This window comes from Nonomuraea sp. NPDC051941 (assembly GCF_044593615.1).
Genome location: NZ_JBIUCF010000013.1, coordinates 1 through 114,248 on the forward strand (window position 1 = coordinate 1; position 114,248 = coordinate 114,248).

Consider the following 114,248-nt stretch of genomic DNA (forward strand, 5'->3'; position numbering starts at 1 on the left):
TGTTTTTATAACACCCCCGTGGGGGGGGGGGGCCACCCCCACCACCCCAAAACCCACGCGGTCGGCCTGTCCGTGGTAAAAAAGTACCCCACCCCCGGGGGGGGCGGGGGTGGGGGGGGCCCCCCCCGGCTGGGACCGCCCCACAGCCGAGCGGGCGGTGAGAGCCGCGGGGCCGCGCGATTGGGGAAGGGGTGCGCGGCCCGGCGGTGCAGGCGGTCCACGGAGCGGAAGCCCCCGCCCCCGATCGGGTCGGAGGCTTCCGCGTCAGTGGCCCCTCCTGTCCTGGTGGCCCGGTGCCGGGGCCGCCGAGACGCTGGACACGGCACCGGGCTGCTCTTGTGCGCCGGCCGTGGGACGCGCCACGACCGGCGTCATGGAGGTGCGGGGCCGGCCCGCGGGTGCTGCCCGCCGGCCCGCTTCTCCTGGTCCCGGAGCCGGCCGCGCAGGCCGTCCGGGTCGTCCGCGTCGATGGTCATCGCACATCCCGCATCGCGCTGCGCCGCGTTGAGCGGACGGTGTCTCGTGGCCCACCAGCGGCCCGCGTCGCTCCGCCAGATGGTCCATTGGGGGTACTCCCGGGCAATCTCGGCAAGATGCCGATCAAAGGACATCGCTGTTCGCCTTTCCCGGCCCCAGGCGAGGTTTCCATCTCCTTCGACGATGCGGTACTTCTCTAGAGAACACAATGATCGTGCCGGACAGGGTCACCTTCCCTGACAAACTAGGCATCGAAGTCGTACTGGAGTACGTACGCGGCGGAGTCGAGCACCATCTCGTTGAGCTCGACGGGCACCCCGCCCGACGTGTAGGCGGTCCTGGCGATCACGATCACCGGCGTGCCCCCCGGCAGGTCGAGCATCGCGATCTCGCGGGGTGACGGCATCCTGGCCCGCACCTCCTCGGTGAAGTGGGCGGGGGAGACGCCCAGGTCGCTCAGCCTGGCGTAGACGCCACCGGGTCCGGTGTCCGCGAGGGTGATCGCGCTGCCTTCGACCAGGTGCGCGGGGAAATACGAGGTGGCCAGCTGCACGGGTCTGGTGTCGACCGAGTAGCGGCGGCGACGTACCCATACCTCGCCGCTCTCGAGGACGCCCGCCACCTCCTCGCCGGCTCGCTCCAACACGACTTCCACCCCGTCCACCGTGAAAGGCCGGCCACGCGTGTCGGCGTCCCAGATGGCCCGCCCCTGACCCCACTGCTCTCTCGACAGGCGGCGTGAGCCGTGCCTGCGGATCGGTTTGAACAGCCGCACGTATACCCCCGAACCTCGTTTGGGCACCGCCAGCCCCTCGTTGATCAGTACGGCAAGCGCCTGCCTGGCGGTGGCTCGTGCGATTGCGTATTCGGCCATCAGCGCGTTCTCGCCCGGTAGTCGGTCCCCGTCGCGCAGTTCGCCGGACAGAATCCGGGCGCGGAGGCCGTCGGCGATGCGGCGATAGATAGGGGGCTCGTGGGGTACCGGGGATTCAGACAACTTTGATCACCCTCTGTCACCAACCAGGTTGTGGCGTCTCCAGAGAACTTGCCCCGTCTTGTCCACGATCGCACAGATGGAAAGGTTGGTCGCGGCCTTCTTTTGAGCGGATCGTGCCCGAGTGGTGAATTCCGGCGGGTTTTAGCAGACCGTTACCGTGGAACGGTCCCGGCCGGTATCCGATCGGCCCACCAGCGCCGAGTAACCAAAGCGAAGATCACGGCGCCTGCCGTGTTCATGAGCACGTCGTCGACGGAGGAGAAACGGCCTAGTCGCAAGGCGTACTGGAGGACCTCGACGATGACCGAAAACGCGGCCGCGACCGCCGCAACGCGCGCGAGAGAGGACATCGCCCGGCTGCGTACCGGGAGCAGCGCGCCGAGCGCGGCGAACACCAGCAGGTTGCCTCCGACCTGCACCAACACCGCGTCCCACGGCGCGCTGACCAGGTCGGCAAGATCTTTGAACGGGACGAGACTGACTCCGGTCTGACCGTTGCGCGGGGTGAGGGTCATCCAGATCCACGGGGCCGTGCCGACCGCTATGCCGACGTCGGCGATCGACGTGCGCAGCGGTGCCGGGTGGCCGGCGCGGGCGCGGTGACGGGAGAGGAGCAAGATTGCTAGCAAGGCCAGGGGAAGTGCAAAAGTACCAGCAATAATGACGTTTCCCCACAATTCCCACGTCCGCGCCATCCGCCCATAATGGCGATGATCTAGGGGTACCGGAAGATGTCTATCTGGACAGGGTCACCGGCAGGTGCTCGGACAGGAAGGTGAGCGCCACCTCCCAGGTGCGCGCGGCCGCCTCCGGGTGGTGGAACATCGGTGCCTCGCTGTTGTGGAAGGCGTGCCCGGCCTCCTCCTCGACGTGCATGACCACGTTCGGCCGGCCCTGCGCGGCCTGCTCGACGACGGCCACCCGGTCGCGCCGGATGAACGGGTCGCTGCCGCCGAAGACCAGCAGGAGCGGCGCGGTGACGCGGTCCATGAGCCCGGTCGCGTCGGGCACGGCGGAGCCGTAGAAGGACAGGACCGCGGCCAGCTCCACCTGCGTGGCCAGCATGTAGTCGATCGAGCCGCCCAGGCAGAACCCGACCGCGCCGACCCCGCCCGCCACCTCGGGCAGCTCGCCCAGGTGGGCCACCGTGAGCGCGCAGTCGGCCACCCCCTGCGCGAAGTCGAACCGGCCGGCCAGCTCGATCGCGGCCTCCGTGCCCTCGGGGGTGTGCTCGCCCAGCCAGCCGGGGTGCAGGCGCCAGAACAGGTCCGGCGCGGCCACCACGTAGCCGCGCGAGGCCAGGTCCAGGGCGACCTTCTCGATGTAGGGCCCCACGCCGTAGATCTCCTGGACGAGCAGGATGCCGGGGCCCGTCCCGGCGTCGGGGAACCACAGATGGACGTCGAAGCCGCCGTCGTGGGCGGCCACCTGATCGGTTCTGGTTCGCATGTGCAACAGCATCGCGCATGGCGCGGGCCGCGTTCCGGGGAGACGATGCGATCAGAAAGGTCCCGACGCACCCGTTGTCCGCCGATCGACCAGCGATCTATACAGGGAAGTAGAGGAGAGTGTGGTGCTGACGCATTTCATCGGTGGCGAGCCGGTGGGCGCGGGTAAGACGTTCCCCGTCCATGACCCCGTGACGGGCGCGGTGATCAGACAGGTGCACGAGGCCGACCCCGAAGTCGTGGACCGGGCGGTGCGCGCGGCCAGGGAGGCGGCCCGCGACTGGGCGGCGCTGCCCGTCGGCGAGCGCGCCGGGTGGATGCGGCGCCTGGCCGAGGGCATCGAGTCCCGCTTCGACGACCTGGTGGACGCGGAGATCGCCGACACGGGCAAGCCGATCGACCAGACCCGCACGCTCGACGTCCCGCGCGGCATCGCCAACTTCCGCGCGTTCGCCGAGATCGCCGCCCAGCGCCCGGACGACGCCTTCCATCTGTCCGGGGTGCTCAGCTACACCGTGCGACGGCCGCTCGGCGTGGTCGCGGTGATCGTCCCGTGGAACCTGCCGTTCCTGCTGATGACCTGGAAGCTCGCACCCGCCCTCGTCGCCGGCAACACCGTGGTGGTCAAGCCGTCGGAGCACACGCCGGGCTCGGCGGCGGTCTTCGCCGAGATCTGCGCCGACGCCGGGCTGCCCGCCGGCGTCGTCAACATCATCTTCGGGTACGGCTCCTCCGGCCACCTCCTGGTCGAGCACCCGGGGGTGGACGCCGTGTCGTTCACCGGCTCCACCAGGACCGGCACCGCGATCATGAACACGGCGGCCGACCGGGTCAAGCCGATCTCGTTCGAGCTGGGCGGCAAGAACGCGGGGCTGATCTTCGATGACTGCCGGCTCGACCGGGCCGTCGAGGGGACCGCGAAGTCGGTCTTCACCAACGGCGGGCAGGTGTGCCTGTGCACCGAGCGGGTCTACGTGCAGCGGTCGATCTTCGAGGAGTTCTGCGCCCGGCTGGCGGCCCGCGCGCAGGAGTTCGAGCCGCAGCCCATGATCTCGAAGGAGCACCGCGAGAAGGTGCTCTCCTACTACGCCTTGGCCCGCTCGGAGGGAGCCAAGGTGCTCACGGGGGGTGGCGTCCCCACGTTCTGCGACAACCGCGATTCCGGATATTTCGTGGAACCAACTGTGGTGGCAGGCTTGTCGGAGTGGTCGAGGTTCAACAGAGAAGAGATCTTCGGCCCCGTGTGCCATGTCGCCCCCTTCGACAGCGAGGCCGAGGCGGTCGATCTGGCCAACGGCAGCGAGTACGGCCTGGCCGCCACGCTCTGGACGGGTAACCTCGACCGCGCCCACCGGGTGGCGCAGCGATTGGAGGCCGGGCTCGTCTGGGTGAACACTTGGTATCTGCGTGACCTGCGCACCCCGTTCGGCGGTATGAAGCTGTCGGGCATCGGCAGGGAGGGCGGCGTCCAGTCACTCGACTTCTACTCTCAACCCACCACGATCACCATCAAACTGGAGCAGCCCGATGCATGACGAATGGTCCGAGGCCGTGGACGCGCGGTCCCAGGTCGCCGACCGGCTGGCGGAGGCCGCGAGTTCCGGCAAACCGTGCCCGCCGATCAGGGACCTGGTCGGCACGGTGGCCGAGGCGTACGCCATCCAGGAGATCAACACGCGGCGGGCGCTCGGAGCGGGGCGGCGGCTGGTGGGCAGGAAGATCGGCGTGACCAACGTCATGCTGCAGCGGCAGTTCGGCATCGACCAGCCGGACTTCGGCATGCTCTTCGCGGACATGTCCTACTGCGACGGGCTCCCCGTGCCCGTGGACGCCTTCCTGCAGCCGCGGGCCGAGGCCGAGGTCGCGCTGGTGCTCGGCAAGGACCTGGCCGGCGGGCCCTTCACGGCCGCCGACGTGCTCAGGGCCGTGGAGTTCGCGCTGCCCGCCATCGAGATCGCCGACTCGCGGATCGCCGACTGGGACATCACGCTGGCCGACACGGTCGCGGACAACGCCTCGGCCGGCGCGTTCGTGCTGGGCAGCACGCCCGTCCCGCTGGCCGGGCTCGACCTGCGGGCTGCCCGGATGACGATGACCCGGGGCGGCGAGGAGGTCTCGACCGGCTCCGGCGAGCTGGTCATGGGCAACCCGCTCAACGCCGCCGTCTGGCTCGCCTCCCGGCTCGGCCGCACCGACTACGCGCTGCGCGCCGGAGACGTGGTGCTGACCGGCTCGCTCGGCCCGGTCGTGCCCGCCGGCCCGCAGGACGAGTTCGAGGCGCGCATCGAGGGGCTGGGCTCCGTCCGGGCGGTGTTCGCCAAGTGATCGAACGCACCAAAGGGCTCCTGGTGCCCGGCAAGGCCACTCCCCGAGGCAGGTTCCCGCACGTCAAGCAGGCAGGCGACCTCCTGTACGTCTCGGGCACGAACTGCCGGCGCACCGACGGCACCTTCGTGGGCGTGGAAGTGGACACGTACGGCGCGACGAACCTGGACATCCGCGCACAGACCAGAGCGGTCATCGAGAACATCGGCGACATCCTCAAGGCCGCCGGAGGCTCGCTCGGCGACCTCGTGCAGATCACCACGTATCTGGTCAACATGAACGATTTCACGGGCTACAACGAGGTCTACGCCGAGTTCTTCGACGAGGAAGGGCCCACGAGGGCCACGGTCGCGGTACACCAGCTCCCGCACCCCCACCTGCTCATCGAGATGCAGGCCGTCGCCTACCGCCCGCAGGAGCGGTCATGACCTGCCGGGGGTGAGCCGTGCGCGTATCCGTCCTGGGGTTGGTGGTGCTGATGGCCGCCGGTTGCGGCGGGACGGCGCCGCTCATGGCCGAGGGCGATCCCCCGGTCAAGGTCGGCGCGATCATCTCGCAGACCGGCGTGTACGCCGCTCTCGGCGACGACATGGAGGCCGCCATGCGCCTCTACCTGGACGACCACGGCGGACGCCTGGGCGAGCGCCCGGCCGGGCTGGTGGTCGCCGACGACGCGGGCAACCCGGAGGAGGGCCAGAAGCAGGCCAGGCGGCTCATCGAGGACGAGGGCGTGAACGTGATCACCGGGCTGCTCTCCTCGCCCGTCGCCGAGTCGGTGGTCAAGGTGGCGGGCCGCACGCCCGTGGTGATCGCCAACGCGGGCGCCGACGCGCTGGGCGGACCGAACGTCTTCCGCGTGTCGTACACCAACCGCGACCACGGCTACGCGGCCGGCCGGTATGCCGCCGAGCGGTACGGCAAGGAGGGCGTGGTGCTCATGGCCTCCGACTACTCGGCGGGCGTCGAAACGCTCAGGGGCTTCGCCGAGGGATACGGCGAGCAGCCCCTCAAACGCATCCTGACGCCCTACGGCAGGGTCACCGACCTGGAGCCGTACTTCGCGCGGATCCCGCCCGGGACGAAGCTCCTGTACGCGTTCTACGCAGGGGGAGAGGCGGTCGAGTTCCTGAAGGGGTACCGCCAGCACGCCTCCGAGATCGCGTTACTGGGCTGCCAGAACCTCACGGACGAGGACGTGCTGCGGGCCGTCGGCCGGGAGGCCGAGGGCATCACCACCGTCGGCATGTACTCGCCCGCGCTGTACAACCCGGACAACGCCGCGTTCGTGGCCCGGTGGCGGGCCAAGACCGGCAGGAACCCGTCCGCGGTCGCGCTCCAGGGCTGGGACGCCATGCGGCTCATCGACCGGGGCCTGTCCGCGAACGGGGGAATGGCGGCGGTGGGTGAGCTGGGCGGCCCGCGTGGGACGTTCCGGCTGGACGCCACCCACAACCCGGTGCAGAACTGGTATGTCCGCGAGTACCAGAATGGCGTGAACCGGATAATCGCCACCATCCCCCCGCGACAGGAGTGAATCGTGGACCGCGACCAGTGCCTCGCCCTCGACGCGAACGACCCGCTGCGGGCTTTCAAGGACGAGTTCGTGCTGCCGGAGGGGGTCGTCTACCTCGTCGGCAACTCGCTCGGCGCGCTGCCCCGCCGTACCGCCGAACGGGTGCGCCAGACGGTGGAGGACGAGTGGGGCAGGCAGCTCGTCGGCGGCTGGAACCACGCCGGCTGGTACGCGCAGCCGCTGACCGCGGGCGACCGGCTGGCCCCGCTGATCGGCGCGGGCCCCGGGCAGGTCGTGGTGGGCAACACCACCTCGATCGCGGTCTTCCAGGCGGTGGCCGCGGCGCTGCGGCTGCGTCCCGACCGCCGGGTGATCGTCTCCGACGTCCGGAACTTCCCCACCGACCACTACATGGTCCAGGGCCTGGCCGGGCTGCTCGGCGGCTACGAGGTGCGCGACTTCGCGCAGGGGCGGTTCGACGACGCGGCCGTGGTGCTGCTGTCGGAGGTCGACTACCGCACCGGCGCCCGCCACGACGTGCCGTCGGTCACCGCCCGGGTGCACGAGGCCGGCGCGCTGATGGTCTGGGACGTGTGCCACAGCGTGGGGGCCATGGACGTGGACGTCTCGGGGGCCGACTTCGCGGTGGGGTGCACGTACAAGTATCTCAACGCGGGGCCGGGCGCGCCCGCCTTCCTCTACGTCAACCCGCGCCACCACGCCGCTGCCGAGAACGTGCTGTCCGGCTGGCACGGGCACGCCGAGCCGTTCGCGTTCGAGACCGGCTACCGCCCGGCGGAGGGCATTCGGCGGTTCGCGGTGGGCACCCCGCACGTGCTGTCGTTCGCGGCGCTGGAGGCGGCGCTCGACGTGTGGGAGCGGGTGCCGATGGATCAGGTGCGGGCCAAGAGCATGGCGTTGACCTCGCTCTTCGTGGACCTGGTCGGCGACGCGCTGGAGCTGGTCTCGCCCGCCGACGCCGCCGCCCGGGGCAGCCAGGTGAGCTTCCGCCACCCTCACGGCTACCCGGTGATGCGGGCGCTGATCGACCGGGGCGTGCACGGGGACTTCCGCGCGCCGGACGTCCTCAGGTTCGGCTTCGCGCCGCTCTACATCGGCTACGCCGACGTGTACGACGCGGCGGCCACACTGCTCGAGGTGCTGGACAAGGAGCTGTGGCGGGACGAGCGGTACGCCGCGCGCCTGGCCGTCACCTGACCGGGTTCTCGTCCAGCTGCTTGACCGCCCGCTTGGGCGCGATGGCCCGGTAGCTCTCCTCCACCCAGTCGAGCAGCACCTCCGTCTCGGGCAGCTCCGACAGGAACGGCACCGTCACCCACCCGGCCCTGCCGAGCCCGTGGCCGGTGGGCGCCGCCCCCTCGACGGTCAGCGCGTGGCCGTGCGCCTCCGAGACCAGCTTCACGCTGAACATCGGGTCCCACTTCTCGGTCTGCTCGTCGATGCCGAGGAAGAGGAAGACCTTCTTGTTCGCCTTGATGACGGTCTCGCCCCACGGGTGGTCCTCGTGCGCCTCGGGCAGCCGGAGCGCGAAGGTGCGCAGCTCTTCCCGTACGTCGTGCCAGTCGCTCATCCGCGGAACTCCTCCAGTTTGCGCTCGATGCGTTCCCTGATTCTGTCCCTGGCCTCCATCCTGGGAACGCCCGACATGAGCAGGCTGTCGTAGTCGGTGTCGAGGTGCCTGATGGAGGCGATGACCGCCAGCGTGATGGCGTTCTCGTCGAGCGCCTTGGCCGCCGCCGTCCTGCCCACCCGGCCGCTGCCGCGCTGGGCGGCGTGCTCGGCGATCTCCTGGGCCCGGTCCCGGGGGCAGCCGGGGAACAGCCTGGCGATCTCGGCCGCCATCCTGGCCTGGAAGTCGACGTCCTGTTCGGCCCTGCGGTCGCGGTCGCGTTCGCGGCGGCGCTCGCGTACCTCCTCGTCGGCCAGGCACCGCTCCTCGGCGGCGGCCAGCGCGGCCTCCTCCACCAGCAGGCCGACGCGCTGGTAGACCTTGCGCCGCCGGTTGTACCGCACGACCACCGCCGACAGGCCGCTCTCCTGCTTGGCGCGGCGGCTGAGCGCGGCGTTTCCGGACGGCAGGAACACCAGGTGGTCCATGTCCGCGCAGGTCAGGCAGTGCGGCCGGTCCTCCTCCATGATCAGGTAGGGGCCGGTGTCGCCGCAGGAGGCGCACGTCCAGGCGTCGAGCGGGGCCACCGCCACCAGGTCCGGCACCTTGGGCTCGCTCAGCTTGCGGACCCTGGCCTCGCTGAGGTCCGGCGAGAGCCAGTGCACGCGGAACGGCTCCTGCCCGTCCCCGGAGGTGAAGCGCAGCTCGCGGCGGTCGCGGGTGCCGGCCACGTACGGCGTGTCCACCGGCCTGAGCCCCTTGGCCAGCGCCCACTCCCGCAGCAGGCCGGCCGTCGCGAGCAGGCGGTCCTCGTCGACGGCCGCCAGCTCGGCCAGCGTGCCGGCCCGGCCCTGCCGCCAGATGTCCACGTGCCTGGAGTGCAGCCAGCGCAGGCCCGTCACCACGTCGATGAACGTCACGTACTTCCGCGTGGTCAGCGCGATCTCGGCCGCCTCCGCGACCCTGCGCGCCAGATTGGGCTTGCTCATGGCCTCAAGTCTCCCGCGCCTTTGTCGTGAGATGGCGAGACCGGCAGCTTTGCTTTTGCCCATTGCGGCAAGTAACACGTTCGGACCACCGGCCGTGAGGCCATGGAGGATATCGTGCGCCTGTTCTTGCCGGCCGTGCTCATGCTCGCCACCTCGTGCGGCCTGGCCGAGGAGGGCACGCAGCCCGTCGTCACAGGCGCGTTCGGCACCAAGCCGGTCGTGGCCATACCCAAGGGCAGCCCGGGCCGCACGCCGCGGATCACCGTGCTGTCGACGGGCAGCGGACGGCGCACGCTGCCGGGCGACGTGGTGCTCGCCGACGTGGACATCCGGCGGTGGTCGGGCAACCGGCCGTATCTGAGCACGTACGACGGCCACCAGCCCACCTCGGTCGTCTTCGACGGCAGGCGGGTGTCGGAGACCTGGCGGCAGGCGCTCATCGGCCGGTCCGCGGGCAGCCGGATCATGCTGGTCAGCCAGGCGGGCGAGGCCCTCGGCCCGGACGCGCCGCTCACGCTGACCGATCTCGCGCCCGCCGACACGATGGTGCTGATCTTCGACGTCCTGGGCGGCTACCCGCCCGACGCCCGGCTGGTCGGCCGCACCCTGCCGGTGGTCCCGGCGGACCTCGGGCCGGGCTCGCCGCCCCGCACGCTCATCGCCGGCTCCGGCGAGGAGGTCCTCGCCGGTTCGAAGGTGGTGGTCCAGTACGTGGCCGCGTCATGGCCCGAGCGGACGGTCGTGGACTCGTCCTACCGGAGGGGCGGGCCGAGCGCGTACACGCTGAAGGAGGGGGACGTCCCCGACGGCTGGCTGGGCGCGCTCGTGGGCCGGCAGGTCGGGAGCCGGGTCGCGGTCTCCGGCCTTGGTGACCGGCCGTCGCTCTACGTCATAGACGTGCTGGGCACGGTTCACGCATGAGGGGGCCGGGCGCATTCCACCCGACCCCTCCGCATCGTCAATCGCAGTGTTCGAGCGGGCTGTCGTAGGTCGAGGCGCCGGCCTTGCCGCCCCACTTGACGCACTTGCCGGACGCCGAGGCGATGACCGGTCCCGCGTAGTAGGCGAAGTTGCCTGAGTCCGTCTTCCTCGTACTGCCCTCCACTTCCAGGTAGGCCGTGGTGGCGGTGGCCGTGCCGACGTTCTTGTACTTCAGCGTCGTCACGCAGTTGTTGCCGTTGGAGGAGTTGTAGAGCAGGTAGACAGCGCCGTCACTGCCGAGCGTGGCCGAGTCGATCACGTCGTAGCCCGAGCCGCAGACCTCCGTCGGGGTGTGCGGGTTGCCGCAGTTCTTGGAGGTCACCGACTGCTGCGGGTAGCCGAAGGTGACGCCGTTGAAGACGGCCTTCTGGATGTTGTCCGGGTAGTTGGTGCCCAGCCGCACCTCGTAGTGCAGGTGAGGGCTGATGTTGTTGCCCGGCTTGCTGGTGTTGCCGACCGTGCCGATCTGCTGGCCCTGCGACACCGCCTGGCCCTCGCTGACCGTACGTGAGTTCAGATGGGCGTAGTACGAGGTCCAGCCGCCGCCGTGGTCGATCTTGACGAGGTTGCCGTACCCGTTGGTCGAGCCCTGGTGCGCGGAGATCACCACGGTTCCCGCCGCGGCCGCCACCACGGTGTCGCCGAGGTCGGCGTCCGCGGTGCTGCCCCGGTTGAAGTCGATCTCCCACGACTGGTGCGCGCTGCTGTTGCTGGAGTTGCCCGTCCACGTCTGGTTGCAGGGGAACGGGAGCTGGAAGTTCGTGGCCAGGATCTGCGCGTCCGCCCCCGGCACGGGGTCGGCCGCGGCGACTGACGTCGTACCGAGGCTGAGTAACAAGGCGAGGCCCGCGACCATTGCTGCGCCGAGCTTCATGGGGTGATCCTTTCCCGTGGGATCTCTGAGACCAGGGTCTGGACAAAGCGCACAGGAATCGTCCAGAACCGATACAGGAAGCTGTCAGACCTCCGTAGAGGAGCCGATGTGCCGGTCACCTTCCATGTGCTCGGGCCGCTGGAGGTCCGTCGCGATGGCCGTCCCGTCCGGATCTCCGGCAGGAAGCCCCGTATGTTGCTGGCCACGCTGCTGCTCGACGCGGGCCGCGTGGTCGGCGCCGATCGGCTCGCCGACGTGCTCTGGCCGCACCGCCCACCGCGCTCCGCCCAGGCCAACCTCCGTACGTACGTCAGCTCGCTCCGCTCCGACCTCGGGCCCGCGCTCCTCCGGGCCGACGGGGTCGGGTATGCGATCGACGTGGGGGCGGGCGCGCTCGACCTGCTGGAGTTCGAGGCCCTGGTCGACCGGGGCGAGTTCGCCGAGGCGCTCGCGCTGTGGCGCGGGGCGCCGCTGTCCGACCTGCCCGGCAGCCCCGTCTGGGACCGCCGCCTCGAACCCCTCCACCGGGTACGCCTGTGGGCCGCCGAGGCGCTGATCGACCGGCGGATCCAGCGCGGGGACCACGACGGGGCCGTGTCCGAGCTGCGCGGGCTGCTGGCCGAGCACCCGTACCGCGAGGACCTGTGGGGGCGGCTGGTGCTGACCCTGCACAGCGGCGGCAGGAAGGCCGAGGCCCTGCGTGCCTACGCCACGGTCAGGGCCCAGCTCGTGGACGAGCTCGGCGTCGAGCCGGGGGCCGACCTGCGCGGGGCGTACGAGCTGATCCTGGCGGACGAGGCGCTGCCCGCCGTGCCCCGCCAGCTCCCGTCCCGCCTTCCCGACTTCACCGGCCGGGCCGGCGAGGTGGCCGCGCTGGGCCGGCCGTTCACCGTAGCGGTGATCTCGGGGCCGCCGGGCTCGGGCAAGTCGGCGCTGGCCGTGCACGCGGCGCACGCGCTGTGCGGCGCCTACCCCGCCGGGCAGCTCCACCTGGAGCTCGGCCTGCGGGAGCCGGGCGACCTGCTGGCCGAGGCGCTCCGAGGGCTCGGCGTTCCCGGCGTGCCGCCGACCGTGGGCGAGCGGTCCGCGCTGTTCAGGTCGCTGCTGGCCGAACGGCCGATGCTGGTGCTGCTCGACGACGCCCGCGACGCGGACCAGGTGCGCCCGCTGCTGCCCGGCGACGGCAGCGCGGTGATCGTCACCAGCCGCCGCCGCGTCACCGAGCTGCCCGGCGCGGTGCTGGTCCAGCTCGGACCGCTGGCGCCCGACGAGGCGCTGTCTTTGCTCGGCTCCATCGCGGGCGGGGACCGGGTGGCCCGGGAGCGCGAGGCCGCGCTGGCCATCGTGGCCGCCTGCGGCGGGCTGCCGCTGGCCGTCAGGAACGCGGGCACGCGCCTGGCCGCCCGGCCCGGGTGGTCGCTGTCGGTGCTCAGGCAGCGGCTGGCGGACGACTGGCTCGGCGAGTTACGGGACGTGCGGACCAGCTTCGACGGCGGGTACGCGCGCCTGCCCGCCGAGGCCGCTCGTACGCTCGCGACGTTCGGCCTGCTCGGCGCGTCCGCGCAGCCCGGGTGGGTGGTCGACGCGGCGCTCGGGCGGCACGGGGCCGACGACGTGACCGACCTGCTGGTGGACGTCAGCCTGCTGGACCTGGTCGGCACCGACGCGGTGGGCCAGCCGCGCTACCGCGTCCCCGACCTCATCGGCCGTCACGCGCTCGAACGCCCTCTCGGAGGGCGCCGGTTGGACGCGGTGGGCAGGGTGCTGGCGGCGTGGACGGCGACCGCGGAGCACGCCATGGCGCGGCTGCCGACCACCGTGTTCAGCCTCACGGCCGCCCGGGCGCCGCGCTGGCGGCTGCCCGACCGCACCCTCGACCGGTTGACGGCCGACCCGGTCGCGTGGTTCGAGGCCGAGCACGAGGCGCTGGCCGGGGCGGTGGACCTGGCGGCCGGGTCGGGCCTCGCTGAGTCGGCGTGGGGGCTGGCCGCCGCCATGGTCCCGTACCTCGACCTGCACTGCCATCTCGGCACCTGGCGGCGCACCCACACGGCCGCGCTGGCCGCCGCCCGGGTGGCCGGCGACAGGTACGGCGAGGCCGCCATGCTCAGGGGCCTGGCGCAGGTCAGCCTCTACCAGGACCGCTACGAGGAGGCGGCCGACGGCTTCACCCGCTCCCGCCAGATATTCAGCGACCTGGGCGACCGGCGGGCCGAGGCCACCTCCATCTGCGGGCTCGGGGCGGTGAGCCAGTTCAGAGGCCGGCCCGCGCACTCACTCATCCACTTCAGGAACGCGCTGGCCATCTTCGTGGCCACCGGCGACCGGCACGGCGAGGCGTTCGCCCGCCAGGCCATCGGCCGGGCCTGCCTGAAGTCGGGGGACCTGGAGCAGGCGTCGGAGTCGCTCGGCCAGGCCATGCGGCTGGCCCAGGAGCTGGGGGACGCCCATCGGGAGGGGTGCGTGTGCCTCCAGATGGGGCACCTGCACCAGGCGATGTCGTTCCACCAGCACGCTCTGGAGATCTTCGAGTCGCTGGGGGACCGGCACTGCGGGGCGTACGCGCTGCAGAGCCTGGCCGGGCTGCAGGCGGCGCGCGGTGACCTGGCGCGGGCCTCCACCGGGCTCGAAAGGTCGCTGGAGATCTTCCAGGAGCTCGGCGACCTCAGCGGCGCGGCCTCCTCCACGCAGCTCCTGGGCGAGCTGTACCGCTCGGCCGGTCGTACGGGGCTGGCGCGCACCTATCTCAGCCACGCCAGCGAGCTGCGCCGCAGCCTCCCCGTCTAGATCCTTCCGCCGAGGTCGGAGCGGATCATGCTGTATCGCACACCGTCGTGCCACTCCCCGGCACGGAAGCCGGAGCCGCGGATGACGCCCTCGCGGGTGAACCCCGCCTTCTCCAGCGCCCGCTGCTCGGCCACGTTGGTGATCTCCGTGGACGCCTCGATCCGGTTGGCCGTCGAGTGGTCGAACAGGTAGCGCGCGAGCAGCCGCTGCGCCTCGGTGCCGTGGCCCTGGCCGCGGTGCTCCGGCGCCACGATCAGCCCCATCTCCCAGTAGTAGCTGGCGCGGTTGGCGACGTGCTTGCTCCACGACAGGAAGCCGACCTGCTCGTCGCCGTTCGCGATGATCAGGATGCCGCCGTCGTCGCCCAGCATGCCGTTCTCCTGCCAGCGCGTGCGCATGCGATGGGGGTTCTGGAAGCCGTACCACTGGAACTCGCCCGAGCTGCCGGGGTCGCTCGTGAGCCGGTGCAGGAAGGACAGGTCGTCCTCTTCGACAGGACGCAGGCGAACAGTCATGATCGGGACACTAGACGACGTACCAGTCGCTTGAGGCGGGACTCCTGGAGCGGGGCGCCCTCAAGGGAGTCAAGGGCCTCCGCGGCGGTCGGGCGCTTGGCCGGGGAGTGGTCGAGCATCCGGCGCACGACCTCCGGCACGTCGGGGCCGTGGGCGTCGGCGCTGGTCGGGAACTGGCCGGTGAGGAGCTGGTAGGCGATGGCGCCGGCCGCGTAGACGTCGGAGGCGGTCGTCATGAGGTCGGGCCGCTCCTGGCACTCGGGCGCCACGTAGTGCGCGTCGAGCACGTTGCCCAGCTCGTGGGCGACGGTGTAGTTGCGCGGGCCCGGCTTGGCGTAGTCGAACCCGGTCAGCACCGCGTGCCCGTCGTCGGTCACCAGGACGGAGGCGGGGGTCAGCGCGCGGTGGACGACGCCGTGGGCGTGGGCGTGCGCCAGCCCGCGCAGCAGGTCCTGGATCACGCCCAGCCGGGCGCCCTTGCCCAGCGACAGCTGCAGCGTCTCGCCGTGCACGTCGTCCAGCACCAGCACGAACCGGCTCTCGTCGTCGATGGCGAAGAAGTCGCGCGAGCGCACCACGCACGGGTGCGGGGGGATCCTGGCCAGGGTCTGGTACGCGTTGGCGATGCGCTGCCGCTCGGCCGCCCGCGCGTGGTGGTCGGCCAGCGGGTCGGCCTGGTAGACCCGCAGCAGCACGGTCTCGCTGCCCGGCAGCGTGGCGTTGAACGCGCGGTATTCGGTGATCTTGGTGTCGCCGCCGAGCTGCTCCTCGACCTCCCAGTTGCCGAACCTCGGCGGCGCGGTGCTGCGGCGTACGCTCTGGTTGAGCGCGTCGAGGATCGCGGTGAGGTACGGCTTGGTGTCCGGGCTGCAGCCGCGCCTGACCCTGGAGACGTCGCTCAGCGTGGCGAGCAGGCGGGGCAGGTCGGTGACGTTGATCGCGTCGCGCCCGGCCGGGTCGATCAGCTCGGCGTCGGGCGAGGAGAGCACGACCAGGCTGTCGACGTAGACCCGCTCCAGCTGGGTGGCCTTGGACACCAGCAGGCCCTTCAGCGCCTTGGCGGTGCCCCGCAGCTTGGCCACGGGAGAGCCGAACGCCTCCCTGCGCGGCGGGAACCAGCGCGTGCCCGACACCTCGATGCGGCCCCTGGTGCCCTTGACGTCGACGACCACGATCGAGTGGCCGGTCAGCACGATCAGGTCGACCTCGAAGACGTCGTGGCCGCGCGGAACCTCGATGTTGTGCAGCAGCAGCCAGTCGGCGGGTGCCTGGTCGCGCAGATAAGCGATCACCCGCCGTTCGGCGTCGTTGACCGGACGTCCCCCGCCGACGATCTCTGCCATGAGAGGTATCCTCCCACGATTGTCCATTGACAGCATGTTGTCGAAATGACAGGATGTTGTCATGAAGGGAATCGTGCACCACGCCGTTTATGACACGTTCGCCGACTGGGAGACCGGTCACGCGACCACGCACCTCCGCAACGGGCGCTACCAGCGCGAGCCGGGCGGCTTCGAGATCGTCACCGTGGGGCTGACCACGGATCCCGTCGTCAGCATGGGCGGGCTGCGCGTCACCCCGGACCTGGCGCTCGACCAGCTCTCGCCCGCCTCCAGCGCGCTGCTCATCCTGCCCGGGGCCGACCTGTGGGACGCCGGCCCGTCGCTGGCGCCGTTCGCCGCCAAGGCCGGGGAGTTCCTGGACGCGGGGGTGCCGGTGGCGGCCATCTGCGGCGCCACCGCCGGGCTCGCCCGCGAAGGGCTCCTGGACTCGCGTGATCACACGAGCGCGGTGGTGCAATATCTGGAGGCGCAGGAGGGCTACGCCGGCGCCGGTCACTACCTCGACCGGGACGCGGTGCTCGGGGGCGACCTCATCACGGCGGGTCCCACGGAGCCGGTGGCGTTCGCGCGGGAGATCTTCCGCCGCCTCGACATCTACCGTCCTGAGGTGCTGGACGCGTGGTTCCGGCTGTTCGCGAGCAGCGACCCGGCGGCGTTCGGGGTGTTGATGGCGGCATGACCGATACGGGGGAGCTGCTCTCGGGCCTGGCGCTGGGGTCGTTCCGGCTCAACGGGCAGTTCCTGCAGGTGGCCGAAGGGCTGGCCCGCCCGGCGGGGATGACGGCGGCCTGGTGGCAGGTGCTCGGCGCGGTCCTGCGGGAGCCGCTCCCGGTGGCGGGGGTGGCCCGCGTCATGGGGATGACCAGGCAGGGGGTGCAGCGGATCGCGGACCTGCTGGTGGAGCGGGGGCTGGCCGAATACCAGCCCAACCCGGCGCACCGGCGCGCCAAGCTCCTCCAGCCCACGGCCGCCGGGCGCGCGGCCGTCGCCAAGATCAACCCCGGCCACCAGGCCTTCGCCGATCGGCTGGTGGCGGAGATGGGGGTGGACGCGGCCCGCGACTGCCTCGCCGCCCTCCACCTCCTCTCCACCACCCTCGACCGCCTCACCACCCCCTCGTAGGCCCCTGCCGCCGCCCGCGGACAGCACCCCGGCGTCCTGGAGCGCCGCGTCGGCGGGACGTGGTGCGGCCGAGCCCGGCGCCGGGGTGCGGCGGGTGCGAAGGGTGGGGCGGAATTCATGGTCGTTTTGAATCACGCCACCCACCCGGCCGTCACCGGAGTTTGCGGCGGGGTTTGAAGACCGAGAGCGTGGTCGCGGTCATCAGCATGGCGATCTGCGTCCCCAGTGCGGCCACCTGCCCCCACTGGCGAGTGGCGGGGACGGCGGCGCCGCCTTCGGTGGCGGCCGCCATTCCCTCGGGGTCGAACAGGAACATGCCCACGCAGATCACGGCCACCAGGAGCACGAGCTTGGCCGCCACCCAGTAATAGCGAAACAGCCCCCAATGGCTGGTCAGCCCCAGTGTGATGCCGCTGATCAATGCGATGAGGCTGAGCGGTATGCCGCCCGCGAAGACCAAGGCGGGCATCAGCCGATAGGCCGCGTGCGCCAGTCCGGCGTCCTTTGTCAGGGCCGCCGCCGTATTCAGCACGACCAGGCCCCACACCTCTCCGACCAGCGCGACGGACGCGATGACATGGATAACCATGACCGTCTTGCGGATACTCGGCCGCATCGATCTCACCTCCGCATTGAGTGAACTCGCCGGCCATCATCGACGCTTTGTTCGCCCGGCACGTCAGCCTCCGGAGGGCTCTCCGGGTACGCCGGCAGGCGTAGGGGGCTTCTCAAGTTTCGGGTGATCGTTTCCTAAACGACAGTGCAGGTTCGGCCCATCGGGTGCGCGACGGGCCAAAATGAATCCCGCCAAAAGGGCTTCGAACCCTGCGCGTGAGTCCCGTTTCGGCGACGGGCGGGAAAACTCCGTGCCAAGAATGCGAGGTGCCGCCTTGACTTCGAGGTGGGCTTTTTGAGTTGCAGTTCCGGCCGCCTGCCGCGATGGTTATTTCCGGCACCTCACAGCCCTGCACAAACGACTAGGCGCTGAATTCCGGCGCCGTTCCATGGAGGAAACCACACATGATCCGTCGCATTCTGGCCGGTGCAGCAATCGCGGCCGCCGCGTTCGGTCTCTCCGCAACGGGAGCCTCGGCCAGCGTCGGCCCCAACCCGCACAACAGCGGGCAATCCATCCTGAGTCAGCTGAGCGCCCTGGACGACCTGACCGCGCTCAACGACGTCCTCAACGACTCCGTGAAGTACGTCGACATCCTGACCCTCCTCCACCTGCAGGACATCGATGCCAACATCCTGAACAACCAGGAGAACACGGGCGACAACAACTGACGGCTCCTCTCGTGGCGTAGGCAGGAAGCCGATCGGCGGTTCCCGGGAGGGACTCCGCCCGGCCAAGGTCGTCTTCCTGGTGCCTTGAGGTGAACCGCGAAAACGGGCCGTGGACGTTCGCGAACCCACGGCACGGGCCCGGTGCGCACCGAGCTCTCCGTCCCGCGGCCCAGGTCGATCACTGCAGGACGACCTGGGCCGCGTGGCCGTTCACGGCGGCGGAGCTCGGGGCGTCGCCGCCGTCCGAGGCCGCGGAGCTCAGCGCGTGGCCGTTCATCCAGGTGTCGCTCGGCCGGACCACGCCGAGGAAGGTACGCCTGCCGAGCGGGTCCACCCGGACGGACTGCCCGGTGTACGGGGCGTGCACCATCCGCGTCGCGTCCACGACGATGCCGACGTGCTCGGGCCCGGGGCTGTGAGAGTCGCTGTCGAAGAAGACCAGATCCCCCGGCTCCGCCCGCTCCTTGGGTATCCGGATCCCGGAGCGCCACTGCTCCCGCGTGGTCGAGCCGATCGACACCCCCGCCCGCGCCCACGCGTATTCCGCGAGCCCCGAGCAGTCGAATCCCCACGTCTTCGCGCCTCTTCCGGTGCCGAACCCGGGGCCGTTCACGCCGCCGCCGCCCCACGAGTACGGGACGCCGATCATCTCTATCGCCGCACGCATCGCGATCGCCCCGCTCGCCGATCGCCGGGCCATCGCGGGAATGGCCGGAACCGCGCACAGAATCATCGGTGCCAGTGCTATTGGCAGCAGCCGCCGTGTTCCATTCATGACATATTCAGCGCTCCCGTCGACCCGCCTCCGCCGGCCCGTTCCCCCGATAGCATTCCTCCTTCTGTATAGCGATAAAACGGACTTTGGCCATACGGGGGGTCCGTATGGCCATAAGCTGAAAAACTGCCCCCACGCCACCCCAGGGCAAATGCGTGCTTGTCGTATATATCCGGACGATCCATGATCAACAATCAAGGAATTGGTGCGCGCATTTGACTCCGGATTGGCACAGTCGGGTTGCGGCCCGTCGCGGCGCCGCGAAATGGTATTCCTGGAATCTCGCAGCCCGGTGCGAGTGATTCACGATGACGCGCATCCCGCGCAAATTCCGACGAAGGAGAAACAAGAAATGATGCGTCGCATTCTCGCTGGTGCAGCGATCGCGGGTTGCCTGCTCGGGTTCTCGGCCACGAGCGCCTCCGCCGACGTCGGCCCCAACGCGTTCAACAAGAAGCAGCAGATCCTCAGTCAGCTGAGCCTGCTCGACGACCTCACGCTGGCCAACGACGTCCTCAACGACTCCGTGAAGTACATCGACGCCGCGACCATCGGTCACCTGCAGGACCTCGACATCAACCTGCTCAACAACCAGTCCCACGTGGGCGACAACAACTGAGCGCGTACGCCTGACGTGAGGGCGCTCCGGTAGCCACGGCCCCTGTGGCGGCACCCGTGGCGGCACCTTGCCGGAGCGCTCCCCGGGCCGGGGCGGCACCGTCCGAGTCGGATCTTTCGCAGCAGTCAAGGGCACGGCCATGCCGTGCCCTTCATAATTTCCCCGTAATTCGGTCATTTTCCGGCGAAAATTACATAGCCAAACATACTTCGTGTAACCTGGGTTCTGGTTATTTGCCAGAGACCGGATTACACCCCCAGAGCGTGCGTGTTGGGGGGCGAAGAGCGTGAGCGTCCAAGAGCGGTTGCTCTACCAGGATGGGCAGCTGACGATCACGGTGCGCGCTGCGCCCGGACCGCCGGCCGTCGCGCTGGTCGGCGAGATCGACGCCTCCAACAGCCCCGCGGTGGCCGACACCCTGGCGGGGTGCCGCCAGGGCGCGTACATCGTCGTCGACACGGGCGAGCTGACCTTCATCGACGTCTCCGGCCTGCGGGTGCTCGTCATGCCCACGCTGCCGCCCGCGGAGCGGTGGATCCGCCTGCACAATGTCACGCCGTACCAGCGGCGACTGCTCCGCATGATGGGCTGGTTCTACGAGCCCCGCACCCATCACCTGCCCGCGTAGGCCGCCGAGGTGCCGAGGCCCGTCGGCCCGCCCAGCCGCCGCTCGGGCACCCGGTTGTGGCGGAGCAGCGAGGCCTCGTCGAACCGGGAGCAGTGGTGGTGCCAGTGGAACACCCCGGCCACCCAGTTACGCAGCCCGTCCACGAACGCGTCGAGGTCCTGCCGCGCGTCCGCGTCGAGGTCGAGGTCGTCGGCGACGACCGGCAGCTCGTGCTCGACGATGTGCTGGAACTGGCCCACCCGAGAGTCCAGCAGGTCGGTCACGATGCCGAGCGCCGTCGGGTAGTCGCAGTCGAAGAAGTGCTGCACCACCAGGATGCCGTTGTGCAGGTCCCCCTCGAACTCGATCTCCTTCTGGTAGGAGAAGACGTCGTTGATCAGCGTCCCGCAGTCGGCGGCGGTGTTCTCCAGTGACCGGATCGGCCCGCTCTCGCGCAGCTCACGGGGGAGCCGCCGGCCGTGCCGCATCCGGCTGAAGCTCATGGTCAGCTCGCTGCCGGCGGCCTGCCGGCGCATCTCGACGAAGTCCACGGGGTCGGGGATGCGGTTGGCGAACTGGTTGCCCAGCTCCCACAGCCAGGCGAGACACGTGCTCTCGACCGCCTCGCGCAGCTCGCGGCGCCCCTCCGGCGGCATCGGCCCCACCGTACGCGCCCAGACGTCGGCCAGGCCCCGCTCCAGCACGCTCGCGGGCGTCGGCGCGGGCGAGCCGTCCAGCGGCATGAACGCCGAGAACCGCTCCACCGCGATCCTGGCCGCCGCGAGGTTGCGGGACCGGCCGAAGACGGCCGGGAAGTAGTCGTCCGCGTACGTGCCCCACGCCATCCAGTACGACGCCAGGTCCAGCTCCTCGGGACTGCCGTCCGGATGCAGGCCCGCGGTGCACAGGGGCAGGTCGAGGTCGACGAGCCGTTGCTCGTCCCACAGGGTCGAGTCGAGCATCCCCATCTCCCCGCACCAGGCCACGGTGTTGCGCCGGGCGGCGTCGAGATGGGACGACAGCCGGACCTGGAACGGCATGGGCAGGTCGGGGATCCGCGAGGGCCCCACCCGCTGGTACGGCACGTACGTGAAGTTACGCAGCCGCTTGGCCCCCAGCATGTTGACGATCGACGGCATGCCCAGCGGCTTGCGGGCGGCGACCCGCTTGTTCATGTACCGGCTGGAGCGCAGGTGCCACTCGTGCCCGCCCGACTGCCAGTCCTGCAGCCCCTTGACGTAGGCCAGCACGCCGGCCGCGGTGAGCGGGTCAACGCCGTACTCCACGAACAGCGGGCCCAGCTCGCCCAGCGCCGTGTGCTCGAACTGCTGCATCCGCGAGGTCAGCAGGTCGTTGACCGAGTCCGCGGCCTCCTGCGTGCCGCACCCCAGGAACCTCTCCAGCACCAGCACGCCGTTGCTCAGCTCACCCTCGTCCCCGACCTCCCGCTCGTACGAGAACAGGTCGTTACGCAGGTGGACCGCGTCCGCGAAGGCGTCCTTCAGCACCCGCAGCGGCCGGGTCCCGGCCAGCCGGGCGGGCACCTCGGCGCCCACCGCGTGCTCGACGAGCCCCGCCGACCAGGGAGCCCCGCCGACCTTGCGGCGCATCTCGATGTACTCGACCGGGTTGGCCACCCGCCCCCTGTTGATGTTGGCCAGCTCCCAGAGGGACTCGTTCAGCAGGTTTCTGGTGCTCTCGGCGAAGCGCGCCCGCCAGTCCGCCGACCTGCTGGGCACCGTACGCACCCACAGGTCGGCCAGGCCCGCCTCGACGGGGTTGGTGGGCTCGGGCATGGTCAGGTCATCGCCCATCGGCATGAACCGCGCGATCCGGTCGAGGTACGCCTTGCTGCCCGCCAGGTCGCCGGTGCGCTTGAAGACCTCCAGGAAGTGGTCGTCGAAGAAGAAGACCCACACGTACCAGTCGGTGACCAGGCAGAGCTCGACGGCGTCGCAGTCGGGATGCGTGTACGAGCACAGCAGCGCGTAGTCGTGGGCGTCGAGGTCGGCCTCCTCCCAGATGCCGGAACCTTCGGACATGCCCAGGTCGCGCGCCCACTGTCTGGAGTGCGCGCGAGCCTCTTCGAGATGCGGGTTCAGCCGCGCCGGGTACGGCATGTAGAAGTCCGGCAGTTCGAACGGCTGGCTCATGGCAGCTCCTCCACGTAAGTGATCGGCCGGCACCGCGCGCAGGCGGTGCCGGCCGTCCGGTTCCTCGCTCAGCCGTTCCTGCCGACCTCGACGTCCTCCAGCACGCCGAGCGCGTCAGGCACGAGCACCGCCAGCGAGTAGTACGCACTCACCAGGTAGGACATGACCGCCTTCTCGTTGATGTTCATGAACCGGACCGACAGGCTCGGCTGGTACTCGTCGGGGATGCCGGTCTGGTGCAGGCCGACGACACCCTGGTTCTCCTGGCCGGTACGCATGAGCAGGAACGACGTCGTGTACGTGGAGGAGACCGGGATCTTGTTGCACGGGAAGATCGGGATGCCCCGCCAGGCCGGCACCTTGTGCCCGAAGGCCTCGATGGACTGCGGGTAGACGCCGCGCTTGCTGCACTCCCGGCCGAAGGCCGCGATGGCCTGCGGGTGCGCGAGGAAGAACGCCGGGTCCTTCCACACGGTGGCCAGCAGGTCGTCGAGGTCGTCGGGGGTGGGGCGGCCGGAGCGGGTGCGGATGCGCTGGCTGAAGTCGGCGTTGTTGAGCAGGCCGAACTCCTTGTTGTTGATCATCTCGTGTTCCTGCCGCTCGCGCAGGGCCTCGATGGTGAGGCGGAGCTGCTGGTCGAGCTGGCTCATCGGCTGGTTGTACAGGTCGGAGACCCGGGTGTGCACCCGCAGGACCGTCTGCGCCACGCTCAGCTCATATTCGCGCGGGCTCAGCTCGTAGTCCACGAACGTGCCGGGCAGCACGGGCTCGCCGCTGTGGCCGGCCGACAGGTCGATCGCCGCCTCGCCGTAGTCGTTGTGGGCGTGCTCCCCGCTCGCCGAAAGCCACTGGTCCAGGTGCTCGCGCAGGCCGGGAGACTGGTCGGCGAGCTGCTCGAAGTCCTGCCGGGACAGCGTGAGAACGGTGGTCTTGGTCTTGGCCCGCGCGGTGAAGTCGAAACTGCCGCCACTGGTCAGCGTCGCCTCACCGAGATAGTCGCCGTCGGCCAGGACGCCGAGGTTCTGCTCGTCGCCGTACGCGCCGCGGCTCACCTTGGCCACCCGGCCGTGGGCGATCAGCACGAGCCGGTCAACGGGGCGGCCCTCGGAGACGATCTCCTCGCCCGCCTCCACCTCACGCTGGGCGAAACGTTCGGCCAGCGCCCCCAGCACCTCCGTATCGTCGAAGCCGCGCAGCATGGGCAGCTCGGTGAGCTCCGCAGGGATGACCCGCACGTCCGAACCGGTCGTGCTGAACGTGATGCGGCCGTCACCCAGCTCGTACGTCAGCCGCCGGTTGACCCGGAACACACCGCCCGAACACTGCACCCACGGCAACAGCCGCAGCAGCCAGCGGGAGGTGATCTCCTGCATCTGCGGCGCCGTCTTGGTCGTGGTCGCGAGCTGTCTGGCGGCCTCGGTGCTGAGGCTGAGCTGGCTGTTGCCGTTGGCGGCCTCAGGTGTGGGCGAGTTGGTCGTTTCGGTCATCGTGCTGCACCACCAATCTGGGTTTGGGACCTAGCCGGGGTTGCGGGTGGATCGGATTTCGAGCGGCAGGGAGAACGTGAGGGTCTCCTCGGTCACGGTCACCGGCTCCACGTCGTCGTATCCGTGGGCGGCGAGCCAGCCGAGTAACTCCCCGACCAGCCGCTCGGGGACGGAGGCGCCGGAGCTGACCCCGACCGTCCGCACGCCGTCGAGCCAGCGCTCGTCGGCGTCGGCGGCCCGGTCGATCAGGTACGCCGCCCCCGCGCCCGCGTTGAGGGCCACTTCGACCAGCCGCCGCGAGTTCGACGAGTTGGCGGAGCCGACGACGATGACCAGCTCGCACCGAGGGGCGATCCTGGTGATCGCCTCCTGGCGGTTCTGGCTGGCGTAGCAGATGTCGTCGCTGGGCGGGTCGACCAGCTGGGGGAAGCGTTTGCGCAGCTCGGCGACGGCCTGCATGGTCTCGTCCACGGCCAGCGTGGTCTGCGACAGCCAGCTCATCGGGCGCGAGCCGCCCGCCGTCAGCTCGTCGGGCCTGGCCGGGTCCACGACGTGGATGCGCTCGGGGGCCTCGCCGAACGTGCCCTCGACCTCCTCGTGCTCGGCGTGGCCGATGAGCACGATCTCGTAGCCCGCCTCGGCCATGCGTACGGCCTCTTTGTGGACCTTCGTGACCAGCGGGCAGGTGGCGTCGATCGTCCGCAGGCCGCGCAGCCCCGCCTCGTCCTTGACCGCCGGCGCGACGCCGTGGGCGGAGAAGACGACCAGCGAGCCGTCGGGGACCTCGTCGAGCTCCTCGACGAAGATCGCGCCGCGCCGGGTGAGGTCGTCGACCACGTACGTGTTGTGCACGATCTGTTTGCGCACGTAGACCGGTGGACCGAAGCGTCTCAACGCCTCTTCGACGGTGCTGATCGCACGCTCGACACCCGCGCAGAAGCCGCGCGGGGCCGCGAGAAGAACCTGTCCCATCTGGGAAACCCCTCTACTTGGTGCGGTGCGCGAGCTGGTCGGCCAGCACGGCCAGCGCTCTCGCCGCGTCCGGCTCCATCCGCGCCGCGGCCAGCGCCGTCACGGCCTCGCGCACACGGTCTTCGATCATTTCCTCGACCTCGGCCAGCGCTCCCGTGTCGCGCAGGATCTGCCGCAGCTCCTCGGCGCGCTCCTCGGTCAGCTCCGGGTTGCCGTGCCAGCTCTTGAGATGGGCGAGCTGGGCGGTGGTGGCCCGCAGCACGGCGTGCGCGACGAGCACGGTGTGCTTGCCCTCGCGCAGGTCGTCCAGCGCCGATTTGCCGGTCTCCGACTCCAGGCCGAACGTGCCGAGCACGTCGTCGCGGAGCTGGAACGCCTCGCCCAGCGGCAGGCCGAAGCGCGAGTAGGACTCCAGCAGCTCCAGCGAGGCCCCGGCCAGCGCGCCGCCGATCTGCAGCGGCCGCTCGACGGTGTACTTGGCGGTCTTGAACCGGATCACCGTGAGCGCCTCGTCCACGCTCGCGCCCGAGCGGAGCTGGGCCAGGACGTCGAGATACTGGCCGCTGATGACCTCGGTGCGCATGGTGTCGAACACGTGGTGCGCGGCCCGCAGCCGGTGCGGCTCCACGCCGCACGACGACAGCATGGTGTCGGACCAGGCCAGGCTCAGCGTGCCGAGCAGGATGCCGCCCGCCTGCCCGAACGCGTCCGAGCCCGGGCCGCGGTGCAGCCCGGCCAGGCTCCTGTGCACGGTGGCCCGGCCGCGCCGCAGCTCGCTGCCGTCCATGATGTCGTCGTGGATGAGCAGGCCCGCGTGGCAGAGCTCCAGGGACGCGGCGGCGGTGATGATCTCGTCGCCGTCGCCCCCGCCGGCGCCCCGCCAGCCCCAGTAGCAGAGCTGCGGCCTGACGCGCTTGCCGCCGTTGAGGACGAAGTCGGTGAGCAACTGGTACGCCGCCTCGACGTCGGGGTCGTCGACGGGAGCTCGCCAGGTCTCGAGGAAACCGGCCAGGCGACGGTCGATGCGTGATCCAACGTTGTGCTGAGTGAAGCTCACCGGCATGCGCGCGGCTCCTTCTGTCAGGGCGTCAGCTACCAATAGTTACTCACCCAATACAGAGCGTGTAAAGCGTTTTGGCGTGGAGCGTTCGCCCTTTGCCAAGATCCAGGCGTGTCGGGAGGCCGCCTGGAGCCACTGCCGATTTGATGGCATATGTCCGGGTATGCGGCATTTGTGGCTATTCCGCAAGGAGGCACCATGAAGGCAGTCACCTGGCACGGCAAGCGCGACATCCGGGTCGAGGAGGTTCCCGACCCCGCCATCAAGGAGCCCAACGACGCGGTCATCAGGATCACCACCACCGGGATCTGCGGCTCCGACCTGCACCTGTACGAGGTGCTCGGGCCGTTCATGGCCGAGGGCGACATCATCGGGCACGAGCCCATGGGCATCGTCGAGGAGGTCGGCTCCGCGATCGAGAACATCAAGCCGGGTGACCGCGTGGTCATCCCGTTCAACATCTCCTGCGGCCACTGCCACATGTGCGACATGCAGCTCTACGCGCAGTGCGAGACCACGCAGGTGCGCGAGCAGGGCACCGGAGCGGCCCTGTACGGCTACACCAAGCTCTACGGCCAGGTGCCCGGCGGGCAGGCCCAGTACCTGCGGGTGCCCGAGGCGCAGTTCGGCCCGATCAAGGTGCCCGAGGGGCCGCCGGACGAGCGCTTCCTCTACCTGTCCGACGTGCTGCCGACCGCCTGGCAGGCCGTCGCGGACGCGGACGTCCCCGAGGGCGGCAGCGTCACCGTCTTCGGCCTCGGTCCCATCGGCCAGATGTGCTGCCGCATCGCCCGCCACCTCGGCTACCGGGTGATCGGCGTGGACGGCATCACGCAGCGCCTGGAGATGGCCCGCCGCCACGGCATCGAGGTCATCGACGCGAGCGAGATCACCGACGTCCCCGAGGAGGTCCGGCAGCGGACCTCCGGGCGCGGCACGGACTCCGTCATCGACGCGGTCGGCATGGAGGCCCACGGCTCCCCGGCCGCCAAGCTCGCTCAGACGATCGCCACGATGCTGCCCGGAGCGGTGGCCGCGCCGCTCATGGCGCACACGGGCGTCGACCGCCTCGCCGCGCTCAACCAGGCCATCGACGCCGTACGACGCGGTGGCGTCATCTCCGTCGTCGGCACCTACGGGGGCATGACGGACCCCATGCCCATGCTGCGCATGTTCGACAAGGGCATCACGATGCGCATGGGGCAGACCCACGTCCGGCGGTGGACCAACGCGCTGATGCCGCTGGTGACCGACGAGTCGGATCCGCTCGGCGTGATGGACCTCGCCACCCATCGGATGCCCCTGGAGCAGGCGCCCCTCGCGTACGAGATGTTCCAGAAGAAGTCCGACGGAGCCGTCAAGATCCTGCTCCAGCCATAATCTGGCAGGTCAGAGGGGTTTCGCTGCCCGATCGGCGGGCAGCGAAGCACCCATGAGAGTCGTTGTGGTGGGTGCGACCGGCAACGTCGGCACCAGCCTGGTGCGTGCGCTGGCCGCCGACGACGGCGTGACCTCGATCGTCGGGGTCGCCCGTCGGCTGCCCGGATGGCGGATCGACCGCACCGACTGGCGGCAGGCGGACGTCGCGACCGCGGATCTGACGCGGATCTTCGACGGGGCGGACGCCGTCGTCCATCTCGCGTGGCTGTTCCAGCCCACCAGGGACCCGGCGACGACCTGGCGGGCGAACGTGCTGGGCAGCATGCGCGTCTTCCGCGCCGTCGCCGAGGCGGGGGTGCCCGCGCTCGTCCACGCCTCGTCCGTGGGCGCGTATTCTCCGGGCCCCGAGGACCGGGCGGTGGACGAGAGCTGGCCCACGCACGGCTGGCCGGGGGCCGCGTACGGGCGGGAGAAGGCGTACGTCGAGCGGGTGCTCGACGTCTTCGAGAACGATCACCCGAGCATCCGGGTGGTGCGGATGCGGCCGGGGTTCATCTTCCAGCGGGTGGCCGCCACCGAGCAGCGCAGGCTGTTCGGCGGGCCGTTCGTGCCGGGGTGGCTGATCAAGGAGGGGCGGATCCCGTTCGTGCCGGACATCCCGGGCCTGCGGCTGCAGGCGCTGCACGCGGAGGACGCCGCGGAGGCGTACCGGCTGGCCGTCACCAAGGAGGTGCGGGGGGCGTTCAACCTCGCCGCCGCGCCCGTGCTCGACCCGCCCGACCTGGCCAAGCTGCTCGGCACCCGTACGGTCCCGGTCTCGCCCGCCGTGGCCAGGACGGTCATGTCGGCGGCCTGGCACCTGCGGCTCCTGCCGGCCGCGCCCGGCCTGCTGGACCTGGTCCTGCGGGCCCCGATCATGAAGACCGACCGCGCCAGGGACGTGCTGGGGTGGACGCCGCGGCACCCGTCGTGGGAGGCCGTGCGGGAGCTGTTCGAGGGGCTGCACGACGGGGCCGGCATGGACACCGCGCCGCTGGCCCCCGACGGCGGGCCCGTCGGCCGCGTCAAGGAGCTCGCCGCCGGTGTCGGTGGGGCGTCCGGGGTGTAAGTCGTCTCCTCCGGGGGAACGTGACACACGACGCGAGGTCCTGAAGCGCGAGAGCCGCCCTGTAGCCGCCCTGTCGGACGACACGGAGGGAGCGCATGCGGACCCTGATGGCCCAGCCCTTCACCCTCGACGACGTCACCAGGCTGCGCCGCGCCGTGGCCGAGTACGCCAGGAGCTGCGGGCTGAGCAGCCCTCGGCTGGACGACTTCGTCCTGGCCGTGCACGAGAGCGTCGTCAACGCCGTGGAGCACGGTGGTGGGCATGGGTACTTCAAGCTGTGGACGGTGGACGGCGTCATCCGCTCGGAGACGTCCGACGAGGGGAGGGGCATCCCCGACGGGTACGTCAACGGCAGCATCACCCCGCTCGAACTCGCGCAGGGCGGCAGGGGGATCTACCTCATCCGCCGGCTGTGCGACACGGCCGACTTCGACACCGGTCCCGGGGGGACGACGGTCCTGCTCACGATGCGGCTGCCGGGCGGGCCCGATCGCGCGGCCCACGAGGTCATGAAACGCATCCGCGTGATGGCCGGCTGCCGCCCCTTCGGCCGTTTCATGGCCTGACCCCCGCTCCGCGCCGGGTGGTCGGGTGCCAGGTAGGCTCGCTACGTGAGCGGCGAAGCGCTTTCCCCGGGGATCATCTCGCCCGTCCGGCGCATCGGGCGGCGGGAGTTCGATTTCGCGCGCCAGGTCGCCGTCATGGCCATCGTCAACAGGACGCCCAACTCCTTCCACGACCAGGGCAGCACGTTCGAGCTCGACAATGCCGTGGTGGCCGCGTGCCGGGCCGTGGACGACGGGGCCGACTGGGTGGACATCGGCGGGTTCGCCTTCAGCGCGGCCCAGGCGCAGATCGGCGCGGACGAGGAGATCGACCGGGTCGCGCCGGTCATCGCCGAGGTCAGGAAGGCCACCGACGCCGTCATCTCCGTCGACACCCACCGGCCCGACGTGGCGCGGGCGGCCGTCGAGGCGGGCGCGGACGTGATCAACGACACCAACGGCCTGCGCGAGCCCGGCATGGCGGAGTTCGCGGCCAAGTCGGGGGTCAGCGTGATCGTGACGCACAGCCTGGGCGGCCCGGGCAGGCGCGTCTTCCGGCCGAGCTACCAGGACGTCGTCGCCGAGGTGGCCGGCTACCTGCGTGAGCGGGTCGCGTACGCGCTGGAGGCCGGGATCGCCCCGGACCGGATCATCATCGACCCCGGCCACGACCTGAACAAGAACACCTTCCACTCCCTGGAGATCACCCGGCGGCTGGAGGAGATCACCGCGATCGGCTACCCGACGCTGGTGGCCCTGTCCAACAAGGACTTCATCGGCGAGACGCTCGACCGGCCGCAGGGGGAGCGGAGGGAGGGCACGATCGCCGCCAACGTCTTCTCGATCGTCAAGGGTGCCCGCATCCTGCGGGTGCACGACGTGGCCGCCACGGTCGCGTCCGTACGCATGACCGAGGCCATGCTCGGCTGGCGTGGCCCGCTGACCCCGAGTCACAACCTGGCCTGAGGAGGCCGTCTTGACCGAGCGGAAACCCCTGGGCATGCCGTTCGAGAGCTGGATCGACCGGCAGATCCGCGAGGCGCAGGAGCGCGGCGAGTTCGACGACCTGCCCGGGGCCGGCAAGCCGCTGCCGGACCGGCCGCACGACGACATGTGGTGGATCAAGCAGAAGATCGAGAGCGAAGGGCTGTCGATGCCCCTGCCGCCCACGCTGGCGCTGCGCAAGCAGGCGGAGGAGGCGCTGGCCGACGCGCGCGGGGCCCGGTCGGAGACCGAGGTGCGGCGGATCCTCGACGAGATCAACCAGAAGATCCGCGATGCGATCAGGACGGGGCTGTCCGGCCCGCCGCTCAACCTGATGCCTTTCGACATTGACAAGATCATCTCGGAGTGGCGCAGCGCTCAAAGGTGAAGGGGCCCCGCGGACGGGGCCCCTTCGGGTGAATCGAGGGACCCGGGTCAGGCGGGTCCCTCCGAGAGACCCGGGTCAGGCGGGTCTCTCGGGCTCATGCCGGGGGCGATGGCCCCCGGCCCTGACGGTCGTCAGTTGACGGGCGGGTAGGCGTTCCTCAGCAGCTCCTGGAACTGCGCCGAGAACCAGCGTCCCGACAGCGGTGCGTTGGGCAGCGCGCCGGTCAGGTTGTTGCCGTTGAGGTTGTTGCCGTGGTAGGTCGGGTCGCACATCCGGTCGAACTTCTTGCCCTCGTCGTTCGGGATGTCCGAGCTGGCGCCGTCCGACTCGCCCGGAGGCTTGATCCAGACGTAGGCGTCGAACCCGGCCGCCGGGTTGGCGGTCGGCCGCGCGCCCATACCGGCGCCGCTCTGGTTGCACCAGTTGCCGGCGTGGATGCGGCGGTCGGTACGCGACTGGTTGACGAAGTCGTCCAGGACGGTCGAGGTGCTCGGCCCGCTCGGGCGGGCGGAGCCGCCCCAGCCGTTGCGCGAGGTGTCGACCAGCATGCCGAGCCCGTTCCTGAAGCCCTTGGAGATGAGGGCGCTGCGCAGGGCCGTGGCGAACGTCGCCTCGTCGACGTACCAGTTCCAGTCCACCCACTTGGACTGCCGGACCGACGTGCCGTTCACGGTCGAGTTGATCGTGAAGTACGGCTCGGTGGTCGCGGAGGTGTTGGCGGTGTTGACGATGAAGCCGTCCGCGCTGTCCACACCGGCGGTGGCGCCGGCCACGGTGTTGTAGAAGATGTTGACCGACGGGTTGAAGTTCGAGTCCCAGCCGAGCCAGGCGTGGTGGGCGGCGTCGATGTAGGTGTAGACGTTGGTGATGGCGTGCAGCTTGTTGAGCGCGTAGCGGACGCCGTCGACGTAGGCACCGGACGAGTTGGCCTCGGCGCACTTGGCGAAGCTGAGGTTGGTGACCAGGTTGGGCAGCGAGTCGGGCTCGATGATCGTGACGATGCGCAGGTTCGAGTATGCGGAGTCGCTCATGATCGCCGAGATCGGGTCGATGTACTCGGCCTTGTAGCGGTTGAGCCCGTTCTCGGCGACGAGCAGCTCGCCGTTGGAGGCCAGCGCCGAGCAGTCGCGGTTGGGCAGGTCGTAGATGACGAACTGGACGGTCAGCGGCGCGGAGCCGTTGGCGGCGTCCTGCCTGACGGCCTCGTCCAGGTGGGCGCGCAGGCCCATGGCGGAGGAGGAGCCGGCGATGGCCGCGATGCGGTCCAGCCAGACGGCCGTGGAGGTGTTGGCCACCGCGGAGCCGCCGGGCTCGGCCTGGGCCTTGGCCTTCCAGTCGGGGTTGACGTAGCCGGTGGCGCCGGCGTATGGGTTCTCGACGTGGCCGCCGGGCGTGGTGCCGCCGTCGTTGTCGGCCTCGGTGGCGGTGACCGTCCTGGAGGTCAGACCGGTCGAGGCGACGGTGATGGTGCGGCTGCCGTTGGCCGTGTCGGAGTCCTCGGAGGCGGCCAGGGTGACCGTCTGCGGGGTGTTCCAGTTGGACGAGGTGAACGTGAGGCTGCCGCCACTGGAGACGGTGATGTTCGTGTCGCCGGTGCCCGCCGTCGAGGTGACGGTCACGTTCGAGGTCGGCGCGGCGGCCAGGCGCACGGTGTACGTGGCGGTGGCGCCCTCGGGCACGGTCACCGCGGTCGGCGTCACGATGATCGACTGCTCCACCACGGCGTCGTCGTCCACCTCGGTGGCAGAGACCGTGGTCGGGGTGACGCCGGTGCCGCCGACGGTGAAGGAGGCGGTGCCCGCGGTCGTGTCGGCGTCCTGGGCCGCGGCCAGGGTGACGGTCTGGGCGGTGTTCCAGTTGGACGGGGTGAAGGTCAGCGAGCCGCCCGAGCTGACGGACAGGTCGGTGTCACCGCTGGCCCGGGTGGTGGTGACGGTCACGTTGGCGGACGGGGCCGAGGAGAGCCGGGCGGTGAACGTCGCCGTGCCGCCCTCGTTCACCGCGACCGAGCTGGCCGAGGTGACCACCGACGGGGTGGTGGGGTTCCCGCCGCCGCCGCAGGTGACCCCGTTCACGGTGAACGTGGTCGGGTTCGGGTTGCTGCCGGTCCAGGTGCCGTTGAAGCCGATGGAGACCGAGCCCCCGGTGCTCAGGCTGCCGTTGTACGGCATGTTCGTCCCGGTCACCCGCGTGCCCGACTGGCTCCAGTTGGCGCTCCAGCCCGTCGGGGTGTACTTCTGCCCCGTGGTCGGGAAGTCGAAGCCCAGGTTCCACGACGTGATGGGGTCACCGGTGTTCTTCAACGTGATGCTCGCGGTGAAACCGCCCTGGCCGGGGCTGCTGGTCCACGAGTTGGCAGAGTAGGTCACGTCGCAGGCGACGGCGGCGTTGGCTGCCGTGCTCTGGCCGACGACGAGCCCTAAGGCCGCGACACTCGCGGCGGTCACGGTCACGGCCCATTTGCGGAGGCCGCGTTGGAGTCTCACGAGCGATCATCTCCAGTGTTAGAGGGCTGGGAGCGCTCCCATGGTCTGTCGTGGTTCCATCCGTGTACAGAGGGCGATGCTCGCGGAGGTGTCCGCCGCGCCGCATGCTCGTTGAATGCCCCGGAACGCGGATGAAACTTTCATCCCGGGCACCCTGGTGAGAGGAAACACGGGGGTTACCGGACCGCCATTCCGTTGACATACGCGTGGGGGCACCCACAATCCGTTTGGGAGCGCTCCCACTCCTCTACTCCCATGGAGACCCCGTGAAGTACAGACCTTCTCCCCTTCTCTCCCGCTTATCGCGGCGACTGGCCGTGGCCGCAACGTTTGTCCTTGTGGCGGGTGTGACCTCGGCCGTGTCGGCCGGACCCGCGCAGGCGGCCGTGGCGTGCGACGTGACGTACACGGCCAATCAATGGACCAGCAGCCCCGGCCAGGGCGGTTTCACCGCGAGCATCACGTTGAAGAACACCGGTGACCCCATCACGTCGTGGAACCTGGGCTTCGACTTCCCGACCACGGGGCAGAAGTACACCCCGACGGGCTGGAGCGCCAACTGGAGCCAGTCGGGCACGCGCGTCACGGCCACCAACATGCCGTACAACGGCAGCCTGGGCACCGGCGCGTCCGTGTCCATCGGCTTCAACGGCACCTGGACCGGCAGCAACCCGAACCCGACGACGTTCAGCGTGAACGGGGTCACCTGCGGCGGCGCCAACGCCGCGCCCACGGTGTCGCTGACCTCGCCGACCGCGGGGCAGACGTTCACCGCCCCGGCCACCGTGCCGATCGCGGCGAACGCGTCCGACTCCGACGGCACGGTCTCGAAGGTCGACTTCTACCAGGGCTCCACGCTGCTGGGCACCGACACCTCGGCGCCGTACAGCTACAGCTGGACGAACGTGGCGGCCGGCAGCTACTCGATCACCGCGCGGGCCACCGACAACGGCGGCGCGACCACCACCTCGGCGCCGGTCGGGATCACGGTCTCGCAGAACACGGGTCCCGCGCTCGTCGTGAGCCCGACGAGCCTGTCCGTGCCGGAGGCGGGGACCGCGAGCTTCAGCGTGAAGCTGTCGCAGGCGCCCTCGGCCAACGTGACCGTCACCACGGCACGCGCCAGCGGTGACACCGACCTGACCGTCTCCGGCGGCGCCAGCCTGACCTTCACGCCGTCCAACTGGAACACCGCGCAGAACGTCACGCTCGCGGCGGCCAACGACAGCGACACCACCGCCGGCTCCGGCGTGTTCCGGGTGAGCGCCACCGGCTACACCGCGGTCGACGTCACCGCCACCGAGGCGGACGACGACGTCGGCGGCAACAACACCTACGTCCAGCGCTTCGTCGAGATGTACAACGAGCTCCACGACCCGGCGAACGGCTACTTCTCGCCCGAGGGCGTGCCGTACCACTCGATCGAGACGTTCATGGTCGAGGCGCCGGACCATGGGCACGAGACCACGTCCGAGGCCTACAGCTACTACCTGTGGCTGGAGGCGGTCTACGGGCAGGTCACCGGCGACTGGGCGAAGTTCAACAACGCGTGGGCCTCGATGGAGAAGTACATCATCCCGGCCACGGCCGACCAGCCGACGAACTCCTTCTACACGCCGAACAAGCCGGCCACGTACGCGCCGGAGTCGAACCAGATCAGCAACTACCCGAGCCCGCTCGACACCGGCGTGACCCCGGGCACCGACCCGATCGCGGGCGAGCTGCAGAGCGCGTACGGCACCCGTGACATCTACGGCATGCACTGGCTGCTCGACGTCGACAACACCTACGGCTTCGGCCGCTGCGGCGACGGCACCACCAAGCCCGCCTACATCAACACCTACCAGCGCGGCCCGGAGGAGTCGGTCTTCGAGACGATCCCGCAGCCGTCCTGCGACACCTTCAAGCACGGCGGCACCAACGGCTACCTGGACCTGTTCATCAAGGACAGCTCCTACGCCAAGCAGTGGAGGTACACCAACGCCCCCGACGCCGACGCGCGCGCCGTGCAGGCCGCGTACTGGGCGCAGACGTGGGCCAAGGCGCAGGGCAAGGAGTCGCAGATCTCCGGGTCGGTCGCCAAGGCCGCGAAGATGGGCGACTACCTGCGCTACGCGATGTACGACAAGTACTTCAAGAAGCCCGGCTGCACGAGCCCGCAGTGCGCGGCCGGCACCGGCAAGGACTCCTCCAACTACCTGCTGAGCTGGTACTACGCCTGGGGCGGCGCGACCGACTCCAGCGCCGGCTGGGCATGGCGCATCGGCTCCAGCCACAACCACTCCGGCTACCAGAACCCGCTCGCGGCCTGGGCGCTGGCGAACGTGACCGAGCTGAAGCCCAAGAGCAGCACCGGCGTGGCCGACTGGAGCACCAGCCTCACCCGGCAGCTGCAGTTCTATGGCTGGCTGCAGTCGGCCGAGGGCGCCATCGCCGGTGGCGCGACCAACAGCTGGGAGGGTCACTACGCGACGCCGCCGGCCGGCCTGCCGAAGTTCCACGGCCTGACCTACGACTGGCAGCCCGTCTACCACGACCCGCCGTCGAACCAGTGGTTCGGCTTCCAGGCGTGGACGATGGAGCGGGTGGCCGAGCTGTACTACGCCTCGGGCAACGCCGACGCCAAGGCGCTGCTCGACAAGTGGGTCACCTGGGCCATGAACAACACCACCATCAACGCGGACGGCTCGTACCAGATCCCGTCCACGCTGCGGTGGACCGGCCAGCCCGTGGGTGACTTCACCGCCACCTCCGGGATGCCTCCGGCCAACCCCGGCCTGCACGTGACGATCGCCGACTACACGAACGACGTGGGCGTGGCCGGCGCGTACGCCAAGACGCTCATGTACTACGCGGCCAAGGCGAACAACACGGCGGCCAAGAACATGGCCAAGGCGCTGCTCGACGGCGTGTGGAAGAACCGCGACGCCAAGGGCGTGTCGGTCCCCGAGACCAAGACCGACTACAACCGCGTGGACGACCCGGTCTACGTGCCGTCCGGCTGGAGCGGCAAGATGCCCAACGGCGACACCATCAACTCCAGCTCGACGTTCATCTCGATCAGGTCCTTCTACAAGAACGACCCGGACTGGCCGAAGGTCGACGCCTTCCTGAAGGGCACGGGCCCCGCGCCGGTCTTCAACTACCACCGGTTCTGGGCACAGGTGGACGTCGCCGTCGCCCTGGGCGAGTACGGACGGCTCTTCCCGTGAGAAAAGCACTGATCGCCGTGGCGTCGCTGGTCCTGCCCCTGTGTTTCGCAGGGGTGGGGCCGGCGGCCCACGCCGCCGCACCGGCGTTCGCGTACGGCGAGGCGCTGCAGAAGGCGCTGTGGTTCTACGAGGCCCAGCAGTCGGGCGACCTGCCGAGCTGGAACCGCGTCGGCTGGCGCGGCGACTCCGGCATGAACGACGGCAAGGACGTGGGCGTGGACCTCACGGGCGGCTGGTACGACGCGGGCGACCACGTCAAGTTCGGCTTCCCGATGGCGTTCTCCACGACCATGCTGGCCTGGGGCGCGGTCGAGTACCGCGACGCGTACGCGAACTCCGGGCAGCTCACGCACCTGCTGAACAACCTCAAGTTCGTCAACGACTACTTCATCAAGGCCCACCCGTCGGCGAACGTGCTCTACGGGCAGGTCGGCAACGGCGGCACGGACCACGCCTGGTGGGGCCCGGCCGAGGCAATGCAGATGACACGGCCCGCGTACAAGATCGACGCGTCGTGCGGCGGGTCGGACCTGGCGGGCGAGACGGCGGCGGCGATGGCCGCCTCCTCGATCGTCTTCCGCCCGACAAATCCGACTTATGCTGACACGCTGCTGACGCACGCCAAGCAGCTGTACTCCTTCGCCGACACGGTCAGGAAGAAGTACACCGACTGCATCACCGACGCGCAGGGCTACTACAACTCGTGGAGCGGCTACAACGACGAGCTGGTGTGGGGTGCGATCTGGCTCTACCGGGCCACGAACGACGCCTCCTACCTGGCCAAGGCCGAGACCGGGTACGACAACCTCGGCAACGAGCCGCAGACCACCACCAAGTCGTACAAGTGGACGATCGCGTGGGACGACAAGTCGTACGGCGCGTACGTGCTGCTGTACAAGCTGACCGGCAAGCAGCGCTACCTGGACGACGCCAACCGCTGGCTCGACTGGTGGACCGTCGGCGTGAACGGCGCGAAGGTGGCGTACTCGCCGGGCGGCCAGGCCGTGCTCGACCGGTGGGGCTCGCTGCGGTACGCGGCCAACACCTCGTTCGCGGCGCTCGTGCACAGCGACACCATCACCGACGCCACGCGCAAGGCCCGCTACCACGACTTCGCGGTGCGGCAGATCAACTACACGCTCGGTGACAACCCGCGCAACTCCTCGTACCTGATCGGGTTCGGCGCCAACCCGCCCAAGAACCCGCATCACCGCACGGCGCACGGCTCGTGGACCGACCAGATCACCAACCCCGAGCAGACCCGCCACACCCTGTACGGCGCGCTCGTCGGCGGACCGCCCGACCCGAACGACGCCTACACCGACAAGCGCGACGACTACGTCATGAACGAGGTCGCCACCGACTACAACGCCGGCTTCACCAGCGCGCTGGCCCGGCTCTACAAGGAGTACGGCGGCGCGCCCGCAGCGAACTTCCCGGTGGCGGAGACCCCGGACGGTCCCGAGCTCTTTGTCGAGGCGGGCGTGAACGCCTCGGGCACCGGCTTCACGGAGATCAAGGCCATCGTCCGCAACCAGTCGGCCTGGCCCGCCAGGGTCCTGTCCGACGGCTCGTTCCGCTACTACTTCACGCTCGACGGCACGACGACGGCCTCGCAGATCACCGTGTCGTCGGCTTATACGCAGTGCAAGGCGCCCACGCTGCACCAGGCGAGCGGCACCACGTACTACGTGAACATCGACTGCTCCGGGCAGGCCATCGCCCCGGCCGGGCAGTCACAGCACCGCAGAGAGGTGCAGTTCAGGATCACCAGCGCGGGCACGTGGGACCCGGCGAACGACTGGTCGTACCGGAACATCCCCACCACGCCCGGCGCGACGCCGGTGCGCACCGGGAACATCACTCTCTACAGCGGCGCGACCAAGATCTGGGGTGAGCCCCCGGGTCCGGAAGAGCAGGACACGGCAGCGCCCAGCAAGCCGGGCAAGCCCGCGGTCTCCGAGATCACGGGCTCGACGGCCAAGCTGAGCTGGACCGCCTCCACGGACAACGTGGGCGTGAGCGGCTACGACGTCTACCTGGGGTCCCAAAAGGTAGGCACGGCCACGAACGCGTCCTTCAACCTGAGCGGGCTCACCCCTAGCACCTCCTACACCGCCTCCGTGGTGGCGCGGGACGCGGCGGGCAAGGCCTCGGCGTCGTCCGACGGCACCTCGTTCACCACGACGAACACGACGCCGCCGCCGACCGGCGGGTGCGCGGCGACGTACAAGGTGACGAGCTCGTGGGGCGGCGCCTTCCAGGCCGAGGTGACGGTGAAGAACAACGGCACCTCGGCGACCACCGGATGGACGGTCGCCTGGACGTCGGCGAACCAGATCACCCAGCTCTGGGGCGGCAAGCACACCCAGTCGGGGTCCGGCGTCACCGTCAAGAACGAGGCGTACAACGGGGCGCTCGCTCCGGGCGCCACCACCACGTTCGGCTTCATCGCCAACGGCACACCCACCGTCCCCGACCCCATCGCCTGCACTCCCGCCTGAGTGAAGACCCCGCCCCCGTCGCAGTAGCGGCGGGGGCGGTTCCACAGCTCAGTGAAAGGCAGCACATGAGATCACTGATCACCGCGCTGACGTGCTTCCTCGTTTTCCTCGGCCTCTCGGCCGCCCCCGTCGCCCCCGCGAACGCCGCCGTCGGCATTCACGTGAGCGGTACGAAGATCGTCGAGGCCAACGGCCAGGAGTTCGTCATGCGCGGCACCAGCCACGCGCACACGTGGTACGCGACGCAGACCAAGGCGTTCGCGGACATCAAGTCGCTCAAGGCCAACACCGTGCGGGTCGTGCTGAGCGGCGGCCGCTGGACCCCCAACAGCGTCTCCGACGTGGCCAACGTCGTCTCCCTCTGCAAGCAGAACAAGCTCATCTGCGTGCTGGAGAACCACGACACCACCGGGTACGGCGAGCAGAGCGGCGCCTACACCCTCGACCAGGCCGCCAACTACTGGATCAGCGTCAAGTCCGCCCTGGTCGGCCAGGAGGACTACGTCATCGTCAACATCGGCAACGAGCCGATCGGCAACAACGCCGTCACCCCGGGCTGGGCCGCCGCGACCACGGCCGCGATCCAGAAGCTGCGCAGCAACGGCTTCCAGCACGCGCTGATGGTGGACGCGCCCAACTGGGGTCAGGACTGGCAGTTCGGCATGCGCGACAACGCGCGGGCGGTCTTCGACAGCGACCCGAACAAGAACACGATCTTCTCCATCCACATGTACGGCGTCTTCGACACGGCCGCGGAGATCAACGCGTACATGGACGCGTTCAAGACCGCGGGGCTGCCGCTGGTCGTCGGCGAGTTCGGCTTCAACCACTCCGACGGCAACCCGGACGAGGACACGATCATGGCCCAGTCCGTGAGCCGCGGCCTCGGCTACCTGGGCTGGTCGTGGAGCGGCAACGGCGGCGGCGTCGAATACCTCGACCAGGTCACCAACTTCGACGTCACCCAGCTCACGGATTGGGGCCGGCGGCTGTTCAACGGCGCCAACGGCATCGCCGCCACCTCCAAGCAGGCCTCGATCTACGGCGGCGGCACCACCGACCCGACCTCGCCGAGCACGCCCGGCACCCCGTCGGCGTCCGGCATCACCTCGTCGGGGGCGAACCTGTCCTGGACGGCCTCCACGGACAACGTCGGTGTGACCGGTTACGACGTCTACACCTCGACCGGGACCTCGCTCGGCTCGACCGCGACGAACTCGATCACGCTGACCGGGCTGTCGCCGGCGACCACGTACCAGGTGTACGTCAAGGCCAGGGACGCGGCCGGCAACCAGTCCGCCGCGTCGCCGACGGCGTCGTTCACCACGCTCAGCGGCGGCGGCACCGGCGGCGGCTGCACCGCTGCCGGCACCGTGCAGAGCCAATGGAGCACCGGGTACGTCGTGCAGCCCGTGACCGTGACCAACACCAGCACCTCGACCAAGTCGAGCTGGACGGTGACCTTCACGCTGCCGGCCGGCCACACGCTCACCGGCTCCTGGAACGCCGCGGTGACGGTCAGCGGCCAGACCGTGACGGCCAAGAACCTGAGCTACAACGGCACACTCGCACCCAACGCCGGCACGAGCTTCGGGGTGCAGGCGAGCCGGCCCAGCGGCAACACGTCCGTGCCGTCCGGCTACACGTGTGCCAACTGAACCGCCCGTCGTACCGCTGCGTATGAGGAGGTGAGGCGAAAGAACATCCCTGCCCAATGAGACCATCCCGCCCGGATGGGACGGACGCGGCCGGTACCTCCAGCCGGCCGCGTCCGTGTTTATGGCCTCTGCTCCGCAGAGGCGCGCTCGGTCGCTGGGGAGCCGTCGCCTTCCCTCGTCGCTCCGGTCGCTACGCTCCCTGCGCTCCTCAGTCCAGGCGACGGCGCTCCCTCGCTTTATCGGGCTTGGCTTTTCACGGCTTCAGCGAAGCGTTGGCGGGCGGCGTCGATCGCCGACTCGTCCTCGAACTCGGCGAAGGCCGCCTCGTGGTAGCGGGCCGGGATGAGCCGCTTGACGCGGTCCGGATAGCCCACGCCCGGCTCCGGCACCCGGATCAGGGGAGGGATGCCGACGCGCACCGCGATCGGGCCCGCGGCCCGTACGGAGGTGGCCCAGTCGGTGCCCGCGCCGGTGACCGCGCACATGTGGCGGGCGTAGACCCACTTCACCTCGACGAGGGAGGTCGCGTCGGGCGGATCGAACCCGAAGGGCTCCACGGCGCACACGACGCGCGAGTCGAAGTCGTGGCCGTGCGCGTGGTGCTCGTCGGGCGAGGACTGTTCGAGGATGAGCGTCACCTGGGCGGCGAGCTCCTGGTTCAGCTGGGAGGACGGCTGGCGGGCGGCGAAAAACATCACCCCGGCCAGGGTCAGGCTGGCCAGGGTGACGAGTGCCGCGGCAAGCCCGCGACGTGATTTGATCACGGGCTGGTGCAGGTCAGGGCCGGGGCCGGGTTGGGGATCGATCCGGTGGCGTTGAAGCCGAACGAGGTGGTCGCGTTCGGTGCGAGCTGCCCGTTGTAGGTGGCGTTCTTGACCACCACGTTGGGCGGTTGCCCGGACAGCACGCCGTTCCATGGCGAGCCGTCGAAGCCCTGGCCGCCGGAGTAGGTCCACTTGACCGTCCAGCCGTTGATCGACGAGGTGCTCGTGTTCTTCACGGTCACCTCGCCCTGGAAGTGGCCGGCCCAGCCGGTGTCCGTGGCCTTCCACGTGGCGGTGCAGGCGCCCGGGTTGACCGTCGGAGTCACCGTCGGGGTGGCGGTGGGGGTGCCCTGGCCCGGGCCGACGCCGGTGACCTCGCCCTTGCCGCCGTCGAAGACGACGTCGGAGCAGCTGTAGAAGTTCTCGTTGCTGTCGGAGCGGACCCACATCGTGTAGATGATGTGCCGGCCGGTCTTGCCGGACGGGAGCTGGGCGTTCCAGTAGTAGTAGTTGAGCGCGCCGGCGGGTCCGGTGTCCGGCGGGTTGGTGGCACTGCCGAACGGCTCCAGGTCGGACCACTTCAGCGGCCCGTTGGGGTTCCAGCCGTTCTTGGTGACGTAGTAGTTGAAGGCGCCGGGGTGCTTGGCCCAGTTGCTGTGCCGCATCTGGATGGTGGCGCCCGAGGTCAGGTGGGTCAGCGGCCAGTCGCTGCGCACCGCGTTGTAGGCCGAGAAGTCGTAGGGACCGCCGGTGCCGCCGCTGCAGAGCTGCCCGTCGGGGATGAACCCGGTGGTCCGGCCCCCGCCGTCGGAACGCAGCACCGCGAACCAGTTGTACAGCGGGGTCGTGCCGCTCTGCGCGACGGCCGCCGAGCACGCGGGGTTGTAGGGGATGATCTGGCCGTTCTCCCGCAGGCCGTCCTGCCAGCACAGGAACGTCCTCGCCGCGGGGAACATCGACACCCCGTGCGCCAGTGCCTGCGTGGGCACCATCAGAACAGTCGTGATCAGAACCATGACGGCGGTGATCGCCGCCGACTTGAATAACCTCATGGGGATTCCCTTGCGCTGACGAATGAGGAAACCTGCCCACGAGCAGCCCGCCCGGCCAGCGCATTGAATCACGCCCCGCACGACGTCGACAACGCGCTGTGAAAGTTTCATTCGATCTTGGTCATAGCCGGTCCAGGCGCTACTCTGGGAGCGCTCCCATCAGGGGATGTGGCACGCGGCGTGCTTTGCGAGGGGTACGGACCGCGTATGAGGGGTACGGCGGGTGCTGCCGTACCCCTCCTCAATCACGATCCAGCGCGGCGTCGATGTCGTCGAGCCTGGCCTGCAGCTCGCTCAGGCAGGCGGGCGCGAGCCGCCCCTCGCCGAAGCGGTCGGACAGCTTCTGGCGCAGGTTGTCCGTCCTCGACACCGACGGGCCGTGCGGTCCCACCGCGGCGTGCAGCACCTGTTTGAGGTCCAGCACCACGTCCGCGTCGGTCGCGCCGCACGGCGTCCTGGCCTCCAGCACCGTGTTGAAGCCGTCCACGGCCTGCTCGACGGTGGCGGCCGTGGCCGGCGTGCTCTCGATCAGCCTGGCGGTCGGCGATGTCTTGACCGTCACCTCCTGCTGCGGCTTCTGCTGCTCCTGCTGGAGTCCCGTCTGCTGGAACCACAGCAGGGCCGAGAGCGCGACGGCCGCCGAACCGGCGACCGTGAGGCCACGCCTGACGTGCCGCCCGAGGGTCGCCGCGCTCAGCGCGGAGGTCAGCGCCGAGACGATCTCGGCCGCGGTCGGCCGCCGGTCCGGCCGGTCCGCCAGGCAGCGCTGGCAGAGCGTGGCCACGGAGTACGGCACGCCGGCGACGCGGGGCGGGGGATACGTCCTGCGCGCGGCCTCGATCTCCTCCCACGTCGTCTCCGGGTACGGCGTCCGCCCGGTGAGCATGGCGTGCAGCAGCACGCCGAGGGCGTACACGTCGACCGCGGGATGGGTCGGCGCGCCGAGCAGCCGCTCGGGGGCGACGTAGGGAGGGGTGCCGCGGTCGTCGTCGGGGTCTCCGGCCCAGGCCGCGATGCCGAAGTCGAGCAGCTTGGGTCCGTCGGCGGTGAGCAGCACGTTCTCGGCCGTGACGTCCCGGTGGACCAGGCCGCGGGCGTGCCCGGCCATCAGGACCCGGGCCAGCCGCAGCGCGATGACCGCCGCCTCGGTCCACGGCAGCGGCCCCTGCTCGATGCGCTCGGCCAGCGGCGTGCCGTCGAGCAGCGGCATCACCACGTAGGCGGCGACGCCGCCGTTCGTGGTGACGGTCTCGCCGTAGTCGTAGATGTCGATGGAGTCGGGGTGGATGAACCGGGCGGCGGCGCGCGCCTCGCTGCGGGCGCTCATGCGCTCGCCGCCGCCGGCATGAAGTGAGGCGGTGAGCACCTTGACGGCGATCATCCGGTGCAGCGACTGGTCGAAGGCACGCCAGATGACCGACATGCCCCCGCGGGCCAGCGGATCCAGCAACAGATACCTGCGGGCCAGTATGTCCCCCGGCTCAAGCCGACTCACGGACGACCAGTTCCGTAGGGAGTACGGGGTCGATCCCCGCGGCCCCCGACAGGAGCAGCCGGGTGGCGACGGTGGCGAGCTCCTCGACGGGCTGGCGGATGGTGGTCAGGGCCGGGACGGTGTGCCTGGCGACCGGGGCGTCATCGAACCCGATCACCGCCACGTCCGCCGGCACCTTGCGCCCGGCCCTGCGCAGTGCCTGGATCGCGCCTGCCGCCATCAGGTCCGAGGCGACGAAGACGGCGTCTAGACCTGGGGCGTGGCGTAACAGCCACTGCATGGCGTGGGTGCCGGAGGCCGCGGTGAAGTCCCCGTAGGCCACGGGAACGTCGGGTGCGCCCGCCGCCTGCAGGGTGCGTACCAGGCCTTCTAATCGGTCGCGCGCGCCGGGTAAGGACGGTGGTCCGCCGATGGCGGCGACGTTGCGGCGGCCGGATAACAGGAAGTGCTCCGCCGCCTGGCGGCCGCCGTCGAGGTTGTTCACGTCGGCGTACGGGAGTTTGAGATCGTGTGGCGGGCGGCCGATGTTGCGCACGGGGACGCCCGAGGTGGACAACTTGATCGCCAGGGGGTGGCGCTCGCGCGCGCCCACGATCAGCACCGCGCCGGACAGCACCGGCAGTACGGACGATGTGGGCGTGACGGTGGTCACCATGAGATGGGTGCCGTGTTCGGCGATCACGGCTCCTGCGGCGGACAGGAGCCGTGCGTAGTAGGGCTCGGAGAACAGGCGTGGGAGGTGGTCGCAGATCACCGCCGTGACGCCGTCGGCCATGGTCTTGGCGGCCGTTCCCCGGGGGGCTCGTTGGCGTACGTATCCCATGCGGGACACGGCGTCGTAGACTTGCCGGCGGGTCGAGGTACTGACCCGCACCGAGCCCGTGAGGACTCGAGATGCGGTCGCGGGGGAAACCCCTGCAGCGGCCGCCACCTGTGCCAGTGTGGGCTGCTCGGTCATGGAGCACCTCGCGGAAAAGATCCTGGGAGCGCTCCCACGTTACCAATGTTTCGGCGCTGTTAATAGGGCCTTTGCTGGGAGTGCGTCCCACTGTGCGGACGCACTCCGAATTTGCTCAGCTAGAGGCCCTAGTAACCGACAGTTGTTTTTGTGCCGAACGTTGATCGCGCAATATTTGCGTGTCTGATTTAGCCCTATCCGGTCATTGAGTCACGTTGGTGCCGATCTCTGCCTCGTCGAGGCCCCCGTCCGTGTCGTCCGGCTGGGGGCGCACCGGCTGCTGGGGCTGGCAGCTCGAACCGCAGCCGCCGAAGCGCGCGGTGTTCACCGGGGTGAAGTCCGTCGCCGGGATGCCCTTGAGCGCGGACAGCATGGTGTCCTTCCAGATCGGGCCGGGGATGGAGGCCCCGAAGACCGAGGGGTAGAACCGGCCGCCGATGGTGATGTTGTTCAGCTTGTGCGTCACCGCGCCGCGCGGGTCACCGATGCTGACCGCGCCCGCGAGGTCGGGGGAGAACCCGGCGAACCAGGCGGTGGACTGCTCGTCCGTGGTGCCGGTCTTGCCGGCAGCCGGCCGGCCGATGCCGCCGACGCCCTTCATGGTGCCCTTGGTGAACACGCCGGAGAGGATGCTGGAGGCGGCGTCCGCGACCTCCGCGTCGAGCGCCTGCTTGCACTTGGGCTTGTAGTTCGTGACCTTGCCGTCGCGGTCCTTGATCGAGGAGATGGCCATCGGCTCGCAGTACTTGCCGCGCGCGCCGATCGCGGCGTACGCGTTGGCCACGGTCACTGGGTCCATCTCGTTGATGCCGAGCGTGAACGTCTCGTACTCCTGCAGGTCCAGCCCGTCGGAGCGCTCGATGCCCAGCGACTTGGCCGTCTTGACCACGTTGCACAGGCCCACCTTCTGCTCCAGCGCCATGAAGAAGGTGTTGACCGAGCCCCAGGTGCCGGTGGCCAGCGACTTGAAGCCACCGCCGCCGCCCTCGGCGTTGGTGACGGTGAAGCTGGGCTCACCCATGTTCTGGCCCTTGCAGTTCTTGAACGACCAGTAGGCCGGAGCGCGGTAGCCGCTGCCCACCGAGATCCCGTCGTTGATCTTCATTCCCTGCTTGAGGGCGGTGAGCAGGGTGAACGTCTTGAACGTCGAGCCGGCCTGGAAGCCGGTGCCGCCGCCGTGCACCGCGTTGGCGACGAGGTTGTAGGACATCTCGTTCTTGCGCTTGTTGGTGCCGTACTTGCGGCTGGCGGCCATGGCCTTGATCGCGCCCGTGCCCGGCTGGACGAGCGCCTCGGAGGCGACCGGGTTGTCGGAGGCGAACACGTGCTTCTTGATGGCCAGCTCGGCGGCCTTCTGCATCTTCGGGTCGAGCGTGGTCTTGATCTCCAGGCCACCCCGGTTGAGGAACGCGGTCCTGGCCTTCTTCGTCTTGCCGAAGTCAGTGTTGCTGAGGATCTCGTTGCGGACGTACATGCAGAAGTACGGGTAGTCGCTGGCCTCGCAGCCACCGGGCAGCGGGGTGCCCTTGTAGCCGAGCTTGGTCTTCTTGGCCTCGGCGGCCTGCTCCGGCGTGATCTTCTTCAGCTCGGCCATCCGGTCGAGCACGACGTTGCGCCGGAACAGCAGCCGCTCCTTGAACTCCTTGCCGCGGCTGGGGTCGGTCTGGAGCGGGTCCTGCACGGCGCCGGCCAGGGTGGCGGCCTGGGACAGGGTCAGGTCGGCGGCCTTGACCCCGAAGAAGCGCTTCGCGGCGGCCTCGATGCCGTAGGCCCGGGCTCCGAAGTACGCGATGTTCAGGTATTTCTCGAGGATCTCGTTCTTGGTGTACTTCTCCTCGATCGCCATCGCGTAGCGCAGCTCGTTGAGCTTACGGGCGTAGCTGGCCTCGAGGGCCGCGTTCTTCTCCTTGGTGGTGCTCGCCGAGTTGAGCAGCACCTGCTTGACGTACTGCTGGGTGATGGACGAGCCGCCCTGGGCGATGCCGCCCGAGGTGAGGTTCTTGGCCAGGGCGCGGACGGTGCCCTCGATGTCGATCGGGCCGTGCTCGTAGAAGCGGTAGTCCTCGATCGAGATGATGGCCGTCTTCATGATCTCGGCGATGTCGTCGAGCTTGACGTTCTCGCGGTACTCCTCGTAGAACGTCGCGATCGGCTTGCCCGTGGCGTCGAGCACCGTCGTCCTCTCCGCGAGGGGCGGCTCCTTGAGGTCCCGCGCCTTGAGGCCTAGGTCCTCCGATGCCGAGACGAACATCGCTCCGGTGCCTCCGACCGCGGGCAGTGCGATGGCCGCGGCCACTACACCGGCCGCTGCCGCCGCCCCGGTCAGGCGCGCGATACTCGACAAACGGGAACCCATGGTTGTAAAACCTCCCCCTCGTGGCATTAGGGTGCATCCTAAACCCCGCCATGACGTGCTCTCGGTAAAAGCTTGGACGCCGCATGGGGCAGTTTTGTTCGCGCGGGAAGCGGGATTTTTCCGGCTCTGGCGTCGTTACGCCGGATCGTGCCGGGTGGGGCGCCTGTGGCGCCTGTGACGATCTTCAGTTTCTGCCAGGTGCGGGCAAAGAAGCGTGTTGACGCGCGGGTGATCGTCCGCCCGTCTGGCAATGTCTGTTTCCTGCCGGTCATGGTGGGGGGACTTATGCGTCGTGCCGGAGATGGCGAGCATTTCGATCGGTTGCTCGCCGCTGCGAGGACATATTGGGGCGAGAGCCCCAGCGGTGAGAGCTGCGTCGTGGCCGAGGCGTTCGACCAGGACATCAGAGTCGTGGTACGGACGCTCATGGTCGCGAAGGCGGTCTGCGAGCTGCTCTCCGCGCGGCTGTTCGCGCTGGTCGAGCCCGAGTGGCGGAGGCTGGCGGAGATGTTCGGGGCCGAAGGGGACGGCCGGCCGCGGGTGCCGCCGGCCGCGCTGGTCACCAGCCGGGCGGACCCGTACGTGATCAGGGACATCCCGGTCGTGCACGTCCACGGGACGGGGTCGCTGAAGGCGTACGCGATCTTCCCCGACCAGGGGCCCTGCTCGTTCCGCGAGGAGCTGCCCGCCAGGGTCGGCGCGTTCTTCGAGCGGCACGTCTGGCCGTACCGGGACACGATCAGGCCGGGCGCGGAGCGGACGGCCTGGCGGGCCAAGAGCGGCTACCAGATCCGCACGGAGACCGAGCGAAACCAGCTGCGCGACTACGGCTGCGCCCGCCTGGGCCTGGACCCGCGGCGGCCGACCATCGCGGTCTTCGGCCACACGCCGGGCGAGGACACCGAGCTGTTCCAGTCGACGGTGGACTTCGCCTCGTCGGACCCGTCGGCGAACTGGCTGTTCCTCGACCCCGTCGGCTACCCGCACTCCCGGGTGAGGTGCGTGACGGGCTCCCTGTCCACGAACCTCCTGTGGAGCATGGCGGACGTGTGCGTCACGTTCGGCGACAGCGACCTGCCCGCGTTCGGCATCCCGGTCGTCCAGGCGGGCTGGTCGGTGGGGAGCGCCTGCGGCGGCACGCACGTGGCGCGCGACCCGTCGGACATTCGCCTGTGGCTGGACGAGGCCATCGCCAAGCACGAGAAGGGCGAGTCCATCCTGGAGCCCGAGCAGCGCGACCGCGCCCGCCTGTGGCTCTGGCTGCGCCGCTGCGGCGCGGACGTGCCCACCCAGCTCCTGCCGCACTGGGAGTACGGCGCCGACTACGCGCGGGCGCTGGCCGTGAACCTGTGGCACGTGGAGCGCGACGGCGACCCTCTCTACAGCGCGATCGCCCGCATGTGGACCAGGCGCGAACCCATGCTCACGCGGTTCGACTTCCACGACCCGGCGGGGCCGTTCATCAGGAACGCCTTTGACCGGTTCCCGCGGTTCGGCGATGTCGTCCGTACCGACGAAGACCCCATGAGCAGCTTCCACGAGCCGGAAGAGTCGTCATTCACGAGGAGCACCCCATGAGCACCCCAGGATCCGCCACCGAGCTGGACCAGCTGATCCTCCCCGCGATCCCGCCCGTCCACGTGCGCAGCGGCCAGATCGCCGCGCTGCAGGTGACCGACAGGCTGCAGCGCGGCAGTTCGATCGTGGGCAGGTTCGAGACCTCGGGGCTGGCCGGGTTCAAGGTCTCGGCGCAGGGGCGCGCGCTGCGGGTGCTGGTGTCGCTGTCGACCGACGATCGGTCCGTGAGCGGCTGGGACGCCGGCAAGACCGACCTGGTCGGCCTGCAGCCGCGCCTGGTACAGGTGCGCTCCCAGGGGCGGCTGCGCCAGTGCGTGCTGCTCAGGGGCCGGCGGGCGCACGCCCAGGTGGCCTTCGACCTGACGGCGGATGAGATCCCCGACGACGGGCTGATCTGCGTCGAGGTGCTCGACATCACGGAGGGCGACGGGGTCAGCGAGGAGGTCCGCCAGGCCGTGTCGGGGCACGTCGTGCCCGACGGCGTGGCCGGGCTGCGGCTGGACAAGGTGGTGTTCGAGGAGCCGCCGGCGGTGGACTTCGATCCCGACACGCTCGACGGGTTGCGCTGCGAGGTGTCCTCGCTGATCAGCGCGGGCGGCCTGGCCAACCGCAACCGGCAGGGCACGCGCGTGCTGCGCGCGGGCATGTTCGTGGTCAACCCGGTGCTGAAGGACACGTTCGGGTCGAGCGGCCGCCTCACGCTCAGGCTGGGCACGAAGGCGGAGCCGGCCAGCCTCATCCCCGCGACGTGGCGGCGGGTCAACAGCGAGTGGCGCTGGATGCGGCACGCCACCAGGAAGCTGCTGGGCATCGCGGCGCCGCCGGTGGAGCGGGTCATCAGCATCAGGGACGGGGACCTGGGGCTGCCCGAGCTGCGCACGGACGGCAACGTCACCGAGCTCACGCTGCCCAGCCCCACGAACTCGCCGTACCTGGTGATCATGGGTCAGTGCCTGGGCGCGGTGCCGACGCTGGAGTCGGGCGCCACGCACTAGTACGGGCGTGAACTATCCCTGCTCGAATAAAATCCTGGGTCATGGACGACGCGGTCGAAAGGATCCTCGGGGAGTGGCGGCGCGAGCGGCCTGATCTCGATCTGACGGCCATGGGCGTCTTCGGGCGGCTCGCCCAGGTGATGCGCGTCCTGGAGCCGCGGGTCGACCGGGTGCTCACCCGGCGCGGGCTGCGGCAGGGGGAGTTCGACGTGCTGGCCGCGCTGCGCCGGGCCGGCCCGCCGTACACGCTGATCCCGTCGGAGCTGTCGGCGGTGCTGATGATGTCGCGGGCCGGGATGACCAACCGGCTCGACCGGCTGGAGGCGGCGGGGCTGGTCGAGCGCAGCCTCGACCCCGCCGACCGGCGCAGCTTCCACGTCCTGCTGACCGGCGAGGGCCTGCGGATCATCGACGAGACGCTCACCGAGCACGCCGCCAACCTGGCCGACCTGGCCTCCCCGCTCACCCCCGAGGACACCGAGACGCTCGCCGCGATCCTGCGCAAGCTGCTGGACGGGCCGCTCGGCAACCCGGAGCTCCCAAAAAATCGCGAAAATCCGTGATATCCCGGCTCAGGGGGAAGTCGTTTCTAGGTGAGGAACGGCTTGTACATCGAGACGATCCGGCACCTCCATTGCACGGTCCTGCGCGCCGGCGGCGAGCTCGACCACGCGGGCCGGGTCCGCTTCAGCACCTGCATCAACGCGGTGTGGGACTGGAGCGTGGGGCCCGTGCTCGTATTCGATCTTGCGGATCTGGATTTTTACGACTCGTCCGTCATTGGAGTGCTGGCGATGGCGATGCAGCGGATGGAGGAGCAGGGGAGCGGCCGGATCATCCTGGTCCGGCCGTCGGACCACCTGCTGTCGGTGCTGCGGCTGACTGACCTGCTGTCGCGGGTGGAGCTGCGGGAGAGCGTCGAGGAGACGGTGGCGGAGCTGATGCTGAACAACTCAGCCCGCGGCTCACCGTCGTCCCCGCACCCGCGCTTCTCCTCCCACCGCCACTGACCCTCTGGGCGTCAGAGGCCGTACGCCTCCAGCAGGCGCAGCCACACCTCGCTGACCGTCGGGAAGGACGGGACGGCGTGCCAGAGGCGCTCCAGCGGCACCTCGGCCGTCACCGCGATCGTGGCACTGTGCAGCAGCTCGGCCGTGCCCGGCCCGACGAACGTGACGCCGAGCAGCACCTTCCTGTCCTCGTCCACCACGGCCCTGGCCCGGCCGCGGTAGCCGTCGCCCAGCAGGTAGGCCCCGGTGACCGAGCCCAGCTCGTAGTCCACCACGCGCACCCGGAACCCGTCCTCCCGGGCCACCGCCTCGGTCCTGCCGACCGCGCAGACCTGCGGATCGGTGAAGACGACCTGCGGCGCGCCGAACCCGTCCGCCAGATCCCGCATCGCGGGCAGCTCGTCGCCACGCGCCCGCGCGGCGATCACGTCACCGCAGATCCTGGCCTGGTACTTGCCCATGTGGGTGAGCAGCGCGCGCCCGTTGACGTCGCCGACCGCGTACAGCCAGCCGTCGGGGACGCCGGTCGCCCGCATGCTGTCGTCCACCTCGACGTACTTCGCGTCGGCCAGACCGATCGTGCCCAGCCCGATGTCGCCGGTCGCGGGCCGGCGGCCGGTCGCGACCAGCAGCTCGTCGGCCTCCACCGGGGGCCCCTCGGGTAGGTGGACGGTCACCTTCCCGCCGGGCTCGGGGCGCTCGATCCTGACGGCGTCGGTGCGGGTGCGCACCTCGATGCCCACCTCCGCGAACGACTCGGCCACCAGCTCTCCCGCGAAGGGCTCCATCCTGGCCAGCAGCCCGCCGCCGCGCACCAGCACGGTCGTCTGCCGCGCGCCGAGCCCGTGCATGGCCTGGGCCATCTCGCAGGCGACCACGCCGCCGCCGAGCACGACCAGCCGCTCGGGGATGGCGCGGGCCGCGGTCACCTCATGGCTGGTCCAGGGCTCCGCCTCGACCAGCCCGGGGATCCGGGGGAGGGCCGCCGTGCTGCCCATGGCCAGGACGACGGCCTGCCGGGCCGTCAGCACCCGCTCGCCGCCGTCCTCGGTGGTGACGCGTACGCGCTTGGGGCCGTCGAGCCGCCCGTGCCCGCGTACGAACTCGGCCGGCACGCTCTCGATCCACCCGACCTGCCCGGAGTCGTTGTAGTTCGAGACGGTCTCGTCGCGCCGGGCCAGCACGGCCTCCGCGTCGACGGGTCCCAGCGACAGCCCGGGGACCCGCGCCACCTCGCCCATCAGGTCGACCGGCCGCAGCAGCGCCTTGCTCGGGACACACGCCCAGTAGGCGCACTCGCCGCCGGCCAGCCGCTCCTCGACGATCGCCGCGGTCAGGCCGCCGCGGACCGCCCGGTCCACGACGTTCTCACCGGCGGGACCGGCACCGATCACGATGACGTCGAACTCGTCAGCCACCACGCCTCCAGAAGCACTCGCTTATGAGGTGAACTCTTTCATGCCGCCGGCCCGGCCATGCTGGGGACAGGCCGGTTGGACGCCCCCTCTGTCCCTTACATCCCTCCTCCACCGCCCGTCACACTCGTCTTCACGTCTCGTTCACCCGGCGGCCGTAGCGTGCCCGCATGGCGGATCGATACCCGACGTCAGTGCCGTACCGGCAGCGGACGGACGGCTACAACACCTACCGGATCCCCGCGGCGGTGGTGACGAAGGCGGGCACCGTGCTGGCGTTCGCGGAGGGGCGGCACGCCTCCGCCGGGGACTCCGGCCACATCGACGTCGTGCTCAGGCGCTCCACGGACGGCGGCAGGACCTGGGGCGCGCTGCAGGTGGTCGCCACGGAGCCGCGCCGGGGCACCGCGGGCAACCCCGCGCCCGTGGCACTGGCCGACGGCCGGATCGTGCTGGTCTTCGTCAGGCAGGGGCCGCAGGCCACCGAGGACAAGATCAGGCGCGGCCAGGTGGCGGCGGCCGACGGGCGGCGGGTGTTCGTGCAGGTCAGCTCGGACGACGGGGTCACGTGGTCGGCGCCTCGCGAGATCACCGGCAGCGTGAAGCGCTCCGAGTGGCGCTGGTACGCGACCGCACCCGGCCACGCCGTAGCGCTGCGCAGCGGGCGGATCGTGGTCCCCGCCAACCACTCGCTGCCGCCCGGCGGGTCCGACAACGGGACCGAGGGCAAGTACAACGGCGGCCACGGGCTGCTGAGCGACGACGGCGGCCAGACCTGGCGCATCGGGTACGTCGACGACAACCCGGACGGATACGTCAACGTCAACGAGACCACGGCCACCGAGCTGCCGGACGGGCGGCTCTACCTCAACACGCGCACCGAGTCCACCGCCCCCGGCACCAGGGCCGACGCCTACTCGGCCGACGGCGGCCAGACCCTCCTGCTGCCCTTCCGGCCCCAGGCGGGGCTGGTGGGGCCGGTGGTGGAGGGCAGCACGCTGTGGTGCTCGTCGCCGGACGTGCTCCTGTTCTCGGGGCCGGCCGCGCCGGACGCGCGGGCGCTGATGACCGTACGCGCCAGCGATGACCTGGGGGTGACCTGGCGGGTCGCGCACACGGTGTCGGGGCTGCCGGCGGCCTACTCCGACCTGGTCCGGGTGGACGGGGACACGGTGGGCCTGCTGTTCGAGACCGGTGACTTCGGCGCGTACGAGAGCATCGCCTTCCGCCGCCTCCCCGTCGCCGAACTCGCCCCCTGACCCGTTACGCGCCGAGCGGGTTGGGCAGCCTGGTCCAGCTGTCACCGGGCGGCGCGCCCTCCAGGCGGGCGAGCAGGTGGGCCTTGACCGTGAGGTGCGGGCCGAACAGGGCCCCGCGGTCCTCGGCGCACGCGAACTCCGCGGAGCGCGCGGCCGCGGCCACGACGTCCCAGAGGCGGGACTCGGCGGCCCGGTCGCCCCGGCAGAACAGCGCGATCAGGCTGCCGAACGTGGTGCCGACGAGCCCGCCGAACAGCTTGGCGTGCAGCGTCCCGGGGTCGTCGGTGAGCAGCCTGGCGCTGACCGGCGGTACCTCGATCCCGTTGCGGGCGAGCCTGGCGGGGCTGATCCTGACGTCGGCCAGGTCCCGGTAGACCAGCCGGCGCGGGAGGCCGTCCGGGTCGAGCTCGACGAGCAGGTTCTGGCCGTGCGCCTCGAGCGCCACGCCGAGCGCCAGCAGGCCCAGGGCCTCCCTCCAGACCAGGCGGGCGAACGCGGCCAGCCAGGCCGCCGGGTCCCGCACGGTCGCGCGGGTGACGGCGCCGACGGGGATCGCGTTCCCGGTCGGCTCGCGGAGCATGGCCGACACGTCGGGGCTGTGCTCGCCGTTCACCTTCCCGGCGGCGCCGGCCAGGTAGCGGGCGATGCCGAGCCGCCCGCCCAGCCGGCCGGACAGGGTGGAGAGCAGGTCCGACAGGTGGACGCAGTCGCGTACCGAGCCGGGGGAGATGTCCCTGACGCCGGAGGTCATCCGGGTGCTGAACGCCGTCTTGACGTGCGGGCCGCCGTCGAGGGGCGCGAGGGTCCGTACGGACATCAGCGGGCGGGCCGGGACGGCCCCGGTGACGTGCGGCCGTAGGCCCAGCGCGGGCAGGACGTGGGCGCTCTGCCAGGGGTGCACGGGGAGCAGGAGCCGGTCGCCGTCCATGAGCGCGGCCGGCCACGGGCCCGAGACCAGGCAGTCCGCGGCGGGCAGCGCGAGCAGGTCCAGGCGGACGACGGCGCGGTGCTCCGGCATGTAGGCGAGCTGCTCCGCCACGGAGACGCCGGGGCGGCTGCGGCAGCCCGGGTGGTACGGGTGGCCGTCCACCACGCTCTGCTCGTACTCCTCGGGCGTGACCGGGACGCGGGCGGGCTCCGCGCGGGACAGCGCCAGCGAGGCCACGCTGTTGTCCAGGTCCTCGACCAGCCCGGCGGTGCCGGGCAGGCCCAGGGCGGCGAGCAGTTCGGCGGGGTGCGTGTGGGGGTGACCGTCCAGCCAGAGCGCGGGCTCGCCCCCGAGGTCGTACGGCTCCCGCGCCGGCCCGGTGAGCACGCGGCCGTCCGCCAGCTCGACGCGGGCCTGTCCCCGCGTGCCCAGGAGCCCGGGGAGCGGTTCGTGGAGGAGGCTGCGCCAGAGACGGCCGAGTACGGCGGCCCGCGCGTCCGGGAGGGCCGCGAAGTACGCCGCCGAGAGCTCCGGGCGCACCAGGGAAAGGTCGGCCGCGAATTCCGCCTCCCAACGCCTCATAATTCCCACCATTTCCAGGAAACCAGCCCAGTAGCTACCCTGTTGGCACCAATAGGGACAAAGGGTAGGGATAAGGTCGCCATGGCACCTACCGACGGCCTTCTTCCTCTCCCGCGAGAGGCACAGACAGACGCCGCGAACCTCGCGACGACGGCACTGCTCAACTGCCTGATCCGCGAAGTGGCCCGGCCCGCGCGCGCCGGCGCTTTCCTGCTGCCCGCGACCGGCCGGCTCCTGCGCGTCGCCGGCGGGCGGTTCCCGGACCGGGCCGAGCAGCGGACGCCTGACGGCTGGCGCCCCCTCTCCCTGGACGACCTGGTCGCGCTGACGGCCGCCGAACTGCGTGCGGGGACCGGGGTCGACAATGACACGCTGCCCGCCGAGATCACGCACAGCCGGGACGTCATGGCCGCCCTGCTGGCCGCCAGGCGGGCCGGGACGCCGCCCGCGGACCTCTACCTGCGTTCCGAACAGGCCCTCGTCGCGGGCCATCGCTACCATCCCGCGCCGAAGGCCCGCGGCGGGTCCGGTCCGGGGGCCTGGCTCCCGTACGCGCCGGAGGCGTACGCGAGCTTCGCGCTGCCGCTGTTCGGCGTGCCGGCCGAGCGGCTGGTGGAGGTGGGGGAGGCGGGCGCGCTCGACCGGCTGGGGCCGTCTCCCGGCGACGGCCTGGCCCTGCTGCCCGCGCATCCCTGGCAGGTGGAGCTGCTGGGCGGCCCGCCGCTGCGCCACGTGGGCGTCACCGGGGTCCTCGCCTCACCGACCTCGTCGATCCGTACGGTGTACCTGCCCGAGCTGGACCTGTTCTGCAAGTTCAGCCTGGACGTGCGGATCACGAACGACATCCGGCGGCTGTGGCTGCGCGACCTGAGCAGGCTGGCCGTGGTGGCCGAGGTCGTCGGGCAGGCGTTCGACGACCTGCCCGACCACGTGGCCCGGCCCGCCGTGCTGCGCGACCGCGGCTACCGCAGCGCCGAGCTGGACCGGGACGGCGGGGAGGCGCTGGCGGTGATCGTCCGCGACGGTCTGCGCGAGCACGTGCGCCCGGGGCTGACGGTGCTGCTCGCGGCGGGGATCAGCGAGGGCTTCCCCGGCAACCCGCTCGACGGGCTGGGCGACGAGCTGGCGCTCGTGTGGTGGGAGCGGTACCTGGATCACGTGGTTCCCCCGCTCCTGCACGCCTATTTCCGTCATGGGGTCGTGCTGGAGTGCCATCTGCAGAACGTGCTGATCGCGGTGGACGAGCGCGGGCTTCCCGCGCAGGCCGTCTTCCGTGACCACGAGGGGGTCAAGCTCGTCGCGGAGCGGCACCCGTCGCTGAAGGGCGTCGGGGGTGCGCGGGCGTGGGAGCGGCTGGTGTACTGCCTGGTGACCAACAACCTCTGCGAGATCGCGGGAGCCCTGGCCGAGCGCCATCCGGGGTTGCGGGGGGAGCTGTGGGCACGGGCCAGGACGGTGTTCACGGGGTGCGGCAAGGATCACGGGGATCCGGACGAGCTGCGCGATCTGCTGGGCGCCACGCACATCCCGGCCAAGGCCAACCTGCTGCTGCGCTGGCTGAACGCCGGGGGCGGCGACATGCGGGCCGTCCCCGTACCCAACCCCCTGGCCCCGTGACGCATAGCGGGGTGACCGGGGGGCGTCTGAGGGGGTGACGACTATCCCCTGGAGGTGATCGTGGACGTCGCGGACGAGCAACGTTTCCGCGAGTTCGTCTCTGCGCGCTCCCCCGCACTCATGCGACTCGGGTTCCTGCTCACCGGTGGTGACCAGCACGCGGCCGAGGACCTGGTGCAGACCGCGCTGGCGAAGCTGGCGAGCCGGTGGCGGCGGGTGGACGCGCCTGAGGCGTACGCCAAGCAGATCATGTACCGCCAGCAGATCAGCTGGTGGCGGGCGAGCAGGCGGCGCGGCGAGGTGGTGCAGGCGGAGCCGCCCGAGCTGGCGGACCGGGACCTCAATCACCAGAGCGAGCTGCGCATGGTGTTGCGGTCGGCGCTGGCGCGGCTCACGGCGCGGCAGCGCACCGTGCTGGTGCTGCGGTATTTCGAGGATCTGCCCGAGCAGGACGTGGCGCGGGCGCTGGGCTGCTCCGTCGGAACGGTCAGGAGCACGGCGCACAGGTCGCTGGCCCGCCTGCGCGAGATCGCCCCCGAACTGGCCAGGGAACTGGAGGTGGCCAAATGACGCGACTGCTTCGGGACACGCTGCAGGAGTGGGCCGACGAGACGAGGGTGCCGCACGATCTGGCGGACCGGGCGCTGCGGAGGCGCGCCTGGAAGCCCGTCGGCATGGTGGTGCTGGCCGTGGGGCTGGTGGCGGCGATCGCGGTGTCCGCCGTGGGCCTGCGCGGCGCCGGGCCGGCCGTACGCGACCCGCAGGCCACCATGCACGCGGCCACCGGCGTCACGCTGCCCCCACGCCCGTCGCCCGCGCCGACCGACGTGCGGGCCGACACGGAGCACAGCCCGCCGGTCAAGCTGATCGCCGCGGGACGCATGGCCGTGTCCGCCTACTACACCACCCGCCGGGAGCGGGTCTCGGACAACGAGCAGCGGGTCGTGTACAGGTGGTCGCTGTACGACCCGCGCACCGACGGCTACGAGGAGACCTCGTGGGCCTGGGTGGACGTGGCCCCCGGGCTGCAGGTGGCCGCCGTGCTGGAAGGGGAGCTGATCAGCAAGCGGCTGGGCATCCTCGACCTGAACACCCGGCAGATCCTCAAGTGGATCGACCTGGAGCACCCGGTGGGGTCGGTCACGTGGTCCCCCGACGGCACCAGGGTCCTGGCCACGGCGTACTCCGGCTACCCGGACATCTTGCAGGGGAAGGGCGACCAGGCGGCCGTCGTTCCCGGGAGCAGCCCGCGTACCGGCTACTACATCGTCGACGTCGAGGCCGGCACGGCCGACTATCACGAGCTGCCGCCGATGGCCGACGCGATGTTCAACGACGACAAGCCCTTCAACGTGAGCGGCCGCCAGGACCTCGGCTGGAGCCTGGACGGCACGATGCTCTGGGCCCCCACCAGCACCACTCCGGACCGGGTCTTCTACACCCTCGACGGTGAAAAGGCGGAGTGGCCCAAGGGGGACCGGTACGTGGACTACTCGCACATCTCGGCGACCTCCCCGAACGGCCGCCTGGTCCTGGGCCCCGACGGCCTGCCGACCAAGATCACGGATGCGGGGACGGGCCAGGTCGTCGGGCAGCAGAGGGTGCTGCAACTGCACGCCTGGGCCGACGACGAGAACGTCATCGCTCTGGGGTGCGCCGGGTCGTGCGAGAGCGAGTTCAACAACGGGCTGGTCCTGGTGAGCGTGGACGGTCAGCGGACGACGCAGCTCGGCGCGAACCGCGACTCCGACAAGGACGGCTCCTGGCGGTGGGTGCTCACTCCTAGGTAACTGGATCGATCGTTCTTGAATGTGCTAGCTTTGGCCCCGTGGCAAGGAGCAAGGAGTTCGATCCCGAGGTCGCGTTGCAGAAGGCCCTGGAGCTGTTCTGGGAGCGCGGATACGAGGCGACGTCGATGGCGGACCTCGTGGAGCACCTCGGGATCGCCCGGGCGAGCATCTACGGCACCTTCGGCGGCAAGCGCGAGCTCTACCTGAAGGCGCTGGAGCGCTACCTGGAGCAGCACAACGTGGTCGAGCGGCTGTCCCAGCCGGGGCCCGCGCTGCCCGCCGTCCGGGCCTTCCTCGACTCGTACGTCGCGGAGTGCCTGGCCGACGAGCTGCGGCGGGGCTGCATGGTGGTGAACACGGCGGTGGAGTTCGCCACGCGCGACGCCGCCGTGTCCCGCAAGGTGACGGAGAGCTGGGCGGGGCTGGAGACCGTGCTCACCGCCACCCTGGTCCGGGCCCGGGCGCAGGGCGAGATCCCGGCGGGGAAGGACCCGTACGCGCTGGCCAGGTTCCTGCTCGTGCTGCTGCAGGGCATCAGGGTGCTCGGCAGGGCCGACCCCGATCCGCGCCGCCTGCGCGACGCGGTCGACCAGGCCATGGTCGCCGTCCAAATTTGAGAACGATTGGTATGGAATAGATGAATCGCTTTGAGGGCAAGGTCGCCCTGGTCACCGGCGCGAGCGGCGTCCTGGGACGGGCCGCGGCGCTGGCGTACGCGGGTGAGGGCGCTTCCGTGCTGGTCGCGGGGCGCGACACGGCCAGGCTGGCCGAGGTCGTGAAGCTGATCGAGGAGCGGGGCGGGCAGGCGAGCGCGTTCGCCGTGGACGTCACGCGATCGGCCGAGGTCGCCGCCATGGTCGAGGCCGCGGTCTCCCGGTACGGGGGCCTCGACGTCGCGCTCAACGCGGCCGGCGTCTTCGGCATGCTCGCGCCGCTGGCCGACTACGACGAGGACGTCTGGGACACCGCGCTCGCGGTGAACCTGAAGGGCGTGTTCCTGTCGATGAAGCACGAGATCGCCCACATGCGCGCCCATGGCGGTGGCGTCATCGTCAACGTGGCCTCCAACCTGGGCGCGCACTGGCGGCTGCCCGGAGCCGCCGCGTACGCCGCCTCGAAGGCGGGGGTGAGCTTCCTGACCCGCACCGCCGCCCGCGACCACATCGCGGACGGCGTACGGATCAACGCCGTCAGCCCCGGCCCGATCGACTCGCCCATGGCGACGCGGCCCGGCGAGACCCGGGAGGAACGGGACGAGCGCATGAGAGGCGCGCTGCCGATCGGCCGGGTCGCCACGCCGGAGGAGGTCGCGGCGGCGGCGCTGTGGCTGTCGTCGCCGGAGTCGAGCTTCGTCGTGGGCCAGGACCACGTGATCGACGGCGGCGCCACCGCCTGACCGGATGGCTCGCCGCTGGTCATCCTGCTCGATCGCGGGCGTTCGAGTTGGCCCTGCGGCGCGTCTCCTCCTCCAGGTGCTCGAACAACTCCGGCAGGGTCGCGCCGCACCGTACATTGGACAGCGCGCTGTGCTCGGGCACCTGGACGGTGCGGATGGCGATGTAACCGCCTCCGGCGCCTTCGATGATCTCCCAACCGGGAAATCCCCTGGTCGCCGTCACGGCATGTTCGCCGCGATGTCGGCCCACACGACGCGATGACCCTCCTCGGTGACATGCGTGCCGCATTCGGAGCTCAGCCGGGCCACGATGCCGAGGCCGCGACCCGACTCCTCCATGGGGCCCAACTGGCGAGGGACGAAGCGCGGCTCCGGTTCCGGAGCGCCCGGGTCGATCACCTCAAGGCGGACGAAGCCGTCGCCGAAGCCCAGCCGGACCTTGACCCAGTCGCGCCGCCTGCCGCCGGGGACGTGCTGGATAACGTTGGCCACCAGTTCGGAGACGATCTGGAGCGCGTCGGAGCGGACCGTCGGATGGCTGTCGGTGAGCCAAAGCCCGGTCGCCTGCCGCGCCTGCCACGACGTCTTGTCATTGCGGCGCAGCGTCGTATCGCGCCATAGGACGACATCGGCGAGCCCTGTTGATGTGGTTCTTGCCCGCACAAAATCACCGCCTTTGTTCTGTTGTGCCGGTATTTGGCTCGGACAACAGGCTGAGCATGTGTCTGGAAGCACTCCCCAGAGTGCCGCCGCCGGGCTAATTTGTAATCGGCACGTCACAGTCCGTTTCCAGACGGACGTGCTGGCGCCTGTCCGGGTCCTGAGAAAGGGCGATGACATGACGACAGAGGTTTACGGCGAGGTACTGAAGAAAGCGCGTAACGCGGCAGGTCTTTCCCAGACGGCTCTGGGAGACCTGCTCTCATGCAGCGAGAGCCTGGTCGGCCTGATCGAGCGCGGTAAGCGGAGGCCGAGCAAGAAGTTCACCCTGGCGGCCGAAGCGGTGCTGGGGCTGAACGGGGAGCTCTTCGGGCTCCTGCCGAACACCACCGTCATGTCCACTCCGAAGTGGTTCAGCGAGTGGCCGAAGGTGGAGGAGAAGGCGCACACCATCCGAACGTGGCAACCGCTCGTGGTCCCGGGACTCCTCCAGACGGCTCGTTATGCGCGGGCCATCCTCTCTGCCGAGCCGGGGGTCACCGAGCAATGGATCGAAGCGGCCGTCGAGACGCGCCTCCGGCGGCAGTCTGTATTCGAGCGCGAGAGCCCACCCATGTACTGGGCCTTGCTCGATGAATGCGCTCTCCTCCGGCCGGTCGGCGGGAAGGAAGTGATGCGGGAGCAACTGGAGCACCTGCTGAAGATGACCGAGCGGCCCAACATTTCGTTCCAGGTAGTGCCGCTGGAGGTGGGCGCCACAGCAGGTCTGCTCGGAGGATTCGCCCTTGCCCAGAGTGACGACATACCGGACCACATCTCCCTCGAAGACGCCGCACTGGGCTCTGTGTCCGCCCACGAGGACACCGTGCGCCGCGTTAGTGTCAGATATGACGCAATTCACAAATGGGCGCATCCCCTACACATGAGCCAGCGACTAGTACGTGAGGTGGCGGCAAAGTATGAAGATCAGTGATGAGCTGCGCGCCGAGTTGGATGCGGCGCAGTGGAAGAAGTCCACGCTCTCCGGCTCCAGCGGAGGGGACTGCCTCTACGCGGCCAAGCTGAGCGGCGACCGATACGCGATCCGGGATTCCGAGCAGCCCGACGTCCCGCCCATGATCGTGCGCGGAGGCGTCTTCCGCGCCTTCGTAGGCGGCGCGAAAATCGGCGAATTCGACTTCTGACCCGTCTCTTGCGGCGGCCGGCAGGCGCTCATCTGATGGTGTTCGCGCTGCGGACCCGGCGGGCGTGGCCGCCATGGGGGACGAACTCTATGATCAGGTCGTCCTGATCGTTGAGATTCGGAGAAGATGTCAATCTCATGCGCCGCACCATGCTCCTTCTGGGTGGCGCCGCCCTCGCCGTCGGCGCGTTCGTCCTCTTCTATCGGGGCCCGGGACAACCGTTCATCCGCGGTTACGTGAGCGACGTCGCTGCCACCATGCTGGTCTACGCGTTCTTGGGGCTGCTGTGGCGCACCACCGCCGCACGCCGCACCCTGGCCACGGCCGCGATCGCCGTCGCCGTCGAGTTCTACCAAATAGTCGGCATGACCCCGCCGGGGATCGGCGGTGTCCTGGTCGGTGCGTTCCCCGACCCATGGGACCTGGTCGCCTATGCCATCGGTGTGGTCGCGGCCCTGGCCTGGGAACGCCGATCGGTCCGATCCGGTGATCAGACTGGCTGACTCTCGGACACCACCCCACCGGCACGGCATGTCGCCCTGAGACGCGAAGGTACGGCCCGCGCCCTCGCTGCGGAGGGGGCGCGGGCCGTACGAGGTGATTCTCAGACCCGGCTGATGCGGACGGCGTCGGCGATGACGTAGCCCGTGCCCGAGGTCCAGCGGCTCACGCCGACGGCGTTGTACGTGCCGGCGTTGAGCGAGAAGGTGCCCAGGCTCTTCCAGGCCCCTCCGCCGGAGCGTTGGTCGACGTAGACGGTCTGGTTGCCGCCCGACGCCGCCACGATGAACGGCGCCGAGCTGTTGTATCCGGGATCGTCCGGATACCAGACCTCGACCCGGTACGTGCCCGCGCTCGGGATGGTCGCCGAGTACCACGCCGGGTCGCTGGCGGCGACGGGGTCGGCGTAGCGGTAGTCGGCGCCGTAGCGCTGGCTGGAGTAGGTGGAGGTGCCCCAGTTCGCGCTGGCGGTGAACTGGCCGGAGGTGGTGTTGTCGATGGTCGTGGACCACGACGGGGTGCCGCCACCGGTCACGTAGTTCATGTACGTGGTCCAGTTCCAGTACGAGCCCGGGTCGGTGTGGGTCGCGCCCGGGACCTCGTTGTGCCCGATGATGTGGCTGCGGTCCTTCGGGATGCCGTACTTGTCGCAGATGGCCTTGGTCAGGGCCGCGGAAGCCCGGTACATCGCGTCGGTGAACCACGAGGCGTCGGCGACGTAGCCCTCGTGCTCGATGCCGATGGACCTGGTGTTGTAGGTCCAGTTGCCGGCGTGCCAGGCGATGTCCTTGTCGCGCACCATCTGGGTGATGGCGCCGTTGGAGGACTTGACCACGTAGTGGGCGGAGACCTGCGCGGCGGAGTTCTGGAACCAGGAGATGGTGCCGGCGTACGAGCCCTGGGTGACGTGGATGACCACCCGGTCGATGGCGTAGGCCGACGGGCGGCTGGAGGCGGTGTAGTTGCTGGAGCTGGCGGCCACCCACGCGGCCGGCGGGTAGTCGGGGCTGGCCACTTCGGCCTGCGCGTTCAGCTGGCGGGCCTTGGCGAGCTCGCCCCGGTCGGCGGTGACCTCCTGCGGCTTGACCTGGACGCCGCGGATGTCGATGCCGAGGCCGAGCTGCTCGTACACGGCGTCGGCGTAGAGGCGGGCCAGCTCGGGCGAGGAGGCGTTGCCGTACTTGGCCACGGCCTGGTACCAGCGCCCGGCGTCCTTCCTGGCCGTCTCGTCGAGGCCCAGCCCGTCGGCGAGGGAACGCAGCACGGTCGCGCCGCCGAGGATGTTCGCCTCGTCGTCGGCCTTCAGCTTGTCGGCCGGGAGCTTGGTCAGCTCGGCGGCCTTCTCGAGCGAGTGGTTGGTCGGATTGCTGACCAGGTGCATCACGCCGTATCCGCCGCTGGCGCTGGGCTCGCCCTTGTGGCCGTCGAGGTGGGTCTCGGCGTAGGCGAGCGCGACGAGCAGGTCGCGGGGGACGTCCTGCGCGGCGGCCGCCTTGGCGAACGCCGCTTGGAGCGGGCTGTCCTTGGCCACCGCCAGGGCGGGCTGGCCTGCGGCGATGAGGAGGACGGCGAGAGTCGAGGTGGCGAGGGCTGCTAATCGCGTGCGGACGAGAGTCATGGGGGTGCTCCTCGTTGGTGGTAAGCGGCGCACCGTGGGCGCGCGGAACCTGCTACCTCCGGGTGGACCGCTAGACGCGCCCACCGTATGGCACGTCTTGACATATGTCGATAATTGACATTACTCACGTGTTAGGTGAAACTTTTCGCCCCTTTGACGGCGGTCGTCCGGTGTCGAGGCCGCCCGGGGGAAGAGGTTCGAGTGCCGCTTCAAAGAGAGCGGGCGCGCCTGACGTGGTGCGTGTTCTGCGCCCCGAGATTGGGCCCCACCGAAGCGGTGAAGACTATTGCACTTTCTTCTGAACGCGCTGAAACTTCTCTTCGTGATCGCGTTGCGCACCGCTCTGGCGGCCTTCGCCGTACTCGTCCACCTTGTGACCTCCACTTTCTCCGCCGCCGCGGCCGCCTGCACGCCTGACCCCGCCACCCCGAAACGCCAGCTCAGGGCCATGTGGATCTCCACGGTCGCGAACATCGACTGGCCCAGCGACCAGGGGCTGAGCGCGGCGAAGCAGCAGGCCGAGTTCCGCGCGTGGCTGGATATGGCCGTGCAGAAGCGGATGAACGCCGTGGTCGTGCAGATCAGGCCCACGGCCGACGCGTTCTGGCCGTCACCGTTCGAGCCGTGGTCGGAGTGGCTGAGCGGCACCCAGGGCGGGAATCCCGGGTACGACCCGCTGGCCTTCATGGTCAACGAGGCGCACGCGCGCAACCTGGAGTTCCACGCCTGGTTCAACCCGTACCGGATCGCCAACCACGCCGATCCGAACAAGCTCGTGTCCACGCACCCGGCGCGGCAGCACCCCGAGTGGCGCTTCGCGTACGGCGGGAAGCTCTACTACAACCCGGGCATCCCGGCGGTACGCGCCTTCATCGAGGACGCGATCATGGACGCCGTCTCCAAGTACGACGTGGACGGCGTGCACCTCGACGACTACTTCTACCCCTATCCCGTGGACGGCCAGACCATCCCCGACGCGGGCACGTTCGCCCAGCACGGCGGCGGGTTCGGCAACATCGCCGACTGGCGGCGCAACAACGTCAACCTGCTCGTGCAGGAGCTGGGCCAGCGCATCCACACCGCGAAGCCGCACGTGTCGTTCGGGATCAGCCCGTTCGGCATCTGGCGCAACGCCGCGACCGACCCGCTGGGCTCGCGCACGTCCGGGCTGCAGTCGTATGACGCGATCTACGCCGACAGCCGGAAATGGGTCAAGCAGGGCTGGGTGGACTACATCTCGCCCCAGATCTACTGGCACATCGGCTTCTCCGCCGCCGCCTACGAGGTGCTCACGGCCTGGTGGTCCGACCAGGTGCGGGGCACCGGCGTGCAGCTCGTCGTCGGCCAGGCCGCCTACCGCGCCGGGGCCTCCGGGCAGGACGCCGCCTGGCAGGATCCGGCGGAGCTGAGCGACCACCTGACCGACAACCGCCGGCATCCCGAGGTGTCCGGGGACATCTTCTTCAGCGCGAAGGACGTCAAGGCGGACCGGATCGGGTCGATCACCCGGGTGGTGAACGCCCACTACTCCAAGCCCGCGCTGCTGCCCGCCCGCGGCTCGGCGGCGGCGCCGCCCGCGCCCGCGATCACCTCGGCCACCCAGGGCTCGACCGGCGTCCAGCTCGCGTGGACGGGCTCGGGCACGTACTACGCGGTGTACCGGGTGAACGGGTTGCAGTCCACCGCGGACCCGTGCTCCTTCGCCGACGCCCGCAACCTGCTCACGACGACCCGGAAGACGTCCTTCACGGACTCGTCCGCCGCCTCCGGGGCGTTCACGTACTACGTGACCGCCCTCAACCGCACCCACCAGGAGAGCGCGCCGAGCACGGGCAAGCCCGTGGGGCAGTCCGGCGACGGGTTCAGCGTCGTGATCGACAACTCGGACGCGGGCTTCACCGCCAGCTCGAACTGGGGCACGTCCGCCTTCTCCGGGCAGCTGCACGGCGCCGACTACCGCTTCGCCAACCCGGTCTCGGCCAGCGATCCCGCCTGGTACCAGACGACCATCCCCAGCGCCGGGACCTACCGGGTGGAGGTGTGGTACCCGGCCGACTCCGGCTACAACAGCGCGACGCCGTACATCGTCGCCACCTCCGGCGGGAACCAGACGGTCACCGTGGACCAGCGCAGCGGCGGCGGGCAGTGGCGGGTGCTGGGCACGTACACGCTGGCGGCCGGCACGTACAACGTGGTCGGGGTGAGCCGGTGGACCTCGGCGACGGGCTACGTCATCGCCGACGCCGTCCGCATCACCAAGACCTGAGGTCGCCTGGTTGGAGTCTGGGCAGGGCCGGTGCGTGATCGTACGATGAGCCGGTGGACGGTGTCCGTCCGCGGCCGATCGACGCGGTCGCGGTCCTGGCCGCGGGAGGCTTGACGCTGGCGACCGGCTACACCGGCCCGGTCCTCGTGGTCCTGCTCGCGGCGGCGGTGCCGGTGCTCTGGACGCGCAGGGCGCCGCTCACCGTCGCCTGGGTCAGCGCGGGGACGGCGATCGCCCTGCCCGTGCTGTCGGTGGTCTGGCACGTGCCGCTGCCGGACGCGGCGCCGCTCTGGCCGCCCACGTGCGCCTTCGCCGCGTACGGCGCGATGGCGTTCGCGGCGGAGCGGTATCGCGGCATCCAGCGCTGGCTGCCGGTGATCATCCTGGGCCTGGCCGTGCTGGCGCTGCCCGACCGCCTCCCGCTGATCCTGCGCACCGAGGCGGCGCTCGCCCTGGCCACCCTGTACGGCATGTACGTGGCCGTCAGGGAGCGCCTGCGCCGCGAGCTGGCGGAGCGGGCCCAGCGGGTCGAGCGCGAACGGCTGGCGGGCGAGATGCACGACGTCGTGACCCACCGGGTCAGCCGGATGGTCCTGCAGGCCGGGGTGCTGGCCATGGCGGCGCGGGACGAGCGCGGGAGGGCGGCGGCGGAGGAGATCCGGGCGACCGGGTTCGAGGCGCTGGACGAGCTGCGTCACATGGTGGCGCTGCTGCGGCGCGGCACCGGGGAGGGCTTCGACCTGGGGCTCCCGCTGCCCGACCTGCGGCCGCTGGTCACCGAGTCGGCCTGCGCGGGCGTCCCCGCGGAGCTGGTGGTGGACGGCACGCCGGTGCCCGTGTCGGGCGTGGTGGGGCGCACCGCGTACCTGATGGTCGAGGAGGCCCTCACCAACGTCCGCAAGCACGCGCCCGGGGCGGAGGCGCGGGTGCGGGTGCGCTATCGCCCGGGATCGGTACGGATCGCCGTGCGCAACACCCCCGGCCAGCCGGACGCCTGGGTCGGCGGCGCCGGGCCCGGGATGGGGCTGCTGGACCTGCGGCGGCAGGTGGAGCTGGTGGGCGGCACCCTGGAGACCGGGGAGGACCGGGAGGGCGGCTTCCGGGTCGAGGCGACGTTCCCCACGCCGCCCCCGTGAACGGGAGATCAGTCCCAGTCGTTCAGCAGGCGCTCGAAATGGGCGTTCGCTTCCACGGGGTCGTAGCCGGGCAACGCCTCGCGCATGAAGTCATGGGTCTGGCGCTGGGCGTCCGCGCACGCCTCGCCCACTGCGGCGAGCGTCTGCTCGGCCAGGTCGTGGCTGCTCAGACGGGTCGCGCGCGGGCCGTACCGGACGTCCAGGACACGGCCGTTGACGTCGACGGTCGCCTTGACCTGGCCGGAGGCCGCCTCGCCGGTGCCGACGATCTTTTCGAGGTCCTCCTGGGCCGTCTCGAGCCAGGCCAGCATCTGCTCACTCTGGCGGCCGGCCTCGTCCAGGTCCTGTTCCCTGATGTTGGCCGGGTCGTAGGGATGGCGGTACACGCTTGCCTCCGAGCCTAAAGAAGATCGCGGGCCGCCTGCTCGACCCGCTGGCGTACGAATGTCTCGTCGAGAGGTTCGGGCAGGTGCGCGGCGCCCATGGCCTCGTCCGCTATCTCCTGCGCCTTGCGGGCCGCGTCCTCCTGGGCCGCCTGGAGCACGGCGGTCACCTCGCGTCCGAGCGTCGCCTCATCGAGCCGCAGAGCGCGCGGGTCGATGCGCAGGCGGGTCAGCCCGCCCTGGCCGTCGGCAGCCGCCTCCAGCAGCCCGTCCTTGCTCCTGGCCAGGCCTTCCACCTGCCGGATCGCGGCCTGCGCCGCGCGCAGGTCACGGATGACCCGCCGCCCCTGGGCGGCGTACTCCTCCAGGTATTCGGCGTCGTGGTCGGGCGAGGGGAAGGACATGGCGACCTCCGGGTGGTCAGGAGAGCACAGGCGGCCAAGTCTAGACATACACCGACAAGATCATTAATGAGCGATGTAGGTCTCATTAACGGGAAGCGTTACGCGCGCGGCGATATGCCCCTATATGGTCATTTGGCATGACGGGACTTGAGATAGCTCTGGGAGCGGCGGGGCAGGATGCCTCCCGGATCAGGACCCACGGGGAGGACTACGGCGGCGCTCTCGCGCCGATGCACGGACGCGGGGATGGCGTGTCGTCCTGGGGGGACGACGGCCTCTTCGCCGTGTTCACCAGCACGTACGCCGAATCCCGCGCGGTGTCCATGGCCGCGCTCTCCGGGCTCTCCCAGGAGATGAGCGCGACCGGCGAGGGCCTGCAGGCCGTGGTGAAGAACACGGGTGACACCGAGGCCGCCAACGTCGAGACCATCCAGAACCTGGGACGCGCGTGGGTGTGACACTTCCCCCGGAGGCCGCCGGGGTCATGCAGATGCTCGGGCCCTACCCGACCTTCGACGAGGACGACGCAAGGCGGGAAGGCGGCGCCGTGCGCCTGGCGCACGCGAACACGGTCCCCGCCGCGGCGGGGGCCGACTCGTCGGTACGCGCCACGCAGCAGGTCTACCGAGGCGAGTCCGCCGCCGCCATGCAGGCCCACTGGGAGCGCACGGGCACGCAGAACGGCCACGTCGCCCAGGCCAACGCCGCGCTGAACCTGGCTCCCACGGTGCTCGAAGGCGCCGCGGGGGTGGTGTCGGCGGTGAAGGTCGCGGCGGGCACTCAGGCGGTCTACACCTCGGTCGAGCTGGCCAGGCTGCTGGCGTTCGGCGGGGCGGTGGGAGTGACCGCCGCCACCGCGCGCGTGCTCATGCGCCGCAAGATCGTCGGGAAGGTCCTGCGCGAGGGTAGCGAGGGCACCGGCAAGGTCATCGCCCCCATCGTGCGCCGCCGTATCACCGGTCCCATGCGCCGCATCCTCGACGACCTGCGCCGCCCGGGCGGCCGCGGCGGAAGCCCGGCCCTGGCGGGCGCGGGCGGCCGGACCGTCCCGCTACGGCCGGGGCCGTCGGGCCCCCGTTCCCTCAAGGACGGCATGGCCCAGATGGCCGGGAAGAAGGGCGGCAGGGGCGGGGGCGGCGGCCGCGGCGGTTGGAGAGACCAAGGAATCAAATTCCATGGAAAAGTCCCCAAAAGCACAGAGAACATGACGAAAGAGGAGGCGGAGGCACTCAAGGAGCAGCTGGAGAAGAGCGTCCAAGAACGGGAGCTGCAGCTGAAGTGGTACAACGACAACGATCGTGGGCACGTGCACAGGGTTGATGAGGAAAAGGGAGCAATTAACATGCTCAAGCGCTTCCTGGGGGGAGGTTAACCGCCGATGCAGACGCAAGCAGGCGACGACCTGATCCATCGCATCCGCACGCATTCGCACGACGGCGACGTCGTCGGCCCGGCGGCCAACGACCTGCTGAGCGAGTTGTACGACGGATACCCCGTCGGAAACCTCGCCGAGCTCCTGCACAGCGGCGACGACGTGGCCGTGCGGACGGCGACCTGGCTGCTGTCGGAGCTGGGAGAGCTCGCCGCCCCGATGATGGACGAGGTCCCCGCTCTGCTCGCCCACCCGTTCGCCCAGGTGCGGTTCTACGCGGTCGAAGTCGTCCTGGTCAACGGCGACGCCCTGCACGGATCCACCATCGCGCGCGTCATGAGCCTGAGCACGGACTACGACACCGGTGTCCGCTGGCAGGTTCTCGGCTTCCTGGCTTCGGCCACGACGGACCAGCTGGCAGCCGGGGCGGCGAATCTGGAGCCCGGTCCGGTCAAGGACCTGGCCGAATGGCTGGTCCACCTGGACGCTGAGGCGCCCGACCCGCGTGAGGTCCTCGCCCGGCTCGAAGGGCCCGACCCGACGGCCCGGCTGTTCGCCGCGGCGGCCGCCGGGCGCCTGTCCGACGAGGACACGGGCCTCCTGGAGCACGCGGTCAACGCGGAGGACGAGGAGATCCGGGCTTTCGCCGAGAGATGGCTGAGCGGGTCGGACTGACCCGGTCTCGTCCAGGGGGCGACCCGGGTCTGATGCCGGAGTCCTACCAGGGAACGAACGAGAACGTCCCGTGGAAGGATGTCCGGAGCCGCTTCCCGGGCGAGTGTTGATGTATGAATCGACTCGCCCGGACGGCCGTGTTGCTCTTCGCGGTCGTTCTGCTCGCCTCGTGCGGCGCCCGGAGCACCACCACGCCGGCCGGTCACACCGGTCACACCGGACATGCCGCCAAGGCCACGGTTGCGGCGGCCCCGCTGCGGGCCGGTGAACGGTTCGTCAACCTGACGATGGCGGAGCCGTACACGCCGAATCCGCCCAACGGCGGCACGGACGACTACCGCTGCTTCCTCATCGACCCCAAGCTGGCGAGCAAGGTGTTCCTGACCGGCGCCCAGTTCCAGCCCCAGAACCTCGACCTCGTCCACCACGCGATCTTCTTCAGGATCGACCCCGAGCACGCCGCCAAGGCGCGCGCGATCGACCGGCGCACCCCCGGCCAGGGCTGGACCTGCTTCGGCGACGACGGCGTCGGCGACTCCTCATGGGTGGCGCACTGGGCCCCCGGCACCAGCGAGACGCTGCTCGACCCCAAGTACGGCTACGAGCTGCCGCCGGGCAGCCGGCTCGTCATGCAGGTCCACTACAACCTGCTGGGCGTGGAGGGCAAGCCGGGCACCGACCGCTCGGGCATCCGCCTCCGCGTGACCGACCAGACCCTGCGGCCCCTGGAGACCGCCCTGTTCCAGGCCCCGGTGGAGCTCCCCTGCACGCCGAAGGAGTCGGGACCGCTCTGCGACCGGGCCGCCGCGGTCAAGGACGTCGGCGCCAGGTTCGGCGAGGAGCTGACGCAGCAGGTGGCGATCCTCGCCAAGTACTGCGGGCCGAGCAAGCCGGGGCCGACCCAGCACTGTGACATGCCCGTCGAGGGCACCGCCACGGTCCACGCCATGGCGGGCCACATGCACCTGCTCGGCCGCGCCATCAAGGTCGAGCTCAACCCCGGCACGCCGAAGGCGCAGACGCTCCTGGACGTGCCCGAGTACAACTTCGACGACCAGTCGCTGCGGGTCCTGCCCAAGCCCGTCACGGTCGGCAAGGGCGACGTCGTACGGGTGACGTGCACGCACGACGCGGGCCTGCGAGCCCAGCTGCCCCAGCTGCAGAAGCTGCCGCCCCGGTACGTGGTGTGGGGCGACGGGACCAGCGACGAGATGTGCCTGGGCATCGCGATCGTGACCCCCGGAGCCGCCTGACCCCCGGAGCCGCCTGACCCCCGAGCTGCCCGATCCTCGAGCCGCCTGACCTCAGGCGGCGACGGGCCCCTCGCTCTCCCACCGGGTGAGCACCGCCCGGTGCCCGGTCTGCAGCCCGGTGCCCGGGTCGATCGCGAAGTCGCCGAACAGGGTCGCCGTCTCCAGGCCGGCGGCGGCCGACCACAGCTCCGCCCGCCCGGTGCCACCCGCCCGGGCGGCGCAGTACGTCGCGATGATCGCGGCGGCGACCCCCTGGACCGCGATGTAGTTCGGCGGCACCCCGGACCGCTTCTCGTAGGCCGCGACGAACTCCTGCTCGGAGACCCCGAGGGCCGCCTCGCCCGCGCCGCCGGGGAACCACTGGCCGACGCCGTAGATCCCGCGCGGATCGTCCACGGCCGCACCGAACTCCCGCACCCCGGCGGCCACGGCGCAGATGGTGCGCGCGCGCCCGGCCCGCCTGACCACCTCCACGTCCTCGTCGAAGGCCCCGGCGCAGAAGAGATTCCAGGAGTCGTCCACCAGACCCCCGAAGACCACCGGGATGCCCACCGCGTGCGCGGCCCGCGCGGCGCCCTCCGCGACCTGCAGGGCGAAGCGCCCCTTGCCGCTCACGATCCGCAGCGGGCTGTGGTCACCGCTCTCCGCGAGCCGGCGGACGAACGGCTCGGCGTACCGGCCGGCCGGCGTCTGGACGGAGACGACATACCCGGGGTTGGCCGCCTGCACGTCGTCGCCCGAACCGCCGTGGTTCCAGATCAGCATGTCGAGCGCCGCGCCGATGCGCCCCGCCCGCCGCATGAGCTGAGTGGAGTACGGCCCCAGCAGGAGGTCGCACTGGCCCGCCAGCCGGGGGAGCACGACGTCCAGGGAACGGGGCTCGCTGTGGTCGTCCTCGACGATCAGCTCCACGGCCGGGTCGAGGGACTGCCAGACTTCGAGGCCGAGCCGGACCTGCCCGCCGAAATGGGCGTGCTTCCCGGACAGGGAGACGGGCACCCCGATGCGGAGCCGCGAGGACGTCATCCCATTTTCACTCCCCACTCAGCAAGGCAATAACCCTGACCTGGGCATTCAGTGGTTCACCGGCCTCGTGAGCGGATAGAGACCACCACGTGAGCGAGGAGATTCTCAAGGCCGAGGGGCTGCGCAAGACCTTCCCCGGCGTGGTCGCTCTCGACGGCGTGGACCTGAGCCTGCGCACCGGCGAGGTGCACGTCCTGCTGGGCGAGAACGGCGCGGGCAAGAGCACGCTGATCAAGATCCTCTCCGGCGCCTACCACCCCGACGAGGGCCGCATCCTGGTGGACGGCCACCCGGTGCACCTCCGCACCGCGGGGGACGCGCAGCGGCTGGGGATCTCCACCATCTACCAGGAGTTCAACCTCGTCCCTCAGCTCACGGTCGCGGAGAACCTCGCGCTCGGCCGCCCGCCGCGCAGGTTCGGGTTCGTGGCCACCGGGCGCATGGAGCAGCAGGCCAAGGGGCTGCTGGACCGGGTCGGCGTGGACGTGCACCCGCGTACGCCGGTCGCCGGGCTGGGCATCGCGCGCATGCAGATGGTCGAGATCGCCAAGGCGCTGGCCCTGGACGCCCGGGTGCTGATCATGGACGAGCCCACGGCCGTGCTCACCACCGGCGAGGTCGCCCGGCTGTTCGCGATCGTGCGGCAGCTGCGCGAGGAGGGTGTGGCGGTCGTGTTCATCACCCATCACCTGGAGGAGATCGCCGAGATCGGCGACCGGGTGACCGTGCTGCGCGACGGCAGGTCCGTGGCCCGGGTCCCGGCGGAAACCCGCAGAGACGAGCTGGTCGCCCTCATGGTCGGGCGGCCCGTCGACCAGCAGTACCCGCGGCGACCGGCCAGGCGGGGCAGGCCGCTGCTCGAGGTGTCCGGGCTGACCCGCAGGGGGGCGTTCGGCGACGTGTCGTTCGAGGTGCGGGCCGGTGAGGTGGTCGGGATGGCCGGGCTCGTGGGCGCGGGCCGCACGGAGGTGGTGCGGGCGGTGTTCGGGGCCGACCGTTACGACGCGGGCGAGGTCACCGTGCGGGGGACGCGGCTGCCGCCCGGCGACGTGCACGCCGCCATGGAGGCCGGGCTCGGCCTCGTCCCCGAGGACCGCAAGGGCCAGGGCCTGGTGCCGCAGGCGGGCGTCGCCGAGAACCTGGGCCTGGTCACCATGCGCGCCGCCACCAGGGCCGGTTTCGTGGACCGTTCCTGGATGCGTTCGGCCGCCGCGAAGGCGGCCGAACGGCTCGGCATCCGGATGGCCGGGCTGGACCAGGAGGTGCGCACGCTCTCCGGCGGCAACCAGCAGAAGGTCGTCATCGGCAAGTGGCTGATGGCGGACGCCCGCGTGCTCATCCTCGACGAGCCGACGCGCGGCATCGACGTCGGCGCCAAGGTCGAGATCTACGAGCTCGTCAACGAGCTCACGGCCGAGGGGGACGCCGTGCTGATGGTCTCCAGCGACCTGCCGGAGGTCCTCGGGATGAGCGATCGGATCCTGGTCATGGCGCGGGGGCGGCTCGTCGGCGAGCTGCGCGCGGCCGGGGCCACGCAGGACGACGTGATGGCCCTGGCCGTCGCGGAGGTGGAGGGTTCCCGTGCCGAGTGACGCGCTCCTGGGCCGCCGGTCACCGGCGGCCGCCTGGTTCGCCGAGAACGGCGCGCTGGCGGCGCTCGTGGTGCTGGTCGTGGCGCTGTCGCTGCTGTCGCCCGACTTCCTGAGCGTGACGAACCTGCTCAACGTCGGCGTCCAGGCCGCCGTCACCGCGATCCTGGCGTTCGGGCAGACGTTCGTGATCGTGACGAGCGGCATCGACCTGTCCGTGGGCTCGGTCGCGGCGCTCTCCGCGATCGTCCTGGCCTGGACCGCCAGCGTCGCCGGCCTCCCGTGGCCACTGGCCACCCTGGTGTCCCTCCTGGTCGGGGTGGTGTGCGGGCTGGTCAACGCGGTCCTGATCGCGTACGGCAGGCTGCCGCCGTTCATCGCCACGCTGGCCATGCTCGGGGTCGCCCGCGGCCTGGCCCTGGTCATCTCGGCGGGCAGCCCGATCCCGATGCCGGACGCCGTCTCGCACCTGGGCGACACGGCCGGCGGAGTCCTGCCGGTCCCCGTGATCGTGATGGTGGTCATGGGGGTGATCGCCGCCGTGATTCTCAACCGCACGTACGCGGGCCGCGCCATGTACGCCATCGGCGGCAACGAGGAGGCCGCCCGCCTGTCGGGCATCAAGGTCGGCCGCCAGAAGCTGATCACGTACGCGCTGTCCGGCGGCTTCGCGGCGGTGGCCGGGATCGTGCTGGCCAGCCGCCTGGCCTCGGCGCAGCCGCAGGCGGCGGCCGGGTACGAACTCGACGCCATCGCGGCCGTGGTGATCGGCGGCGCCAGCCTGTCCGGGGGGAAGGGCAGGGCGCTCGGCACGTTCGTCGGCGCGCTCATCCTGGCCGTCCTGCGCAACGGCCTGAACCTGCTGTCGGTCTCGGCGTTCTGGCAGCAGGTCGTGATCGGTGTGGTCATCGCCCTGGCGGTGCTCGTCGACACCCTGCGGCGCAGGGGAACCACTTAGGGGGAGAGATCATGCGGATGCTCATAGCGGGTGCCGCGCTGGCCGGCCTGGCCGCGTGCGGCGCCGGGGGAGCCACGGGTGACGTCAGGATCGGCCTGTCGGTGTCGACGCTGAACAACCCGTACTTCGTGCAGTTCCGGGACGGCGCGCAGGCCGAGGCGAAGAAGCTGGGCGCCAGGCTGACCGTCACCGACGCCCAGAACGATCCGTCGCAGCAGGTGAACCAGGTCCAGAACTTCACCAGCCAGAACATGAAGGCGATCATCATCAACCCGGTCGACTCCGACGCGGCCGCCCCCGCGGTCAAGGCCGCCGACCGGGCCGCCGTCCCGGTGATCGCCGCCGACCGCGGCGTCAACGGCGCCGAGGTGGCCCAGACCGTCGCCTCCGACAACGTGGCCGGCGGGCGGCTCGCCGCCCAGGAGCTGGCCAGGCTGCTCGGCGAGAAGGGGAACGTGGCCGTGCTCCAGGGCGTGCCGGGCACCTCCGCCTCCCGCGACCGCGGCAGGGGGTTCGCCGAGGGCATCGCCGCGTACCCGAACATCAAGGTCGTGGCCCAGCAGCCGGCGTACTTCGACCGGGCCAAGGCCCTGGACGTCATGACGAACCTGATCCAGTCGCACCCCGACCTCGCCGGCGTGTTCGCCGAGAACGACGAGATGGCCCTGGGCGCGATCAAGGCCCTGGGAGCCCGGGCCGGGCAGCGGGTCAAGGTGGTCGGGTTCGACGGCACGCCCGACGCGATCAAGGCGGTCCGGGCCGGCACGCTCTCCGTCACCGTCGCCCAGCAGCCCAGGCTGCTGGGGCAGCAGGCGGTGGACGCCGCGGTGAGGGCCGCCAAGGGGGAGAGCATCCCCAAGGCGGTGGCCGTGCCCGTGAAACCGGCGACCAAGGAGAACGCGGACCAGTTCGGCTGAGGCTGAGCCGTTCGGCGCTCCCATCCGTCCAAGTAGGTGTGAAGAAGATGTGGCGAATCGTGCTCGTGCCGGTGCTCCTGCCGGCCCTGACCCTGTCCGCTGTCCCGGCTCCCGCGCAGGCGGCCGTCGCGGCGAAGAAGGTGCTGATCGACTACCGGAAGCAAGGCGGGTTCGCGGGGCTGAGCGACCATGTGATCGTCTACACGAACGGCTGCGTGCGGCTCAGCCACCGTACGGGGCCGACCGTCGACAAGTGCCTCACCGGCAAGGAGGAGCGCAGGCTGCGCACGTCCCTCAAGGGACTGAAGCTCGGGCGGTCCGAGGCCACCCCGCAAGGGGCGGACTTCCTCAAGTACACGCTTGTTTATAAGAAGCACCGCGTGAGCCGCTACACGCTGCCGCCGAGCTGGCAGCCGGTGGTGCAGCAGCTCGACAAGATCATGGTGAAGTACTGGGCGCCGGACTGAGCCGGCTCTCCATCAAGTGATTGACCGAAAGGTGAGGGTGGCACTACCTTCGGCCGCATGGACAGCGGACAGGTCAACCTGATCCTGAAGGTCGCGACACAGCTGTTCGCCGCGCGAGGCTTCGACGGCACCTCCACGCGCCAGATCGCCGAGGCCGCGGGGATGAACATCGCCACCGTCAACTACCACGTCGGTGGCAAGCGCGAGCTGTACCTGGCCGTCATGGAGCGTGCGCACCGGGCGGAGAAGGCGGCCCTGGACCTGGCGTTCGCCCGGCTGCCCGGTGACGACCTCGTCGCGGCCGTCCACCGGCTGCTGGACGACTACCTCGACTTCTGCGTGGACAACCCCGAGGTGCCCGCCCTGTGGATGCACCGCTGGCTCTCCGACGCCAGTGACATCACCGAGCTGGAGCGCGAGTACGTGCAGCCGCTGGTGGCCTCGGTGACCGCCGCCGTCCGACCCGCGGTCGAGGGCGGGCTGATCGACGAGAAGGTCGATCTCGAGTACGCGATGTGGATGGTCATCTGGTCCGTGCACGGGTTCGCCAAGGGGGGCGTGCTGGACGCGGAGGGCCGCCGCAGGGCCGCCGGCGACCGGGCCGCCCTGCGCCGCTTCCGCACCCACCTGCACCTGAGCGTCCACCGCACGCTCGGCCTGCCCGGCGACCCCGGCACGAAGGAGCCCATGTGAACCCCGCAGCGAGGACCACCGAGGAGCTGCTGGCCGAGGTGGCCAGGCTGAGGTCGCACGACTTACCCGTGCGCGGCGGCCAGGTGACGGCGTACGTCTACGACACCGGCCGGGCCGAGGTCCACGAGGCGGCGGCGCGGGCGTACTTCGAGATGCTGGAGGTGAACTGCCTCGACCCGACCGCGTTCCCCAGCGTGGTCGAGATGGAGCGGCAGGTCGTCGGCGCGGTCGCGGACCTGCTCGGCGGCGGCCACGGCATCTTCACCAGCGGCGGCACCGAGTCGATCATGCTGGCGGTCAAGGCCGCCCGCGACGCCGCGCGCAAGGCCCGCCCGAACCTGGTGCTCGCCGTCAGCGCCCACCCCGCCTTCCACAAGGCGGCGCACTACCTCGGCGTCGAGGTCGTGGCCGTGCCGGTGGACCTGGAGACGTACAAGGTGCGGGCGCGGGACGTGGCGGACGCGATCGACGAGAACACGATCATGGTCGTCGCCTCGGCGCCCTCCTACCCTCAAGGGGTGGTCGACCCGGTCGAGGAGGTCGCCGCCGTGGCCGCGGCGGCGGGCGTCCCGTGCCACGTGGACGCCTGCGTCGGCGGGTGGCTGCTGCCGTGGCTGCGCGCGGCGGGTGCGATGGTGCCGCCGTTCGACCTGTCCGTGCCGGGCGTCACGTCGCTCTCGTGCGACCTGCACAAGTTCGGGTACGCCCCCAAGGGCGCCTCGGTCGTGCTCTTCGCCGATCCCGCGATGCGGCGCAAGGCGTACTTCGCCTCCGCCGCGTGGCCCGGCTACACGATCGTCAACGCGACCGTCCAGAGCTCCAGGTCCGCCGGGCCGCTCGGCGGCGCCTGGGCCACGTTGCGGGCGTTGGGCACGGAGGGCTACCTGGAGCTGGGCCGGGCGACCCTGGAGGCGACGGCCAAGCTGCGCGAAGGGCTCGCGCGGATCCCCGGGCTGCGGGTGCTCGGCGAGCCGGAGTCGTCGCTGGTGGCGTTCGCCGGGGACGGGATCGACGTGTTCGTGCTGGCGGACGAGGCGCGGGAGCGGGGCTGGTTCCTGCAGCCGCAGCTCTCGTACGCCGGGATCCCGGCCAACCTGCACATCACGGTCACCGGGGTGACGCTCGCGGGGGTCGAGGACATGTTGAAGGTGATCGCCGAGTCGGCCGAGGCCGCCCGGGAGCGGGGGCCGGTCGTGCTGCCCGACGGGCTGGTCGAGCTGGTGGCGGCCACGGACCTGGAAACGCTCGACGAGGCGGACTTCGCCGAACTGGCTTCCTCCGTGGGGGTGGACCTGCGGCCGGAGGCGGGGCAGCCGGAGATGGCGACGGTCAACGCGATCCTGGACGCGCTGCCCGCGGCCGCCCGGGAGGCGGTGCTCGTCCGGTTCCTGTCGGCCGTTTACGCTATCTGAGCGCGTCCACCGGCTCCATCCTGGCCGCCCGCAGCGCCGGATACAGCCCGGCCAGCAGGCCCACCAGGGCTCCCGCCACCGGTGCCGCGACCGCGAGGCGCACGTCCAGCAGCGGCGTCCACTGCTTGGCGGCCGACACCGCGACGACCGTGACGACGCCCAGGCTGGCGCCGATCACGCCGCCCGCGAGGCCGATCAGCGTCGACTCCAGCAGGAACTGCGCGGCGATGTGCCGCCTGGCCGCCCCGAGCGAACGGCGCAGGCCGATCTCCGGCACGCGTTCCATCACGGTGACGAGCGTGACGTTCGCGATGCCGACCGCGCCGACCACGAGCGAGACCAGGCCGAGGATCAGGAAGAGCGCGTTGACGTCGTCCTGCGCCTGGTCACGCGCCCTGGTGGGGCTGGGCGGGGCCATCACCTGCAGCATGTCGCCGTTCCCCGGGCTGAGCGCGGTGGGCGCCTGCCGGGCCACCAGGTCCGCCGCGCCCAGGCTCGTGTTGACCAGCACCCTGGTGACGTCCCGCAGCCCGAACTGCCTGCCCACCGTGGGCGGCACGAACACGGCGGTGCTCAGGTTCCGCTCGCGGCGCAGGTCGCCCAGGATGCCGATGACCGTGTACGCGTGCTTGCCGATGAAGATGGCCGGCGCCCGGTCGAGGCGGCCGACGCCGAGCAACTTGGCCGCCTGGTCGCCGATCACCGCCACCCGGTCGCGCCGCTCGATGTGCCCTCGGTCGTAGAACCTGCCCTGCACCATCCTGCCGCGCGCCGCCTCGGGCAGCCCGGTCGTCGCGGCCAGCACGGTCAACGACTGGGCGGTGACCCTGGTGGGGTCCACGATGTCGTTGGAGCGCACGGACAGGTTCGCGCTGTCCTCCGACTCGGCCAGCGCGGCGGCGGACTCGACGCCGCGCAGCCTGGTCAGCCGGTCGATCGAGTCCCACTCCACGAGCGGCGTGTTCGGCGACTCCGGCACCTCCACCGTGATGGCCGTGGCCACCAGCGCGTCGAAGCGGCCGACGATCTGGTTGCCCGCGGTGGCGGCCACGCCGAGCGTGATGACCAGCGTGGTGATGCCGAGCACGGTCCCGAGCGTGGTGAGCGCCGAGCGCACCGGCCGGGCGAGCATGCCGGCCATGGCCTCCCCGAACAGGTCGCGTACGTGCATCACTCCTCCTCCACCAGCACGCCGTCAGTGATCCGCACCCGGCGCCCGGCCCGCTTGCTGACCTCCTGCTCGTGGGTGATGACCACGAGCGTCATCCCCTGCCCCCGCAGCTCGTCGAACAGGCCGAGCACCGATTCGGTGTTGCGGCTGTCGAGGTTGCCCGTGGGCTCGTCGCACAGCAGCAGGGACGGCCCGCCCATGAGGGCCCTGGCGATGGCCGTACGCTGGCGCTCGCCCCCGGACAGCCGGTCGGGCGCGAACCCGGTCCGGTGGCCGAGGCCGACTCGTTCCAACGCCGCCAGGGCCCGCTCCCGCCTGCCCTTACGCGCCTGCCTGCCGTAGACCTCGGCGAGCATGACGTTCTCGACCACGCTGCGGTGGGAGAGCAGGTGGAAGGACTGGAAGACGAAGCCGATCCGGTCGCCGCGCAACCTGGTCCTGGCCCCGTCGCGCAGGGTGGTGGTCTCCGTGCCGTCGAGGCGGTAGCTGCCCGAGCCGGGGCGGTCGAGCAGGCCGAGCACGTTCAGGAGGGTCGACTTGCCCGAGCCCGACGGGCCGACGATGGCCAGGTAGTCACCCCTGTCCACCCGGAGCGTGACGCGGTCGAGCGCCCGGACCGGCGGTTCGGCGGCGAACTCCCTGCTGACCTCCGCCAGCGAGATCACCGGCTCAGGCACCGCTGACCACCACCCGGTCGCCCTCCTCGATCGCGCCGGCGACCTGGACGTTCCCGTCGGCGGTCAGGCCTGTACGCACCTCGACGTCCCTGGTCTGGTCCGTGGCGTACTCGACCCGCACCCGGGCCCTCCCGTCGGCCCCCGTGATCACGGCCGCCACCGGCACGACCAGCACCGGCTCCTTGGTCGCCCCCACCGTCACCCGCGCCGTGACGGCGGTCCCCGGCTTGAGCCCCTTCATCGAGGCGGGCGTGATCAGGACGGGCTCCGACCCGTCCTTGGCCTCCTCGGAGCCGGGCACCTTGGCCTGGTCGCCGACCGCGGTGAGGCGCGCCTTGTACGTCTTGCCCGTGTCGAGCTCGATGGCCGCCTCCATGCCCGTGCGCAGCAGCTCGGCCTCCGTCGCCTCCACCGCCCCCGTCACCGTGAACGCCGAGCTGGTCACCGTGGCGACCTCCTTCTCGACCTGCTGCCCCTGCTTGACCGAGACCTTGCGCACCCGGGCGGGCAGCTTCGGCAGGAACACCACCTCGCCGGGCGGGATGGAGGTCCCGTACGTACGCGCGAACTCCGCCAGCATCCCCTTGGCCGCCGCCACGTCCTTACCGGCGTTGGTCACCTTGAGCCTGGTCGGGGAGAGCTGCCTGGCCTGGCGCAGCGCCTGCTCGGCGGTGGCCTTGGCCTCCTTCGCCGTCCGTACGGCCTTGCGCAGCTCCACCAGGCTCTTCTCCCTGGCCTGCCGCGCCTCCTCCGCGACCCGCTCGCGCGCCTCCAGGGCCGCCGCCAGATCGGCCTGGGCGTTCTGGACCCGCAGCTCCAGCAGGCTCGTGTCGGTGGAGGCCGTGGGCTGGGGGGTGGCGGTGGCCGCCGGCGTGGGCTGTTTCCTGGCCTCGGCCAGCGCCTGCTCGGCCTCGGCCAGCTTCTCCTGCGCCGCGCGCACGGCCGCCTCGGCCGCCGCCGTCTTGGTCTCGTCCTCCGGCGTCACCTCCCGGGCCTCGGCCTCCTGGAGGGCGCGCTCGGCCGTCTTCAGGTCCGCCTTGGCGTTGGCCAGCCTCATCTTGAGCGGCAGCACGTCGCGCCCCTGGTCCAGCGCCTTCTTCTCGGCGGCGAGGGTCTCCTGGGCGGTCTGTACGGCCTTGCGCAGCGTGTCGTACGCCTGCCGGTCGGTCAGCGTCGGCTGCTGCGCCTCGTACCCCTTCTTCGTGTACATGCGGGTGACGGCGGCGATCGTGGCCTGGTCGAACACGCCGGAGACCGGACCGCCGTACCCCAGCCTGCGCAGCGCCCGCTGGAGCTGCCTGACGTCGTCTCCCTTGCTGCCGGGGGCGATCGTGCGGTGCATCGGCACGGACCCGCGCAGCGCGAACACCGGGCGGCCGTTGACCTCCAGGAAGACCGAGCCCTCCGCGAGCCGGCCCTGGCGCGGCGCCCGGGTGGCCCGCTGCTGCTCGGCCGTGCCGCCGACCGCCCCGGCGAGGCTGACCGGCAGGGGCGAGCCGTACTCCAGCGTGCCGCTGACCACGACGGTGCTGACGAGCTTGCGGCGCTCGACGGCGGCGGTGACGAGCGAGGCCCGCGGCGCGGCGCGGCGGGCCGCCTCGTCGGCGGGGGAGCGCAGCCGGGAGCCCACGGCCCAGCCGGCGCCCGCGATGATCACAACTCCGGCGACGGTGCCGGCGAGGAGCTTGCGCGGTGACTTCATGAGGTGGTCACATGCCGAACTGGGCGTTGACCTGCCGTTGGACCGCCCATTCCTTCGGCAGGTAGGCGGGGTAGAAGTCCTTGCCGCACTCCAGATCGTCCAGCGCCGCCCTGATCTCCTTGGCCAGGTATGGCTTGGCCTGCTCGGGGGTGAGCGTCGGCACGTAGTACATCGGCACCTGGTCGTCCTCGGCAGGGGGAGCGACGTCGGGCACGTCGTCCATCTGCTCCCGGCCCAGCTTGTCCTGCTTGAGCTGCCACGTCTTCTGTCCTTGATCGGACATGGAGACCGGCGCGGTGTCGCCGACGGCGTAGCCCTTGCCTTTCAGGCAGGTGGCCATGGCGGTGGCCAGCTCGACCAGGTCGGGGTCGGTGTTCAGCTTGCTCTTGCGGACCCGGACGGAGGCCTTGAACTGCGCGTCGTAGAAGTCTTCCGTCGACTCCAGCTTCAGGCCGAGGACCTTGTTGGCCGCCGAGACCTGGCAGGCGTCCATCGCCTTCCGGTACGCCTGCAGCTGCGCCTTGGAGAGCGCCGACTGGATCTTCCCGTTCGGGTTGCTCTCGGGGCTGCCGGCCTGGGTGTTGAAGGTGTCGGGGTAGATGTACTCTGCGAAGACCCCGAAGCCGTATTTTTCGCGATATTTCCGCATCGCCTGGTAGTTGCCAGAAGCGCGGCTCTTGTCGTCCTCGGTGCCCGGCTTGTGCGGCGTCACGTACGCGACGTACTTGAAGCCTTTCTGCTTCATGCAGTCCGCCTTGGCCGCCTCGAGCTGAACCTCCTTGCCCTCGGCGGTCGAGCCGGGCGTGGGCGCGGCGCTCTCGGTGGCGCCCCCGCACCCGGAGAGCGCGGCCAGGGCCAGCAGGGCGGTGGCGGTCACGGTGAGTCTGGTGAGCATGGCGAAGTCCGTCCTCCGATCCTGGGTGTCAGTAGGCGAACTGGGCCCTGACCTGCGCGTCGATCGCCGACTTGCGCGGCGCGAAGACCGGGTAGAAGTCCTTGCCGCACTCCAGGTCGTCGAGCGCGGCCTTGATCTCCTTGGCCAGGTGGGGCCGGGCCTGCTCGGCGGTGAGCGACGGCATGTTGATCGGCTGGCTCTCGCCCTTCTTCGCCGGAGGCGCGACATCGGGCACGCTGTCGTCCTGCTCCCGGCCCACCTTGTCCTGCTCCTTGTAGAACGCGTCCTGGCCGCGCTTGGCCATGGCCGTCGGCCCGGTGTCGGTGACGGCGTAGCCCTTGCCCTTCAGGCAGGTGGCCATGGCGCCGGCCAGCTCCACCAGCTTGGGGTCGCTGTCGAGCGTGGCGGCGGTCGCGCGCTTCCTGGTCAGGGCTATCTGGTTGTAGTAGTCGAGGCTCGACTTCAAGGTCACGCCGAGGACCTGCTTGCCCGCCGTGACCATGCAGGCGTCCTTGGCTTTGTGGTAGGCGCCCAGTTGAGCCTCGGAGAGCGCCTCTTGGATCTTCATGTTCGGATCTTGATTGGGGCTTTCTCTCTGGGCCGCCGGGGCGTTCATCTCCTTGGGGTAGATGAACTCGGCGAAGACCCCGAAGCCGTATTTTTCGCGATATTTCTTCATGGCCTGGTAGTCGCCCGCGTCCCGGCGGCGGTCCTCGTCGCTCTGGGGCTGCTCCGGCTTCACCCACGCGACGTACTTGAAGCCCTTCTGCTTCATGCAGTCGGCCTTGGCCGCTTCGAGCTGGTGCTTCTTGTCCTTGGCTGCCGCCGCCGCGCTGGGGGAGGGCGGGGCGGCGGCGGTCTCTGCGGCGCCCCCGCAGCCGCAGAGGACGGCCAGGGCGAGCAGCGCGGTAGGCAGCGTCTTCCTCGTCATGGCGAGAGACCATACTCCGTTTAACGGAGCATGGTCAATCCAGGCAGTGCCGCCGCTTCCGGAACGGCACGGAGGCGGCCCCGAGGGCCAGCACGGCCAGCACGCCCCAGTAGGCCAGGTGCTGCCTGGTCAGGGAATCGGCGTTCATGGACAGCTCGACCGATCTCACCAGCAGGTAGATGCCCGACGCGAGCGCCCACCGGTGGTCGCGCGCCAGATAGCAGCCCGCTATGGCCAGCCCGAACACCGCCGCCTCCGTCGCCAGCCGGCTCAGGCTGAGCGGATACCAGGTGCCCTCCTCCATCCATTGGGGGCCCGCCCACGCGACGGCCACCACGGCCGCCGGCCACCACCATGACCGGATCCGCGGCGTCTCCCGCCTTCTCGCCATGAGCACCAGCAGCCCGAGCAGCACCACCGCGTACCCGAAGGCCACGGCGAAGGGGCTGCTGTCCTGGAACAGGGCACGCCCGGTGAGGACCGACGGGTACACCGGCATCAGCGTCGGCTCGAACATCTGCCAGCCACCCGCGACCGCGACCGCCTTCACACCCGCGACGAGCGTGAGCGGGAACGCCACCGGCAGCCGTCCGCGCAGGACGGCCAGCAGCGCGAGCGCCGACAGCAGCGTCCACAGCGGCACCGCGCCCGCGTAGGGGAGCAGTGCCGCCAGGTTCGCGGCGGCCACGGCCGTGATGCCCAGGTGTAGGCCGTCCTCCCACGCGCTGCCCGTCGCCAGGTGGACGATCCGGCTGCGCACGCCGCCCACCAGCAGGCCCCACGCCTCCTTGGGCACCGGGACGTTCCTGCCGGGGCCGGCCGACTCCAGCAGGACGTCGACCAGCTCGTCGCCGTGCGCCGCGCGATACTGCCTCGGGTATGCCCGCAGTAACCGGCGGTAACGCCGTTCGAGGGACGTCATGGGCTGGGGCACGGTGGCGGTCATGTGATGGGGCGCAGCACGAGGGAGGCGGCCTCCTGCATGCGCCTGGCCTCGGCCTCGACCAGGGTCCGTCCCTCGTCGGTGATCCGGAAGTAGCGCCTGTTGCGGCCGTTGACCGTCTCCTCCCGGTCCACGGTGATCACGCCGCGCTCGTTCAGGCGCTCCAGGATGCCGTAGAGGGTGCCGACCGACGGCTGGACCCGCCCGCCCGACAGTTCTTTGATCGACTTGCTGATCGCGTGGCCGTGCAGCGGGCCGGCGCGTAGGGCGGCGAGCACGAAGAACATCGGCTCGCTGACTTCTGAGGTTCCCCTGGGCATGGCCCAGATTATTCCGTTCAACGGAGCGTCCGCAACGTCCGGCGGCCTCTCGCGGAGAGGCCGCCGGACGGGCGGGGTCATCCGCAGCGCTCGCCGTTCAGGTGGAAGACCTCAGGGGACGGGTTGGGGCCCGAGGGGTTCGTGGCCACGAAGCCGAACGTCACGGACCTGCCCGGCTTGATCTTGCCGGAGCTCGTGGCCGTCACCACCGAGCCGGACTGCGACAGCGCCGCGCCCCAGTCCTGCCGGACGCGCTGGCCGCCAGGGAAGGACCAGCGCAGGGCCCAGCCGTCCACGGTCTGCCTGCCGGTGTTCTCGATCACGATCTGGCCGGTGAACTGGCCCGAACCGTGCGCCGTGTAGCGCACCCGGCAGTCGGACCGCCCGCTCTTGTCGGCCAGGAACGCGGAGACCCAGGCCAGCGGGGAGTTCCAGTTGATGGTCAGCTCGTTCGTCGCCCACGACTCGATGTCGTCGATGTAGCAGAACTGCGGCTTGCAGCCCTTCAGCAACCGCTGCGCGAGCGGGTCCTGGATGCCGGAGTTCGGGCCGCCGGCCAGCGTGCCGCGCGGCGGGTTGGGCAGCGCCGGGTCGAGCTGGTGGGAGTACCAGCGGCTGTGCTGGTTGTGCGAGGCCACCTCGCCGTAGCCGGTCACGTACGACTGGTTGAGCGCGTTGCGGCCGAGAATATAGTCCATGCCCTCGCGCACGGCCGCCCGGTACTTCTCGTGGCCGGTCAGGTCGTACGCCGTGGCCAGGACGACCAGGTTGTTCAGCACCAGGTTGTTCGAGCCCCAGTCGAAGTCCGGCGGGTTGTACGGCAGCCCGTACGGGTGCGCCCGCTGGACCGCCAGATACTTCTCGGCCCCCTCGACCACGGACTGCCGCACGCGCGCCCGGTCGGGGAGCGCGTTGGGCACCGTGGCCAGGTCGAGGCGGCCGAGCTGGGCGGTGTTGCCCCAGTCGAAGCCCCGGTCACGCCAGATGTCGCCCGTGTGGTGCGGCGAGGCCAGCACGAAGTCCTTGAACTCCTTCTCGCCCGTCGTGATGAACAGCTCCGCCGCCGCCCAGTAGAACTCGTCGCTCACGTCGGCGTCGTTGTAGGCGCCGCCGCCGGTGCCGTCGTTCGGGTCGGCGTACCTGGCCGGGTTGGCCTTGGCCGCGGCCCACGCCCTGCGGGCGGCCTTGAGGTTCCTGGCCGCGAACGCCGGGTCGTACGGGGCGAACAGCCTGGCCGCCTGGGCCGCCGTGGCCGCGAGGTTGAGCGTGGCGGCCGTGGAGGTGGGGTGCAGCTCGCGCGGCTGCGGGTCCAGGTGCGGCAGCAGCGGCAGGCCCGTCCAGCTCCGGTCGTGGATCTTGTGGTGGGCCATGCCCGCGAACGGCTTGCCCTCCGGCACCTGCATGCTCAGCAGGAACTCCTGCTCCCAGCGGGCCTCGTCCAGGATGTCCGGCCTGCCGTTGCCGCTCTCCGGGATGGCGAGCTGGCCGTCCTTGAAGGCCGCCCTGTCCCGCTCGTACGCGGCCATGAGCTGGTAGACCGAGATGCCGCCGTTGACGACGTACTTGCCGTGGTCGCCGGCGTCGTACCAGCCGCCCTTGACGTCGAGGGAGTAGTCGCAGACGCCGGGCTGGCAGGGGACGCTCACGTCGCCCTGGTTCGGCGCGACGCCGGCGTGCCCGGCGGGCCGGGCGTAGCCGGGCCGGAGGCTGTCGAGGATCTCGATGCCGCTGCGCTGGGTGTAGTAGAACTTCAGCGCGTCCGTGGGGAGCCGGTCGTAGATGTCCGCGGCGATGTCGAACGGCCGGCTCGTCTCACCGTCGGCCGTCAGCGTGTAGTCCTTGCCGGGCTTGCGGTAGGAGCCGAAGTCGAGCGTGTGCACGTTCTGGCCGGAGCTGGCGTCCACGCCTCTGGGGGTGGTCCGGCCCTTGGCGACCGTCTGCTTGTCGGCGTTCTTGAGCTCCCAGTCCAGGGCCGTGGTCGCGGCGGTGACCACGGTGGCGTTCTTGGGACCCTGGGGGAGGTAGCCGACCATGTTCACGCGGACGCGCGGGCCCGTGTCCGGCTCGTACACCTCGGGTTCGGCGCCGCCTTTGAGCGACACGTTGTCCATGCAGAACCTCCATGGCTCGGCGCTGCCGCCCAGTTGGAAGACGACCTGGGAGTTCGGCAGCGACACGGGGGCGGTGAACGTGTAGGAGTGGTCGTTGCCCGAGACGCTCAGCTCCGGGTTCGCCGACAGGTACTGCGTCCACGGGTCCACCGGGAGCTGGATCAGCGCCTTGCCGACCTTGGCGGGGGTCGCCGAGGCGCTGAACCGGTACGCGTACGTGTCGCCCGCCACCAGCGGGATGTCGTTCTGGCCGATGATCACGTCCCACGGGTTGGCGGTGCCGCCGGGGATGTCGGCGCAGAGCCGGCCCGCGTCTATGGCGACGGTGGTGTTGCCGGTGCTCCACCAGGGGGCGGTTCCGGAGTCGAAGGTGCCGTTCACGATCTGCTCGGGTCCCTCGTCCGCCAGTGCCGTCGTGGCGGGGGACAGGGCGACCATGGTGAGGAGGGCCAGTAAGGCGGCCCGGCTTCGGGTCATGGAGGTCCTCAGGGGTTGGGAGCGCTCCCAATCGGAGCCCTCCGATCCTCCTTTCCCGTCGCCGTCCCGTCAACGGCCTGCGGAAACTGTGAAACTTTCAGGCGGGGCGGCGCATCGGCCAGAACAGCGTCCCGTCCGGCAGCGCGAACGGCTCGCTCTGCCGGTAGCCGTGGCGCGCGTACAGGTCGCGGTTGCGCGGGTCGCTGGCCTCCAGGTACGCGGGCACGCCGCCCAGCCGGGCGTGCTGGTAGCGCAGCAGCGCCGAGCCGAGCCCCTCGTTCTGGCGGTCCGGGTGCACCGCCAGGAAGGCCAGATGGTGGTACGGCTCCGCCGGATGGTGCGCCTCGAACAACTCGTCGAGCACGCGGAAGCGCTCGACCCATTCGCCCGTCGTCTCGGCCAGGCGACGGTCGTAGTCGGGCGGCTCGGGCAGCGGCGCGGTGCGCGGGAACCAGACCGCCACCGCGGGCCCGTCGTCGATGAGGTGGATCTCCCCGTGCTCGACGGCGTGGTCGACGAGGATCCGGAAGTTGGCGGTCATGACCCGGTGCCGCTCCCTGCGCTCCGGCACGAGGTAGTGCACCACCCTCAGCCCGGAGAACGCGGTCGCGATGAGCTCCGCCACCCGTCCCGCGTCGTCCGCCGTCGCGTGGCGGATGACCGGCCGCATCGCCCACGTCTGCTGTTTCATCGCCCAGGCTCCTCTCGTTCTGTCAGATACCGTCCTGGGCGGTCGCCGCCTTGGCGCCCATCCCGACCAGTGAGTAAACGGCGGGTTGTCCGGCACGCAGGATGAACGCCCAAATCACCCCAATTACCGCAGCTACCCCGTAAACACCGGGCAGAATCCAGGTCAACGGATCACTCTCGGGTACGTTGAGCAGTGCGGCGAAGTTCGTCACCGCCAGCCACACCATCACGGCCAGCGCGAGCGCGGCGGGCACCGGAGCGATCACCCGCCGCGCGAGGGTCTCCCCGCCCGGCTCCCTGACGAAGAAGACGATCACCGCGACGGACGTCACGAAGATCAGCAGCAGCACCCCGAACCCGCCGAACGAGCCGCCGTAGAAGAACAGCTGCACCAGCGGGTCGAGCCCGAGCGCCGCGTAGACCAGGATGACCGCCAGCCCGAACACGCTCTGGGCGATCGAGCCCGCCTTGGGCGCTCCGCTGCGTGCCCGCGTCCGGCCGAAGACGGCCGGCAGCAGCCGCTCGCGCCCGAGCGCGAAGAAGTAGCGGGCGGTGGTGTTGTGGAACGAGATCATCGCCGCGAACAGGCTGGTCACGAAGAGCACCCTGGCGATGTCCACCACTGCGTCGCCCAGGTGCGCCCCGGCCAGCTTGAAGATGGTGTCGGCCTGGTCGCGGTTCGCGACGGCCACGATGTCCGCGGGCCCGGTGGCGACCGTCATCGCCCATGACGACAGCGCGTACACGGCCGCGATGATCGCCACGGCCGAGTAGGTGGCCAGCGGGACCGTACGGCGCGGCTCCCGGCTCTCCTCCGAGAACACCACGGACGACTCGAACCCGACGAACCCCAGCGTCGCGATCACCAGCAGCGCCCCCACGCCGGGCGCGAACAGCGCGCCCGGCGACAGCGTCTCCATCGAGAACCCGGAGGCCGCCGGGTGGGCCAGGTCCGCGAAGTCGAACAGCAGGATGACCGCCACCTCGGCGGTCAGCAGCACGGCCAGCAGGCGGCCGTTCACGTCCACCCGCATCAGGCCCAGGGCCGCGACCAGCGCCCACGCGACCAGCGCGACCAGCCACCAGGGTGGCGTGAGGCCCAGCCAGCGCTCCAGCAGCGGCGTGGCCGCCGTCCCGAACGCGCCGTACAGGCCCACCTGCAGCGCGTTGTACGCGATGAGCGCCACCCAGGCGGCCGCGATGCCCGCGGGCCGGCCCAGGCCGCGGCTGATGTAGGTGTAGAACGCGCCCGCGTTGGCCATGTGGCGGGCCATCGCCACGTACCCGACCGCGAAGACCGCCAGCACCACCCCGACCACCAGGAACGCGACGGGCAGCCCGGTGATCCCGGTGACCGCGTACGCGGTGGTGACCACGCCCGCGACGACGGTGAGCGGCGCCGCGGCGGAGAGCACGAAGTAGACGACCGAGGGCGCGCCCAGCCGGTCGGCGGCGAGCGCGCCGGCGACGAGGTCGGGCCCGGACTTCACGGGAAGCATCGGATTCCTCCGGGTGTGGGGGGTGTTCAGGTGCGGTAGGTCAGTACGGCGTCGCCGACGGCGGCGCTCACCTGGCGGCTCAGGTCGCGCAGTGGCTGGGGCATCGAGGCCGGCAGCGTGGTCAGGTACCGGCGGGCCACCCGCCGGTCGGCCGGATCGTCGAGCACAGTTTCCGTCATGTCGCACGCGTCCACCAGCGTGGCCAGCGCCATGTCCTGCGGCGACAGCGGCCAGTGCCGGACCAGCGCCAGCCGCAGCCGGGTCGCGGGCCACATGGCCTTGCTGAAGTCGGTGGAGAAGAACCGGGGCGGCTTGCGCCTGAGCAGTTTGGGGGCCTCGCGCTCCAGCAGTCCGGCGTCGACCAACCGCGCGCCCACGTCATCGACCGAGCGCTGCGCCAGATACGCCAGCCACGTGCGCACGTCGGTGTGGTGCGGCGAATCCCCGATATCGGCCAGCACCCGATTGGTCACTTTGTCCGTGACGTCCTCGGAGTCGATCACGTCCAGTCGCACGCCGCGCACGGCGATTCTCTGGTGCAGCACGAGTTCGCCGATCAGGGCACCCGCCAGGCCGAGCGCGACGCCCTGCACGTGGAGGCGGGGTTTGCCCGTGCCGGTCGTGTCCCATGAGACGAGGAAGAAATCATCGGCAAGCACCTTGAATCGGTCCGCTCACTATCGCCTTAAAAGGACAACCCGCTTTTGGTCGGCGGCGTTCGGCCGCCAGCGGAAATATCTACCAAGAACGTGATCGCCCGGGTAGGCCCATTTATCCCTAAGTCCGGAAAAATGGTGATTTTGGGTAAAGTGCCAGATAAAAAAATGAGGAATTCTCGGGTGCCGGAAACCTGTGCTGCGACACGAACGCGCAGGTCAGGCGGGTCTTGGGTTTGCCCTGCGGCAGCCGGTACGGTCGGGATCATGTGCGCGTACCGGACCGGATTCGTGGCGGTCGTCACGCTGGCCGCGCTGACCACGGCGTGCGGCACCGCCGTGCCCGTTTCGCAGGAGGCGGCGCTGCCCGCGGCGCCGTCCGCGAGCCGGACGCCGGCCGGAGGCGCGCTCTCGGGCAAGATCGTGGTGATCGACCCCGGCCACAACGGCGGCAACGCCGCGCACCCCGCGGAGATCAACCGCCCGGTCGACATCATCACCGGCAGGAAGCCCTGCAACACGACCGGCACGCAGACGAACGCCGGATACCCCGAACACGCCTTCACCTGGGACGTCGCCGGCCGGCTCAGGCCGATCCTGGAGAAGATGGGCGCCAAGGTCGTGCTGACCAGGCCCGACGACAAGGGCGTCGGCCCGTGCGTCACCGAGCGGGCCGCCATCGGCAACGAGGCCAGGGCGGACGCGGTCCTGTCGATCCACGGCGACGGCGCCGCGCCGAGCGGGCACGGCTTCCACGTGATCATGCCGGGGCTGGTCTCCGGGCACAACGACCAGATCATCAAGCCGTCCCGGCGCCTCGGGGTGGACATCAGGAACGCCTACCGGGACGGCACGGGCCTGCCGTACGCCACCTACACCGGCGTGGACGGGCTGCAGACCCGCACCGACCTGGGCGGGCTCAACCTCTCCGTGCGCCCCGCGGTGTTCATCGAGTGCGGCAACATGCGCAACCGCGGCGACGCGGCCAAGATGTCCGACCCCGGCTTCCGCGAGCGCATGGCCGTGGCCCTGGCCGCCGGGCTCAGGAAATATCTGACCTAGCCCCGTCGATCGGGGCGGCCCCGTACGCGCGCAGGAACGCGGCGACGGCGGACTCGGAGAGCCGTTCGAGGTCGGCCTCGGTGTAGTGGTCGCCGCCGCCCCAGAACATGACCTTGTTCACCGGGACCCACAGCAGCAGGCCCACGAAGTGCTGGGCGATCAGCTCGGGGTCGTCCGGGCGGAGCAGGCCACGGGTGGCCAGGCGGTCGAAGGCGGCGGCCAGGGTCTCCAGCGAGCGCTCGAAGCCCTGCTGGTACCAGGTGCGGCCGAGGTCGGGGAACCGGTCGGCCTCGGCGATCACCAGCCGGCGCAGGCGGAGCACGTCGGGCCGCATGAGCGCGCCGAGGAACTGGCGGGCCAACTCGCCCAGGTCCTTCGCCAGGTCCTCGCTGTCGTCGAGCGCAGCGGTGATGAGCTTGGCCAGCCCTTCGACCTGGGTCGTCGTGTCGAGGATGATGCTCGTGAACAGCTGCTCCTTGTCGGTGAAGTGCTTGTAGACGGTCTGCTTCGAGACCGACGCCAGCGCCGCCACCTCGTCCATGCTCGCGCCCACGTAGCCGTTGCGCAGGAACACCGGCCGGGCCGCATCCATGATCTGCCTGCGCTTGCGTGCCGTGCGGCCGTCCTCTTCCGGTGCCATGCCCATCCCTTCGCCCTTCGACGAGAACACAGTACTAGACAGTTCCGTACTTGTGTGGGTACGGTACCGTCTAGTTCCACCGATGAAAAGGACAGAGCAGGACATGAGTGATCTTCAGCAGCAGGTGCAGGAAGCCGCCGACGGGCTCGTCGAGTCAGGCGCGGAGCGCGGGCTCCAGGTGGCCGTCTATCGTGACGGCGTCCAGGTCGTGGATGTGGTGGCGGGCGTAGCCGACCCCGGGACCGGGCGGCCCGTCACGGCTGACACGCCTTTCTACAATTTCTCGATCGGCAAGGGCGCCACCGCGACCGTGGCTCATGTGCTGGCCGAGCGAGGGCTGTTCGGTTATGACACCCCGGTGGCGGAGCTGTGGCCGGAGTTCGGGCGGCACGGCAAGCAGGGCGTGACCGTACGCCACGTGCTGTCGCACACGGCGGGCGTGCCGGGGGTGCCGCTCGACACCACGCCTGAGGACGTCTGCGACTGGGACAAGATGGTCGCCGCGCTGGAGGACGCCGAGCTGTGGTGGGAGCCGGGCACGAAGGTGGGCTACCACGCGTACACGTTCGGGTTCCTGGTCGGTGAGATCGTCCGGCGGGTCACCGGCAAGCCCATCTCGCAGGTGCTGCTGGAGGACGTGGCGGGCCCGCTGGGTGTGGCCGACGAGCTCTACTTCGGGATGCCGGAGACCGAGCACCACCGGCTGGCCAGGCTGGAGGACGCGCCGGTGGACCCGGCGGCGTGGGGCGAGATGCCGGCGGACCTGCCGATGTTCAAGGCGGGGCCGATGACGCTGATGCCGACCGCCGAGCTGGGCAGCCGCGGCGACTACCTGTCCTCCGACATCCCCGCGGGCGGCAAGACCTCGGCCCGGGCCATCGCGCGGATGTACGCCGCGCTGCTCGGCGAGGTGGACGGGACGCGGCTGATCCCGTCCGGCCGGCTGCGCGAGGTGACGGCGGTGGCCTCCAGCGGGCTCGACGAGGTGTTCGGCATGCCGACGACCTGGGGGCTCGGGTACGGCATCGGAGGCCCGGGCTCGACCGCCGAGGCGAGCCCGACGGTGTTCGGGGTGCCCGGGGCGGGCGGCAGCGCGGCCTGGGCCGACACGGCGACCGGCACCGCGTTCGCGCTCACCAAGAACCGGCTCACCAACGACTTCGCGGCCGCGAGCCTGATCGGCGGCATCGTGACCGGTGCCTAGAACCTCCGGCCCGCCGGTCAGCCGTCGCGGCAGAGGGGCTTGCCCCCGACCACACAGGCGATGTCGTCGAGTTGGCAGCTGAGCAGGGTGCCGTCCATGCCGAGCACGAGCACGAGGTCGCGCCTGGAGGGATGTGCCAGCATGACCCTGCCGACCACGCCATTGTCCAAGATCACGGTCGGGCGGCCTGCCGCGTTGTCCATGCCCTCGTGACTCCTCTCCGCTGCGGAACGAAAGCCGTTCCCCACCAGGATGCACAGGTGTGTGCCGCGAGCGCATCGGTCATCCGGCTGTATTTTCCGGTCCGGGGGTCGGGAAGGCCTGGAAGACTGGTCCCAACAGGGGTTTTCTATGGGGAGATGACCTTGCGCACATGGCTTACCGAACGGTTCGGCCTGGCGGTGCCCGTGGTGGGGGCGCCGATGGCGGGGGTGGGCGCGGGCCGGTTGGCCGCCGCCGTCTCCGAGGCGGGCGCGCTCGGCATGATCGGGGTCGCCGCCGCGGCCACGGGTGAGTGGATCACCAAGGAGGCCGCCGTCGCGGGCGGCGGTCCGTACGGGATCGGGCTCATGGCCTGGGCGCTGGCCGGCAACCCGGCCCAGTTCGACGCCGTGCTCGAGCTCCGGCCCACGATCGTCTCCGTGAGCTTCGGGCCGTACGCACGTTATGTGGAGGAGCTCCGGCAGGCGGGCATCACGGTCGTCACCCAGGCGGGCACGACCGACGAGGCCCGCGCCGCCGAGCAGGCCGGGGTGGACGCGGTGGTGGCGCGCGGGGCCGAGGCGGGCGGTCACGGGCGCGACGCGGTGGGCACGCTGCCGCTGCTGCAGAGCGTGCTCGAAGCGGTGAGCGTCCCGGTGCTCGCGGCGGGCGGCATCTCGACCGCCCGCGGGCTCGCCGCCGTGCTGGCCGCCGGTGCCGCAGGGGCCTGGGTGGGGACGGCCTTCATGGGGTGTGCGGAGACGGCCCTGTCGGAGACGGCCACCGAGCGCCTGCTGGCGGCCGAGGAGACGGGCACCGCGTACGGGCGGGTCTTCGACATCGCCCAGCGCCTGGACTGGCCGCCCGAGTTCGGCGGGCGGGCACTGCGCAACGCGTTCTTCGACCGGTGGGCCGGGCGGGAGGACGAGCTGGCCGCGGACGACGACGCCCCGGCCCGGCAGGCGGCGGCGCGGGCCGAAGGCGACTTCGACACGGCCTGCATCTACGCGGGGCAGGCCGTGGGCATGGTGCGCGAGCGGCGCACGGCGGCCGACGTGGTCGCCGGCTTCGCCGCCGCCGAGGGGCTCCTGGCCCGCTTCTCCTGATCGGCGGGCAGGGCAGAACCTGTTCTGTTCGGGCTGCCCGTCCCGGCTTGAGGTTGCCTGCGTAATCTGCCCTATTACGTGCGGGACTGCCGAGTAGTATGGCGTTCGGAGTCGCACGCGTGGAAGGAGACGGCCCCCAGTGACCGAGCTAGAACGCGTTCCGCCCGGAGTGGACCCGACGGTTCCCAGCTCCGCCCGGGTGTACGACTATCTGCTCGGCGGCAAGGACCACGTCGCGGTCGACCGGGCAGTGGCGGAGAAACTCCTCGCGGTCGCCCCGGACACCCGTCTAGTTGCCAGGGCCAACCGCAGGTTCCAGGTCGAGGCCGTCCGCCATCTGGCGAAGCAGGGCCTGCGGCAGTTCATCGACCTGGGCACCGGCATCCCGACCTCGCCCAGCATCCACGAGACCGTCCGCTCGGTGAACCCGGCCTGCCGGGTGGTCTATGTGGACTACGACCCGGTGGTGCGGCTGCACGCGCAGGTGCTGCTCGCCGACTCGCCGGGCGTCGCCAGCATCCAGGCCGACCTGCGCCGCCCCGAAGACGTGCTCTCCGACCCCAGCGTCACCGGCCTGATCGACTTCGAACAGCCGGTGTGCGTGCTGATGGTCGGGGTGCTCCACTACGTCATGGACGAGGAGGACCCCGGCGGCATCGTGGCCGCCTTCAGGAAGCGCATGGTGCCGGGCAGCTGTCTGGTGGCCACCCACGGGATGGCGGAAAGCGCCCCCGAGGCGATCGCCCAGCTCACGATGGCGACGGCCGGCACCCCCGCGCAGGCGCGGTTCCGGACGCGGGACGAGGTGCTGGAGTTGTTCGACGGGTTCGAGCTGATCGGGCCGGGCCTGGTGCCCGTCCAGGACTGGCACATCGGCGACGACGAGCCCCACATCCCCCTTCTGGACGGCCCCCCGCAGCTGCGCATCGACGGCGGGGTCGGCCTGCTCAGAGCTTGATCCCCTCGATGATTTTCGACAGCTCGGGGACGAGGGGCGTGCTGGCCATCACGGTGACGACGACCCCCTTGCGCTCGACCCAGCCCGCGTACCGGCCGTCGCCGAGCGCGCCGTCACCCTCCTGGGTGAGCACCTGACGGCCGCCGATCTTCACGGTCTTGGTGTCGCCGGAGAACGTCCCCATGTCGAACGGCCCGTTCTTGAGCTGCGCCGGCTTGCTCGCCTTCGGCCAGCACACGACCCTGACCCAGAGTGAGCGCTGCTTGATGTCCGCGTTGGGGCGGTCGTCCCCCCACTGGTAGCCGTACTCGCTGATGCCGTCGTGCTTGCTGATGACGACCCCGCCGTACGTGAAGCCCTTCGGGATGTAGTTGACGCGGACCCCCTTGATGGCGGTGGCGCCCCTGGCCGGCTGGTCGACCTTGTCGTCGCCCGACCGCTTCACCTCCGCCTTCGTCGGGACGGGGCAGGCGGGGCGCTCCGCGGCCTGGGCGGGGAGGGCGATCAAGACCGCGGCGACGGGCAGCACGGACAGGGCGGCAAGCTGCTGAATCTTGTTCATGTGTGGGTTGGATGCGGCAGATGCGCGAAAGGTTCAGTACTCCTTCAGCACGATGTCGTTCGCGAACTTGTCGGTCATCTTCATCATCCAACCGAACAGGAAGTTGTACTTGAACAGCCAGTTCCGCATCCGGATCCCCTTCGGGGTGCGGGGGGCGAGGAAGGGGCCCGCAGTGCCCTTCTCGGCGACCTTGGCGTATCCGCGCATCTGCTCCTCGTACTGCGCGAAGGCCACGCGGTGATCGCCACCGGCCCGCTTGAGCTCGCCCGCGAGCACGTACGCGCCGACCACGGCCAGGCCCGTGCCGAAGCCGGCCAAAGTGTTGCCGTACGCGGCGTCGCCGAGCAGCACCACGCGGCCCTGGCTGTAGCGGTCGATGGAGGTCCGGCTGATGGAGTCGAGGTAGACGTCCGGGGAGCGGCGCACCGCCTCCATGAGCGCCGGGCCCTGCCAGCCCATGCCCGCGTAGGCACGGGTCAGCAGGTCCTTCTGCTGCCGCATGTCGTACCGGTCGTAGTCGAGGCGCTCGGAGGCGAAGACGAAGAACGCGGGCGCCTTCGGCCCGCCGACGGCGGCCATCCTGCCGGGCTCGTTGTACATCTTCGAGACCGTGCCGAAGTCCCCCTCGACGTCGACCAGGGCGTAGTAGTAGCCGAGGTGCTTGACGTGGTCGACCTCGGGGCCGAAGACGAGGCGGCGGACGTTGGAGTGGATGCCGTCCGCCCCCACCACCAGGTCGAACGTGCGGGGGGCGGAGCGTTCGAAGGTGACGTGCACGCCACCGGGGGTCTCGGTGAGCGAGGTGATCGAGTCGCCGAAGACGTACTCGCAGCTCGCCGCCGTCTTCTCGTAGAAGACCCTGGACAGGTCGCCGCGCTTGATCTCGAGCTCGCCGCTGATGAACTCGCCGGGGATGACCGTCACCTTGTGGCCGTTCGCGTCGACGATCACCTGGTCGGCGCCGCCGGTCTGGAGCGCCTCGATGTCCTTGAGCACCCCCATGCGGGTCAGGACGGTGCGGTGGGTGTGGCTCTTGAAATCGACGGCCTGGCCGCCGGGGCGCAGCGACGGGGCCTTCTCGACGACGGTGACGTTGAAGCCGTAGCGGGAGAGCAGGAGGGCGAGGGCGGGGCCGCCGATGCTGGCGCCGGAGATGAGGACGTTGGTGTTCTTCATGTCCGTCAGCTTCGCGAGCGCCGCTGACAGCGGGGCGACTGCCGGCTGACAGCCGGGGCGGGCCCTGTCAGCGACTGGGTCAGCGACTGGGTCAGCGGCTGGGTCAGCGGTCCGGGCTCGCGGTCGCGAGCAGCATGGCGAGCGCGTCGTCCCTACTCATCGACGCCCCCTTGGAGTACGCCGCCGCGAATCCCGCGGGCCCGAGGACCTCCGTGGCGGTGGCGGCGATCCTGGCGACGTCCCGATCCCCGGCCACGGCCATGCCGCGCAGCGCCACCCCCACACCCAGCAGCACCGCCGCCCGCTCCGCCGGTCCGCTGCCCGCCGCCGCGCCGTCCAGCTGCCGGCCCGCCGGGTCTTCCGTGGCGTCCAGCAGGCACTGGCCCGCTAGACCTTCTGCGGCGTCGGCGAGGTCGATGGTCAGCGGCGACTTCAGCGCCATGGCCAGGGCCTCCGCGTGCCGGCGCGTGGCCTCGGCGGCGTCGCCGGTCGCCTCGGCCAGGCGGCCGAGCGCCGTCAGCACGTGCGACCTGAACCCCGTGGACGTGAACCCCCCGCTCCCCGAGGCGGCCAGGGCCGCGTGGAGCAGGCGGCCGGCCTCTGTGAGGTCGCCCTCGGACCGGGCGATCTCGCCCAGCCGCAAGTGAACCGCCGCCACCAGCTCTGGACGCCCCAGCCGGCGCGCCAGCTCCCCGGCCCGCTCGGAGTCGGCGCGTGCCGTCCGGACGTCGTCGGCCCGCCGGCGCGCGTCGGCCCGCCGGCCCAGCACGTCCACCAACTCCTCCACCGCGCCCAGCTCCTCCAGCAGGGCGACCGCGTCCTGCCACAGTGCCATGGCCCGTCCCCACTCACCGCGCCAGCTCGCGATCACCCCGAGCCAGTCGAGGCCCTGCGCCTTGCCCCAGCGCTCCCCCATGGAGCCGAACTCCGCGAGCACCCACTCCAGCTCCTGCTCCGCTACCGCGACCCCGCCACTCATCAACGCCAGCAGCGCGCGGCCGAGCCGATCGAGTGCTCTGCTCCACGGGTCGGACGCGAGCACTCGCCCGGCCAGCCCCTGCGGCTCCGGCGGCCCCACGATCATTCCCCACAAGGCCGGGCCGAACGGGCACCGCATCGGCCCGTCGAGCGACTCGATGACCGCGCGGGCCTGCTTCCAGTGCGGCGATCCGGCGTCGGGTACGGCGTGCAGCACCACCAGCACGTACTCCTCGGCCAGTTCGGGCCCTGTCGCGTCGAGGAGGCGCACGACATGCGGGGTCGCCTCCCCCCGCCGCCCGCTGAGCCACCAGTACATGGCCAGCGCCGACACCAGCCGCGCCGCCCCCGGCGGGTCGTGCTCGACGCCCCACCGCAGTGCCGCCTGCAGGTTCGCGTTGTCGGCCGAGAGCAGGGCCAGCCACCGGAGCTGCTCGGCGCTGTAGAGGTGCCCGTCGGCGCGGCGCGCGAACTCCAGGAACCAGGCGGCATGGGCCGCTCTCAGCCGGTCCTCCTCGCCCGCCTCCGCCAGCCGCTCCGCGCAGAACAGGCGGATGGTGTCGAGCATGTGGTAGCGCTCGCCGTCGGTCTCGACCAGCGACTTGTCCACCAGATCGGCCAGCAGGTCGGCGCTGTCCGCGCCGCACACCCGTTCCACCGCCTCCAGGCTCGCACCCCCGGCGAACACGGAGAACTGCCTGGCCAGCGCCTGCTCCTCGGCGTCGAGCAGGCTCCAGCTCCACTCCACGATGGCGTGCAGCGTCTGGTGGCGCATGGGGGCGGTACGGTCGCCGCGCGACAGCAGCCTGAACCTGTCGTGCTCGGCCAGCCGGGTGGCGATCTCCTCCACGCCGAACGTGCGCATCCGGGCCGCCGCCAGCTCGATGGCCAGCGGCAGGCAGTCCAGCGCCGCGCAGATCCGCTGGACGGCGTCCAGGTTGCCGGGCCCGACCGCGAACTCCTGCCGCACCGCCGCCGCCCGTTCGGCGAACAGCGTGACGGCCGGGTCGGTGGGCAGGGGCGCCAGCGGGACCAGGTGCTCGCCGGTGATGCCCAGCGGCTCCCTGCTCGTCGCCATGATCATCAGGTCGGGAGCGGCGGCGAGGAGGCGGCGGGCGAGGGTGGCGACCTCGGCGAGCACGTGTTCGCAGTTGTCCAGGACGAGGAGGAGCTCCTGTTCGGCCAGCGCCGCCACCAGGCGTTCGGTGGGGTCGGGGAGCCCATGCAGCGCCGACTCGCGCAACCCGAGCGCCGCCAGCACCGCGCCCGCCACCTGCCCGGTCCCGTCCACCAGCGACAGGTCCACGAAACACGCCTCCTGGGCACGCCGCACCGCGCCCCCGTCAGCGGCGGTCGTGCCCGGGGGCCGGTCGGTGGTGGGCGTCTCCGGGCGTTCGTCGGTGGCGGCCGGCCCTGGGTGGAGGAGGCGGGTGGCTTCGATGGCCAGGCGGGTCTTGCCGATGCCGCCGGGGCCGACGAGCGTCACCAGGCGGACGCCGCTCAGGGCGGCCAGCCGCGCGAGCTCCTCCTCCCGCCCGACGAGCCGGTTCAGCTGGGCCGGCGGCACGACCCGCCGGACCTGGTGCCGCTCGGCGCGCAGGATCGCCAGGTGCAGGGCCGCCAGCTCGGGCGAGGGGTCGGTGCCGAGCTCGTCGGCGAGCAGGCGGCGCGTCTCGTCGAAGACCGTCAGCGCCTCGGACGGCCGCCCCGCCGCCTCCAGCGCGCGCATCAGCAGCCCGCGTGGCCGCTCGCGCAGCGGATGCGCGGCCACCAGGTCCTGCAGCGCGGCCACCGGGCTGCCCTCGGGCAGGCCCAGCTCGGCCTCCATCAGGTCCTCCATGGCCGACACCCGCAGCTCCTCCAGCCGGAGCGCCTGCGGCCCCGCGAACGGCGCGTCCGCCACGTCCGCGAGCGCCGGCCCCCGCCACAGCTCCAGGGCCTCCCTCAGCGAGGAGGCGGCTCCCGGGAGTCGGCCGGCCGCCAGCAGCCTGCGCCCCTCGCGGGACAGCCGCCCGAACCGGTGCGCGTCCACGTCGTCCGGCGAGACCGCCAGCCGGTATCCCGCCCCGTGGAACTCGATCAGGCCGGCCGGCAGGCTCCGCCTGAGCCGGGAGATCTGCGCCTGGATGGCGTTGGCGGCCTCCGTGGGCGGCCGGTCGCCGTACTGGCCGTCGATGAGCCGTTCGACGCTCACCATCCGGCCGGCGTCGAGCAGCAGCAACGCGAGCAGGGCACGCGGGCGCGGACCGCCGATCGCCAGGGGCTCGCCACCGGGGGAGCGCACCTGGAGCGGGCCCAGGATGCCGAATTGCACGCCACGATTGTCCCCCAACTGAGCAGTTGAAACGGAATTATCGGTATACCTACCGATGCGTATACGTATTTCCCAGTCGGGAGTGACCGTTTAGCGTCGCGGCATCAAGGCGCAACAGCACTGCTAGCTTCCACCCCCCAATCTCCCTGCAATCCCGCCGCCGAGGCGATCCCCGTGCGGCGCGCGGGCCGTCGTGCGCTCACGAAGCGCGCCGACCCCGAGGGAGATCTTCGAAAGGAGCAGCACAGCCGTGAAACGCAAAGCCTTACTCGCGGCGGTCGTCGGCGTGGCCACGGCCACGACACTGGCGTTACAGACGCCGCCCGCGAACGCCGCCCCTCCGGGAGCCGCACCGCAGCAGCAGCAGACGGCGCGCGTGGGTGACCCCGCCTCGCTCGCCGCACAGGTGGCCGACAAGGCCGTCTCCAGCCAGCTCGACGAGCTCACCCGGGGCCCCGACGAGGCCTACAGCCGCGTGGCGGTCACCCCGGGCGCGGCCGACATGTTCTACGTGTCGTACGAGCGCACCTACAAGGGCCTGCCGATGGTCGGCGGCGACGCCGTCGTGGTCACCGACGCGGCGGGGAACGTCCGGGACACGGTCGCGGCGACGGGCCCGACCCCGGGCGACGTGCCGACCAGGGCCACGGTCAGCGCCGCCAAGGCCACCGAGGTCGCCAGGACCAAGCTCTCGCGCGTGGACGACACCGCGGCGCCCCGCCTGGTCGTCCTGGCCTGGGGCGAGAAGCCGAGGCTGGCCTGGGACGCCACGGTCAGCGGCATCTCCGACGGCAAGCCGAGCATCCAGCACGTGTTCGTGGACGCGCGTACCGGTGAGATCGCCGACTCGTACGACCTCGTACGCGCCGGCACCGGCAACGGCTACTACTACGGCCAGGTCACCATCGGGACGAGCGGCTCCGGCAGCTCGTACTCGATGACCGACACGTCCAGGCCCGGCATCCAGTGCGGCGGCCAGAACGGCAGCGCCTACACCGGCACCGACGACGCGTGGGGCAACGCCGGCGGCACCAACCTGGAGACCGCCTGCGTGGACGCGCTCTACAGCGTGCAGCGCGAGTGGGACATGCTGCGCGACTGGCTGGGCCGCAGCGGCATCAACGGCAGCGGCCGTGGCTTCCCCGCGCGGGTCGGGCTCGCCGACGTGAACGCCTACTGGAACGGCAGCTACACCAACTTCGGCCACAGCCAGGACAACGCCCGGCAGGCGACCCCCATCGACGTCGTGGCGCACGAGTTCGGGCACGCGATCTTCCAGACCACCCCGGGCGGCGCCGGATCGGGCAACGAGAACGGCGGCATCAACGAGGGCACCGGTGACATCTTCGGCGCGCTCACCGAGGCGTACGCCGCCAACCCGAACGACCCGGCCGACTACCTGGTCGGCGAGGAGGTCGACCTGGTCGGCGACGGGCCGATCCGGAACATGTACAACCCGAGCGCGCTCGGCGACCCGAACTGCTGGTCGTCCTCGATCCCGAGCACCGAGGTGCACGCGGCGGCGGGCCCGCTGAACCACTGGTTCTACCTGCTGGCCGAGGGCAACAACCCCGGCGGCGGCAAGCCGTCCAGCCCGATCTGCTCCGGCGGCCCCTCGTCGGTCACCGGTGTCGGCATCCAGAACGCCGGCAAGATCTACATGGGCGCGCTGGCCCGCAAGACCTCGTCCTGGCGGTACACGAACGTCCGCGCCGCCTCTGTCGCGGCCGCGATCGAGCTGTTCGGCGCCAACAGCGCCCAGTGCAACACCACCAAGGCGGCGTGGAGCGCGGTCAGCGTGGCGGCGGCCTCGGGCGAGCCCGCGTGCGGCACCTCGACCAGCGACTTCTCGATCTCGCTCAGCCCGACCTCCGGCAGCGCGGCTCCCGGCGGCTCGGCGACGGCCACGGTCGGCACGCAGACCACCTCCGGCAGCGCCCAGACCGTGACCCTGAGCGCGTCCGGGCTGCCCAGCGGCACCACGGCGAGCTTCAGCCCGTCGTCGGTGACCTCGGGCAACTCCTCGACGCTGACGCTCTCGGTCGGCTCGTCGACGGCGGCGGGCACGTACAACATCACCGTCACGGGAACCGGCTCGACGTCGCACACGGCGACGTACGCGCTCACCGTCAGCTCGAACCCGCCGACGCGTGACTTCTCGATCTCGGCCAGCCCCGCGTCCGGCACCGTGCAGGCGGGCTCGGCGGCGACGACCACGATCGGCACGACCACCACAGCGGGCACCGCGCAGACGGTGAACCTGTCGGCCAGCGGCCTGCCGACCGGCGCCACGGCCGCGTTCAGCCCGGCCTCGGTGACCTCGGGCGGCTCGTCCACGCTGACGATCTCGACCGCGGCCACCACCCCGGCCGGCAGCTACACCGTCACGGTGACGGGCACCGGTGTGACGGCCACGCACACGGCGACGTACGCGCTGACCGTCCAGAGCACCTCGGGCGGCCGGACGTTCACCAATGGCACCAACTATCCGATCACCGACTTCAACAACACCCAGAGCTCGATCACCTCCACCGCGACGGGCACCGCGACCTCACCTGTCCAGATCTCGATCACGATCAGCCACACGTGCGCGGAGGACCTCGACATCTGGGTACGCGGGCCGAGCGGCACCTGGTACGCGGTCGACAGGTACGGCGGCACGACCTGCACGCAGTACGGCACCAGGACGTTCTCCGTCCCGGTGAGCCAGCAGGCGGCGGGCACCTGGGTGCTCGACATCGAGGACGTCTACGCCGGTGACACCGGCTTCATCGACTCCTGGAGCATCACCGTCTAGCTCTCCACGAGCCCCGGCCGGTCGTCCGGCCGGGGCTCCCGCACGTCCGCCCTGGTCCGCACGCCGAGCTTCTGCAGCACCCTGGCCACGTGGGTGTCCACCGTGCGGCGCGAAAGGAACAGCACCTCCGCGATCTCCCGGTTCGTCCGGCCGAGCGCGACCAGCCTGGCCACCTCGCTCTCCCGGGGTGACAGCACCCCGCTGCGGCCCCGCCGGCCCCTGCGCCGCGCCCCGGTCGGATCGATCTCGCGCAGCAGGTGGCGGCAGCGGGCCGCGTCGTGGGTGGCGCCGAGCGCCGCGTACCGCTCGCCCGCGTCGGCGACGAGGTCGGCGGCCCGCGCCCGGTCGCCGAACGCGAACCGCGCGACCGCTTCGGCCTCGGCCGCCCGCGCCGCGCCGTACGGCCGCGGCATCGCCTCATACGCGCTCCGGGCCCTGGCGTGGTGGCGGGCCGCCTCCTCCGCGTCCTGGGCCAGCGCCCCTCTGGCCGCGTCCAGCCCGGCCTCCGCGGACGGCGCGTTCCTGCCCTCGATCCCCGCCGCGAACTCCGCCACCAGATCCGCCGCCGCGCCCCGCCTGCCCGCCTTGAGCAGTGCGAGGACGGCGGCCGGCACGAGCTGGTCGCCCCATACCCACACGCCCTTGCGCCGGAGCCGGCCCACCGCCAGATCGGCCTCGCGCAGCGCCGACTCCGGCGAGTCGCGGGTCAGGTGCAGCTCCACCAGCCCGCCGGAGGCCGCCGCGGCGACGGGCAGGAAGCCCGAGTCCAGGTCGCGTACGCCGGCCGCCTCCAGGTGCTCGCCAGCCTCGTCCCACTCGCCCCTGGCCAGGGCCAGCATGCCGAGCGTCAGCCGGGCGTCCACCGCCAGCAGCGGCGCCTCGAAGGACATCTCGACGGCGGCGACGGCGCGCTCGCGCAGCCCCTTCCAGCGGCCGGTCAGCAGGTCGAGCCGGATGGACGACATCTCCAGCAGGAACTCCGGGTAGAGCGCGCCGGTCTCCTCGGCGATGCGCCTGCTCTGGTCCGCGAACCGCTCGGCCGCCGCGTAGTGCCCGAGCGCCACCGCGGCGTCGTACAGGTTGGAGTAGCCGCGTGCCACCTGGCGGCGCACGGCCGGGGCCGGGTCGTTGACCGGCAGCTCTCCGGCCAGCTCGAAGGCGTCGGGCGCGCCGATCAGCATGGCGAACGTGACCTTGTTGACCAGCACGGCGGCGGTCAGCTCGGGGTCGCGGTCGTCGAGGAGCTTCTCCGCCTGGACCATCCACTCCTGGTGCATGGAGAGCGGCTCGCCGCCCCACGCGGGCATCGCCAGCAGGGCCAGCCCGCGCGCGGCCAGGCTGGGGCTGTCGTGCAGGTCGGGGAGCGCGGCCAGGATCTCCTGGCGGCCGGCGGCGACCGCGCCCGCCTGGTTGGACAGGAGCACGCCCAGGTTGAGCCGGGCCTGGCCGCGTACCTGCGGGGACAGGAAGTCGTCCGACAGCAGGTGGCGCAGGATGCGTACGACGCGGCGGTGGGACAGGCCGATGGCGGCGACCCTGCTGAGCCTGAGCGCCAGCGGGCCGCGGGCGTCGTGGGGGAGCTTGGGGTCGGCGAGCAGCCCTTCGAGCACCTCGACGGCGAGCGGGATGTCGCCGAGCGCGGCGGCGTGGTCGGCGGCGGCGGCGCCGTGGCGCTGCCAGGCCGCGTAGTCGCCGGCGCGGCGGGCGTGGTGGGCGAGCTGGACGAGGGGCGGCAGGTCGAGCCCGGACAGCGCGGTCATGGCCCGGTGGTGGATCTGGCGGCGCTCGGGGCCGGGGATCGTGTCGTAGACGGCCTGCTGGGCGAGGGTGTGGCGGAAGCCGTACTGGCCGTCCTTGTGCTCGAGCAGCACGCCGGCCTCCAGCGCCTGGCCCAGCCCGGGCTCGGACGGGGTGGGCGCGGAGACGGCAGCGATCAAGGTCTCGTCGGCGGGCAGCCCCAGGACGGCGGCGGCGCGCACGACGCGCAGCGCGGCCGGTGACAGCCCGGCGAGCCGTTCGGCCATCGCCTCGCGCAGCAGCAGCGGCACGGCCATGCGGTCGAGCGCGTCCGGCTCGGGCAAGCGGCCCTCGTCGTCGAGCAGCGAGCGCACCACCTCCTCGATCACGAACGGCACGCCCGCGGTGCGTTCGTGCAGTCGGGCGGCGAACTCGGGGGTCGGCGCCGACCGGCCGAGCAGCGCGCCGGTGAGGCTGCGCACGCCCTCGACGTCGAGCGGGGTCAGCGAGATCACCTCGCCGCGCACCCCGGGAGTCCGCCGGTACGCGTGCCCGAACGGCAGCCCCGGCACCGGCAGCTCCTCCCGCCGGAACGTCACCACCAGCGCCAGCCCGTCGGGCGGCTGGTCGGTGAGGAAGCGCAGCAGGTCACGGGTGCCGTCGTCGGCCCAGTGCAGGTCCTCCACGACGAGGACGACGGGACCGGCCGCGGCCAGCAGCGCGTGGACGGCCCGGAACAGCCGGTGCCGCTCGGCCCGCGGGTCGTCGAACGCCGGCGGCGAGGGGGCGGGCGGGAGGTGGCCGGCCAGCTCGGGCAGGTGGCCGCGCAGGACGCCGGTGAGCGGGCTGAGCCGGTCCTGGGGCGGGAGCGCCGGGGCGACGTCCCGGAGCGCGTCGAGCACCGGGCCGTACGGGAGCGGCTCGCGGATCTGGTGGCAGTGGCCGAGCAGCACGGTCCGCCCGCTTTGACGCAGGGGGTCGATGGCCGCTCTGACGAGCCTGGTCTTGCCGATGCCCGCCTCGCCCTGCACCTGGATGACGGAGGGGGGCTCCGCGATGGCGCCGGTGAGCAGCCGCAACTGGGTGTCGCGCCCGACCAATGCGGGAGAAGCCGCGCTTGCCATCGGGGTCTCCGTAACAGTGCAGGTTTACTCCCTTTGTCGGAATCCGTTATCCACTACGTGGGACCCGTGGTCAACCCTCCTTCCCTCCGTAGGGGGTTGTCGTCCCTTGGGGGAGGGACAGCCGTGGGGTCGCCGTGCCTTCGGGGAGGGGCGCTGTCCTTGGCGGAGGGCCGTCGGGGAGGGCAGGCGAGCGCCCGCCCCGCGGTGCTCGGTCGTGGATCGCGGGGCGGGCGCTCGTTCGGGGGCCGCGGGCGGGAGCGCGTCCGCCCGCGACGGCGGAGGGTCAGGAGCTCGCGACGGCGGGAGCCCGTGACGGTGGGATGGGTCAGGAGCAGGTGGCGCCGGCGGGCTGCGCGGCCGGGCCGTTGGCGGTGAAGCCGACGGCGACCGACGCGCCGGGGGCGAGGTTCTTGGCGTAGTCGGGGCCCTTGGCGGTCCACGTGGTGCCCGACTGGGTCACCACCGCGTTCCAGCCGTTGACCAGCGTCACCCCCGACGGGAACGTCCAGGTGGCGGCCCAGTTGTTGATCGTGCCGGTGCCGGTGTTCTTCACCGTCAGCTCGCCCTGGAAGCCGCCCTGCCAGGAGCCCGTCTGCTTGTACGTCACCGTGCACTGCCCGGGAGGGTTGGGCGTGGGCGTGTCGGAGGGCTGCCCGGTGCCGCCGGTCGGCGGGATCAGGTACGGCTGGAGGATGGCCTGCTTGGCCTGGTTGACGGTGGTCCAGTCGTCGTTGAGGATGCCCCCGGTGTCACCGGAGTTCGGGTTCCACGACCAGTAGGTGAACGACATCCCGTTCACCCCGGTCCCCGTGTACTTCAGGAGCTCCTGCAGCCAGATCTTGTCCACGTTCGCGGCCAGGGTGGTGCCGAACTCGCCGATCATGATCGGCGCGATGTTCTGCTTGTAGAGGTAGCCCCAGTACTTGTCCCAGATGGCCGGCAGGTTGGCGGGGTAGTCGGGGGCGTCGAACCAGGTCTGGTGGTAGACCGAGGTCGCGTAGTCGTGGGGCGAGTAGACCAGGCGGTTGGCCACGTTGAGCCGTACCGGGTACTGGCCCGCCTTCGACAGGTTGCCGCCCCACCAGCCGCAGTCCTCGTCGTTGGTGGGATCGCCGTCCCACACGTTGGACAGGCCGCCGCTCGGGCAGCTCACGCCCTCCACGAAGATCAGCCAGTTGGGGTTGACCGAAAGGACCGCGTTGCCGGCCCGCTCGGCGGCCAGCCGCCAGTCGCGGGCCTGGTCGCCGCAGCCCCAGCAGGAGCCGGTCGCGTTGGGGTTGGTGCCCTCGGCGTGCGGCTCGTTGTGCAGGTCGGCGCCGATGACGGTGGGGTTGTTCGCGTAGTGCTGGGCCAGCGCCTTCCAGTCGTTGATCCAGGTGCTCTCCGGCGTGGCGGAGACGTACCAGAGCGCGGACTGGCCCGCGGCGGTCGGGCGGTGGCGGTCGAGGATGATCCGCATCCCCTTGCCGCCCGCGTACGCGATGATCTTGTCCAGGATCTGCAGCGGCGACAGGCCGATCAGGTCGGGGTTGACGTAGTCGTTGATGCCGGTGGCCGTGGCGCCGGACTTGAGCGCGTCGTTGGAGTACGGCACGCGGATGGTGTTGTAGCCCAGCGAGGCCATCTTGTCGATGTGGCCCTTCCAGGGAGTGCTCGACCACAGGCCGTGGAAGGTCCGGTTGTCGGTCTCCATGCCGAACCAGTTCAGGCCGGTCAGGCGCACGTTCGCGCCCGTGCTGTCAACGATCTTGTTGCCGCTGGTGTGCAGGTAGCCGGTGCCCGTGCCGGCGGCCGCGCCTGCCGGGGCGGCGGTGGTCACCGCGACAGCGACTGCCGCTCCGGCCACCAGCGTGGCCAGGGCGGCCGTCATCGCCTTGGACAAGTGCATGGGGGTGCCTTTCGGAGAGGGAGAACGCGGCGTCATGCTCGGCCGCCGCCTTCACGCTCGTCAACGCACCATGGGTTCTATGGCTGTGACCAGGCAGAATGCTTGAAAGTTTCACCGGCAGGCTAGCGCTCGGGAGCGGGGAACAACCGGCGAACGCCGGCGGCCACCCAGATCGTGCCGATCCCGGCGTACAGGGCCAGCAGCGCGGCGCTCGGCGAGCCGAGGACCACGGACGCGACGATCGCGACCACGAGCAGCCCCGTCCAGCCGTACAGCACGCGGCGCCCGCGGGCCGAGCCCGTGTGCGTGGCCTCCTGCACCGGGGTGACCAGCGCCATGAGCGCAGCCCCCGCCATGCCGAGCGCGTCCTGGCCGAGTGCGATGCCCAGCGCGAGCACGCCCACCCCGGCGGCCAGCAGCGCGCAGCTCGCGACGGCCACGCGGGCCTCGACGCCCTCGAACAGCAGCTTGGTCGCCTTCGCGCGGGCCAGCCGCAGCACGGTCACCGCCTCGGCCACCCAGGCCGCCCAGTGCAGCACCGCGATGAGGACGAACACGGCGATGAGCGGCGGCACCGCAGGCAGCAGGAGGACCATCCGCCAGCCGCCCAGGAACCGGCCGCGCAGGTTCGACAGGATCCGGTAGAGCGGGTTGCGCTGCTTGAGCGCCGTGACGAGGAGGTCCCTGGCCGGGTCGAAGCCGGGGTCGAGCCGGAGCACCTCGCGGAAGGCCGCGGCGGCCGTCTTCGCGTCGCCGGCGGCCAGCGCCGCGTGCCCGTACGCCAGGTGCGCGGTCTCGCTCTCCGGATCGAGCCGTACGGCGTCCGCGGCGGCGGCCCTGGCCTGCTCCGCCTCCCCGAGCTTGACGTGCGCCATGGCCAGGAGGCTCACCAGGTCCGACTCCTGCGGATCGATGGCCAGCCCCCGGCGGGCCGCCTCGACCACCTGGCGGTACTGGCCCAGCCGCAGGTGGGCGCGGGCCAGCAGCTCCCAGGTCGACGCCGACTCGGGGTTGTGCGCCAGCGACGTCTCGGCGGCGGTGACGGCCAGGTCCGGCCGCTGGATGCGGAGGTAGACCTGCCCGGCCATGTAGTGCGGATACGACTGGTCGGGCGCCAGCCGTACCGCCTCCTGGGCCGCGGACACGGCCTCGGCGGTCCTGCCCTGCTGGACGAGGGCCAGGCCGAGCAGCGAGAACGCGGTGAAGTGCTCGGGCATGACGGCGAGCACGCCGCGCAGCTCCCGCTCCGCGTCGGCCGGGCGGCGCATCTGCAGCAGCGTGCCCGCCCGCTGGATCGACTCGCGTGGGTTCACCGCTTGCCCTTGATCCAGGGCATCAGCTCGTCCCACGCGCCGGACTCGTTGGCGTGCAGCACGTAGTTGCGCGCGGTGGCCAGCCACTCGCGCACAGCGGTGGGCCTGGTGACCTGGGCGACGGCCAGCAGGTCGTGGGTGTTCATCGGGATGGGCCGGCCGGCGCTGATCGACTGCTGCAGCTTGACCTCCACCGCGCGGTCCACCACGCCCTTCAGGTCCGCGCCGACGAAGTGGTCGGTCACCCGCGCCACCGCGTCGAAGTCCATCTCGGCCAGCGGCTTGTCGCGGCAGAGGAGGCGCAGGATGGCCGCGCGCGCCGACGGGTCGGGCGGCGGCACGAACACGAGCTGGTCGAAGCGGCCAGGGCGGCGGAACGCCACGTCGATGTACCAGGGAGCGTTCGTGGCGGCCAGCACCAGGACGCCTTCGTTGGCGTCCTGGTCCACGCCGTCGAGCTCGGCCAGGAACTGGTTGACCAGCTGCCGGGTGTGGGCCTGGCGCATGTCGGAGCGGCGCGCGGCCAGCGCGTCCACCTCGTCGAAGAACAGCACGCACGGGCGGTTGCGGCGGGCCAGCTCGAACGTGGCGCGCAGGTTGCGCTCGCTCGACCCCACGTACATGTCGAGGATGTCGGACAGGCCGACGTTGACGAACGACGCGCCGAGCTCGCCGGCCGCGGCCCTGGCCAGGTGGGTCTTGCCCGCTCCGGGCGGGCCGTACATCAGGACGCCGCCGCCGGCGCGCTTGCCGTACGCGGCGAACAGCTCGGGCTGCTGGAGTGGCAGCAGCAGCTTCACCCGCAGCGCCTCCTTGACCGCGTCCATCCCGGCCACGTCGGCGAAGGTGACCTTCGACTTCTCCACCTCCGCGCCGGAGGGCGCGTCCGCCGGGGTCGTCGCGTACGGGGCGGGCGCCGCGGGCACGGACGGGGCGACCGGGGTGGTCAGGCGGGCGGCCAGCTCGGGGTCGGCGACGGACGCGTCACGGGAGACCGCCTCGTGGTAGCGGTAGGCCGCCCGGCCGAAGTCGCCCTCGCCGAGCAGCGCCCTGGCCGCGAGCACGCCCATCCGCGGCGGGTAGCCGGGCGAGGCCAGGAACGGCTCCAGCGCCGAGAGCGCCGCGCCGTGGGCGCTCTGCCGGACGAACGCCTCCGCCAACCCCGCCGAGATGTCCGGGTCCTTGGGCGCGAGCAGGAGCGCGGCGCGGAACTCGGCCTCGGCGTCGGCCAGGTACCCCTTGGTCAGCAGCTGTTCGGCGAGATGCCGACGGAGCGGGAGGTTGTCCGGAGACAGGCGCGCCGCCTCGCGTAGTGCCTGGAGGCCGGCATCGTCGGGCACGTGCCTGGTCCCTTCTGTCGCAGGATTCGGTCGTACTAAAACTACGCAGACTACATCCTGGTAGTGCTGGCTCTACCGCCGATTCTCGCGACAGCGCCCGTGTGCGCGGGCGCGCCCGCCACTTGGATCGGTGGTATGACGATCACGCACACGCTTCCCGGGCGCTGGGTCGAGGGCGCCGGGCTGGTGCTCGGCCCGTCGCTGCTGCTCGCCGGGGTGCTCATCCGGGCGGGCGAGGGCGATTTTTTCCCCGACCAGCTCGCCGCCTACGCCGCCCACCCGGGGCGGATGGTCCTGTCCTACAGCCTGTACGCCGCCGGGGTCGTGCTCCTGTGGCCCGCGGTGACCTCGCTGGCCCGCCTGATCAGGAGCTCGCACCCCGGCTGGGCGCAATGGGGCGCCACGCTGGTGATCCTCGGCCTTTTCGGACGGGTCTTCCACGCCGGGGTGAGCCACCTGGCCTTCCACCTGGTGGACGCCCTCGGCCTGGCGTCGGCCCAAAAGGCGGTCAGCGCCACCTACGGCGCCTTTCACGTGTTCAAGGCGGTCAACGTCTGCATCATGGCCGGCTGGATCGTGCTCGCCGTCGGCGCCTACCGCGCCAGGGCGCTCGGCGTGATCCGGTGCGTCTGCCTGGCGCTGGCGGCCGGGCTGCCGCTGGGCGTGCTCAAGGGCAGCAGCGACCCGATCTCGCTGGTCGCGCTGGCCGGGCTGGCGGTCGCGTTCGTGCCGCTCGGCGTCGCCGTGCTGCGCGACGGCCCCGCTCCCCGGTGGTGGGCCGCCGCCCTGGTCGTGGCGCTGATCCCGGCCGCGTTCTTCCTGGGGCTGTCCGGCTGAGCGCGGCTACCGGACAGGAACCTGGAGGTCGCGGAAGCTCCCGATCTTGACCCTCATTGTCGTGGCGCTGTCCGGCAGCTCGAACAGCCCCCAGAACTCCTTCTCCGCGCCCGGCCCGAACTTCGTGGTGCTGAGCCGCACTCCGGACACATCCGTGCAGGCGCAGTACGCGTCCACGCCGCCGCTCTCCGCCGGCACCTGGAGGCGGCCGGGCAGGTACCGCCTCCTGGCGGCCACGTCGGTGAGCCGCACGTTGAAGGCCGCGCGATATTTGAACGACATCCAGTCCTGCGCCTGGTGCAACTCGTTGAACCAGGCCTCGGCGGACCCATCGTTCTTGACCCGGTAGGTCAGCAGCCCGAGGCCGCCGGTGAGCCGGCGCAGCCCCGTCACCTTCATGGAGATCGGCTGGCCGTCCGCCTTCCCCGTGCCGGTCAGCCCTGTCGCGCCCGGGGCGTCGGTCGCGACCGGAGTGGCCGGCTGCTCGGCCGCGGCGGCCTGCGGCCTGGCGAACGTCACCGTGACCCGTCGGTTGCGCCGCCTGCCCTCGTCGGTGTCGTTGCCATAGAGCGGGCGACGGGAGCCGTACCCCTTGGCCTGGAAGCCGACGCCCTGCCTGGTGACGAGCGCGGACAGCGCCTTGCGCACGGCCTCGGCGCGACGCGTCGAGAGCGGGTCGTTGATGGCGTTGTTGCCGGAGGAGTCCGCGTGCCCCTCCACCCGTACGGACGAACCGGACGAAGCGTCGACCAGCTTGGCGGTACGCGCGAGCACGGCCCTGGCCTTGGCGGTGAGCGTCGCCTTGTTCAGCGCGAAGAGCACATCCGCGGAAAGGTTGACCTGGAGGTCCCTGCCGTCGTCGGCCGTCTCCTCCGATCCGTCCAGCGACTCCGACGGCGTCACGAGCGGGCGGACGACGGTGGTGACGGGCTCGGCGTCCGGGTCGGGGATCGTCGTGCCGGGCGGCGTGACCGGCGGCTCGTCGCTGATCGGCACGTCCGGCATCGGTGGGCCCACCGGGGTGACGACCGTGGCGGCGGCGGGGTTTCCTGAGGGGGCGGGCATGACGGCGTACACGTTGATCGACTCGCCGGGGTCGATGAAGTAAGCGAGGCCGTCGCGGTCCTGGTCGGTGCACAGGCAGGGGAAGTCGGCCGGTTTGTACGGCAGGATCCAGGCCCGGGCCGGCGCGTCGAGCACGCCGATGCCCGAAGCCCAGCGGATCTCCCCCAGCGGGCGGGTGTTGTCGCCCATCTCGCCCGTCCACGGCAGCTTCTTGTCCGCTCCCGTGTTGGTGAGCCTGAGCTGAGCCACCAGGTGCTTGGCCTTGACCCGGTTCAGCCCGACGACCTCGACCTTGAGGTCGGGGGTCATGGTGCTGCGCGTCTCCGCCAGCGCCGGGCGGGTGTCCTGGGGCGTCCCGCTCGGGCTCGCGGCGGCGGTGGTCGAAGGGGGAGTGCTGGGGGTGGGGGCAGGGGTCTGCTGCGCGCAGGCCGATGCCATGAGCAACGCGACGAATGGGGGGATAATCCGATAACTCACCGGATGATCCTGTCGTACTCTCCGTCCGAATATCGGCATTACGGCTGAGCGAGAAGCTTGACGATCGCGGCGACGCCGATGCAGACGATCAGGCCGCGCAGGATCGGGGCGGGCAGCTTGCGCCCCAGCCGCGCGCCGAGGAAGCCGCCGATCGCCGAGCCCGCCGCCACCAGCAGCACGGCCAGCCAGTCGACGTCCGCGACCAGGATGTACAGGACGGCGGCGGTGAAGTTGACCAGCAGGGCGAGCACGTTCTTGGCCGCGTTGATGCGCTGCAGTTCCTCGTCCAGCATGATGCCCATCAGGCCGATGAGCAGGATGCCCTGGCCGGCGCCGAAGTAGCCGCCGTAGGCGCCGGCGGCGAGCGTGCCCAGCCACAGCCACGGCCCGCCGTGCGCGCGCCCGGGCCGGGTGGACAGCAGGCGGCTGAGCCTGGGCTGGATGAGGACCAGCGCGCAGGACAGTGCGATCAGCACGCTCACGATCACGTTGAAGCTGCTCTCGGGCAGGGTGAGCAGCAGCAGGCCGCCGGCCAGCGAGCCGATGACAGAGGCCGGGGCCAGCCTGAGCAGCCGCTCCCGCTGGCCCTTCAGCTCGGGCCGGTAGCCCATGACGCCGGAGAGGCCGCCGGGGACCAGGCCGATGTTGTTGGAGACGTTCGCCGTGATCGGCGGCAGGCCGACGGCCAGCAGCGTGGGGAACGTGATCAGCGACCCGGAGCCGACGACGGTGTTGATGGCCCCGCCCGCCACCCCGGCCGCCAGCACCGCGGCCATCTCCAGTGGTGTCATGCTCGGAACTCTAGGACATATCTCTCTTACTAAGACAAATCAGTCCAGGATGTGGGATCAGATGGAGATCACGACCTTGCCGGACGCGTGACCCTCCTCCTGGTAGCTGACGGCCGCCGGGATCTCCGCGAACGGGTAGGTCCGGTCGATCACCGGGTGGATCTCGCCGCCCTCGATCAGCTCGGCCAGCGTCATGAGGTTCTGCTTGGTCTCCGTGCAGGGCACGACCTGCGTCACGACCACCCGCTGGGACACGAACAGCCCCGCGATGACCGTCGCGAACACGTGGCTCGCGGGCTGGAACCAGCGGCCGGCCGGGCCGCCGATGAGGACGTGGGTCGCCTTGCGGGTCATCACCCGCCGGCAGGCGGAGCCGGAGCGGCTGCCCGCGATGTCCAGCAGCAGGTCGTAGCGCCGCCCGCTCCGGGTGAAGTCCTCCTTGGTGTAGTCGACGACCTCGTCGGCGCCGAGCGACCTGACCAGGCCCACGTTCCTGGAGCTGCACACGCCGGTGACGTGCGCGCCGAACACCTTGGCGAGCTGGACGGCGAACGTGCCCACGCCGCCGGAGGCCCCGTTGACGAGGACGCGCTCCCCGGGCTGGACGCGGCCGTCGTCGCGCAGGGCCAGCAGGGCGGTGCCGGCCGCCATCGGCACCGCCGCCGCCTCCT

General features: G+C 70.9%; 102 protein-coding genes (1 of these 102 running past the window's edge). 51 read left to right on the forward strand and 51 right to left on the reverse strand.

Translation table 11 applies throughout. The features are described from left to right. Positions 1–721: 721 nt before the first annotated feature. The 3 genes from ACIHFD_RS22245 to ACIHFD_RS22255 all read right to left on the reverse strand — a co-directional run bounded on the left by ACIHFD_RS22245 (position 722) and on the right by ACIHFD_RS22255 (position 2,923). On the reverse strand, positions 722–1,474 hold the full coding sequence (locus ACIHFD_RS22245) for a GntR family transcriptional regulator (protein ID WP_363977789.1): 753 nt from the start codon (positions 1,472–1,474) through the stop codon (positions 722–724). A gap of 152 nt (positions 1,475–1,626) precedes the next feature. Next, the gene (locus ACIHFD_RS22250) at positions 1,627–2,169 is read right to left on the reverse strand and encodes a VanZ family protein (RefSeq protein ID WP_397368508.1); all 543 of its coding nucleotides are present in this window, start codon (positions 2,167–2,169) and stop codon (positions 1,627–1,629) included. A 40-nt stretch (positions 2,170–2,209) separates the two neighbouring features. Beyond that, positions 2,210–2,923, reverse strand: a complete 714-nt coding sequence (locus ACIHFD_RS22255; protein WP_397368509.1) for a dienelactone hydrolase family protein — start codon at positions 2,921–2,923, stop codon at positions 2,210–2,212. A 124-nt stretch (positions 2,924–3,047) separates the two neighbouring features. Here ACIHFD_RS22255 and ACIHFD_RS22260 point away from each other — a divergent pair, with 124 nt between their 5' ends. The 5 genes from ACIHFD_RS22260 to kynU are packed head-to-tail and all read left to right on the forward strand — an operon-like array spanning position 3,048 to position 7,978. Beyond that, positions 3,048–4,457 (forward strand): aldehyde dehydrogenase family protein, encoded by a 1,410-nt coding sequence (locus ACIHFD_RS22260; RefSeq protein ID WP_397368510.1) that lies wholly within the window; start codon positions 3,048–3,050, stop codon positions 4,455–4,457. Further along, positions 4,450–5,247 carry a 2-keto-4-pentenoate hydratase gene (locus tag ACIHFD_RS22265; protein ID WP_397368511.1) on the forward strand — a complete coding sequence of 266 codons (798 nt, stop codon included), beginning with the start codon at positions 4,450–4,452 and terminating at the stop codon, positions 5,245–5,247. The genes ACIHFD_RS22260 and ACIHFD_RS22265 overlap by 8 nt, the downstream gene beginning before the upstream one ends. Beyond that, positions 5,244–5,675, forward strand: a complete 432-nt coding sequence (locus ACIHFD_RS22270; RefSeq protein WP_397368512.1) for a RidA family protein — start codon at positions 5,244–5,246, stop codon at positions 5,673–5,675. The genes ACIHFD_RS22265 and ACIHFD_RS22270 overlap by 4 nt, the downstream gene beginning before the upstream one ends. A 17-nt stretch (positions 5,676–5,692) precedes the next feature. Then, positions 5,693–6,781 carry an ABC transporter substrate-binding protein gene (locus tag ACIHFD_RS22275; protein ID WP_397368513.1) on the forward strand — a complete coding sequence of 363 codons (1,089 nt, stop codon included), beginning with the start codon at positions 5,693–5,695 and terminating at the stop codon, positions 6,779–6,781. Further along, positions 6,782–7,978, forward strand: coding sequence for a kynureninase (kynU, locus tag ACIHFD_RS22280; protein ID WP_397368708.1), 1,197 nt, complete (start codon positions 6,782–6,784; stop codon positions 7,976–7,978). On the opposite strand, the gene ACIHFD_RS22285 is transcribed toward kynU, so the two are convergent. Together ACIHFD_RS22285 and ACIHFD_RS22290 are read right to left on the reverse strand one after the other, a co-directional pair. After that, the gene (locus ACIHFD_RS22285; protein WP_397368514.1) at positions 7,971–8,351 is read right to left on the reverse strand and encodes an MmcQ/YjbR family DNA-binding protein; all 381 of its coding nucleotides are present in this window, start codon (positions 8,349–8,351) and stop codon (positions 7,971–7,973) included. The two genes, kynU and ACIHFD_RS22285, sit on opposite strands and share 8 nt — an antisense overlap. Beyond that, the gene (locus ACIHFD_RS22290) at positions 8,348–9,379 is read right to left on the reverse strand and encodes a DUF2293 domain-containing protein (protein WP_397368515.1); all 1,032 of its coding nucleotides are present in this window, start codon (positions 9,377–9,379) and stop codon (positions 8,348–8,350) included. Before ACIHFD_RS22290 ends, ACIHFD_RS22285 begins: the two co-directional genes overlap by 4 nt. Positions 9,380–9,493: 114 nt before the next feature. On the opposite strand from ACIHFD_RS22290, the gene ACIHFD_RS22295 reads away from it, so the two are divergent. Beyond that, a complete protein-coding gene (locus ACIHFD_RS22295) occupies positions 9,494–10,300 on the forward strand; it encodes an FKBP-type peptidyl-prolyl cis-trans isomerase (protein ID WP_397368516.1) in 807 nt (268 codons plus the stop codon). Positions 10,301–10,337: 37 nt separating this feature from the next. Here the strand turns inward: ACIHFD_RS22295 and ACIHFD_RS22300 are convergent, their stop codons facing one another. Further along, positions 10,338–11,234, reverse strand: a complete 897-nt coding sequence (locus ACIHFD_RS22300; RefSeq protein ID WP_350723678.1) for a M23 family metallopeptidase — start codon at positions 11,232–11,234, stop codon at positions 10,338–10,340. 108 nt (positions 11,235–11,342) lie between these two features. Here ACIHFD_RS22300 and ACIHFD_RS22305 point away from each other — a divergent pair, with 108 nt between their 5' ends. Continuing rightward, on the forward strand, positions 11,343–14,021 hold the full coding sequence (locus ACIHFD_RS22305; RefSeq protein WP_397368517.1) for a BTAD domain-containing putative transcriptional regulator: 2,679 nt from the start codon (positions 11,343–11,345) through the stop codon (positions 14,019–14,021). Here ACIHFD_RS22305 and ACIHFD_RS22310 read toward each other — a convergent pair. Further along, entirely contained in the window at positions 14,018–14,536 is a 519-nt protein-coding gene (locus tag ACIHFD_RS22310) for a GNAT family N-acetyltransferase (RefSeq protein WP_397368518.1), read from the reverse strand. The two genes, ACIHFD_RS22305 and ACIHFD_RS22310, sit on opposite strands and share 4 nt — an antisense overlap. Beyond that, positions 14,533–15,879, reverse strand: a complete 1,347-nt coding sequence (locus tag ACIHFD_RS22315; RefSeq protein ID WP_355193631.1) for an NERD domain-containing protein — start codon at positions 15,877–15,879, stop codon at positions 14,533–14,535. Before ACIHFD_RS22315 ends, ACIHFD_RS22310 begins: the two co-directional genes overlap by 4 nt. Before the next feature lie 61 nt (positions 15,880–15,940). Here ACIHFD_RS22315 and ACIHFD_RS22320 point away from each other — a divergent pair, with 61 nt between their 5' ends. Beyond that, positions 15,941–16,558: a type 1 glutamine amidotransferase family protein gene (locus ACIHFD_RS22320; RefSeq protein WP_363977825.1), complete on the forward strand. Its 618-nt coding sequence runs from the start codon at positions 15,941–15,943 to the stop codon at positions 16,556–16,558. Continuing rightward, entirely contained in the window at positions 16,555–17,001 is a 447-nt protein-coding gene (locus ACIHFD_RS22325) for a MarR family winged helix-turn-helix transcriptional regulator (RefSeq protein ID WP_397368519.1), read from the forward strand. Before ACIHFD_RS22320 ends, ACIHFD_RS22325 begins: the two co-directional genes overlap by 4 nt. 151 nt (positions 17,002–17,152) lie before the next feature. On the opposite strand, the gene ACIHFD_RS22330 is transcribed toward ACIHFD_RS22325, so the two are convergent. Next, entirely contained in the window at positions 17,153–17,617 is a 465-nt protein-coding gene (locus ACIHFD_RS22330) for a hypothetical protein (RefSeq protein ID WP_397368520.1), read from the reverse strand. A gap of 404 nt (positions 17,618–18,021) precedes the next feature. Between ACIHFD_RS22330 and ACIHFD_RS22335 the strand changes: the two genes are divergently transcribed. Next, a complete protein-coding gene (locus tag ACIHFD_RS22335) occupies positions 18,022–18,288 on the forward strand; it encodes a hypothetical protein (protein WP_350723666.1) in 267 nt (88 codons plus the stop codon). 178 nt (positions 18,289–18,466) lie between these two features. On the opposite strand, the gene ACIHFD_RS22340 is transcribed toward ACIHFD_RS22335, so the two are convergent. Continuing rightward, entirely contained in the window at positions 18,467–18,955 is a 489-nt protein-coding gene (locus tag ACIHFD_RS22340; RefSeq protein ID WP_397368521.1) for a C40 family peptidase, read from the reverse strand. A gap of 460 nt (positions 18,956–19,415) precedes the next feature. Between ACIHFD_RS22340 and ACIHFD_RS22345 the strand changes: the two genes are divergently transcribed. Together ACIHFD_RS22345 and ACIHFD_RS22350 are read left to right on the forward strand one after the other, a co-directional pair. Beyond that, on the forward strand, positions 19,416–19,682 hold the full coding sequence (locus ACIHFD_RS22345; RefSeq protein ID WP_363977835.1) for a hypothetical protein: 267 nt from the start codon (positions 19,416–19,418) through the stop codon (positions 19,680–19,682). 286 nt (positions 19,683–19,968) lie between these two features. Beyond that, positions 19,969–20,310: an STAS domain-containing protein gene (locus tag ACIHFD_RS22350; protein ID WP_350723662.1), complete on the forward strand. Its 342-nt coding sequence runs from the start codon at positions 19,969–19,971 to the stop codon at positions 20,308–20,310. On the opposite strand, the gene ACIHFD_RS22355 is transcribed toward ACIHFD_RS22350, so the two are convergent. The 4 genes from ACIHFD_RS22355 to ACIHFD_RS22370 form a co-directional block, all read right to left on the reverse strand. Further along, a complete protein-coding gene (locus tag ACIHFD_RS22355; RefSeq protein ID WP_397368522.1) occupies positions 20,295–22,442 on the reverse strand; it encodes a germacradienol/geosmin synthase in 2,148 nt (715 codons plus the stop codon). The two genes, ACIHFD_RS22350 and ACIHFD_RS22355, sit on opposite strands and share 16 nt — an antisense overlap. A 68-nt stretch (positions 22,443–22,510) precedes the next feature. Beyond that, complete coding sequence (locus ACIHFD_RS22360; RefSeq protein ID WP_397368523.1) at positions 22,511–23,929, reverse strand: family 2B encapsulin nanocompartment shell protein; 1,419 nt, start codon at positions 23,927–23,929, stop codon at positions 22,511–22,513. 30 nt (positions 23,930–23,959) lie between these two features. Next, entirely contained in the window at positions 23,960–24,901 is a 942-nt protein-coding gene (locus ACIHFD_RS22365) for a 4-hydroxy-3-methylbut-2-enyl diphosphate reductase (RefSeq protein ID WP_350723657.1), read from the reverse strand. 13 nt (positions 24,902–24,914) lie between these two features. Further along, positions 24,915–25,964 carry a polyprenyl synthetase family protein gene (locus ACIHFD_RS22370; RefSeq protein ID WP_397368524.1) on the reverse strand — a complete coding sequence of 350 codons (1,050 nt, stop codon included), beginning with the start codon at positions 25,962–25,964 and terminating at the stop codon, positions 24,915–24,917. 195 nt (positions 25,965–26,159) lie between these two features. On the opposite strand from ACIHFD_RS22370, the gene ACIHFD_RS22375 reads away from it, so the two are divergent. The 5 genes from ACIHFD_RS22375 to ACIHFD_RS22395 all read left to right on the forward strand — a co-directional run bounded on the left by ACIHFD_RS22375 (position 26,160) and on the right by ACIHFD_RS22395 (position 30,366). Beyond that, positions 26,160–27,341, forward strand: coding sequence for a zinc-dependent alcohol dehydrogenase (locus ACIHFD_RS22375; RefSeq protein WP_397368525.1), 1,182 nt, complete (start codon positions 26,160–26,162; stop codon positions 27,339–27,341). 52 nt (positions 27,342–27,393) lie between these two features. Next, on the forward strand, positions 27,394–28,449 hold the full coding sequence (locus tag ACIHFD_RS22380) for an NAD-dependent epimerase/dehydratase family protein (protein WP_397368526.1): 1,056 nt from the start codon (positions 27,394–27,396) through the stop codon (positions 28,447–28,449). Between the two features lie 95 nt (positions 28,450–28,544). Further along, a complete protein-coding gene (locus ACIHFD_RS22385) occupies positions 28,545–29,015 on the forward strand; it encodes an ATP-binding protein (RefSeq protein ID WP_397368527.1) in 471 nt (156 codons plus the stop codon). A gap of 45 nt (positions 29,016–29,060) precedes the next feature. Beyond that, positions 29,061–29,960, forward strand: a complete 900-nt coding sequence (gene folP, locus ACIHFD_RS22390; protein ID WP_397368528.1) for a dihydropteroate synthase — start codon at positions 29,061–29,063, stop codon at positions 29,958–29,960. Between the two features lie 10 nt (positions 29,961–29,970). Further along, positions 29,971–30,366 carry a DUF1992 domain-containing protein gene (locus tag ACIHFD_RS22395; protein WP_397368529.1) on the forward strand — a complete coding sequence of 132 codons (396 nt, stop codon included), beginning with the start codon at positions 29,971–29,973 and terminating at the stop codon, positions 30,364–30,366. Positions 30,367–30,497: 131 nt separating this feature from the next. Here ACIHFD_RS22395 and ACIHFD_RS22400 read toward each other — a convergent pair whose 3' ends face one another. Further along, on the reverse strand, positions 30,498–32,852 hold the full coding sequence (locus tag ACIHFD_RS22400; RefSeq protein WP_397368530.1) for a glycoside hydrolase family 6 protein: 2,355 nt from the start codon (positions 32,850–32,852) through the stop codon (positions 30,498–30,500). A 338-nt stretch (positions 32,853–33,190) separates the two neighbouring features. Between ACIHFD_RS22400 and ACIHFD_RS22405 the strand changes: the two genes are divergently transcribed. From ACIHFD_RS22405 to ACIHFD_RS22415, 3 genes are all read left to right on the forward strand, one after another. Beyond that, on the forward strand, positions 33,191–36,064 hold the full coding sequence (locus tag ACIHFD_RS22405) for a glycoside hydrolase family 48 protein (RefSeq protein WP_397368531.1): 2,874 nt from the start codon (positions 33,191–33,193) through the stop codon (positions 36,062–36,064). Further along, positions 36,007–38,568: a glycoside hydrolase family 9 protein gene (locus ACIHFD_RS22410; RefSeq protein ID WP_397368709.1), complete on the forward strand. Its 2,562-nt coding sequence runs from the start codon at positions 36,007–36,009 to the stop codon at positions 38,566–38,568. The genes ACIHFD_RS22405 and ACIHFD_RS22410 overlap by 58 nt, the downstream gene beginning before the upstream one ends. A 65-nt stretch (positions 38,569–38,633) precedes the next feature. Further along, positions 38,634–40,226 carry a cellulase family glycosylhydrolase gene (locus ACIHFD_RS22415; RefSeq protein ID WP_397368532.1) on the forward strand — a complete coding sequence of 531 codons (1,593 nt, stop codon included), beginning with the start codon at positions 38,634–38,636 and terminating at the stop codon, positions 40,224–40,226. A 236-nt stretch (positions 40,227–40,462) separates the two neighbouring features. Here ACIHFD_RS22415 and ACIHFD_RS22420 read toward each other — a convergent pair whose 3' ends face one another. From ACIHFD_RS22420 to ACIHFD_RS22440, 5 genes are all read right to left on the reverse strand, one after another. After that, a complete protein-coding gene (locus ACIHFD_RS22420; protein ID WP_397368533.1) occupies positions 40,463–40,990 on the reverse strand; it encodes a hypothetical protein in 528 nt (175 codons plus the stop codon). Continuing rightward, a complete protein-coding gene (locus ACIHFD_RS22425) occupies positions 40,987–42,042 on the reverse strand; it encodes a lytic polysaccharide monooxygenase (protein WP_397368534.1) in 1,056 nt (351 codons plus the stop codon). Before ACIHFD_RS22425 ends, ACIHFD_RS22420 begins: the two co-directional genes overlap by 4 nt. A gap of 241 nt (positions 42,043–42,283) precedes the next feature. After that, positions 42,284–43,537, reverse strand: a complete 1,254-nt coding sequence (locus tag ACIHFD_RS22430) for a serine/threonine-protein kinase (RefSeq protein WP_397368535.1) — start codon at positions 43,535–43,537, stop codon at positions 42,284–42,286. Continuing rightward, on the reverse strand, positions 43,524–44,495 hold the full coding sequence (locus ACIHFD_RS22435) for a LacI family DNA-binding transcriptional regulator (RefSeq protein ID WP_350723634.1): 972 nt from the start codon (positions 44,493–44,495) through the stop codon (positions 43,524–43,526). Before ACIHFD_RS22435 ends, ACIHFD_RS22430 begins: the two co-directional genes overlap by 14 nt. Before the next feature lie 202 nt (positions 44,496–44,697). Beyond that, positions 44,698–46,839, reverse strand: a complete 2,142-nt coding sequence (locus ACIHFD_RS22440) for a transglycosylase domain-containing protein (RefSeq protein WP_397368536.1) — start codon at positions 46,837–46,839, stop codon at positions 44,698–44,700. A gap of 297 nt (positions 46,840–47,136) precedes the next feature. Between ACIHFD_RS22440 and ACIHFD_RS22445 the strand changes: the two genes are divergently transcribed. The 4 genes from ACIHFD_RS22445 to ACIHFD_RS22460 are packed head-to-tail and all read left to right on the forward strand — an operon-like array spanning position 47,137 to position 50,434. Beyond that, positions 47,137–48,429 (forward strand): hypothetical protein, encoded by a 1,293-nt coding sequence (locus ACIHFD_RS22445; protein WP_397368537.1) that lies wholly within the window; start codon positions 47,137–47,139, stop codon positions 48,427–48,429. Then, positions 48,426–49,424 carry a hypothetical protein gene (locus ACIHFD_RS22450; RefSeq protein ID WP_397368538.1) on the forward strand — a complete coding sequence of 333 codons (999 nt, stop codon included), beginning with the start codon at positions 48,426–48,428 and terminating at the stop codon, positions 49,422–49,424. Before ACIHFD_RS22445 ends, ACIHFD_RS22450 begins: the two co-directional genes overlap by 4 nt. Before the next feature lie 41 nt (positions 49,425–49,465). Continuing rightward, positions 49,466–49,987, forward strand: coding sequence for a MarR family winged helix-turn-helix transcriptional regulator (locus tag ACIHFD_RS22455; RefSeq protein ID WP_397368539.1), 522 nt, complete (start codon positions 49,466–49,468; stop codon positions 49,985–49,987). A 30-nt stretch (positions 49,988–50,017) separates the two neighbouring features. After that, positions 50,018–50,434, forward strand: coding sequence for an STAS domain-containing protein (locus tag ACIHFD_RS22460; RefSeq protein WP_397368540.1), 417 nt, complete (start codon positions 50,018–50,020; stop codon positions 50,432–50,434). Positions 50,435–50,445: 11 nt separating this feature from the next. Here the strand turns inward: ACIHFD_RS22460 and ACIHFD_RS22465 are convergent, their stop codons facing one another. Continuing rightward, complete coding sequence (locus tag ACIHFD_RS22465) at positions 50,446–51,852, reverse strand: dihydrolipoyl dehydrogenase family protein (protein WP_397368541.1); 1,407 nt, start codon at positions 51,850–51,852, stop codon at positions 50,446–50,448. 167 nt (positions 51,853–52,019) lie between these two features. Between ACIHFD_RS22465 and ACIHFD_RS22470 the strand changes: the two genes are divergently transcribed. Further along, positions 52,020–53,108, forward strand: a complete 1,089-nt coding sequence (locus ACIHFD_RS22470) for a sialidase family protein (RefSeq protein WP_364245290.1) — start codon at positions 52,020–52,022, stop codon at positions 53,106–53,108. Between the two features lie 4 nt (positions 53,109–53,112). Here ACIHFD_RS22470 and ACIHFD_RS22475 read toward each other — a convergent pair whose 3' ends face one another. Further along, positions 53,113–54,618 carry an IucA/IucC family protein gene (locus ACIHFD_RS22475; RefSeq protein WP_397368542.1) on the reverse strand — a complete coding sequence of 502 codons (1,506 nt, stop codon included), beginning with the start codon at positions 54,616–54,618 and terminating at the stop codon, positions 53,113–53,115. An 81-nt stretch (positions 54,619–54,699) separates the two neighbouring features. On the opposite strand from ACIHFD_RS22475, the gene ACIHFD_RS22480 reads away from it, so the two are divergent. The 5 genes from ACIHFD_RS22480 to ACIHFD_RS22500 are packed head-to-tail and all read left to right on the forward strand — an operon-like array spanning position 54,700 to position 59,421. After that, positions 54,700–56,235 carry an IucA/IucC family C-terminal-domain containing protein gene (locus tag ACIHFD_RS22480; RefSeq protein WP_397368543.1) on the forward strand — a complete coding sequence of 512 codons (1,536 nt, stop codon included), beginning with the start codon at positions 54,700–54,702 and terminating at the stop codon, positions 56,233–56,235. 54 nt (positions 56,236–56,289) lie between these two features. Next, positions 56,290–56,805 (forward strand): SigE family RNA polymerase sigma factor, encoded by a 516-nt coding sequence (locus ACIHFD_RS22485; protein ID WP_364245282.1) that lies wholly within the window; start codon positions 56,290–56,292, stop codon positions 56,803–56,805. Beyond that, a complete protein-coding gene (locus ACIHFD_RS22490; protein ID WP_397368544.1) occupies positions 56,802–58,025 on the forward strand; it encodes a hypothetical protein in 1,224 nt (407 codons plus the stop codon). The genes ACIHFD_RS22485 and ACIHFD_RS22490 overlap by 4 nt, the downstream gene beginning before the upstream one ends. Positions 58,026–58,063: 38 nt before the next feature. Next, positions 58,064–58,642 (forward strand): TetR/AcrR family transcriptional regulator, encoded by a 579-nt coding sequence (locus ACIHFD_RS22495; protein WP_397368545.1) that lies wholly within the window; start codon positions 58,064–58,066, stop codon positions 58,640–58,642. 20 nt (positions 58,643–58,662) lie between these two features. Continuing rightward, positions 58,663–59,421 (forward strand): SDR family NAD(P)-dependent oxidoreductase, encoded by a 759-nt coding sequence (locus tag ACIHFD_RS22500; protein ID WP_397368546.1) that lies wholly within the window; start codon positions 58,663–58,665, stop codon positions 59,419–59,421. Between the two features lie 19 nt (positions 59,422–59,440). Here ACIHFD_RS22500 and ACIHFD_RS22505 read toward each other — a convergent pair whose 3' ends face one another. Then, on the reverse strand, positions 59,441–59,644 hold the full coding sequence (locus ACIHFD_RS22505; RefSeq protein ID WP_397368547.1) for a hypothetical protein: 204 nt from the start codon (positions 59,642–59,644) through the stop codon (positions 59,441–59,443). Next, complete coding sequence (locus ACIHFD_RS22510; protein ID WP_397368548.1) at positions 59,641–60,084, reverse strand: ATP-binding protein; 444 nt, start codon at positions 60,082–60,084, stop codon at positions 59,641–59,643. Before ACIHFD_RS22510 ends, ACIHFD_RS22505 begins: the two co-directional genes overlap by 4 nt. Before the next feature lie 175 nt (positions 60,085–60,259). Between ACIHFD_RS22510 and ACIHFD_RS22515 the strand changes: the two genes are divergently transcribed. From ACIHFD_RS22515 to ACIHFD_RS22525, 3 genes are all read left to right on the forward strand, one after another. Then, the gene (locus ACIHFD_RS22515; protein ID WP_397368549.1) at positions 60,260–61,054 is read left to right on the forward strand and encodes a Scr1 family TA system antitoxin-like transcriptional regulator; all 795 of its coding nucleotides are present in this window, start codon (positions 60,260–60,262) and stop codon (positions 61,052–61,054) included. Continuing rightward, a complete protein-coding gene (locus tag ACIHFD_RS22520) occupies positions 61,041–61,265 on the forward strand; it encodes a DUF397 domain-containing protein (RefSeq protein ID WP_397368550.1) in 225 nt (74 codons plus the stop codon). Before ACIHFD_RS22515 ends, ACIHFD_RS22520 begins: the two co-directional genes overlap by 14 nt. Before the next feature lie 137 nt (positions 61,266–61,402). Next, entirely contained in the window at positions 61,403–61,768 is a 366-nt protein-coding gene (locus tag ACIHFD_RS22525; RefSeq protein WP_397368551.1) for a DUF2809 domain-containing protein, read from the forward strand. Between the two features lie 101 nt (positions 61,769–61,869). On the opposite strand, the gene ACIHFD_RS22530 is transcribed toward ACIHFD_RS22525, so the two are convergent. After that, positions 61,870–63,384: an N-acetylmuramoyl-L-alanine amidase gene (locus tag ACIHFD_RS22530; RefSeq protein ID WP_355193707.1), complete on the reverse strand. Its 1,515-nt coding sequence runs from the start codon at positions 63,382–63,384 to the stop codon at positions 61,870–61,872. Positions 63,385–63,706: 322 nt separating this feature from the next. Between ACIHFD_RS22530 and ACIHFD_RS22535 the strand changes: the two genes are divergently transcribed. Further along, entirely contained in the window at positions 63,707–65,650 is a 1,944-nt protein-coding gene (locus ACIHFD_RS22535; protein WP_397368552.1) for a family 10 glycosylhydrolase, read from the forward strand. 53 nt (positions 65,651–65,703) lie between these two features. Continuing rightward, entirely contained in the window at positions 65,704–66,786 is a 1,083-nt protein-coding gene (locus tag ACIHFD_RS22540; RefSeq protein ID WP_397368553.1) for a sensor histidine kinase, read from the forward strand. Positions 66,787–66,794: 8 nt separating this feature from the next. On the opposite strand, the gene ACIHFD_RS22545 is transcribed toward ACIHFD_RS22540, so the two are convergent. Beyond that, a complete protein-coding gene (locus ACIHFD_RS22545) occupies positions 66,795–67,172 on the reverse strand; it encodes a YbaB/EbfC family nucleoid-associated protein (RefSeq protein WP_397368554.1) in 378 nt (125 codons plus the stop codon). 14 nt (positions 67,173–67,186) lie between these two features. Further along, complete coding sequence (locus ACIHFD_RS22550) at positions 67,187–67,621, reverse strand: YbaB/EbfC family nucleoid-associated protein (protein WP_355193715.1); 435 nt, start codon at positions 67,619–67,621, stop codon at positions 67,187–67,189. Between the two features lie 89 nt (positions 67,622–67,710). On the opposite strand from ACIHFD_RS22550, the gene ACIHFD_RS22555 reads away from it, so the two are divergent. The 4 genes from ACIHFD_RS22555 (at position 67,711) to ACIHFD_RS22570 (ending at position 70,873) form a co-directional block, all read left to right on the forward strand. Next, positions 67,711–68,031, forward strand: coding sequence for a hypothetical protein (locus tag ACIHFD_RS22555; RefSeq protein WP_397368555.1), 321 nt, complete (start codon positions 67,711–67,713; stop codon positions 68,029–68,031). Then, on the forward strand, positions 68,028–68,945 hold the full coding sequence (locus ACIHFD_RS22560) for a hypothetical protein (RefSeq protein WP_397368556.1): 918 nt from the start codon (positions 68,028–68,030) through the stop codon (positions 68,943–68,945). The genes ACIHFD_RS22555 and ACIHFD_RS22560 overlap by 4 nt, the downstream gene beginning before the upstream one ends. 6 nt (positions 68,946–68,951) lie before the next feature. Continuing rightward, positions 68,952–69,620 carry a hypothetical protein gene (locus tag ACIHFD_RS22565; protein WP_397368557.1) on the forward strand — a complete coding sequence of 223 codons (669 nt, stop codon included), beginning with the start codon at positions 68,952–68,954 and terminating at the stop codon, positions 69,618–69,620. A 113-nt stretch (positions 69,621–69,733) separates the two neighbouring features. Further along, positions 69,734–70,873 carry a monooxygenase gene (locus ACIHFD_RS22570; RefSeq protein WP_397368558.1) on the forward strand — a complete coding sequence of 380 codons (1,140 nt, stop codon included), beginning with the start codon at positions 69,734–69,736 and terminating at the stop codon, positions 70,871–70,873. A 51-nt stretch (positions 70,874–70,924) separates the two neighbouring features. Here ACIHFD_RS22570 and ACIHFD_RS22575 read toward each other — a convergent pair whose 3' ends face one another. Continuing rightward, a complete protein-coding gene (locus ACIHFD_RS22575) occupies positions 70,925–71,899 on the reverse strand; it encodes a hypothetical protein (RefSeq protein WP_397368559.1) in 975 nt (324 codons plus the stop codon). Positions 71,900–71,988: 89 nt separating this feature from the next. Between ACIHFD_RS22575 and ACIHFD_RS22580 the strand changes: the two genes are divergently transcribed. Genes ACIHFD_RS22580 through ACIHFD_RS22605 form a run of 6 tightly spaced genes read left to right on the forward strand, consistent with a single transcriptional unit; the run spans position 71,989 to position 77,935 of the window. Then, positions 71,989–73,491 (forward strand): sugar ABC transporter ATP-binding protein, encoded by a 1,503-nt coding sequence (locus ACIHFD_RS22580; RefSeq protein WP_397368560.1) that lies wholly within the window; start codon positions 71,989–71,991, stop codon positions 73,489–73,491. After that, positions 73,481–74,446: an ABC transporter permease gene (locus ACIHFD_RS22585; RefSeq protein WP_397368561.1), complete on the forward strand. Its 966-nt coding sequence runs from the start codon at positions 73,481–73,483 to the stop codon at positions 74,444–74,446. Before ACIHFD_RS22580 ends, ACIHFD_RS22585 begins: the two co-directional genes overlap by 11 nt. A gap of 11 nt (positions 74,447–74,457) precedes the next feature. Continuing rightward, positions 74,458–75,363, forward strand: a complete 906-nt coding sequence (locus ACIHFD_RS22590) for a substrate-binding domain-containing protein (RefSeq protein ID WP_397368562.1) — start codon at positions 74,458–74,460, stop codon at positions 75,361–75,363. A gap of 47 nt (positions 75,364–75,410) precedes the next feature. After that, positions 75,411–75,830, forward strand: coding sequence for a hypothetical protein (locus tag ACIHFD_RS22595; RefSeq protein ID WP_397368563.1), 420 nt, complete (start codon positions 75,411–75,413; stop codon positions 75,828–75,830). Between the two features lie 57 nt (positions 75,831–75,887). Further along, positions 75,888–76,523: a TetR/AcrR family transcriptional regulator gene (locus ACIHFD_RS22600; protein WP_397368564.1), complete on the forward strand. Its 636-nt coding sequence runs from the start codon at positions 75,888–75,890 to the stop codon at positions 76,521–76,523. After that, positions 76,520–77,935 carry a pyridoxal phosphate-dependent decarboxylase family protein gene (locus ACIHFD_RS22605; protein ID WP_397368565.1) on the forward strand — a complete coding sequence of 472 codons (1,416 nt, stop codon included), beginning with the start codon at positions 76,520–76,522 and terminating at the stop codon, positions 77,933–77,935. Before ACIHFD_RS22600 ends, ACIHFD_RS22605 begins: the two co-directional genes overlap by 4 nt. Here the strand turns inward: ACIHFD_RS22605 and ACIHFD_RS22610 are convergent. The 11 genes from ACIHFD_RS22610 to ACIHFD_RS22660 form a co-directional block, all read right to left on the reverse strand. Next, positions 77,928–79,106: an ABC transporter permease gene (locus ACIHFD_RS22610; RefSeq protein WP_397368566.1), complete on the reverse strand. Its 1,179-nt coding sequence runs from the start codon at positions 79,104–79,106 to the stop codon at positions 77,928–77,930. The two genes, ACIHFD_RS22605 and ACIHFD_RS22610, sit on opposite strands and share 8 nt — an antisense overlap. Then, a complete protein-coding gene (locus tag ACIHFD_RS22615; protein WP_397368567.1) occupies positions 79,106–79,783 on the reverse strand; it encodes an ABC transporter ATP-binding protein in 678 nt (225 codons plus the stop codon). The genes ACIHFD_RS22610 and ACIHFD_RS22615 overlap by 1 nt, the downstream gene beginning before the upstream one ends. Then, a complete protein-coding gene (locus ACIHFD_RS22620; RefSeq protein ID WP_397368568.1) occupies positions 79,776–81,485 on the reverse strand; it encodes a peptidoglycan-binding protein in 1,710 nt (569 codons plus the stop codon). The genes ACIHFD_RS22615 and ACIHFD_RS22620 overlap by 8 nt, the downstream gene beginning before the upstream one ends. Before the next feature lie 7 nt (positions 81,486–81,492). After that, entirely contained in the window at positions 81,493–82,380 is an 888-nt protein-coding gene (locus ACIHFD_RS22625) for a hypothetical protein (protein WP_397368569.1), read from the reverse strand. Positions 82,381–82,408: 28 nt separating this feature from the next. Next, positions 82,409–83,311 (reverse strand): hypothetical protein, encoded by a 903-nt coding sequence (locus ACIHFD_RS22630; RefSeq protein WP_397368570.1) that lies wholly within the window; start codon positions 83,309–83,311, stop codon positions 82,409–82,411. A 34-nt stretch (positions 83,312–83,345) separates the two neighbouring features. Continuing rightward, positions 83,346–84,257 (reverse strand): hypothetical protein, encoded by a 912-nt coding sequence (locus ACIHFD_RS22635; protein WP_397368571.1) that lies wholly within the window; start codon positions 84,255–84,257, stop codon positions 83,346–83,348. Next, the gene (locus ACIHFD_RS22640; protein ID WP_355193748.1) at positions 84,254–84,574 is read right to left on the reverse strand and encodes a PadR family transcriptional regulator; all 321 of its coding nucleotides are present in this window, start codon (positions 84,572–84,574) and stop codon (positions 84,254–84,256) included. The genes ACIHFD_RS22635 and ACIHFD_RS22640 overlap by 4 nt, the downstream gene beginning before the upstream one ends. A 77-nt stretch (positions 84,575–84,651) precedes the next feature. Continuing rightward, complete coding sequence (locus ACIHFD_RS22645) at positions 84,652–87,162, reverse strand: glycoside hydrolase family 9 protein (RefSeq protein ID WP_397368572.1); 2,511 nt, start codon at positions 87,160–87,162, stop codon at positions 84,652–84,654. Between the two features lie 97 nt (positions 87,163–87,259). Further along, positions 87,260–87,853 carry a GNAT family N-acetyltransferase gene (locus tag ACIHFD_RS22650; RefSeq protein ID WP_397368573.1) on the reverse strand — a complete coding sequence of 198 codons (594 nt, stop codon included), beginning with the start codon at positions 87,851–87,853 and terminating at the stop codon, positions 87,260–87,262. A gap of 22 nt (positions 87,854–87,875) precedes the next feature. Then, positions 87,876–89,351, reverse strand: a complete 1,476-nt coding sequence (locus tag ACIHFD_RS22655) for an APC family permease (RefSeq protein WP_397368574.1) — start codon at positions 89,349–89,351, stop codon at positions 87,876–87,878. Between the two features lie 26 nt (positions 89,352–89,377). After that, positions 89,378–90,010, reverse strand: a complete 633-nt coding sequence (locus tag ACIHFD_RS22660; RefSeq protein ID WP_397368575.1) for a GPP34 family phosphoprotein — start codon at positions 90,008–90,010, stop codon at positions 89,378–89,380. Between the two features lie 264 nt (positions 90,011–90,274). On the opposite strand from ACIHFD_RS22660, the gene ACIHFD_RS22665 reads away from it, so the two are divergent. Next, on the forward strand, positions 90,275–91,069 hold the full coding sequence (locus tag ACIHFD_RS22665; RefSeq protein ID WP_397368576.1) for an N-acetylmuramoyl-L-alanine amidase: 795 nt from the start codon (positions 90,275–90,277) through the stop codon (positions 91,067–91,069). Here the strand turns inward: ACIHFD_RS22665 and ACIHFD_RS22670 are convergent. Next, positions 91,050–91,709 carry a TetR/AcrR family transcriptional regulator gene (locus ACIHFD_RS22670; protein WP_397368577.1) on the reverse strand — a complete coding sequence of 220 codons (660 nt, stop codon included), beginning with the start codon at positions 91,707–91,709 and terminating at the stop codon, positions 91,050–91,052. The two genes, ACIHFD_RS22665 and ACIHFD_RS22670, sit on opposite strands and share 20 nt — an antisense overlap. 103 nt (positions 91,710–91,812) lie before the next feature. Here ACIHFD_RS22670 and ACIHFD_RS22675 point away from each other — a divergent pair, with 103 nt between their 5' ends. Continuing rightward, positions 91,813–92,913 carry a serine hydrolase domain-containing protein gene (locus ACIHFD_RS22675; protein WP_397368578.1) on the forward strand — a complete coding sequence of 367 codons (1,101 nt, stop codon included), beginning with the start codon at positions 91,813–91,815 and terminating at the stop codon, positions 92,911–92,913. A gap of 17 nt (positions 92,914–92,930) precedes the next feature. Here ACIHFD_RS22675 and ACIHFD_RS22680 read toward each other — a convergent pair whose 3' ends face one another. Then, complete coding sequence (locus tag ACIHFD_RS22680; RefSeq protein ID WP_345000866.1) at positions 92,931–93,116, reverse strand: hypothetical protein; 186 nt, start codon at positions 93,114–93,116, stop codon at positions 92,931–92,933. Positions 93,117–93,278: 162 nt separating this feature from the next. On the opposite strand from ACIHFD_RS22680, the gene ACIHFD_RS22685 reads away from it, so the two are divergent. After that, positions 93,279–94,220, forward strand: a complete 942-nt coding sequence (locus ACIHFD_RS22685) for an NAD(P)H-dependent flavin oxidoreductase (protein ID WP_397368579.1) — start codon at positions 93,279–93,281, stop codon at positions 94,218–94,220. 139 nt (positions 94,221–94,359) lie between these two features. After that, a complete protein-coding gene (locus ACIHFD_RS22690) occupies positions 94,360–95,178 on the forward strand; it encodes an SAM-dependent methyltransferase (RefSeq protein ID WP_397368580.1) in 819 nt (272 codons plus the stop codon). Here the strand turns inward: ACIHFD_RS22690 and ACIHFD_RS22695 are convergent. The 3 genes from ACIHFD_RS22695 to ACIHFD_RS22705 all read right to left on the reverse strand — a co-directional run bounded on the left by ACIHFD_RS22695 (position 95,168) and on the right by ACIHFD_RS22705 (position 100,208). Beyond that, positions 95,168–95,740, reverse strand: coding sequence for a hypothetical protein (locus ACIHFD_RS22695; protein WP_397368581.1), 573 nt, complete (start codon positions 95,738–95,740; stop codon positions 95,168–95,170). The genes ACIHFD_RS22690 and ACIHFD_RS22695 overlap by 11 nt on opposite strands. A 33-nt stretch (positions 95,741–95,773) precedes the next feature. Continuing rightward, positions 95,774–96,916 (reverse strand): FAD-dependent monooxygenase, encoded by a 1,143-nt coding sequence (locus tag ACIHFD_RS22700; protein WP_397368582.1) that lies wholly within the window; start codon positions 96,914–96,916, stop codon positions 95,774–95,776. Between the two features lie 103 nt (positions 96,917–97,019). Next, positions 97,020–100,208, reverse strand: a complete 3,189-nt coding sequence (locus ACIHFD_RS22705) for a BTAD domain-containing putative transcriptional regulator (protein ID WP_397368583.1) — start codon at positions 100,206–100,208, stop codon at positions 97,020–97,022. Between the two features lie 250 nt (positions 100,209–100,458). Between ACIHFD_RS22705 and ACIHFD_RS22710 the strand changes: the two genes are divergently transcribed. Continuing rightward, a complete protein-coding gene (locus tag ACIHFD_RS22710) occupies positions 100,459–103,005 on the forward strand; it encodes a M4 family metallopeptidase (RefSeq protein ID WP_397368584.1) in 2,547 nt (848 codons plus the stop codon). Here the strand turns inward: ACIHFD_RS22710 and ACIHFD_RS22715 are convergent. The 4 genes from ACIHFD_RS22715 to ACIHFD_RS22730 form a co-directional block, all read right to left on the reverse strand. After that, a complete protein-coding gene (locus ACIHFD_RS22715) occupies positions 103,002–105,866 on the reverse strand; it encodes an ATP-binding protein (protein ID WP_397368585.1) in 2,865 nt (954 codons plus the stop codon). The genes ACIHFD_RS22710 and ACIHFD_RS22715 overlap by 4 nt on opposite strands. A 325-nt stretch (positions 105,867–106,191) precedes the next feature. Next, a complete protein-coding gene (locus tag ACIHFD_RS22720) occupies positions 106,192–107,754 on the reverse strand; it encodes a cellulase family glycosylhydrolase (protein WP_397368586.1) in 1,563 nt (520 codons plus the stop codon). A gap of 122 nt (positions 107,755–107,876) precedes the next feature. Next, positions 107,877–109,067, reverse strand: a complete 1,191-nt coding sequence (locus tag ACIHFD_RS22725; RefSeq protein WP_397368587.1) for a tetratricopeptide repeat protein — start codon at positions 109,065–109,067, stop codon at positions 107,877–107,879. Then, positions 109,064–110,407, reverse strand: a complete 1,344-nt coding sequence (locus ACIHFD_RS22730; protein WP_397368588.1) for an AAA family ATPase — start codon at positions 110,405–110,407, stop codon at positions 109,064–109,066. The genes ACIHFD_RS22725 and ACIHFD_RS22730 overlap by 4 nt, the downstream gene beginning before the upstream one ends. A gap of 135 nt (positions 110,408–110,542) precedes the next feature. Between ACIHFD_RS22730 and ACIHFD_RS22735 the strand changes: the two genes are divergently transcribed. Further along, positions 110,543–111,244 (forward strand): hypothetical protein, encoded by a 702-nt coding sequence (locus tag ACIHFD_RS22735; RefSeq protein ID WP_397368589.1) that lies wholly within the window; start codon positions 110,543–110,545, stop codon positions 111,242–111,244. Between the two features lie 6 nt (positions 111,245–111,250). Here the strand turns inward: ACIHFD_RS22735 and ACIHFD_RS22740 are convergent, their stop codons facing one another. The 3 genes in view from ACIHFD_RS22740 to ACIHFD_RS22750 are tightly spaced (at most 57 nt apart) and all read right to left on the reverse strand, a layout consistent with a single transcriptional unit that may run on beyond the window. Continuing rightward, entirely contained in the window at positions 111,251–112,786 is a 1,536-nt protein-coding gene (locus ACIHFD_RS22740; protein WP_397368590.1) for an OmpA family protein, read from the reverse strand. A gap of 38 nt (positions 112,787–112,824) precedes the next feature. Further along, the gene (locus tag ACIHFD_RS22745; protein ID WP_397368591.1) at positions 112,825–113,577 is read right to left on the reverse strand and encodes a sulfite exporter TauE/SafE family protein; all 753 of its coding nucleotides are present in this window, start codon (positions 113,575–113,577) and stop codon (positions 112,825–112,827) included. Between the two features lie 57 nt (positions 113,578–113,634). Next, positions 113,635–114,248: the 3' portion of an NAD(P)-dependent alcohol dehydrogenase gene (locus tag ACIHFD_RS22750; RefSeq protein ID WP_397368592.1), read on the reverse strand. It continues 370 nt past the right edge of the window; 614 of the gene's 984 nt are visible here — the last part of the coding sequence; its start codon lies off the right edge, out of view — the gene reads right to left on this strand; it ends in the stop codon at positions 113,635–113,637.

Coding starts and splice junctions, on each gene's coding strand:
- ACIHFD_RS22250 (WP_397368508.1), bottom strand. CDS start 2,169: ATGGCGCGGACGTGGGAATTGTGGGGAAACGTCATTATTGCTGGTACT.
- ACIHFD_RS22255 (WP_397368509.1), bottom strand. CDS start 2,923: ATGCGAACCAGAACCGATCAGGTGGCCGCCCACGACGGCGGCTTCGAC.
- ACIHFD_RS22265 (WP_397368511.1), top strand. CDS start 4,450: ATGCATGACGAATGGTCCGAGGCCGTGGACGCGCGGTCCCAGGTCGCC.
- ACIHFD_RS22285 (WP_397368514.1), bottom strand. CDS start 8,351: ATGAGCGACTGGCACGACGTACGGGAAGAGCTGCGCACCTTCGCGCTC.
- ACIHFD_RS22290 (WP_397368515.1), bottom strand. CDS start 9,379: ATGAGCAAGCCCAATCTGGCGCGCAGGGTCGCGGAGGCGGCCGAGATC.
- ACIHFD_RS22300 (WP_350723678.1), bottom strand. CDS start 11,234: ATGAAGCTCGGCGCAGCAATGGTCGCGGGCCTCGCCTTGTTACTCAGC.
- ACIHFD_RS22310 (WP_397368518.1), bottom strand. CDS start 14,536: ATGACTGTTCGCCTGCGTCCTGTCGAAGAGGACGACCTGTCCTTCCTG.
- ACIHFD_RS22315 (WP_355193631.1), bottom strand. CDS start 15,879: ATGGCAGAGATCGTCGGCGGGGGACGTCCGGTCAACGACGCCGAACGG.
- ACIHFD_RS22320 (WP_363977825.1), top strand. CDS start 15,941: ATGAAGGGAATCGTGCACCACGCCGTTTATGACACGTTCGCCGACTGG.
- ACIHFD_RS22325 (WP_397368519.1), top strand. CDS start 16,555: ATGACCGATACGGGGGAGCTGCTCTCGGGCCTGGCGCTGGGGTCGTTC.
- ACIHFD_RS22330 (WP_397368520.1), bottom strand. CDS start 17,617: ATGCGGCCGAGTATCCGCAAGACGGTCATGGTTATCCATGTCATCGCG.
- ACIHFD_RS22335 (WP_350723666.1), top strand. CDS start 18,022: ATGATCCGTCGCATTCTGGCCGGTGCAGCAATCGCGGCCGCCGCGTTC.
- ACIHFD_RS22340 (WP_397368521.1), bottom strand. CDS start 18,955: ATGCGTGCGGCGATAGAGATGATCGGCGTCCCGTACTCGTGGGGCGGC.
- ACIHFD_RS22345 (WP_363977835.1), top strand. CDS start 19,416: ATGATGCGTCGCATTCTCGCTGGTGCAGCGATCGCGGGTTGCCTGCTC.
- ACIHFD_RS22355 (WP_397368522.1), bottom strand. CDS start 22,442: ATGAGCCAGCCGTTCGAACTGCCGGACTTCTACATGCCGTACCCGGCG.
- ACIHFD_RS22360 (WP_397368523.1), bottom strand. CDS start 23,929: ATGACCGAAACGACCAACTCGCCCACACCTGAGGCCGCCAACGGCAAC.
- ACIHFD_RS22365 (WP_350723657.1), bottom strand. CDS start 24,901: ATGGGACAGGTTCTTCTCGCGGCCCCGCGCGGCTTCTGCGCGGGTGTC.
- ACIHFD_RS22370 (WP_397368524.1), bottom strand. CDS start 25,964: ATGCCGGTGAGCTTCACTCAGCACAACGTTGGATCACGCATCGACCGT.
- ACIHFD_RS22375 (WP_397368525.1), top strand. CDS start 26,160: ATGAAGGCAGTCACCTGGCACGGCAAGCGCGACATCCGGGTCGAGGAG.
- ACIHFD_RS22380 (WP_397368526.1), top strand. CDS start 27,394: ATGAGAGTCGTTGTGGTGGGTGCGACCGGCAACGTCGGCACCAGCCTG.
- ACIHFD_RS22385 (WP_397368527.1), top strand. CDS start 28,545: ATGCGGACCCTGATGGCCCAGCCCTTCACCCTCGACGACGTCACCAGG.
- ACIHFD_RS22415 (WP_397368532.1), top strand. CDS start 38,634: ATGAGATCACTGATCACCGCGCTGACGTGCTTCCTCGTTTTCCTCGGC.
- ACIHFD_RS22425 (WP_397368534.1), bottom strand. CDS start 42,042: ATGAGGTTATTCAAGTCGGCGGCGATCACCGCCGTCATGGTTCTGATC.
- ACIHFD_RS22435 (WP_350723634.1), bottom strand. CDS start 44,495: ATGACCGAGCAGCCCACACTGGCACAGGTGGCGGCCGCTGCAGGGGTT.
- ACIHFD_RS22445 (WP_397368537.1), top strand. CDS start 47,137: ATGCGTCGTGCCGGAGATGGCGAGCATTTCGATCGGTTGCTCGCCGCT.
- ACIHFD_RS22450 (WP_397368538.1), top strand. CDS start 48,426: ATGAGCACCCCAGGATCCGCCACCGAGCTGGACCAGCTGATCCTCCCC.
- ACIHFD_RS22455 (WP_397368539.1), top strand. CDS start 49,466: ATGGACGACGCGGTCGAAAGGATCCTCGGGGAGTGGCGGCGCGAGCGG.
- ACIHFD_RS22470 (WP_364245290.1), top strand. CDS start 52,020: ATGGCGGATCGATACCCGACGTCAGTGCCGTACCGGCAGCGGACGGAC.
- ACIHFD_RS22475 (WP_397368542.1), bottom strand. CDS start 54,618: ATGAGGCGTTGGGAGGCGGAATTCGCGGCCGACCTTTCCCTGGTGCGC.
- ACIHFD_RS22480 (WP_397368543.1), top strand. CDS start 54,700: ATGGCACCTACCGACGGCCTTCTTCCTCTCCCGCGAGAGGCACAGACA.
- ACIHFD_RS22490 (WP_397368544.1), top strand. CDS start 56,802: ATGACGCGACTGCTTCGGGACACGCTGCAGGAGTGGGCCGACGAGACG.
- ACIHFD_RS22500 (WP_397368546.1), top strand. CDS start 58,663: ATGAATCGCTTTGAGGGCAAGGTCGCCCTGGTCACCGGCGCGAGCGGC.
- ACIHFD_RS22515 (WP_397368549.1), top strand. CDS start 60,260: ATGACGACAGAGGTTTACGGCGAGGTACTGAAGAAAGCGCGTAACGCG.
- ACIHFD_RS22520 (WP_397368550.1), top strand. CDS start 61,041: ATGAAGATCAGTGATGAGCTGCGCGCCGAGTTGGATGCGGCGCAGTGG.
- ACIHFD_RS22525 (WP_397368551.1), top strand. CDS start 61,403: ATGCGCCGCACCATGCTCCTTCTGGGTGGCGCCGCCCTCGCCGTCGGC.
- ACIHFD_RS22530 (WP_355193707.1), bottom strand. CDS start 63,384: ATGACTCTCGTCCGCACGCGATTAGCAGCCCTCGCCACCTCGACTCTC.
- ACIHFD_RS22550 (WP_355193715.1), bottom strand. CDS start 67,621: ATGTCTAGACTTGGCCGCCTGTGCTCTCCTGACCACCCGGAGGTCGCC.
- ACIHFD_RS22555 (WP_397368555.1), top strand. CDS start 67,711: ATGACGGGACTTGAGATAGCTCTGGGAGCGGCGGGGCAGGATGCCTCC.
- ACIHFD_RS22565 (WP_397368557.1), top strand. CDS start 68,952: ATGCAGACGCAAGCAGGCGACGACCTGATCCATCGCATCCGCACGCAT.
- ACIHFD_RS22570 (WP_397368558.1), top strand. CDS start 69,734: ATGAATCGACTCGCCCGGACGGCCGTGTTGCTCTTCGCGGTCGTTCTG.
- ACIHFD_RS22575 (WP_397368559.1), bottom strand. CDS start 71,899: ATGACGTCCTCGCGGCTCCGCATCGGGGTGCCCGTCTCCCTGTCCGGG.
- ACIHFD_RS22590 (WP_397368562.1), top strand. CDS start 74,458: ATGCGGATGCTCATAGCGGGTGCCGCGCTGGCCGGCCTGGCCGCGTGC.
- ACIHFD_RS22595 (WP_397368563.1), top strand. CDS start 75,411: ATGTGGCGAATCGTGCTCGTGCCGGTGCTCCTGCCGGCCCTGACCCTG.
- ACIHFD_RS22600 (WP_397368564.1), top strand. CDS start 75,888: ATGGACAGCGGACAGGTCAACCTGATCCTGAAGGTCGCGACACAGCTG.
- ACIHFD_RS22610 (WP_397368566.1), bottom strand. CDS start 79,106: ATGCACGTACGCGACCTGTTCGGGGAGGCCATGGCCGGCATGCTCGCC.
- ACIHFD_RS22620 (WP_397368568.1), bottom strand. CDS start 81,485: ATGAAGTCACCGCGCAAGCTCCTCGCCGGCACCGTCGCCGGAGTTGTG.
- ACIHFD_RS22625 (WP_397368569.1), bottom strand. CDS start 82,380: ATGCTCACCAGACTCACCGTGACCGCCACCGCCCTGCTGGCCCTGGCC.
- ACIHFD_RS22630 (WP_397368570.1), bottom strand. CDS start 83,311: ATGACGAGGAAGACGCTGCCTACCGCGCTGCTCGCCCTGGCCGTCCTC.
- ACIHFD_RS22635 (WP_397368571.1), bottom strand. CDS start 84,257: ATGACCGCCACCGTGCCCCAGCCCATGACGTCCCTCGAACGGCGTTAC.
- ACIHFD_RS22640 (WP_355193748.1), bottom strand. CDS start 84,574: ATGCCCAGGGGAACCTCAGAAGTCAGCGAGCCGATGTTCTTCGTGCTC.
- ACIHFD_RS22645 (WP_397368572.1), bottom strand. CDS start 87,162: ATGACCCGAAGCCGGGCCGCCTTACTGGCCCTCCTCACCATGGTCGCC.
- ACIHFD_RS22650 (WP_397368573.1), bottom strand. CDS start 87,853: ATGAAACAGCAGACGTGGGCGATGCGGCCGGTCATCCGCCACGCGACG.
- ACIHFD_RS22655 (WP_397368574.1), bottom strand. CDS start 89,351: ATGCTTCCCGTGAAGTCCGGGCCCGACCTCGTCGCCGGCGCGCTCGCC.
- ACIHFD_RS22665 (WP_397368576.1), top strand. CDS start 90,275: ATGTGCGCGTACCGGACCGGATTCGTGGCGGTCGTCACGCTGGCCGCG.
- ACIHFD_RS22670 (WP_397368577.1), bottom strand. CDS start 91,709: ATGGCACCGGAAGAGGACGGCCGCACGGCACGCAAGCGCAGGCAGATC.
- ACIHFD_RS22675 (WP_397368578.1), top strand. CDS start 91,813: ATGAGTGATCTTCAGCAGCAGGTGCAGGAAGCCGCCGACGGGCTCGTC.
- ACIHFD_RS22680 (WP_345000866.1), bottom strand. CDS start 93,116: ATGGACAACGCGGCAGGCCGCCCGACCGTGATCTTGGACAATGGCGTG.
- ACIHFD_RS22695 (WP_397368581.1), bottom strand. CDS start 95,740: ATGAACAAGATTCAGCAGCTTGCCGCCCTGTCCGTGCTGCCCGTCGCC.
- ACIHFD_RS22700 (WP_397368582.1), bottom strand. CDS start 96,916: ATGAAGAACACCAACGTCCTCATCTCCGGCGCCAGCATCGGCGGCCCC.
- ACIHFD_RS22715 (WP_397368585.1), bottom strand. CDS start 105,866: ATGGCAAGCGCGGCTTCTCCCGCATTGGTCGGGCGCGACACCCAGTTG.
- ACIHFD_RS22720 (WP_397368586.1), bottom strand. CDS start 107,754: ATGCACTTGTCCAAGGCGATGACGGCCGCCCTGGCCACGCTGGTGGCC.
- ACIHFD_RS22735 (WP_397368589.1), top strand. CDS start 110,543: ATGACGATCACGCACACGCTTCCCGGGCGCTGGGTCGAGGGCGCCGGG.
- ACIHFD_RS22745 (WP_397368591.1), bottom strand. CDS start 113,577: ATGACACCACTGGAGATGGCCGCGGTGCTGGCGGCCGGGGTGGCGGGC.